The 87,979-nt window shown below is 60.6% G+C and carries 75 protein-coding genes and 2 pseudogenes (1 of these 77 running past the window's edge); 35 read left to right on the top strand and 42 right to left on the bottom strand.

The genetic code is table 11. The features are described 5' to 3' along the window. Nucleotides 1-255 precede the first annotated feature (255 nt). From cysN to F8N80_RS22435, 3 genes are all read right to left on the bottom strand, one after another. Nucleotides 256-2,154 (bottom strand): sulfate adenylyltransferase subunit CysN, encoded by a 1,899-nt coding sequence (gene cysN / locus F8N80_RS22450; protein ID WP_150748203.1) that lies wholly within the window; start codon nucleotides 2,152-2,154, stop codon nucleotides 256-258. 9 nt (nucleotides 2,155-2,163) lie between these two features. Further along, nucleotides 2,164-3,081 (bottom strand): sulfate adenylyltransferase subunit CysD, encoded by a 918-nt coding sequence (gene cysD, locus F8N80_RS22445; protein ID WP_150748204.1) that lies wholly within the window; start codon nucleotides 3,079-3,081, stop codon nucleotides 2,164-2,166. Nucleotides 3,082-3,333: 252 nt separating this feature from the next. Beyond that, a complete protein-coding gene (locus F8N80_RS22435) occupies nucleotides 3,334-4,092 on the bottom strand; it encodes a Nif3-like dinuclear metal center hexameric protein (RefSeq protein WP_150748206.1) in 759 nt (252 codons plus the stop codon). A 101-nt stretch (nucleotides 4,093-4,193) separates the two neighbouring features. Between F8N80_RS22435 and algW the strand changes: the two genes are divergently transcribed. Beyond that, nucleotides 4,194-5,354, top strand: a complete 1,161-nt coding sequence (algW, locus tag F8N80_RS22430; RefSeq protein ID WP_150748207.1) for a Do family serine endopeptidase AlgW — start codon at nucleotides 4,194-4,196, stop codon at nucleotides 5,352-5,354. A gap of 127 nt (nucleotides 5,355-5,481) precedes the next feature. Here the strand turns inward: algW and hisC are convergent, their stop codons facing one another. The 10 genes from hisC to F8N80_RS22380 form a co-directional block, all read right to left on the bottom strand. Next, nucleotides 5,482-6,534, bottom strand: coding sequence for a histidinol-phosphate transaminase (gene hisC, locus F8N80_RS22425; RefSeq protein WP_150748208.1), 1,053 nt, complete (start codon nucleotides 6,532-6,534; stop codon nucleotides 5,482-5,484). Nucleotides 6,535-6,536: 2 nt separating this feature from the next. After that, nucleotides 6,537-7,874 (bottom strand): histidinol dehydrogenase, encoded by a 1,338-nt coding sequence (gene hisD / locus F8N80_RS22420; protein WP_150784713.1) that lies wholly within the window; start codon nucleotides 7,872-7,874, stop codon nucleotides 6,537-6,539. Nucleotides 7,875-8,000: 126 nt separating this feature from the next. Beyond that, a complete protein-coding gene (gene hisG, locus F8N80_RS22415) occupies nucleotides 8,001-8,636 on the bottom strand; it encodes an ATP phosphoribosyltransferase (protein ID WP_007901570.1) in 636 nt (211 codons plus the stop codon). A gap of 128 nt (nucleotides 8,637-8,764) precedes the next feature. After that, nucleotides 8,765-10,030: a UDP-N-acetylglucosamine 1-carboxyvinyltransferase gene (gene murA / locus F8N80_RS22410; RefSeq protein ID WP_150748210.1), complete on the bottom strand. Its 1,266-nt coding sequence runs from the start codon at nucleotides 10,028-10,030 to the stop codon at nucleotides 8,765-8,767. Nucleotides 10,031-10,052: 22 nt separating this feature from the next. Beyond that, nucleotides 10,053-10,292 carry a BolA family protein gene (locus F8N80_RS22405; protein ID WP_007912386.1) on the bottom strand — a complete coding sequence of 80 codons (240 nt, stop codon included), beginning with the start codon at nucleotides 10,290-10,292 and terminating at the stop codon, nucleotides 10,053-10,055. A gap of 114 nt (nucleotides 10,293-10,406) precedes the next feature. Next, entirely contained in the window at nucleotides 10,407-10,712 is a 306-nt protein-coding gene (locus tag F8N80_RS22400) for an STAS domain-containing protein (protein WP_150784712.1), read from the bottom strand. Next, nucleotides 10,709-11,362, bottom strand: a complete 654-nt coding sequence (locus F8N80_RS22395) for an MlaC/ttg2D family ABC transporter substrate-binding protein (protein ID WP_150748212.1) — start codon at nucleotides 11,360-11,362, stop codon at nucleotides 10,709-10,711. Before F8N80_RS22395 ends, F8N80_RS22400 begins: the two co-directional genes overlap by 4 nt. A gap of 10 nt (nucleotides 11,363-11,372) precedes the next feature. Continuing rightward, nucleotides 11,373-11,840, bottom strand: a complete 468-nt coding sequence (gene mlaD, locus F8N80_RS22390; RefSeq protein WP_150748213.1) for an outer membrane lipid asymmetry maintenance protein MlaD — start codon at nucleotides 11,838-11,840, stop codon at nucleotides 11,373-11,375. Next, nucleotides 11,840-12,637 carry a lipid asymmetry maintenance ABC transporter permease subunit MlaE gene (gene mlaE / locus F8N80_RS22385; RefSeq protein ID WP_150748214.1) on the bottom strand — a complete coding sequence of 266 codons (798 nt, stop codon included), beginning with the start codon at nucleotides 12,635-12,637 and terminating at the stop codon, nucleotides 11,840-11,842. Before mlaE ends, mlaD begins: the two co-directional genes overlap by 1 nt. Then, nucleotides 12,637-13,446 (bottom strand): ATP-binding cassette domain-containing protein, encoded by an 810-nt coding sequence (locus F8N80_RS22380; protein ID WP_150748215.1) that lies wholly within the window; start codon nucleotides 13,444-13,446, stop codon nucleotides 12,637-12,639. Before F8N80_RS22380 ends, mlaE begins: the two co-directional genes overlap by 1 nt. Nucleotides 13,447-13,724: 278 nt before the next feature. On the opposite strand from F8N80_RS22380, the gene F8N80_RS22375 reads away from it, so the two are divergent. From F8N80_RS22375 to F8N80_RS22330, 10 genes are all read left to right on the top strand, one after another. Continuing rightward, on the top strand, nucleotides 13,725-14,699 hold the full coding sequence (locus F8N80_RS22375) for a KpsF/GutQ family sugar-phosphate isomerase (RefSeq protein WP_128873002.1): 975 nt from the start codon (nucleotides 13,725-13,727) through the stop codon (nucleotides 14,697-14,699). Beyond that, nucleotides 14,699-15,223 (top strand): KdsC family phosphatase, encoded by a 525-nt coding sequence (locus F8N80_RS22370; protein WP_150748216.1) that lies wholly within the window; start codon nucleotides 14,699-14,701, stop codon nucleotides 15,221-15,223. The genes F8N80_RS22375 and F8N80_RS22370 overlap by 1 nt, the downstream gene beginning before the upstream one ends. Nucleotides 15,224-15,230: 7 nt before the next feature. Further along, entirely contained in the window at nucleotides 15,231-15,803 is a 573-nt protein-coding gene (gene lptC, locus F8N80_RS22365; RefSeq protein WP_150748217.1) for an LPS export ABC transporter periplasmic protein LptC, read from the top strand. After that, nucleotides 15,790-16,338 (top strand): lipopolysaccharide transport periplasmic protein LptA, encoded by a 549-nt coding sequence (gene lptA / locus F8N80_RS22360; protein ID WP_150748218.1) that lies wholly within the window; start codon nucleotides 15,790-15,792, stop codon nucleotides 16,336-16,338. Before lptC ends, lptA begins: the two co-directional genes overlap by 14 nt. Then, the gene (lptB, locus tag F8N80_RS22355) at nucleotides 16,338-17,063 is read left to right on the top strand and encodes an LPS export ABC transporter ATP-binding protein (RefSeq protein ID WP_150748219.1); all 726 of its coding nucleotides are present in this window, start codon (nucleotides 16,338-16,340) and stop codon (nucleotides 17,061-17,063) included. The genes lptA and lptB overlap by 1 nt, the downstream gene beginning before the upstream one ends. A gap of 182 nt (nucleotides 17,064-17,245) precedes the next feature. Continuing rightward, a complete protein-coding gene (locus F8N80_RS22350; protein WP_150748220.1) occupies nucleotides 17,246-18,739 on the top strand; it encodes an RNA polymerase factor sigma-54 in 1,494 nt (497 codons plus the stop codon). A gap of 73 nt (nucleotides 18,740-18,812) precedes the next feature. Continuing rightward, nucleotides 18,813-19,121 (top strand): ribosome hibernation-promoting factor, HPF/YfiA family, encoded by a 309-nt coding sequence (gene hpf / locus F8N80_RS22345; RefSeq protein ID WP_060542979.1) that lies wholly within the window; start codon nucleotides 18,813-18,815, stop codon nucleotides 19,119-19,121. Nucleotides 19,122-19,133: 12 nt separating this feature from the next. After that, nucleotides 19,134-19,598, top strand: a complete 465-nt coding sequence (ptsN, locus tag F8N80_RS22340) for a PTS IIA-like nitrogen regulatory protein PtsN (protein WP_150748221.1) — start codon at nucleotides 19,134-19,136, stop codon at nucleotides 19,596-19,598. Nucleotides 19,599-19,600: 2 nt separating this feature from the next. After that, on the top strand, nucleotides 19,601-20,458 hold the full coding sequence (gene rapZ / locus F8N80_RS22335; protein ID WP_150748222.1) for an RNase adapter RapZ: 858 nt from the start codon (nucleotides 19,601-19,603) through the stop codon (nucleotides 20,456-20,458). A gap of 15 nt (nucleotides 20,459-20,473) precedes the next feature. Beyond that, nucleotides 20,474-20,749 (top strand): HPr family phosphocarrier protein, encoded by a 276-nt coding sequence (locus F8N80_RS22330; RefSeq protein WP_090175486.1) that lies wholly within the window; start codon nucleotides 20,474-20,476, stop codon nucleotides 20,747-20,749. Between the two features lie 108 nt (nucleotides 20,750-20,857). On the opposite strand, the pseudogene F8N80_RS22320 reads toward F8N80_RS22330, so the two are convergent. The 4 genes and pseudogenes from F8N80_RS22320 to pmbA all read right to left on the bottom strand — a co-directional run. Further along, nucleotides 20,858-20,995 (bottom strand): annotated as a pseudogene (locus tag F8N80_RS22320) (ZIP family metal transporter); the annotation flags it as partial. 95 nt (nucleotides 20,996-21,090) lie between these two features. Beyond that, nucleotides 21,091-22,467, bottom strand: a complete 1,377-nt coding sequence (locus tag F8N80_RS22315) for a class II fumarate hydratase (protein WP_150784711.1) — start codon at nucleotides 22,465-22,467, stop codon at nucleotides 21,091-21,093. Then, nucleotides 22,448-22,855, bottom strand: a complete 408-nt coding sequence (locus tag F8N80_RS22310) for a FagA protein (RefSeq protein WP_150748224.1) — start codon at nucleotides 22,853-22,855, stop codon at nucleotides 22,448-22,450. Before F8N80_RS22310 ends, F8N80_RS22315 begins: the two co-directional genes overlap by 20 nt. 247 nt (nucleotides 22,856-23,102) lie before the next feature. Then, the gene (pmbA, locus tag F8N80_RS22300) at nucleotides 23,103-24,449 is read right to left on the bottom strand and encodes a metalloprotease PmbA (protein WP_150784710.1); all 1,347 of its coding nucleotides are present in this window, start codon (nucleotides 24,447-24,449) and stop codon (nucleotides 23,103-23,105) included. Nucleotides 24,450-24,557: 108 nt separating this feature from the next. On the opposite strand from pmbA, the gene yjgA reads away from it, so the two are divergent. Next, entirely contained in the window at nucleotides 24,558-25,082 is a 525-nt protein-coding gene (yjgA, locus tag F8N80_RS22295) for a ribosome biogenesis factor YjgA (protein WP_059403243.1), read from the top strand. Nucleotides 25,083-25,141: 59 nt separating this feature from the next. Here yjgA and tldD read toward each other — a convergent pair whose 3' ends face one another. The 8 genes from tldD to mreB form a co-directional block, all read right to left on the bottom strand. Then, nucleotides 25,142-26,584: a metalloprotease TldD gene (gene tldD / locus F8N80_RS22290; protein WP_150748225.1), complete on the bottom strand. Its 1,443-nt coding sequence runs from the start codon at nucleotides 26,582-26,584 to the stop codon at nucleotides 25,142-25,144. 5 nt (nucleotides 26,585-26,589) lie between these two features. Next, nucleotides 26,590-27,450 (bottom strand): carbon-nitrogen hydrolase family protein, encoded by an 861-nt coding sequence (locus tag F8N80_RS22285; protein ID WP_150784709.1) that lies wholly within the window; start codon nucleotides 27,448-27,450, stop codon nucleotides 26,590-26,592. 79 nt (nucleotides 27,451-27,529) lie between these two features. Next, nucleotides 27,530-31,333 (bottom strand): YhdP family protein, encoded by a 3,804-nt coding sequence (locus F8N80_RS22280; protein WP_150784708.1) that lies wholly within the window; start codon nucleotides 31,331-31,333, stop codon nucleotides 27,530-27,532. Between the two features lie 75 nt (nucleotides 31,334-31,408). Further along, a complete protein-coding gene (rng, locus tag F8N80_RS22275) occupies nucleotides 31,409-32,866 on the bottom strand; it encodes a ribonuclease G (protein ID WP_150748228.1) in 1,458 nt (485 codons plus the stop codon). A gap of 57 nt (nucleotides 32,867-32,923) precedes the next feature. Continuing rightward, on the bottom strand, nucleotides 32,924-33,520 hold the full coding sequence (locus tag F8N80_RS22270; RefSeq protein WP_150748229.1) for a Maf family protein: 597 nt from the start codon (nucleotides 33,518-33,520) through the stop codon (nucleotides 32,924-32,926). A 59-nt stretch (nucleotides 33,521-33,579) separates the two neighbouring features. Beyond that, on the bottom strand, nucleotides 33,580-34,071 hold the full coding sequence (gene mreD / locus F8N80_RS22265; protein WP_150748230.1) for a rod shape-determining protein MreD: 492 nt from the start codon (nucleotides 34,069-34,071) through the stop codon (nucleotides 33,580-33,582). Then, entirely contained in the window at nucleotides 34,071-35,204 is a 1,134-nt protein-coding gene (mreC, locus tag F8N80_RS22260; RefSeq protein WP_150784707.1) for a rod shape-determining protein MreC, read from the bottom strand. Before mreC ends, mreD begins: the two co-directional genes overlap by 1 nt. Nucleotides 35,205-35,341: 137 nt before the next feature. Next, nucleotides 35,342-36,379, bottom strand: coding sequence for a rod shape-determining protein MreB (mreB, locus tag F8N80_RS22255; RefSeq protein ID WP_002555108.1), 1,038 nt, complete (start codon nucleotides 36,377-36,379; stop codon nucleotides 35,342-35,344). Between the two features lie 211 nt (nucleotides 36,380-36,590). On the opposite strand from mreB, the gene gatC reads away from it, so the two are divergent. The 6 genes from gatC to F8N80_RS22220 all read left to right on the top strand — a co-directional run bounded on the left by gatC (nucleotide 36,591) and on the right by F8N80_RS22220 (nucleotide 41,812). Beyond that, nucleotides 36,591-36,878 (top strand): Asp-tRNA(Asn)/Glu-tRNA(Gln) amidotransferase subunit GatC, encoded by a 288-nt coding sequence (gatC, locus tag F8N80_RS22250; protein WP_150748232.1) that lies wholly within the window; start codon nucleotides 36,591-36,593, stop codon nucleotides 36,876-36,878. Nucleotides 36,879-36,894: 16 nt separating this feature from the next. Further along, nucleotides 36,895-38,346, top strand: a complete 1,452-nt coding sequence (gatA, locus tag F8N80_RS22245) for an Asp-tRNA(Asn)/Glu-tRNA(Gln) amidotransferase subunit GatA (RefSeq protein ID WP_150784706.1) — start codon at nucleotides 36,895-36,897, stop codon at nucleotides 38,344-38,346. Between the two features lie 10 nt (nucleotides 38,347-38,356). Further along, entirely contained in the window at nucleotides 38,357-39,802 is a 1,446-nt protein-coding gene (gene gatB, locus F8N80_RS22240; protein ID WP_150784705.1) for an Asp-tRNA(Asn)/Glu-tRNA(Gln) amidotransferase subunit GatB, read from the top strand. Between the two features lie 149 nt (nucleotides 39,803-39,951). Next, on the top strand, nucleotides 39,952-40,323 hold the full coding sequence (locus F8N80_RS22230; RefSeq protein WP_150745494.1) for a septal ring lytic transglycosylase RlpA family protein: 372 nt from the start codon (nucleotides 39,952-39,954) through the stop codon (nucleotides 40,321-40,323). Nucleotides 40,324-40,373: 50 nt separating this feature from the next. Next, nucleotides 40,374-41,435 (top strand): calcium/sodium antiporter, encoded by a 1,062-nt coding sequence (locus tag F8N80_RS22225; protein ID WP_150745502.1) that lies wholly within the window; start codon nucleotides 40,374-40,376, stop codon nucleotides 41,433-41,435. Next, nucleotides 41,432-41,812: a carboxymuconolactone decarboxylase family protein gene (locus F8N80_RS22220; protein WP_007901416.1), complete on the top strand. Its 381-nt coding sequence runs from the start codon at nucleotides 41,432-41,434 to the stop codon at nucleotides 41,810-41,812. The genes F8N80_RS22225 and F8N80_RS22220 overlap by 4 nt, the downstream gene beginning before the upstream one ends. Nucleotides 41,813-41,966: 154 nt before the next feature. Here F8N80_RS22220 and F8N80_RS22215 read toward each other — a convergent pair whose 3' ends face one another. The 9 genes from F8N80_RS22215 to F8N80_RS22170 all read right to left on the bottom strand — a co-directional run bounded on the left by F8N80_RS22215 (nucleotide 41,967) and on the right by F8N80_RS22170 (nucleotide 53,609). Continuing rightward, nucleotides 41,967-42,908 (bottom strand): AEC family transporter, encoded by a 942-nt coding sequence (locus F8N80_RS22215; RefSeq protein ID WP_150745493.1) that lies wholly within the window; start codon nucleotides 42,906-42,908, stop codon nucleotides 41,967-41,969. A gap of 185 nt (nucleotides 42,909-43,093) precedes the next feature. Further along, on the bottom strand, nucleotides 43,094-44,647 hold the full coding sequence (gene garD, locus F8N80_RS22210; protein WP_150784704.1) for a galactarate dehydratase: 1,554 nt from the start codon (nucleotides 44,645-44,647) through the stop codon (nucleotides 43,094-43,096). A gap of 11 nt (nucleotides 44,648-44,658) precedes the next feature. Then, on the bottom strand, nucleotides 44,659-46,026 hold the full coding sequence (locus F8N80_RS22205) for an MFS transporter (RefSeq protein ID WP_150784703.1): 1,368 nt from the start codon (nucleotides 46,024-46,026) through the stop codon (nucleotides 44,659-44,661). A gap of 167 nt (nucleotides 46,027-46,193) precedes the next feature. Then, the gene (locus tag F8N80_RS22195) at nucleotides 46,194-47,639 is read right to left on the bottom strand and encodes an aldehyde dehydrogenase family protein (protein WP_150784701.1); all 1,446 of its coding nucleotides are present in this window, start codon (nucleotides 47,637-47,639) and stop codon (nucleotides 46,194-46,196) included. A 59-nt stretch (nucleotides 47,640-47,698) separates the two neighbouring features. Further along, nucleotides 47,699-48,610, bottom strand: a complete 912-nt coding sequence (kdgD, locus tag F8N80_RS22190; RefSeq protein ID WP_150745489.1) for a 5-dehydro-4-deoxyglucarate dehydratase — start codon at nucleotides 48,608-48,610, stop codon at nucleotides 47,699-47,701. Between the two features lie 421 nt (nucleotides 48,611-49,031). Further along, complete coding sequence (locus F8N80_RS22185; RefSeq protein WP_046045828.1) at nucleotides 49,032-49,781, bottom strand: FadR/GntR family transcriptional regulator; 750 nt, start codon at nucleotides 49,779-49,781, stop codon at nucleotides 49,032-49,034. A gap of 181 nt (nucleotides 49,782-49,962) precedes the next feature. Further along, nucleotides 49,963-51,690: an ABC transporter ATP-binding protein/permease gene (locus F8N80_RS22180; RefSeq protein ID WP_150784700.1), complete on the bottom strand. Its 1,728-nt coding sequence runs from the start codon at nucleotides 51,688-51,690 to the stop codon at nucleotides 49,963-49,965. A gap of 97 nt (nucleotides 51,691-51,787) precedes the next feature. After that, nucleotides 51,788-52,354 (bottom strand): response regulator transcription factor, encoded by a 567-nt coding sequence (locus F8N80_RS22175; RefSeq protein WP_045061485.1) that lies wholly within the window; start codon nucleotides 52,352-52,354, stop codon nucleotides 51,788-51,790. After that, nucleotides 52,347-53,609 (bottom strand): ATP-binding protein, encoded by a 1,263-nt coding sequence (locus tag F8N80_RS22170; protein ID WP_150745486.1) that lies wholly within the window; start codon nucleotides 53,607-53,609, stop codon nucleotides 52,347-52,349. The genes F8N80_RS22175 and F8N80_RS22170 overlap by 8 nt, the downstream gene beginning before the upstream one ends. A gap of 342 nt (nucleotides 53,610-53,951) precedes the next feature. On the opposite strand from F8N80_RS22170, the gene F8N80_RS22165 reads away from it, so the two are divergent. The 9 genes from F8N80_RS22165 to F8N80_RS22125 all read left to right on the top strand — a co-directional run bounded on the left by F8N80_RS22165 (nucleotide 53,952) and on the right by F8N80_RS22125 (nucleotide 65,810). After that, entirely contained in the window at nucleotides 53,952-54,668 is a 717-nt protein-coding gene (locus F8N80_RS22165; protein WP_150745485.1) for an SIMPL domain-containing protein, read from the top strand. 366 nt (nucleotides 54,669-55,034) lie between these two features. Further along, nucleotides 55,035-56,660, top strand: a complete 1,626-nt coding sequence (locus tag F8N80_RS22160; RefSeq protein ID WP_150745484.1) for an ABC transporter substrate-binding protein — start codon at nucleotides 55,035-55,037, stop codon at nucleotides 56,658-56,660. A gap of 302 nt (nucleotides 56,661-56,962) precedes the next feature. Beyond that, nucleotides 56,963-58,564 (top strand): ABC transporter substrate-binding protein, encoded by a 1,602-nt coding sequence (locus F8N80_RS22155; RefSeq protein WP_150745483.1) that lies wholly within the window; start codon nucleotides 56,963-56,965, stop codon nucleotides 58,562-58,564. A 170-nt stretch (nucleotides 58,565-58,734) separates the two neighbouring features. Further along, on the top strand, nucleotides 58,735-60,168 hold the full coding sequence (locus tag F8N80_RS22150) for an OprD family porin (protein ID WP_150784699.1): 1,434 nt from the start codon (nucleotides 58,735-58,737) through the stop codon (nucleotides 60,166-60,168). Nucleotides 60,169-60,245: 77 nt separating this feature from the next. After that, nucleotides 60,246-61,841 (top strand): ABC transporter substrate-binding protein, encoded by a 1,596-nt coding sequence (locus F8N80_RS22145; protein WP_150784698.1) that lies wholly within the window; start codon nucleotides 60,246-60,248, stop codon nucleotides 61,839-61,841. A 74-nt stretch (nucleotides 61,842-61,915) separates the two neighbouring features. Beyond that, nucleotides 61,916-62,926 carry an ABC transporter permease subunit gene (locus F8N80_RS22140; RefSeq protein WP_076028666.1) on the top strand — a complete coding sequence of 337 codons (1,011 nt, stop codon included), beginning with the start codon at nucleotides 61,916-61,918 and terminating at the stop codon, nucleotides 62,924-62,926. Between the two features lie 13 nt (nucleotides 62,927-62,939). Continuing rightward, the gene (locus F8N80_RS22135) at nucleotides 62,940-63,863 is read left to right on the top strand and encodes an ABC transporter permease subunit (RefSeq protein ID WP_150784715.1); all 924 of its coding nucleotides are present in this window, start codon (nucleotides 62,940-62,942) and stop codon (nucleotides 63,861-63,863) included. Between the two features lie 10 nt (nucleotides 63,864-63,873). Further along, the gene (locus tag F8N80_RS22130; RefSeq protein WP_150745480.1) at nucleotides 63,874-64,842 is read left to right on the top strand and encodes an ABC transporter ATP-binding protein; all 969 of its coding nucleotides are present in this window, start codon (nucleotides 63,874-63,876) and stop codon (nucleotides 64,840-64,842) included. Beyond that, on the top strand, nucleotides 64,842-65,810 hold the full coding sequence (locus F8N80_RS22125) for a peptide ABC transporter ATP-binding protein (protein ID WP_150745479.1): 969 nt from the start codon (nucleotides 64,842-64,844) through the stop codon (nucleotides 65,808-65,810). Before F8N80_RS22130 ends, F8N80_RS22125 begins: the two co-directional genes overlap by 1 nt. Nucleotides 65,811-66,128: 318 nt before the next feature. Here the strand turns inward: F8N80_RS22125 and F8N80_RS22115 are convergent, their stop codons facing one another. Further along, entirely contained in the window at nucleotides 66,129-66,359 is a 231-nt protein-coding gene (locus F8N80_RS22115) for a hypothetical protein (RefSeq protein WP_150745478.1), read from the bottom strand. Between the two features lie 299 nt (nucleotides 66,360-66,658). Between F8N80_RS22115 and F8N80_RS22110 the strand changes: the two genes are divergently transcribed. Continuing rightward, a complete protein-coding gene (locus F8N80_RS22110; protein WP_150745477.1) occupies nucleotides 66,659-67,156 on the top strand; it encodes a nuclear transport factor 2 family protein in 498 nt (165 codons plus the stop codon). Here F8N80_RS22110 and F8N80_RS22105 read toward each other — a convergent pair. Continuing rightward, a complete protein-coding gene (locus F8N80_RS22105; RefSeq protein WP_150745476.1) occupies nucleotides 67,089-68,672 on the bottom strand; it encodes a peptide chain release factor 3 in 1,584 nt (527 codons plus the stop codon). The genes F8N80_RS22110 and F8N80_RS22105 overlap by 68 nt on opposite strands. 477 nt (nucleotides 68,673-69,149) lie before the next feature. On the opposite strand from F8N80_RS22105, the gene F8N80_RS22100 reads away from it, so the two are divergent. From F8N80_RS22100 to F8N80_RS22080, 5 genes are all read left to right on the top strand, one after another. After that, entirely contained in the window at nucleotides 69,150-69,866 is a 717-nt protein-coding gene (locus tag F8N80_RS22100) for an ABC transporter permease (RefSeq protein ID WP_150745475.1), read from the top strand. Nucleotides 69,867-69,886: 20 nt separating this feature from the next. Beyond that, a complete protein-coding gene (locus F8N80_RS22095; protein WP_150784697.1) occupies nucleotides 69,887-70,780 on the top strand; it encodes a glycine betaine ABC transporter substrate-binding protein in 894 nt (297 codons plus the stop codon). Between the two features lie 12 nt (nucleotides 70,781-70,792). Further along, entirely contained in the window at nucleotides 70,793-71,446 is a 654-nt protein-coding gene (locus tag F8N80_RS22090) for an ABC transporter permease (protein ID WP_150784696.1), read from the top strand. Beyond that, nucleotides 71,443-72,600: an osmoprotectant ABC transporter ATP-binding protein OsmV gene (locus tag F8N80_RS22085; protein ID WP_150745473.1), complete on the top strand. Its 1,158-nt coding sequence runs from the start codon at nucleotides 71,443-71,445 to the stop codon at nucleotides 72,598-72,600. Before F8N80_RS22090 ends, F8N80_RS22085 begins: the two co-directional genes overlap by 4 nt. 469 nt (nucleotides 72,601-73,069) lie before the next feature. Next, nucleotides 73,070-74,233, top strand: coding sequence for a type III PLP-dependent enzyme (locus F8N80_RS22080; protein ID WP_150745472.1), 1,164 nt, complete (start codon nucleotides 73,070-73,072; stop codon nucleotides 74,231-74,233). A gap of 174 nt (nucleotides 74,234-74,407) precedes the next feature. On the opposite strand, the gene F8N80_RS22075 is transcribed toward F8N80_RS22080, so the two are convergent. Together F8N80_RS22075 and F8N80_RS22070 are read right to left on the bottom strand one after the other, a co-directional pair. Then, on the bottom strand, nucleotides 74,408-75,175 hold the full coding sequence (locus F8N80_RS22075) for a tetratricopeptide repeat protein (RefSeq protein ID WP_150745471.1): 768 nt from the start codon (nucleotides 75,173-75,175) through the stop codon (nucleotides 74,408-74,410). Beyond that, the gene (locus F8N80_RS22070; protein WP_150745470.1) at nucleotides 75,172-75,852 is read right to left on the bottom strand and encodes a Fe2+-dependent dioxygenase; all 681 of its coding nucleotides are present in this window, start codon (nucleotides 75,850-75,852) and stop codon (nucleotides 75,172-75,174) included. Before F8N80_RS22070 ends, F8N80_RS22075 begins: the two co-directional genes overlap by 4 nt. Nucleotides 75,853-76,058: 206 nt before the next feature. Between F8N80_RS22070 and F8N80_RS22065 the strand changes: the two genes are divergently transcribed. Beyond that, nucleotides 76,059-78,380: a TonB-dependent receptor gene (locus tag F8N80_RS22065; protein ID WP_150784695.1), complete on the top strand. Its 2,322-nt coding sequence runs from the start codon at nucleotides 76,059-76,061 to the stop codon at nucleotides 78,378-78,380. 258 nt (nucleotides 78,381-78,638) lie between these two features. Next, nucleotides 78,639-81,167, top strand: a complete 2,529-nt coding sequence (locus F8N80_RS22060; protein ID WP_150784694.1) for a PepSY domain-containing protein — start codon at nucleotides 78,639-78,641, stop codon at nucleotides 81,165-81,167. 154 nt (nucleotides 81,168-81,321) lie between these two features. On the opposite strand, the pseudogene F8N80_RS22055 reads toward F8N80_RS22060, so the two are convergent. From F8N80_RS22055 to ptsP, 4 genes and pseudogenes are all read right to left on the bottom strand, one after another. Continuing rightward, nucleotides 81,322-82,864: pseudogene (locus tag F8N80_RS22055) on the bottom strand (alkaline phosphatase D family protein). Nucleotides 82,865-83,049: 185 nt separating this feature from the next. Then, a complete protein-coding gene (locus F8N80_RS22050) occupies nucleotides 83,050-84,789 on the bottom strand; it encodes a PTS fructose-like transporter subunit IIB (protein ID WP_150745466.1) in 1,740 nt (579 codons plus the stop codon). An 11-nt stretch (nucleotides 84,790-84,800) separates the two neighbouring features. Then, nucleotides 84,801-85,742: a 1-phosphofructokinase gene (gene pfkB, locus F8N80_RS22045; RefSeq protein ID WP_150745465.1), complete on the bottom strand. Its 942-nt coding sequence runs from the start codon at nucleotides 85,740-85,742 to the stop codon at nucleotides 84,801-84,803. Continuing rightward, on the bottom strand, nucleotides 85,742-87,979 hold the 3' portion of the coding sequence (gene ptsP / locus F8N80_RS22040) for a phosphoenolpyruvate--protein phosphotransferase (protein WP_150784693.1). The gene runs 624 nt beyond the window's last position; 2,238 of the gene's 2,862 nt are visible here — the last part of the coding sequence; the start codon falls outside the window, past its right edge; it ends in the stop codon at nucleotides 85,742-85,744. The genes pfkB and ptsP overlap by 1 nt, the downstream gene beginning before the upstream one ends.

Here is an 87,979-nt window from a genome sequence, read left to right as displayed (position 1 = left end):
AGAAGACAATGATTGATCAATCGAAGTATGCTTTTTCATGGACTCGCCCTCGCTGTCGTTGGCTGTTTAGACTGCCACCGTGGCGCATTGACGCCTCGGCGTGGGCGAGTCCATCCAATTACAGGGTCCGCGTCGTACGATAATGGTGCGACGAGCTGGCTTGTCGGATCGCCGCACCGCAGCGAAAGCGATATCACGGATATAAAAAAACCCGCCGATGATCACTCATCGGCGGGTTTTTTAAGCGGCTAACGCTTAGATCGCGCCACGCTGACGCAGCAGGTCCAGCACTTGCTTGACGCTTTCTTCCAGCGACAGCGACTGGGTGTCGACCACGAGGTCGGCGTCCAGTGGTACGTCGTACGGGAAGGAATCACCCGGGATGTTATCCCCGGCCGCCGCGTACAGGCCTTGTGGATCGCGCTCGGCACAGACCGTCGGCGAGGCCTGGACGTAGACCGTCAGCAGACGCTCCTTGCCGATCAGCTCCCTGGCCTGCTCACGACCTTCGGCACTTGGCGCCACGAAGGCTGCCAGGGTGACCAGGCCGGCTTCGTTGAATTGACGCGCCACGTGGGCGGCACGACGCCAGTTCTCTGTACGCCCGGCGCGATCCTGTGGCAGACCTTTGTTCAGGTCGTGACGCAGGTTCTGGCCATCGAGTACAAACACCGCACGGCCGAGGTCGAACAGCCTGCGTTCAACCGCGTAGGCCAGGGTGCTTTTGCCGGCGCCCGACAAACCGCTGAACAACACGGTGGCCGGTTGCTGGCCGAAGCGCTGGGCGCGTTCTTCGGTGGCGACGTGGGCCAGTTTGCCATGGTGCGTGCTGGTGCCATGCGCCAACGGCTGCGCGATGATCATGCCGGCAGCGACGGTGCCATTGGTCAAACGGTCGATGACGATGAACGAACCGGTGGTGCGGTTGCTCGCGTAACCGTCCAGCGCGATGGCCGCGTCGAGGCTGATCTTGACCCGACCGATCTCGTTCAGCTGCAACGCGCTGGCCGGACCTTCTTCCAGGGTGTTCACGTCAACGCGGTTGACGATGCTGGTGATCGAACCCGGCACGTAACTCGTGGCGCGCTTGATGTCGTATTTCTTGCCCGGCAGCATCGGCTCTTCGGCCATCCACACCAGCATGGCGTCGAAGGCGTCGGTCACTTGCGGCTGGTTGTCGGCATGCACCAGCAAGTCGCCGCGGGAGATGTCGATCTCGTCTTCCATGGTCAGCGTTACCGCCTGACCTGGGCCTGCGTGTTCCAGTTCACCTTCAAAGGTGACGATGGATTTCACGCGGCTGCTCTTGCCCGATGGCAGCACCACGACTTCGTCGCCCTTGTGCACGATGCCGCTGGCGAGGGTGCCGGCGAAACCACGGAAGTTCAGGTTCGGACGGTTGACGTACTGCACCGGGAAACGCAGGTCGGTGTAGTTACGGTCGCTGGCGATTTCGACGGTCTCGAGAATTTCCATCAGCGACTGGCCGGTGTACCACGGCGAGCGCTCGGACTTGTTGACCACGTTGTCGCCTTTGAGCGCCGACATCGGCACGAAGGCCATGGTGGTCGGCTTGAACGCGATGCCTTCGGCGAACTTCAGGTAATCGGCCTTGATCGACTCGAACACGCTTTCATCGAAGCCGTTGAGGTCCATCTTGTTGATGGCGACCACGATGTGCTTGATGCCCAGCAACGAGGCGATGAAGCTGTGGCGACGGGTCTGGGTCTGCACGCCGTAACGGGCGTCGACCAGGATGATCGCCAGGTCACAGGTGGACGCACCGGTGGCCATGTTGCGGGTGTACTGCTCATGGCCGGGGGTGTCGGCGATGATGAACTTGCGCTTGGCGGTGGAGAAATAGCGGTAGGCGACATCGATGGTGATGCCCTGCTCACGCTCGGCCTGCAGGCCGTCGACCAGCAACGCCAGGTCGATGTCTTCGCCGGTGGTGCCGACTTTTTTCGAGTCGCGGGTGATGGCTTCCAGGTGATCTTCGTAGATCATCTTGGAGTCGTGCAGCAGGCGCCCGATCAGGGTGCTCTTGCCGTCGTCGACGTTGCCACAGGTCAGAAAGCGCAGCATTTCCTTGCGTTCGTGCTGGCCCAGGTAGGCGAGGATGTCCTCGCTGATCAAATCAGATACGTGCGACATGACAACCCCTTAGAAATAACCCTGACGTTTCTTTTCTTCCATCGAGCCTGCGCCATCGTGGTCGATGACCCGGCCCTGGCGTTCGGAAGTTCGCGTCAGGAGCATTTCCTGAATGATGTCGGTCAGGCTGGTCGCCTCGGACTCCACCGCACCGGTCAACGGGTAGTCGCCCAGGGTACGGAAGCGGACCTTTTTCTTGACGATGCGCGCCTTGTCTTCGTCGCTCAGGTGATTGAGCAGGCGTTCGTCGTCGATCATGATCCAGGTGCCATTCATCTCGATGACGTCGCGCTCGGCGGCGAAATACAGCGGCACGATCGGGATGCCTTCGAGGTAGATGTACTGCCAGATGTCCAGCTCGGTCCAGTTCGACAATGGGAAAACGCGGATCGACTCACCCTTGTTGACGTTGCCGTTGTAGACGTTCCACAGCTCTGGACGCTGGTTTTTCGGGTCCCAGCGGTGCTTGGTGTCACGGAAGGAGTACACGCGCTCTTTGGCACGGGACTTCTCTTCGTCGCGACGGGCACCGCCGAACGCGGCGTCGAAACCGTACTTGTCGAGAGCCTGCTTGAGGCCTTCGGTTTTCATGATGTCGGTGTGCTTGGCGCTACCGTGGGTCAGCGGGTTGATGCCCTGTGCCACGCCCTCGGGGTTGACGTGCACCAGCAGGTCCAGGCCGAGTTCTTCGACCATGCGGTCGCGGAACGCGTACATTTCCTTGAACTTCCACCGGGTGTCGACGTGCATCACCGGGAACGGCAGCTTGCCCGGGAAGAATGCCTTGCGCGCGAGGTGCAGCATTACGGCGGAGTCTTTACCGACGGAGTACAGCATCACCGGGTTATCGAACTCGGCGGCGACCTCGCGGATGATGTGGATGCTTTCGGCCTCCAGCTGTTTCAGATGCGTCAGTTTGTCGACCATGGCTACTCACGAAAACGATCTTATGGACGGCCAGCGGGCCGTGTTCGAGCGAGGAATCCTAGCACAGCGACCTCTTCTAATCAGGACGCTGGCTAGATCGAAAGGGTATATGAATATACCCCCTCGTTTGGCTCCTCCCCCTTGTAGGAGCGAGGCTTGCCCGCGAAGAACGATAACGCGGTGTACCTGACAAACCGCGTTATCGTTCTTCGCGGGCAAGCCTCGCTCCTACGGGGGAGAAATCGGGTGTTCTCAAATCGGATTCGGGCAATCGATGAAGATGTGCTCCAGGGCGAACCGTCGTGCCAGGTAATCACCCAACGCCTGCACACCATAGCGCTCGGTGGCGTGATGGCCGGCGGCGATGAAGCTGATGTCGTTTTCCCGGGCGCTGTGGAAGGTTTGCTCGGAGGCTTCACCGCTGAGGTACAAATCAACGCCGGCCAGAATAGCCTGATCGATGTAACCCTGGCCGCCACCGGTACACCAACCCACGCGGCGGATCATCTCGCTGCCTTCGATCAGCAACGGCTCGCGGCCCATGACTTCCTGTACGCGACGGGCAAAATCCCGGGGCGTTACCGGTTCGTTCAACGAGCCGACCAGGCCGACCACTTTCAGGTTATCCGGATCCAGCGGGCCTTCGACCGTGATGTCCAACTGGCGCGCCAGCTGCACGTTGTTCCCGACTTCAGGGTGCAAATCCAGCGGCAGGTGGTAGGACAGCAGGCTGATATCGTGCTTGAGCAGGGTCTTCAGGCGACGCTGCTTCATGCCGGTGATGCACGGATTCTCGCCTTTCCAGAAATAGCCATGATGCACCAGCACCAGATCGGCGTTGGCTTCCACGGCGGCGTCGAGCAACGCCTGGCTGGCGGTGACGCCACTGACGATGCGCATCACCTGCGGCCGGCCTTCGACCTGCAAGCCGTTGGGGCAGTAATCGGCGATCTTGGCACTGTTGAGGTAACGGTCGGCTTCTTCGACCAGGGTGCTCAGGGCGACGGCCATAAAAGACTCCTAAATATCCCGTTCAGAGGCAGCTTGGCCTCGTATAATGCGCGACATTATGGGCGGTCTCATACCGCCTGCAACCTCTCAGGACGTGCTTAATGCTCAAGGCGCTGCGTTTTTCCGGCTGGCCGCTGTTGGCCGGCGTGCTTATCGCTCTATTGATCATCCAGCGTTACCCGCAGTGGGTCGGGCTTCCCAGCCTCGACGTCAACCTGCAGCAAGCCCCGCAAACCACCATCATGCAACAGGGCCCGGTGTCCTACGCCGACGCGGTGACCACGGCCGCGCCGTCGGTGGTCAACCTGTACACCACCAAGGTCATCAACAAACCGAACCATCCGCTGTTCGAGGATCCGCAGTTCCGCCGCTTCTTCGGCGACAACTCGCCCAAGCAGAAGCGCATGGAATCGAGTCTCGGTTCCGGTGTGATCATGAGCCCGGAAGGCTATCTGCTGACCAACAACCATGTGACCAGCGGCGCCGACCAGATCGTGGTCGCCTTGAAGGATGGCCGGGAAACCCTGGCCCGAGTGATTGGCAGCGACCCGGAAACCGACCTCGCGGTGCTGAAGATCGACTTGAGGAATCTGCCCTCGATCACCGTCGGCCGTTCCGACAATATCCGCATCGGCGACGTGGCCCTGGCCATCGGCAACCCGTTCGGCGTCGGCCAGACCGTGACCATGGGCATCATCAGCGCCACCGGGCGTAATCAGTTGGGCTTGAACAATTACGAAGACTTCATCCAGACCGATGCCGCGATCAACCCGGGCAACTCCGGAGGGGCGCTGGTGGATGCCAACGGCAACCTGACCGGCATCAACACGGCGATCTTTTCCAAGTCCGGTGGTTCGCAAGGCATCGGTTTCGCGATTCCGGTCAAGTTGGCCATGGACGTGATGAAATCGATCATCGAGCACGGCCAGGTGATTCGTGGCTGGCTCGGGATTGAAGTGCAACCGCTGACTCAGGAATTGGCGGAGTCGTTTGGTCTGTCGGGACGTCCCGGGATCGTGGTGGCGGGGATTTTCCGTGACGGCCCGGCGCAGAAGGCCGGCCTGCAACTGGGCGACGTGATCCTCGCCATCGACGGTGAACCGGCGGGTGATGGTCGTCGTTCGATGAACCAGGTGGCGCGAATCAAGCCGACGGATAAAGTCACGATTGAGGTGATGCGCAACGGCAAGGAGTTGAAGCTCACGGCGGAAGTCGGCTTGCGTCCGCCGCCGGCGCCGGTCAAAGAGAAAGAACAAGAGTAGTCAGCTACACAGAAAACCCCGTAGGAGCGAGGCTTGCCCGCGAAGAACGATGACGCGGTGCATCAGGTACACCGCGTTATCGTTCTTCGCGGGCAAGCCTCGCTCCTACAGGGGGGGCAGTGCTGGCTTAGAGGTCGCCCAGGCCGTCGATCAGCGCCTGGTTCTGTTCCGGGGTACCGATGCTGATCCGCAGGAACTGGGCAATCCGCGCCTGCTTGAAGTGCCGAACGATCACGCCCTGCTCGCGCAACTTCGCCGCCAGGCCGGCCGCATCGTGCTGCGGATGACGGGCGAAAATGAAGTTCGCCGCCGACGGCAACACTTCAAAGCCCTTCGCTTCCAATTGCCCGACCACCTTGTCACGACTCTCGATGACCCACCGACAGGTCTTGTCGAAGTGCTCGCGATCCTCAAACGCTGCCGCCGCGCCCACAATCGCCAGGCGATCCAACGGATAGGAATTGAAGCTGTTCTTGATCCGCTCCAGCGCTTCGATCAGGTCCGGATGCCCCACCGCCAGGCCAACCCGCAGGCCGGCCAGCGAACGAGACTTGGACAAGGTCTGGGTCACCAGCAGGTTTGGATAGCGGTCGACCAGCGTGATCGCCGTCTCACCACCGAAGTCGATGTAAGCCTCATCCACCACGACCACCGAATCCGGGCTGGCCTTGAGGATTTGCTCGACGGCGTCCAGTGCCAACAGGCAGCCGGTTGGCGCATTCGGGTTAGGGAAAATGATCCCGCCGTTCGGCTTGGCGTAGTCGGCCGGGTTGATCTGGAACTGCTCGTCCAGTGGCACCGCATCGAAGTCGATGCCATACAACCCGCAGTAAACCGGATAGAAGCTGTAGCTGATGTCCGGAAACAGCACGGCTTTGTCGTGTTGCAGCAAGCCGTGAAAAATGTGCGCCAGCACTTCGTCCGAGCCGTTGCCGAGGAACACCTGACTGGCTTGCACACCGTAATACGTAGCCACGGCGTTTTTCAGCAGATCGCTGTTCGGGTCCGGGTACAAACGCAGGTTGTCATTCAGTTCGGTCTGCATCGCCGCCAGGGCTTTAGGCGACGGGCCATACGGATTTTCGTTGGTGTTGAGCTTCACCAGCTTCGCCAGTTTCGGCTGCTCGCCTGGTACGTAAGGCACCAGATTCTTAACGAACGGGCTCCAGAATTTACTCATGCTCAGTTCCCCTGCCCTTGTGGAAAGTCTTCGTCGACGATGCGGTATTCGGCGCTCCGCGCGTGCGCAGTCAGCGACTCGCCACGGGCCAGCACGGAAGCGGTCTTGCCCAGTTCGGACGCACCCTGCTCGGAGCAGAAGATGATCGACGAGCGTTTCTGGAAGTCATACACGCCCAGCGGCGATGAGAACCGCGCGGTGCCGGAGGTCGGCAGCACGTGGTTCGGGCCGGCGCAGTAGTCGCCCAGGGCTTCGGAGGTGTGGCGGCCCATGAAGATCGCACCGGCGTGACGGATCTGCGGCAGCCAGGCTTGCGGATCGGCAACGGACAACTCCAGGTGTTCCGGCGCGATGCGGTTGGCCACTTCGATGGCTTGCTCCATGTCGCGGACCTTGATCAGCGCGCCACGGCCATTGATCGAGGTTTCGATGATTTCGGCGCGTTCCATGGTCGGCAGCAGTCTGGTGATGCTGGCGGCGACCTGGTCGAGGAACCCGGCGTCCGGGCTGACCAGGATCGCCTGGGCGTCTTCGTCGTGCTCGGCCTGGGAGAACAGGTCCATGGCAATCCAGTCCGGATCGGTCTTGCCGTCGCACACCACGAGGATCTCCGACGGACCGGCGATCATGTCGATACCGACCTGGCCGAACACGTGGCGCTTGGCGGTAGCGACATAGATGTTGCCCGGCCCGACCACCTTGTCGACCTTCGGCACGCTTTCGGTGCCGTACGCCAGCGCGGCGACCGCTTGAGCGCCGCCGATGGTGAACACGCGGTCGACGCCGGCGATGCAGGCTGCGGCCAGCACCAGCTCGTTGATTTCACCACGAGGAGTCGGCACCACCATGACCACTTCGGTCACGCCGGCCACCTTGGCCGGAATCGCGTTCATCAGTACCGAGGACGGATAAGACGCCTTGCCACCCGGCACATACAGACCGGCGCGATCCAGCGGCGTGACCTTCTGGCCCAGCACGGTGCCGTCGGCTTCGGTGTAGCTCCAGGAATCCTGCTTCTGCTTTTCGTGGTAGCTGCGCACCCGGGCCGCGGCTTTTTCCAGGGCTTCGCGCTGGGGCACGGTGATCCGCGTCAGGGCCAGCTCCAGGCGCTCACGCGGCAGGATCAGGTCGGCCATGGACGCAACGTCCAGGCCGTCGAACTGCCGGGTGTAGTCCACCAGCGCCGCATCGCCACGCTCACGCACGGTCTTGATGATGTCCAGCACCCGCTGATTGACCGAGTCGTCGGACACACTTTCCCAGCTCAGCAGATGATCCAGATGATGCGCAAAATCCGGGTCAGCAGCGTTGAGTCGGCGAATTGCAGTCGGTGCGGTCATAGCGAGAGCCTCATAGAATTGGCAAAAACTCAGGCGCCCTAACTTAGCAGTCGTTTCCGCTTGGGCACCTGAGAATTCTGGCTATGAGGCGGATAGACGGGCGCGACTCAGCGTCGCGCGGGTAAATCAGCCGCGGTGTCGAGACTCCACTGCCTTGCGCAGGGTGTCGATCAACGCCTGGATACGGGCGTGCTGCATTTTCATCGACGCCTTGTTGACGATCAGGCGGGAGCTGATGTCGGCAATGAAATCCTGGGGTTCCAGGCCATTGGCGCGCAGGGTGTTGCCGGTGTCGACCACGTCGATGATCTTGTCCGCCAGGCCGATCAGCGGTGCCAGTTCCATTGAGCCGTAGAGCTTGATGATGTCGACCTGACGGCCCTGTTCGGCATAGTAGCGCTTGGCAACGTTGACGAACTTGGTCGCCACCCGCAAACGGCCCTTGGGCTCGACATCGCCGACACGGCCAGCGGTCATCAGCTTGCAGAGGGCAATCCGCAGATCCAGAGGCTCGTACAAACCCTGGCCGCCGTATTCCATCAGCACATCTTTACCGGCGACACCGAGGTCGGCGGCGCCATGCTCGACGTAAGTCGGCACATCGGTGGCGCGCACGATCAGCAGGCGCACATCGGCCTGGGTCGTGGGAATGATCAGCTTGCGGCTCTTGTCCGGATTCTCGGTCGGCACGATGCCCGCTTCAGCCAGAAGCGGCAGGGTGTCGTCAAGGATGCGGCCCTTGGACAGTGCGATGGTCAACATGGGAAACGTCAGTCCTTATCAAGGTACTCATGCCCGGTCGCAATCGGCGCCGGACATACATCGAGCCGGGAACCGGCTCGACTTGAAACGAAATCAACGGGCGCGTCCCTGCGCCCATGCAGCAGAAACTAGCCCGGTACGCGGCGGATCTTGGCGCCGAGCATCTGCAGTTTCTCTTCGATGCACTCGTAACCACGGTCTATGTGGTAGATGCGGTCGATCAGGGTGTCGCCTTCGGCGATCAGCGCCGAGATGACCAGGCTGGCCGATGCACGCAGGTCGGTGGCCATGACTGGCGCGCCCTTGAGCTTCTCGGTACCGGTGACGATGGCAGTGTTGCCCTCGACCTGGATCTTGGCGCCCATGCGGTGCAGTTCGTACACGTGCATGAAACGGTTTTCGAAGATCGTCTCGATCACCGCACCCGTGCCTTCGGCAATGGCGTTGAGGGAGATGAACTGCGCCTGCATGTCGGTCGGGAATGCCGGGTATGGAGCCGTACGTACGTTAACGGCTTTTGGCCGCTTGCCGTGCATGTTCAGCTCGATCCAGTCTTCGCCGCAGGTGATTTCAGCACCCGACTCGCGGAGCTTTTCCAGAACGGCTTCGAGGATGGTCGGATCAGTATCCTTGACCTTCACACGACCGCCGGTGACCGCTGCGGCCACCAGGTAGGTGCCGGTCTCGATACGGTCAGGCATCACCTTGTAGGTGGTCGGGTGCAGACGCTCGACGCCATCGATGGTGATGGTGTCGGTGCCAGCGCCGGAAACCTTGGCACCCATGGCATTCAGGAAGTTCGCCAGGTCGATGACTTCAGGCTCGCGAGCGGCGTTTGCCAGGACGCTGCGGCCCTTGGCCAGTGCGGCGGCCATCATGATGTTTTCGGTACCGGTCACGCTGACGGTATCGAAGAAGAAGTGCGCACCGCGCAGGCCGCCTTCAGGGGCCTTGGCCTTGATGTAGCCGCCTTCGACGTCGATGACCGCGCCCATGGCCTCAAGGCCACGGATGTGCAGGTCAACCGGACGCGAACCGATGGCGCAACCGCCAGGCAGTGCGACTTCGGCTTCACCGAAACGGGCAACCATCGGCCCCAGTACCAGGATCGACGCACGCATGGTTTTAACCAGTTCGTACGGAGCGATCAGGGTCTTGATGGTGCGCGGGTCGATTTCGACGCTGAGCTTCTCGTCGATCACAGGCTCGATGCCCATGCGACCGAACAGCTCGATCATGGTGGTGATGTCGTGCAGGTGCGGCAGATTGGCAACGGTCACCGGGCCATCGCACAGCAAGGTGGCAGCCAGGATCGGCAGGGCAGAGTTCTTTGCCCCGGAGATGCGGATTTCGCCATCAAGACGAACGCCACCGGTAATTATCAATTTATCCATAAGAATCTCGACGCCCTTGGGCTCAGGTGCGCTCGGCCCAGGCCGCGCTGCTGAAAAATTTCATAGTGACCGCATGGATGCTGCCATCGGTGATCCATGGGTTCAAATGGGCATAGATCTGCTGCTGACGCTTCACCGGGCTCAACGCCGCCAGTTCATCGCTAATCACATTCAGCTGAAAGTTGCAGCCTTCGCCTTCAACTTCTACCAACGTTCCGGGCAGCTTTCCTTCAAGGAAGCTCTTCACTTCTACGGCCTGCATGCTCAACCTCAATCGGCGCCCTGTGCGCGCGGGTCGGACATCATACAAAAAAGCCCCGCGCCTGCGAACCCCGCGAAGCCGGACTCTGACGGGGGGCTTGTTCATAGATGCTGGTTAGGGTTGCGCCAACAGCTCGGTCAATTCGCTGACCTGAGCGATTTCGCGCATGTCTTCCGGCATCCCACGGATGCTCAGCGCCTTGCCGGCCGCCTCTGCATCACGCATGAAGCACAGCAACAGCGACAAGCCGACACTGCTGGACTTCAACACCGCCGTGCAATCGACTACCAACTTAGCCGCCTTGCTGGAGTTGATCAGCGCCTGACCCTGTTTGCGCAGGCCAGGACCGGTACGGTAATCCAGCATGCCGCTGAGCAACAACTCGCCGGATTCACTCATACGAATGGCCGACACACTCATTGAGCTTGCTTCTCGGCAGCTTTTTCGGTGGTTTCCTTGGCTTTGGCGACTTCCCCGGCCCAATTATCGATGGTCTTGTCCAGGTCGTTGCCATTGCGCTGCATCGCATCGGTGAACTGATCGCGGAACAGCTTGCCGATGTTGATGCCGTTGATGATCACGTTGCGTACTTTCCACTCGCCGTTGATTTTCTCGAGTGTGTAGGACACTGGATAGATCGAACCGCTGCTGCCCTTGACCTGCATGTCGACGCTGGTCCGGGTGCCGCTTTCGTCCTTGGCCGGCGAAACGGTGATGCCCTGGTTGTTGTATTCGAGCAAGGCGTTGCCATAGAACTGCATCAGGCTGCGCTTGAAGTTTTCCTGGAAACGCTGCATTTGCTCAGGCGTGGCTTTGCGCGAATATTTGACAGTCATGATGCTGCGCGAGATGCCGTCGGCATCGACCACCGGCCCGACAATCCCGTTGAGGGCATTGTAGAACTCGTTCGGGCTTTGCTTGTATTTTTCTTTGTTGGCAGCCAGGTCGGCCAGCAACCGGGTAGTCGTGTCCTGTACCAGTTCGTGCGCCGACGGCGCCGCCACGGCGTTAGCCATCAGCGGCAAGGCCGCGAGTAATACCAACAGGCCACGTCGCAAGATAGAGATCATTCAAAACTCCTCATTTGGCTTCTTTGCTAACGGTATTGAGCAGGAATTTACCGATCAGGTCCTCGAGCACCAGCGACGACTGGGTGTCGTGGATGGTTCCACCCTCCTTGAGCAGGCCTTCTTCGCCGCCCACGCTGATACCGATGTACTTCTCGCCCAACAGGCCAGCGGTCAGGATAGATGCAGTGGAGTCAGTCGGCAGATTATCCACGGACTTTTCAAGCTGCATGGTCACTCTTCCGGTGAAACTGTCGCGGTCCAGATCGATCGCCGTGACCTTGCCGATGGTCACACCGGCCATGGTCACTTTAGCTCTGACCGTCAAACCGGCGATATTGTCGAAATAGGCATAAAGTTTATACGTATCGGTCGTTGCGCTCGGGGACAGGCCACTCACCCGCAACGCCAGCAACAGCAAAGCCAGGATGCCAGCCAGCAAGAAAAGGCCGACACCGATTTCCAGGGTGCGGTTTTGCATCAGAAATCTCCAAACATCAAGGCGGTCAGAATAAAGTCCAGGCCGAGGACTGCCAAAGAGGCATACACCACGGTCTTGGTAGTGGCACGACTGATCCCCTCGGAAGTGGGCTCGCAGTCATAGCCTTGGAATACGGCGATCCAGGTCACGACAAAGGCGAAGACGATGCTTTTGATAATGCCGTTGAGCACATCGTCGGCAAAGGTCACGCTGTTCTGCATGTTCGACCAGTAGGAGCCTTCATAGACACCCAGCCAGTCGACGGCCACCCACGAACCACCCCAGATACCCACCACGCTGAAAATCATCGCCAGCACCGGCAGGGAAATGAAGCCGGCCCACAGGCGCGGGGCGATGATGTACTTGAGCGGATCGACACCGATCATTTCCAGGCTGGACAATTGCTCGGTGGACTTCATGTTGCCGATTTCGGCCGTCAGGGCCGAACCGGCGCGCCCGGCGAACAGCAAGGCGGTGACCACCGGCCCGAGTTCACGCAGCAGCGTCAGCGCAACCATCTGCCCGACCGCCTGCTCCGATCCATAGCTGGACAGGATGTTGAACCCTTGCAGCGCCAGCACCATGCCGATGAACACCCCGGAGACCACGATGATCACCAGGGACATCACGCCCACCGAATGCAATTGCTTGATCAGCAGGCCGAAACCGCCGCCGATGCCGCCACGGCCGAACAACGCATGAAACAGGAATATCGCCGAACGACCGAACACCGCCAGCACATCGATGCCGGAGTGTCCGAAACGGCGCACTCGTTCTATCAGTGAAATCTTGCGCATCAACGCTTCCCCAGAAGATCTGCGCGGTAGTCCGTCGCTGGAAAGTGATAGGCGACCGGTCCGTCAGGTTCCCCCGTCATGAACTGACGGATGCGGGGTTCGCTGGAATTCATCAATTCGTCAGGCGTGCCCTGCCCCAATACCTGCCCGTCACCCACCACATAGATGTAGTCGGCAATGCTCGCCGTCTCGGCCAGGTCGTGGGACACCACGATGCTGGTGATGCCCAGCGCATCGTTGAGCAGGCGGATCAGGCGTACCAGCACGCCCATGGCGATCGGATCCTGGCCGACGAAGGGCTCGTCATACATGAGGATCTGCGGATCGAGGGCAATCGCCCGGGCCAGCGCGACACGGCGCTTCATGCCGCCGGACAGTTCGTCGGGCATCAGGTCGATGGCGCCACGCAAGCCCACGGCCTGCAACTTGAGCAGGACAATGTCCCGGATCATCTCTTCCGGAAGCTCGGTATGAACCCGTAGCGGAAAGGCGACGTTCTCGAACACATCGAGATCGGTGAAGAGTGCGCCGCTCTGGAACAGCACACCCATGTGCTTGCGCGCATCGAACAGATCGCTACGCGACAGCTTCGGCAGGTTCTGGCCATTGACCCAGACTTCGCCCTTGGTCGGGCGCAATTGGGCGCCCATCAAACGCAACAGCGTGGTCTTGCCACACCCGGAAGGCCCCATGATGCCGGTGACCTTGCCGCGCGGTATACGGATATCGACGTTATTGAAAATGCTGCGCGTACCGCGCTTGAAGGTCAGTCCCTTCAGCTCGACCGCGTAGGCGTTATCGGCACTCATCTAAACTCCTTGCGATGCAGCCTCTCACTCGGACGCCTGGCTTTCTTGCGAAAGCACATGCCTCCCCGGGCAGGGCCGAACTGGCGGCGAACTATATCACTGCAAGGGCCAAGCGCCCAAGGCCCACACCGGCTCATGTTCAGCAACATGACAGGGTAAAAGCGTGTATTTGGCGGGATTGAGTAACCGGGAGTGACAAAGCGCGACGAACTTGCGTGAGGGTTTCGATCATTACCGTTATAATCGCCGCCTTTTCATCAGGCTATACGATTTCCGACATGAGCCAATCCAGCGACCTGATTCAGTCTGCACAACGCACCATCCGCCTCGAACTGGAAGCCGTCACAGGCTTGTTGCCCCGTATCGACGCGGATTTCGTACGCGCTTGCGAGATGATTCTGGCCAGCAAGGGCCGCGTGGTCGTGGTCGGCATGGGCAAATCAGGGCACATCGGCAACAAGATTGCCGCCACCCTGGCCAGCACCGGCACCACGGCTTTTTTCGTGCACCCGGCCGAAGCCAGCCACGGCGACATGGGCATGATCACCCGCGATGACATCATCCTGGCACTGTCGAACTCCGGTTCGACCAATGAAATCGTGACCCTGCTGCCACTGATCAAGCGCCTGGGCATCCAGCTGATCAGCATGACCGGCAACCCCGACTCGCCGCTGGCCAAGGCAGCCGAGGTGAACCTCAACGTGCACGTCGAACACGAAGCCTGCCCGTTGAACCTGGCACCGACGTCGTCGACCACCGCGGCCCTGGTCATGGGCGACGCCCTGGCCGTTGCGCTGCTCGAAGCCCGGGGGTTTACCGCTGAAGATTTCGCTTTTTCCCACCCCGGCGGTGCCCTTGGCCGACGCCTGCTGCTGAAAGTGGAAAACGTCATGCACGCCGGGCAGGAACTGCCGCAGGTCCAGCGCGGCACCCTGCTCAAGGACGCGCTGATGGAAATGACCCGCAAAGGCCTGGGCATGACCGTGATCCTGGAAGCCGATGGCAAACTCGCCGGGATCTTCACCGACGGCGATTTGCGCCGCACCCTGGACCGCGCCATCGACATCCATCACGCCACCATCGACCAGGTCATGACCGTTCACGGCAAGACGGCTCGCGCTGAAATGCTGGCAGCCGAGGCCCTGAAGATCATGGAAGACCATCGAATCAACGCACTGGTGGTGGTGGACAAGGAGGACCGTCCGATCGGCGCCTTCAACCTGTCCGATCTGCTGCGTGCAGGAGTGATGTAATGACTACCGATCTGCTGGAACGCGGCAAGAACATCAAACTGGCGGTATTCGACGTCGACGGCGTACTGACCGACGGACGCCTGTACTTCCTGGAAGACGGCAGCGAATTCAAGACGTTCAACACGCTGGACGGCCAGGGCATCAAGATGCTCATGGCAGCCGGCGTGCAGACCGCCATCATCAGCGGCCGCACGACCCCGGTGGTCGAGCGACGGGCGAAGAACCTCGGCATTCCACACCTGTACCAGGGTCGCGAAGACAAATTGGTGGTGCTCGACGAGCTTCTCGCCCAACTCGACCTAAGCTATGAACAGGTCGCCTACCTCGGCGACGACTTGCCGGACCTGCCGGTCATTCGCCGCGTCGGCCTGGGCATGGCGGTGGCCAGTGCCGCCAGTTTCGTGCGAGAACACGCCCACGGCATCACCCAGGCCCGTGGTGGCGAAGGTGCCGCTCGCGAATTCTGCGAGTTGATCCTGCGCGCCCAGGGCCGCCTCGATGCGGCCAACGCTGCGTACCTGTGAGCCCACTATGCTGAGCAATAAGATTCGCAAATTCCTGGTGTTCGGTTGCATCGCAGCAATCTTCGCGGCGGTCGGCTACTGGAACATCAGTCCGGAGCGTTTCCTCGACACGCCGGCCGTCAAGGTCGATGAAACCAGGATCGACTGGTACGCGACCGACACCCATAGCGTGCAGTACCTGCCAGACGGCAAACTGCAGTACGACATGACGTCCGACAAGGTCGAACACCTCAAGGCCAATGACGTGACGCTGGTTAGCAAACCGGACCTGAACATGTTCCGCGGCACCGAGTTTCCGTGGCATGTGCAAAGCGAACGCGGCGAAGTCAATTCCGGCGGAACCGAAGTCGAACTGATCGACTCGGTACGCATCGCCCGCACCGACGAAAAAAAGCGCACGACCATTATCACCAGCAGTCGCATGACCGTGTTCCCGCAGCAGCAATATGCGCAGACCGAGCAACCCGTTAGAATCGACGGCGCTGGTGGCGTGTCGACCGGCACGGGCATGAAAGCGTATTTGAAAGAAAGCAGGATACACCTGCTATCGAACGTAAGAGGACAGTATGAGGCTCGTTAAAACCCTCCCTATTTTGCTCAGTTTGGGCGCAGCACTGGGAAGCGTGAGCGCCTGGGCTCTGCCGGACGATAGAAATCAGCCAATCCGCATTCAGGCCGACGACGCCCAACTGGACGACAAGCAAGGCATCGCCACCTACAAAGGCGATGTGATCATTACCCAAGGCTCGATGAAGGTCACCGGCAACACCGTGACCATCACCCGCACCGCGGGCGGCGACATCGACGTGGTGACCTCGGTGGGCAACCTGGCCTACTTCGAGCAGATGCAAACCGCCGGCGATTCCAAGCCGGTGCAGGGTTACGGCGTCACTATCCAGTACCACGCCTCGCAAGACCGCGTCGTGCTGATCGATCGCGCCAAAGTCATCGACAAGGACGGCAACGTCACCCAAGGCGAAAAAATCGTCTACGACACGGTCAAGAAACTGGCTAACGCTGGCCGCGCCACCGGCACCAAAGTCACCGAAGAACGCCCGCGCATCGACATGGTGATCCAGCCGAAAAAGAAATCCGACGAGCAAAAGGCCCAGTAATGGCAACTCTGAAAGCTCAGCATCTGGCCAAGAGTTACAAGAGCCGCCAGGTCGTGCGCGACGTCAGCCTGTCCATCGACAGCGGTCAGATCGTCGGTTTGCTGGGCCCTAACGGCGCCGGTAAAACCACCTGTTTCTACATGATTGTCGGCCTGGTACAGGCCGATCAGGGCCGCGTACTGATCGACGACCTGGACGTCAGCCACCAGCCGATGCACGGTCGCGCCAAGGCCGGTATCGGCTATCTCCCGCAAGAAGCGTCGATCTTCCGCAAACTCTCGGTGACCGATAACATCCTGGCGATCCTCGAAACCCGCAAGGAACTCGACAAGGCCGGTCGCCGCAAGGAGCTGGAAAGCCTGCTGCAGGAATTCCATATCCACCACATCCGCGACAACCTCGGCATGAGCCTGTCCGGTGGTGAACGCCGCCGCGTGGAAATCGCCCGGGCTCTGGCCACCAACCCGAAATTCATCCTCCTCGACGAACCTTTCGCCGGCGTGGACCCGATTTCGGTGGGCGACATCAAACAGATCATCCACCACCTCAAGGCCAAGGGCATTGGTGTACTGATCACGGACCACAACGTCCGCGAAACCCTGGATATCTGCGAAACCGCCTACATCGTCAACGATGGCCAACTGATCGCCGAAGGCGACTCTGCCACCATCCTGGCCAACGAACTGGTCAAGGAAGTGTATCTGGGCCATGAGTTCCGCCTGTAAGCGCTGAGGTGTCCGGCTTGTCGCAAGCGCTTACCCCGATAAAAAATCAACACTTTTTTATTGTTACACGGCTCTAGGCAAACGCTGCAGTTTCGGGCATATAATTTGCTTATGTTTGGCGCTTCGGCGCCCTGTAGTGGATGGCGCATGTGCGCCGGCGAATAAGGTGTTAAGCCCCTGCCATGAAACCATCGCTAGTCTTGAGAATGGGCCAGCAGCTGACGATGACACCGCAGCTGCAACAGGCCATCCGCCTGCTCCAATTGTCGACCCTGGACCTGCAACAGGAAATCCAGGAGGCCCTGGAGTCCAATCCGATGCTCGAACGCCAGGAAGAAGGCGACGACTTCGATAACGCCGACCCCTTGGCCGACAAAGCCGAACAGCTGCCCAACGCCGATGTGTCGGAACCCTCCTACCAGGAAACCGCCCCGACGGTGGATAACCTCGAGGAAGGTGACTGGAACGAGCGCATTCCCAACGAACTGCCGGTCGATACCGCGTGGGAGGACGTTTACCAGACCAGCGCCAGCAGCCTGCCGAGCAACGATGACGACGAGTGGGACTTCACCACCCGTACATCGGCCGGTGAAAGCCTGCAAAGCCATCTGCTTTGGCAACTGAACCTGGCACCGATGTCCGACACCGATCGCCTGATTGCCGTGACCCTGATCGACTGCATCAACAACCAGGGTTACCTGGACGAAACCCTCGAGGAAATTCTCGAAGCCTTCGATCCGGAACTGGACATCGAACTCGACGAAATAGAAGCCGTCCTGCATCGCATCCAGCAATTCGAACCCGCCGGCATCGGCGCCCGCAACCTGGGCGAATGCCTGCTCCTGCAATTGCGCCAGTTGCCCGCCAAGACCCCTTGGCTGGCCGAGGCCAAGCGCCTGGTCAGCGATTACATCGACCTGCTTGGCAGTCGCGACTACAGCCAGCTGATGCGCCGCATGAAGCTCAAGGAAGATGAGCTGCGCCAGGTCATCGAACTGGTGCAGAGCCTCAACCCGCGTCCTGGCTCGCAGATCGAATCCAGTGAAGCCGAATACGTCGTCCCCGATGTCATCGTGCGCAAGGACAACGAGCGCTGGCTGGTGGAGCTGAATCAGGAATCGGTGCCACGGCTGCGGGTCAACGCCCAATACGCCGGCTTTGTGCGCCGCGCCGACACCAGTGCCGACAACACCTTCATGCGCAATCAGTTGCAAGAGGCCCGCTGGTTCATCAAGAGCCTGCAGAGCCGCAACGAAACTCTGATGAAGGTGGCCACCCAGATCGTCGAGCATCAGCGCGGCTTCCTGGAGTACGGCGACGAAGCCATGAAACCGCTGGTGCTGCATGACATCGCCGAAGCGGTGGGCATGCACGAGTCGACGATTTCCCGGGTGACCACGCAGAAATTCATGCATACCCCACGGGGCATCTATGAACTGAAATACTTTTTCTCCAGCCACGTCAGCACCTCCGAAGGCGGCGAATGCTCGTCCACGGCGATCCGCGCGATCATCAAAAAACTGGTTGCGGCGGAAAATCAGAAAAAGCCGTTGAGTGACAGCAAGATCGCTGGTTTACTGGAGGCACAAGGCATTCAGGTGGCTCGCCGCACCGTCGCCAAGTACCGCGAATCCCTCGGGATCGCGCCTTCGAGCGAACGCAAGCGATTGTTGTAGAGCCCCGCCACAGCGTTCCAGTGGTAGATCATCTGGTCTACCGCTTATGCACTGGCAACGAAGGAGAAGCTGTATGCAAGTCAACATCAGTGGACACCAACTGGAAGTGACCGAACCTCTTCGCACCTACATCGGCGAAAAGCTTGAACGGTTGGAACGGCATTTCGACAAGATCACCAACGTGCAGGTCACGATGACGGTCGAAAAGCTGAAGCAGAAAATCGAAGCTACGCTGCATATTCCCGGCAGTGAAGTGGTCGCCAACGCCGAGCATGACGACATGTACGCGGCGATCGACTCACTCACCGACAAGCTGGATCGCCAACTCAAAAAGCATAAGGAAAAGACCCAGAGCCTCCTACAGGGCGCGACCGGTCGTTAACACTCCCAACCCATGATCCGACTTGAAAGCATCCTGACCCCCGGCCGTTCCCTCGTGAACGTGCCGGGCGGCAGTAAAAAGAAAGCCCTCGAACAAATTGCCAACCTCATCCATCGCGAAGTGCCGGATCTGGAGATGCAAGATGTCTTCGAGGCTCTGATTGCCCGTGAAAAACTCGGCTCAACCGGTTTTGGTAACGGCATCGCCATCCCCCACTGTCGCCTCAAGGGCTGTACCTCACCGGTCAGTGCCTTGATGCATCTGGACGCGCCCATCGATTTCGACGCCATCGACGGTGCCCCGGTTGACCTGCTGTTCGTGCTGTTGGTCCCGGAAGCCGCTACCGATGCGCACCTGGAACTGCTGCGCCAGATCGCCAGCATGCTCGATCGCAAGGAAGTACGCGAAAAGCTGCGCAGCGCCCCGAGCAATGAAGCCTTGTATCAGGTTGTCCTGGACGAGCAAAACGGTCAGTAATCATGCGCTTGATCATCGTCAGTGGCCGCTCCGGCTCAGGTAAAAGTACCGCGCTCGATGTTCTCGAGGACAACGGCTACTACTGTATCGACAACCTGCCTGCCGGGCTTTTGCCGGAACTGGCCGAGCGCGCGCTGATCCACACCGAACTGGCCCAGCCGCTGGTTGCCGTGTCGATCGATGCGCGCAACTTGCCGAGCCACCTGTCGCGCTTCCCCGAGCTGCTGGAAGAAGTGCGCAGCCGGCATATCCAGTGCGATGTCCTGTATCTGGACGCCGACGAAGAAACCTTGCTCAAACGTTTTTCGGAGACCCGCCGGCGTCACCCGCTGAGCAACGCCAACCGTTCACTGGCGGAAGCGATCAGCGATGAAAGCACTCTGCTCGGGCCGATTGCCGACCTCGCCGATCTCAAGGTCAACACCACCAACCTGAACCTGTATCAGTTGCGCGATACCATCAAGCTGCGTCTGCTGAATCAACCGGAACCCGGTACGGCGTTCCTGGTGGAATCCTTCGGTTTCAAGCGTGGCATGCCAGTGGACGCCGACCTGGTATTCGACGTGCGTTGCCTGCCGAACCCCTACTGGAAGCCGGAGTTGCGCGAACAGTCCGGGCTCGATAAACCGGTCGCCGACTACCTGGCGGCACAGCCGGACGTCGAAGAAATGTTCCAGGACATTTCTACATACCTGCTCAAGTGGCTGCCCCGCTTTGCGGCCAGCAATCGCGCGTATGTCACCATCGCCATTGGCTGCACCGGCGGGCATCACCGCTCCGTCTACCTGACCGAACGTCTGGGTCAGGCCCTGCAAAAAACCCTGAAGAACGTCCAGGTCCGCCACCGCGACCTCAGCTAAAGGATTCACATCGCGATGCCTGCTCTGGAAATCGAAATCATCAACAAGCTGGGCCTGCACGCCCGTGCTTCTGCAAAATTTGTCGGGGTTGCCGGTCAATTCAAGGATTGCACGATCAGGGTAGGACGTACGCCGGAATCAACGGTCGACGGCAAAAGCATCATGGCGATGATGATGCTCGCGGCTGGCAAGGGCACGAAAATTCATCTTAGTACGGAAGGCGAGCAGGAGCAGGAAGCGCTGGATGCGCTGGTGAAGTTGATCAACAACTACTTCGACGAAGGCGAGTAAACCCGCCCTTGTAGGAGCGAGGCTTGCCCGCGAAGAACGATGACACGGTTCATCAGTTCCACCGCGTAACGGCATTCGCGGGCAAGCCTCGCTCCTACACAGTCCGTGTTACGCCAACGCCGTATCCATCACCATCATCAAACAAAACCCGATCAACAACCCAAGGCTGGCCAGCTTGTCGTGACCATGGCGACGCGACTCGGGAATGACTTCATGGGTGACCACCAACAGCATCGCGCCGGCCGCCAGTGTTTCAGCGCCCATAATCAGCCTTGGATGATTTTTATAGAAGACTCAAACCAGCGCAGCCTGATGGCGCGCGCTGACTTCAGGCCAATTAATCACACGCCGCCTGCGGTGAGTTTTTCCGGATCCAGCAAAACCTCAAGCTGGCTGCGTGTGAGGTCGGTGTGCTCCAGGGCGACATCGATCACCGGACGCCCCTGCTGATAGGCCTTCTTGGCAATCTCGGCGGCTTTCTGATAACCAATGATCGGGTTGAGTGCGGTGACCAGAATCGGGTTGCGCGACAGCGCTTCCTTGATCCGGGCCTCGTTGACCTTGAAGCTGGCAATGGCCTTGTCACCCAGCAAGCGGCTGGAGTTGGCCAGCAACTCGATGCTGCCCAGCAGATTCTGGGCAATGATCGGCAACATCACGTTCAGTTCGAAATTGCCCGACTGACCGGCAATGGTGATGACGGTGTCGTTGCCGATGACTTGCGCGGCAACCATGGCGGTGGCTTCCGGGATCACCGGATTGACCTTGCCCGGCATGATCGAAGAACCCGGCTGCAAGGCTTCGAGCTCGATCTCACCAAGACCGGCCAAAGGACCGGAGTTCATCCAACGCAGGTCGTTGGCGATTTTCATCAACGACACCGCCGTGGCTTTAAGCTGTCCGGACACTGCTACCGCGGTGTCCTGGGAACCAATCAGCGCAAACAGGTCCTTGCCCGGCTTGAACTGCACCTGGGTCAGCCTGGTCAGTTGTTGACTGAAACGCGCCGCGAACTCGGGATGTGCGTTGATTCCGGTACCCACCGCCGTGCCGCCCTGAGCCAGGGATTGCAGACTCGGCAGCAGGTCCTGCAGATGGCCAATGTTAGCCTTGAGTTGCTGCGCCCAACCGTTGAGCACCTGGCTCATGCGCACGGGCATAGCGTCCATCAGGTGCGTGCGCCCGGTCTTGACGTGGTGATGAACCTGCTCGGCCTTGCGCTCGATCACCTGCACCAGATGCACCAGCGCCGGCAGCAATTGCTCATGCAACGCCAGCGCGGCGCTGACATGGATAGTGGTCGGGATGATGTCGTTGCTGCTCTGGCCGCAATTGACGTGATCGTTAGGGTTCACCGGCTCGCCGAGCAGACGGCTGGCCAGGGTGGCGATCACTTCGTTGGCGTTCATGTTGGAACTGGTGCCGGAGCCGGTCTGGAAGATGTCCACCGGAAAGTGCTGCATGAAGTCACCCTCGAGCAGGCCTTGAGCCGCATCGACAATGGCTTTGCCGTGGGACTCACTGATTTGCTTGAGCTCGACGTTAGCCCGGGCGGCGGCGGCCTTGGCCAGGATCAACGCGCGGATGAATTGAACGGGCATCGGTTTGCCGCTGATCGGGAAGTTATCCACCGCTCGTTGGGTCTGTGCGCCGTAGAGCGCATCTACCGGGACCTGGAGCTCGCCCATGCTGTCGCGCTCAATACGTGTCTTGATCATCGGAAAATCCTTGCACCAGTTCTATGAGAGGAATCGAGGGTTGCAACTCGCAGGTCGCCAGTTGCCAGGTGTAGCGTTGCCAGCGCTTGAGGCGGCATTTGCACAGCGAGAGGCGTTCCAGTTCGCGCAGCGGACGCCAGGCTTGATCCAGGCAGTAAGTCCGCCAGTGCCAGGGCAGCGCGACGTCGGCGGCGGTGTCTAGCAATAAACGCAAAGAGGTTTCGGCGATGGTCCAGGGTGAGGTCGCCGTGCAACACGCCAGGTACCGGCCTTCGGCCAGGTAATGCTCGATCAGGCGCGGCTCGTCAGGGTCCATTGCGCAACGGATCTGGCGACTCATCCAGCGCCAGCTTTCGAGGTAAGGCTGCTCGTGCAAGGCAGAACTCATGATCCGGGCTCATTCGTTAATGAGATTTATTATTATATGATAATGAGAACCAAAACAACCCCGTCGGAATCATGCAGGGTCTCTTGTGGGAGCGGGCTTGCTCGCGAAGAGGCCCTTACATTCAACATCTTCGCTGACTGATCCACCGCTTTCGCGAGCAAGCCCGCTCCCACAGGGAACGGTGCAAGGCGCATAAAAAAGGCGCGCCAACCAAGGGTGGCGCGCCTTTTTTGTGTAGCGGCTTGGGCTAGCTACCTGCCACCATCATCCGCTCGATCAACACCGACCCGGTGCGAATGTTGCTGCGCAGTTCCAGATCATTCCCCACCGCAATGATCTGCTTGAACATATCGCGCATGTTGCCGGCGATGGTCACTTCCTGGACCGCGAACTGGATTTCGCCGTTTTCGACCCAGTAACCGGCCGCACCACGGGAGTAATCACCGGTGACCATGTTCAGGCCCTGGCCCATCAGTTCGGTCACCAACAGGCCACGCCCCATGCGCCGCAGCAGGGCAGCCTGGTCTTCGTCGCCATGGGTGACGAACAGGTTGTGCACGCCGCCGGCGTTGGCGGTGCTCGGCATGCCGAGCTTGCGACCGGAATAGGTGCCGAGGATGTAGGACACCAGCTCACCTTTTTCGACGAACGGTTTGGCATAGGTCGCCAGGCCATCACCATCGAACGCCGAGCTGCCCAGCGCGCGCATCAAGTGCGGACGCTCATCGATGGTCAGCCAATCCGGGAACAGTTTCTGCCCCAGCGTGCCCTCGAGGAAGGACGATTTGCGGTACAGGCTGCCGCCGGAAATCGCCGAGAGGAAACTGCCGAACAAACCACCGGCCAGCTCCGCGGAAAACAGCACCGGCACTTCGCAGGTCGGCACCGGACGCGCGCCGAGACGGCTCGCCGCCCGTTGCGCGGCACGCTGGCCAATGCTCACCGGGTCGGCCAGCAGGTTGCCCTGACGGTTCACGTCGTACCAGTAATCGCGCTGCATCTGGCCGTCGGCCTCGGCGATCATGACGCAGCTCAGACTGTGCCGAGTCGATGCGTAGCCACCGACAAACCCATGGCTGTTGCCGTACACGCGGCAACCCTGGTGGGTACTGAGGCTGGTGCCATCGGCGTTCTTGATCCGGCTGTCGGCGGCAAACGCCGCCGCTTCACAGGTCAAGGCCATCTCGATGGCTTGTTCCGGGGTGATGTCCCACTGGTGGAACAGGTCGAAATCCTGCAGATCCTTGGCCATCAGCGCAGCATCGGCCAGGCCCGCGGCTTCGTCTTCCGAGGTGTGCTTGGCGATGGCCAGCGCGGCGGCGACGGTTTCGCGAATGGCCTCAGGGCCACTGGCCGACGTACTCGCCGAACCCTTGCGCTGACCGACATACAACGTGATGCCAAAACCCTGATCGCGGTTGAATTCGACGGTTTCGACTTCACGCTGGCGCACGGTCGTGGACAGCCCCTGCTCCAGGGACACCGCCACTTCACAGGCACTGGCGCCCTGGCGCTTGGCTTCAGCGATGATCTGCTCGACTTGTTCTTGCAGTGCCGGCAACGCTTGTGGGCCGACGCTTTCAACTGCACTCATGCTGTTCTCCACTCAAATTCTGCTTTCGGCTGGGGCCTTCGAGCGACCGGGCCGGACAAGCGGCCCCCGACTGGTTATCATGGCGGCGTTTCTTTGCGGACGGCCACCATGGTTGATTCTTACGACGACTCCCTCGATACGGGAGAAAAAAGCAAATCCCAGGTCAAACGCGAGCTGCATGCTCTGGTTGACCTCGGCGAGCGCCTTACAACGCTCAAGCCTGACTTGCTGGCAAAACTGCCGTTGACCGACGCTATGCGCCGGGCCCTGGCCGATGCGCCCAAGCACACCGCGAATATCGCGCGTAAACGGCACCTCATGTTCATCGGCAAGCTGATGCGCGATCAGGACACTGACGCCATTCTGACTCTGCTCGATCAACTCGATGCCTCCACTCGGCAGTACAACGAACGTTTCCATGGCCTGGAACGCTGGCGCGATCGCTTGATCGCAGGCGACGACGGCGTCCTGGAGAAGTTCGTTGTCGACTACCCGGAGGCCGATCGTCAGCAATTGCGCTCCCTGATCCGTCAGGCCCAGCACGAACTGGCGACCAACAAGCCACCGGCATCGAGCCGTAAAATCTTCAAGTACATCCGTGAGCTGGACGAGACTCAACGCGGTTTGCGTTAAATCTCTGCTCGGGTGAGTCGCCACGCGGCCCACCCGAAGCTTCACTTTTTCAAGAGCCCTCAGGATCCTGTGCCACCCACAGTGATCGCATCGATTTTCAGCGTTGGCTGGCCGACACCCACCGGCACCGACTGCCCATCCTTGCCACACGTCCCCACACCGCTGTCCAGCGCCAGGTCGTTACCGACCATCGACACCTTGCTCATGGCTTCCGGCCCATTGCCGATCAGCGTCGCGCCTTTGACCGGGGCAGTAATCTTGCCATCTTCGATCAAGTAGGCCTCGCTGGTGGAGAACACGAACTTGCCGCTGGTGATATCCACCTGGCCGCCGCCGAGGTTGGCGCAGTAGATGCCGCGCTTCACCGAAGCGATGATTTCTGCCGGGTCGCTTTCGCCCGCCAGCATGTAGGTGTTGGTCATGCGCGGCATCGGCAGGTGCGCGTAGGATTCACGGCGACCGTTACCGGTGCGGGCCACGCCCATCAGGCGGGCGTTGAGCTTGTCCTGCATGTAACCCTTGAGCACGCCGTTTTCGATCAGCGTGGTGCACTCGGTCGGGGTGCCTTCATCGTCGACGCTCAGCGAGCCACGACGACCGGCCAGCGTGCCGTCATCTACGATGGTGCACAGCTTGGACGCAACCATCTCGCCCATGCGCCCGCTGTAGGCAGAGCTGCCCTTGCGGTTGAAATCGCCTTCCAGGCCGTGGCCCACCGCTTCGTGCAGCAATACGCCAGACCAGCCCGAGCCCAGCACCACCGGCAAGGTACCGGCCGGCGCCGGAATGGCTTCAAGGTTGACCAGCGCCTGACGCAGTGCTTCACGGGCGTAGCCCATGGCGCGGTCTTCGCCGAGGAAATAACGGTAGTCGGTACGCCCGCCACCGCCATGACCGCCGCGCTCGCGGCGACCGTTCTGCTCGACGATCACGCTGACGTTGAAGCGCACCAGCGGCCGCACATCCGCCGCCAGGCCGCCGTCGGTGGAAGCCACCAGAATGCGCTCCCAAACGCCGGCCATGCTGACGGTCACTTGCTGGATACGCGGATCGAGGGCGCGGGTCGCGACGTCGATGCGCTTGAGCAACTCGACTTTCTCGGCGCGGGTCATCACTTCCAGCGGGTTATCCGGCCCATACAACTGGGCAACGTCCTGGGTGGTGAATGCCTGGACCGTGCCGTTCTGACCGGCGCGGGAGATCGAACGTGCGGCGCGCGCAGCCGCCCCCAACGCTTCCAGGGTGATTGCGTTGCTGTAGGCAAATCCGGTTTTTTCACCCGATTGCGCCCGCACGCCGACACCCTGGTCGAGGTTGAAACTGCCTTCCTTGACGATGCCATCTTCCAGCGCCCAGGACTCGGAAATCTGCCCCTGGAAATACAGGTCGGCCGCATCGATCCCCGGACCGGCCAGGTCACCGAGCACCCCTTGCAGGCTCTCGATCGTTACGCCGCCGGGCGCCAGGAGGTGTTCACTGACTGAGGACAACAACTCGCTCATATTCATTACGCCTTAAATTCGTCGTTCCGGGCAGGACGCTGTGCGCCCTGCGAGAAAAAGCGCCGGTGACTGGACACCGGCATCCGCGCCCTGATGGACGCCTGTTCGCTGCTATCGCGTTCGGCCAGCAGCACGGCCTCGCCTTGATCCTTTTGTGCCAGCACACGCCCCCAAGGGTCGATGATTGCGGCATGCCCCCAGGTTTCCCGTGGCCCCGGATGGGTCCCACCCTGTGCGGCCGCGAGCACATAACATTGAGTCTCGATGGCCCGTGCGCGAATCAGCACGTCCCAATGGGCCGCGCCGGTCACCGCGGTAAAGGCCGACGGCGCGGTAATCAACTGCGCGCCGGCAGCCCGCAATTCACTGTACAGCTCTGGAAATCGCAAGTCGTAACACACCGTCAGGCCGACTCGACCGACGGGCGTGTCCGCCACCACCACACCACTGCCATAAGCATAGTCATCGGATTCGCGATAACGCCCGCGATTGTCTGCCACGTCCACGTCGAACAGATGCAGCTTGTCGTAGCGCGCCACCGTTTCGCCCCGGTCGTTCACCAGCAACGAGCAGGCATGCACTTTCGCCGTCGGTTGATCCACCGGCGGCAGCGGCAATGTGCCGGCCACTATCCATAAGTTGAGGTCGCGTGCGGTCTGTTTCAACCATGGCAGGATCGGCCCTTCGCCCGCTGCCTCGGCGCGGCCGATGTCGGCAACGTCGCGACGGCCCATGGCGGCGAAGTTTTCCGGCAGCACGGCCAGGCGCGCACCACCCGCAGCCGCTTCCTCGAGCAAACGATGGGCCTGGGCCAGATTGGCCAGCACATCGCTCTGGCTGACCATTTGAATCACCGCTACGGACATGGTTTTATCCTGATCTGGAATTAACGCATATCTGTGCGTCGCTACGGCCATGCTACTCCATCGGGCCGGGGACATGATTTCAAAAAGGCTTGTCGAAGGTGATTTTCGGATCTTTCCACGGCCCTTTGACGCTGTATTGCACGCTGGCAAAACGCGCCACGCTATCACCGATCAGCTTGTCGATCAGGAACAGCGCCCCGCCAATGGCCGGTGCGCCAACGATCAATGCGGCTATCGGCAAGTTGTTGGTCACCGGCAAGGTCACCAGCAACTTGGCATCCACCCTGTCCCCTACCAGATCCAGGGTGCCATTGAGTTCAATATTGCTCGACGGGCCGGTCAGCCGGATCGGTTCACGGGTGACGTACACGCCGTTGGTCGCCACCAGCAGGCCTTTGACCCGGTCGTAACTCAGGCCTTTGCCAAACAGGTCGGAGAAGTCCAGGCGCAAACGGCGGCCAATGGAGTTGAAATTGAGCAGGCCAAAGACTCGCAACGCCTGCGCACTGCCCTCGACCTCAACGAACTGACCTTTATTCAACGAAGCATCGAGGGTTCCGGAGAAGCGCTTGGTGGCCAACCAGGCTGGCGAACCCGGCCAGCGACCGTCGACGTCCATATGGAAATTTTCACTGGTGACGCTCGGTGCAAAGCCCCAGCCTTTGAGCACATCGGCGAGGTTCTTGCCACTGGCCCGCCCCTTGAACCAGCTACTGGAGGAGCCTGGCGTGCCTTCCCAACCGCCGCTGCCCTGCAACAGAATGCCTTTGAGGCCCAGATCCAACGTATTGAGGGCGATGCCCTTGGCAGTCGGACGCACTTTCAGCGACCAGCCGCCCACCAGATCCTTGCCCTGGAACAGTTGATTGATGGTGATATCCAGCGCCGGGATTTTCGTCGGGTCTACCGCGGCCAGCGGATCAGGCGAGTTTTCGTCCGCCAGCACCGTCGGATCCGGTGCCGGCAACCGCACGTATTGAAGATTGATCGCAATCGGCGCGGCTTTGGCATCGGGGATGCTCGCGTGGCCCTTGACCTGCTGACTGTCGAGTTGCATGGCCCACGCGTTCGGTTTGCGGTTCAACTGAACGGAAGCCTGATTGAGGGTGGTACCGACACCGCTGAGCTTGCCGACCTTGAAATCCACGCTGGTGAGCAACTGTTTGGCGTTACCGCCCGGGTCCTGGCCGGCGTATTTGTCCAGCAGGTCCTTCCACGGGCCGACATCCAGTTCCGCCAGCGCGCCACGCACTCGCAGGCCTTTGGCACCGGGCAGCACGGCATTGCCGCCACCGAGGATCAACTCACCGCGACCGTCGGCAAAATTGCCGGGCGGCGCCTCGAACGTAAAGTTGGCCAGCTCGCCATGGTTGACCCAATAGCGTCGCTGCGGACCTTGCAAGGTCATCCGGAAGGTGGTGTCGCGGCCCACATCGGCCGCCAGGCCGAACGGCGCGGGCACATCGAGCGCCACGCCCTTGAGACTGGAACTGACCATCAATTGACTGTTGGCCCCTTCAAGATTCAATTGCAGCTGATAAGGAATCAAGCCGGACACCGGCAACGGCTGGGTGACGCTCAACCAGTCCGTGAGTTTCTTGACCTCGACCTGACCCGATGCGGCAACACGGGTCTTGAGGTTGCCCGGGCTGCCATCGGCGAAAATCTGTGCACTGACCGGTTTATCGAAAGCGCGCGCGGTGATGTTCTGCCCGCTCAAGCCCTTGGCGCTATCGAAACGGAAATCGCCCTTGAGCTGGGTCAGTTCCAGTATCGGCTCGGCCAGTTTCAGGCGCGCCTTGGCGGTCTTGAAATCGACAAGGATCTTCGGCTGTTCGCCTTTGGCCAACGGGATATCCAGTTTCAGCTTGCCCTGCAGACCGCCCTCGCCTTCCCAACCGGCAAAGGTCTCGGCAGTGCCGATCGGTGCTTGCTGAAGAATCTTCAGGCCATCGCCCAACCCGCCGGCGAACGCGCCGTCGAGATACAGGTGGCTGGTTTTTCCGCCCGCTACGTGGGGAATATTGACGTAAATGTCGCGGACCTGGGTGTCGAGCAACTGGCCCTTGCTGGCCAGGATGCGCACACCGCTGTCTTCGACGAACACGTCACCCGTGACCTTGCTCACATGTGGCCAGCCCGGCTGGAATGCCAGCTCGGCATCGTGCACCTTGAAAAACAGGCTGATGCTGCGATCCGCGTCCGCCGCGCCCTTGCTCAGCGACCCCTGATACTGGAAGAAACCCTGGTCCACCGCGCCTTTGAGAATCGCCGTACGCAGCCATTCGTCCAGCGCCGGGCTGAGCATTGTCGGCAAGTACTTGGCGGTGTACTTGCCATCCCCATCCACCAGGCCGACCCGCAGGTCCATGTAGTCTTCCCGGGTGTGATCGAAATGCAGGCGGATCAGGAAATCACCGGCAATCCTGCCCTCTTCGCCCAGCACCTTCAGGTAAGGCGAAATCAGGGTGAAGGCTTCTTTATCGAGCTTCCAGTTCAAGGTTGCATTGGCCTGGATGTATTGCCATGGTTTGGCGAAGATCGGGTCCAGGTGCAGGGAAAAATCCTTGCTGTCCAGGCGCAACTCACCGCGCCCAAGGTCACCGCTGATGCTGCCGGTGACATTACGCGCCGCCGGAGCACCGTGATAGGCGTCGAAGCCGACCCGGTCCAGGTTGGCGGCAAAGCTGAACTTGCTGTCGTCCGTGGCGTTGGGCCGGAAATCGATCAGTACATTGCGCAAACCACCGGTCACCTTCAGCTGCTCCACCGCCGTGGAAACCCCCTGGGGCAGTGGCCCCAAAGCATTCAGCAAGGGTGTGAGCGCGGTGAGGTCGAGGCGGTCGGCCTGCAGATGCCAGAGCTCCTCGGTGTTGTCGGTGGCCACGCTCTGCCTGAGTTGCAGGTGCGATTCCCAGCGCGTCTCGCCAAGGTTCATGGCCAGGGAGTCCAGGCTCGCCAGGAAGCCTTCGGCACTGCGCTGGAAATAACCGTTGAGCGCCAGATTGTTGATCTGGATCGGCTTGCGCTCGGCGTAGGCGCCCTTGAGTTGCGGCGCATTCAAACGGACTGCAGCGCTTTGCAGGGCGCCCTTGTTCCAGTTCAGCCACAGCTCGCCGCCCGCCTTGATCTCGGAGAAATTCCACTGTTGGGTCAGGCGCTCCGGCAGCCACTTCGACCAGTCGCTTTGCGGCAGGCTCAGGTAGGCATCCGCCCCGCCGTCCTTCCACTCGCTGGCGCGAATACGGGTACGCAGACTCATGGCCATCGGCTGGCCATCGGGCAGGGTCAGGCGGGCGTCGAGTCGCTGGCGGTAGGCGCCGGTTTTCAGATTCAAGCCGACGTAAGTCAGGGTCAGCGGTGGCTGATCCAGTGACTGCAAGGTGATCTGGCTGTCGAGTACCGACAGCTGCTGGACCATTTGCATGCGATTGAGCAACTGTTGCGGATCAAGCGGCTGATCCTGCTGTACCGGCAAACCTTCCAGCCCCCAGTGACCGTCTTCGCCTTCCTTGAGGCTGATCTTCAGGCCATTGAGTTCCAGGTGAGCGATGCTCACCTCCCGTGCCAGCAAGCTGGCCCAGAGATCCGGCACCGCGCGTACCTGATCCAGACGCAGGGCATTGGCGCCCTCGCCGACCATCACGTCGTGAGCCAGCAGAATCGGCGCGAAACCGCTCCAGCTGCCTTCCAGTTCGCCGATATGCAGCGGCATGCCCAAGGCAGCAGCCGCTTTGGTTTCAATTTCGCCACGGTATTCGGCCACCAGGGGAGTCAACTCCCGGCCGAGACTGACGTAAAGTGCCATCAGCACCAGACCCAACGCGCACAGGCCCAGACCCCAGCGGGTCAGTGCGGCCAACAGGCGTGTCAGACGGTCCATGTCAGTTGGCTCCCGTGGCAAAAATACTGCACAAAGCTGAGGCCCGCTGTTCTAGCAGGGTTGAAACACAACGACTCAGAGCAGCACCACGTCGTATTGTTCCTGGGAATACATGGTTTCCACCTGGAACCGAATGGTGCGTCCGATAAAACCTTCCAGCTCGGCGACATTGCCCGACTCTTCATCGAGCAAACGGTCGACGACTTTCTGGTTCGCCAGTACACGATAGCCTTCCGCCTGATAGGCGCGCGCCTCGCGGAGGATTTCGCGGAAGATTTCGTAGCAAACGGTTTCCGGGGTCTTCAGCTTGCCGCGGCCCTGGCAGCTGCTGCAGGGTTCGCACAGCACTTGCTCCAGACTTTCGCGGGTACGCTTGCGGGTCATCTGCACCAGGCCCAACTCGGTGATGCCGATGATGTTGGTCTTGGCGTGATCGCGTTCCAGCTGTTTTTCCAGGGTGCGCAGCACCTGGCGCTGGTGCTCTTCATCTTCCATGTCGATGAAGTCAATGATGATGATCCCGCCCAGATTGCGCAGGCGCAGCTGACGGGCGATAGCGGTGGCGGCTTCGAGGTTGGTCTTGAAGATGGTTTCTTCGAGGTTGCGATGACCGACGAAGGCCCCGGTGTTGACGTCAATGGTGCTCATGGCTTCCGCCGGATCCACCACCAGATAGCCGCCGGACTTGAGCGGCACTTTACGCTCAAGGGCCTTCTGGATTTCGTCTTCGACGCCATACAGGTCGAAGATCGGCCGCTCGCCGGGGTAATGCTCCAGGCGATCGGCGATCTCCGGCATCAGTTCGGCGACGAATTGCGTGGTTTTCTGAAAGGTCTCGCGGGAATCGATGCGGATCTTCTCGATCTTCGGACTGACCAGGTCACGCAAGGTGCGCAGCGCCAGGCCAAGGTCTTCGTAAATCACACTCGGCGCGCTGATGGTCTTGATCTGGTCGTTGATCTGATCCCAGAGCCTGCGCAGGTAGCGGATGTCCATGAGGATTTCATCGGCGCCGGCACCTTCGGCGGCGGTGCGCAGGATGAAGCCACCGGCTTCCTTGATGCCTTCCTTGGCCACGCAATCGGTGACCACTTGCTTGAGACGGTCGCGCTCGGCTTCGTCTTCGATCTTCAGCGAAATGCCGACGTGGGCCGTGCGCGGCATGTACACCAGATAGCGCGATGGGATCGATAGCTGAGTCGTCAGGCGTGCGCCTTTGGAGCCGATCGGGTCCTTGGTGACTTGCACCACCAGGCTCTGGCCTTCATGGACCAGCGCACTGATGCTCTCGACCGTAGGGCCTTCACGCAGGGAAATTTCCGAAGCGTGGATGAACGCGGCGCGGTCCAGGCCGATGTCGACGAAAGCCGCCTGCATGCCGGGCAATACCCGCACGACTTTACCTTTGTAAATGTTGCCGACGATGCCGCGCTTTTGCGTGCGTTCGACGTGAACCTCTTGCAGGACACCGTTTTCAACCACCGCCACGCGCGATTCCATCGGCGTGATGTTGATCAGGATCTCTTCACTCATGGCAGGGTCTCGTTCAGGCATGTTCACGATAATGGCCGCATCTTGTCAGTACGACGCTCAGCGCGCGTTAAGGGTTTGCCAACAGGGTATGCCGAAATGGCCGAGCAGCTCCGAGGTTTCGCACAGCGGCAATCCGACCACCGCCGAATAGCTTCCATTCAGCTGGGCGACAAACACCGCGCCCAGCCCTTGAATGCCGTAGCCGCCAGCCTTGTCTCGCGGTTCGCCGCTGGCCCAGTAGGCCGCCGCTTCTTCGCGATCGATGGGGCGAAAACGCACCAGACTGCGCACAACCCGTGACTCACAACGCTCACCGTCAAGCACGGCGATGGCGGTCAGCACTTCATGGTCCTGGCCTGCCAGCATCATAAGCATGGCGCACGCGTCGGCTTCGTCCACTGGTTTGCCGAGAATTTTCCCATCGAGCACCACGGCGGTATCGGCGCCCAGCACACAGAAATCCGCATCGGACACGACCAGCCGCCGCCCGGCTTCGGCCTTGCCACGCGCGAGGCGTTCGACATAGGCCGATGGCGATTCGAGATTCAAAGGGGTTTCATCGATGTCCGCACTGATGACGGAGAACGGCACGCCAATCTGCGTGAGCAGTTCACGCCGACGCGGCGAGCCTGAGGCGAGGTACAGCTGTTTCATCAAGACATCTCCCTGTTTAGTGCCCTGCCTCACAGGGCACCGGCAAATGCCTGACCGAATCAATTGATTCTGTAGCGTTGACGCAACCCGCGCAAACCGTAGCTGACCCAAGGCCAGAGCAACGCACTGACCAGTGCCGGCAAGACCAGCGCCAGCGTTGGCTGACGATTGCCGGTCAGGGCGCTGAGCCATAGTTGAACCAACTGGGCGAGGCCGAAGATCACCAGGATCACCAGGCTCTGCTGCCACATCGGGAACATCCGCAAGCGTTGTTGCAGCGCCAGCACCAGGTAGGTGATGAGCGTCAGGATCAACGCATTCTGGCCCAGCAGCGTGCCATAGAGCACATCTTCGGCCAGGCCCAGGCACCACGCGGTCACCATGCCGACTTTCTGCGGCAATGCCAACGCCCAGAACGCCAGCAGCAAGGCGAGCCACAGGGGGCGCAGGATTTCCATGAATTGCGGCAACGGCGAAACGCTGAGCAGCAGGCCGATGGCAAACGTCAGCCAGACTATCCAGCCGTTTCGGGAGGCGGTAGTACCGACCATTATTCTCTTCCCCCAGGGGTGGCCGGCGCGGAGACAGGCGGTTTGGCGGCAGCGGGTTGAGCCGTCGGTGGTTTGGCGGGCGGCTTGGTGGCGGCAGGTTTGGCTGCAACAGGCTTGGCTGCGACAGGTTTGGCCGGGGTGGTCGCGGCCGCAGGCGCGATCACCGGAGCAACCGGAGCGGCTGGAGCAGCGACGGCAGCCGGGATAACGGCTGCAGGCCTGGGCACGGTCGCGGGAATGATCGGTCCACCGCCGTGCTGATCCAGCGCTTCCTGGGCCTGGGCGGCATCGTTGGCGCGCTCTTCGGCTGTGCGGCTGTCACTGAATACCAGCAACAGATAACGGCTGCGGTTCAAGGCGGCGGTCGGTACGGCGCGAACAATGGCGAACGGCTGGCCTGAATCGTGGATCACTTCCCTGACCGTGGCCACCGGGTAACCCGCGGGGAACCGCTGACCGAGACCGGAGCTGACCAGCAGATCGCCTTCCTTGATGTCGGCCGTGTCTGCCACGTGACGCAGTTCCAGGCGTTCCGGGTTGCCGGTGCCGCTGGCAATCGCCCGCAGGCCGTTACGGTTCACCTGCACCGGAATGCTGTGGGTGGTATCGGTCAGCAGCAGCACGCGGGAGGTGTACGGCATCAGCTCGACCACCTGGCCCATCAGGCCGCGGGCATCGAGCACCGGCTGGCCGAGCACTACACCGTCGCGCTCACCTTTATTGATGATGATGCGATGGGTGAAAGGGTTGGGGTCCATGCCGATCAGCTCGGCCACTTCGACCTTCTCGTTGACCAGTGCCGAGGAGTTGAGCAACTCGCGCAGCCGCACGTTCTGCTCGGTCAGGGCCGCAAGCTTTTGCATGCGCCCCTGCAACAGCAGGTTTTCGGTCTTGAGTTTTTCGTTTTCCGCGACGAGTTCGGTACGGCTGCCAAACTGGCTGGACACACCTTGCCATAGCCGCTGCGGCAAGTCGGTGATCCAGTAAGACTGCATCAGCACCAGCGACATTTGGCTACGCACCGGCTTGAGCAGTGTGAAGCGGGCATCGAACACCATCAGCGCGACCGATAGCACGACCAGCACCAACAAGCGCACGCCCAGTGAAGGCCCTTTGGTGAAAAGCGGTTTAATAAGCCGCTCCTCCCAGGCAAATGTTCTCGTTATTCATAGGCAGACCGGCCTGGATGCAGACTGACAGAAGATAAACGCAACAGGCAGCACTGCAAAGTGCTGCCTGCGCGCCAACAGCATAGATGCAACCGGCGATATCACTCGCTGGAAAGCAGGTCCATGGTGTGTTTATCCATCATTTCCAAGGCACGGCCACCACCGCGAGCGACGCAGGTCAGCGGGTCTTCGGCAACGATCACCGGCAGGCCGGTTTCCTGGGCCAGCAACTTGTCGAGGTCGCGCAGCAAGGCGCCACCACCGGTCAGCACCAGGCCACGCTCGGCGATATCGGACGCCAGTTCCGGCGGCGATTGTTCCAGCGCACTTTTCACCGCCTGAACGATGGTAGCCAGGGACTCTTGCAGAGCTTCCAGCACTTCATTGGAGTTCAGGGTGAATGCGCGTGGAACGCCTTCGGCCAGGTTACGGCCGCGAACGTCGACTTCGCGAACTTCGCCGCCCGGGTAGGCGGTACCGATTTCCTGCTTGATGCGCTCGGCGGTGGACTCGCCGATCAGGCTGCCGTAGTTGCGACGCACGTAGGTGATGATCGCTTCGTCGAAGCGGTCGCCGCCAACCCGTACGGATTCGGCATAAACCACACCGTTCAGGGAGATCAGGGCGATTTCAGTGGTACCGCCACCGATATCGACAACCATCGAGCCGCGAGCTTCTTCAACCGGCAGACCGGCACCGATCGCAGCCGCCATCGGCTCTTCGATCAGGAATACTTCACGGGCACCGGCACCGAGGGCCGATTCACGGATGGCACGACGCTCAACCTGGGTGGATTTGCACGGGACGCAGATCAACACGCGAGGGCTAGGCTGCAGGAAGCTGTTTTCGTGAACCTTGTTGATAAAATACTGAAGCATCTTTTCGCAAACGCTGAAGTCGGCGATCACGCCATCCTTCATCGGACGAATGGCAGCAATGTTGCCCGGTGTACGGCCCAGCATGCGCTTGGCTTCGGTGCCGACAGCAACAACACTTTTCTGGTTACCGTGCGTCCGAATGGCCACAACCGATGGCTCATTCAGGACGATACCGCGCTCGCGCACGTAAATAAGGGTGTTGGCAGTGCCCAGGTCAATGGAGAGATCGCTGGAAAACATGCCACGCAGTTTCTTGAACATGGGGAAAGGACCCTAGGCAACGCGTGGGTAAAAAAGTGCGGCAAACTCTAACAACGACAGGGATTTTGGGCAAGGCGCCAATATGTTAAATTGGCCGCTTTTCTGTGCACCAAACCCCACAATCGCGGCCATATGACCGTAGAAATGCGGTAGTGTTCCGACCAATCTAACACACGGACGCCGTCCGTTCTGTTTTCCACTGGAGATTCCCATGGCGCTTGAACGCTCCGACGTGGAAAAAATCGCTCATCTGGCCTGCCTTGGCCTCAATGATGCCGATCTTCCACACATTACTTCGGCCCTGAACAGCATTCTCGGGCTGGTCGACGAAATGCAGGCGGTCGATACCGACGGTATCGAGCCGCTCGCCCATCCACTGGAAGCCAGCCAGCGCCTGCGTGCAGATGTCGTGACCGAGACCGATCATCGCGAAGCCTATCAGTCCATCGCACCAGCGGTCGAAAACGGCCTGTACCTGGTTCCGAAAGTCATCGACTAAAGGGAAAGAGCCTGCAATGCATCAATTGACTCTGGCCGAGATCGCCCGCGGTCTCGCCGATAAAAAGTTTTCCTCCGAAGAGCTGACCAAAGTCCTGCTGGCGCGCATCGCCCAGCTCGATCCTCAGCTCAACAGCTTCATCAGCCTCACCGAAGACCTGGCGCTCCAGCAGGCCAAAGCCGCTGACGCCCGCCGGGCCAATGGCGAGAACGGTGCCCTGCTCGGCGCGCCGATCGCCCATAAAGACCTGTTCTGCACCCAGGGCATCCGCACCAGCTGCGGCTCGAAGATGCTCGACAACTTCAAGGCGCCCTACGACGCCACCGTGGTTGCCAAACTGGCCGCTGCCGGAGCCGTGACCCTGGGCAAGACCAACATGGACGAATTCGCCATGGGCTCGGCCAACGAGTCGAGCTACTACGGTGCGGTGAAAAACCCGTGGAACCTGGAGCACGTGCCAGGTGGTTCGTCCGGCGGTTCCGCTGCTGCGGTCGCCGCGCGCCTGCTGCCTGCGGCCACCGGCACCGACACGGGCGGCTCGATCCGCCAGCCCGCGGCACTGACCAACCTCACCGGCCTGAAACCGACGTACGGTCGCGTTTCGCGCTGGGGCATGATCGCCTACGCCTCCAGCCTGGATCAGGGTGGCCCGCTGGCTCGCACTGCCGAAGACTGCGCGATCCTGCTGCAAGGCATGGCCGGTTTCGACCCGCAGGACTCCACCAGCATCGACGAGCCCGTGCCTGATTACAGCGCCAGCCTCAACGGTTCGCTGCAAGGCCTGCGCATCGGCGTACCCAAGGAATACTTCAGCGCCGGTCTTGACCCGCGTATCGCCGACCTGGTCATGGCCAGCGTCGAAGAGCTGAAAAAGCTCGGTGCCGTGGTCAAGGAAATCAGCCTGCCGAACATGCAGCACGCGATCCCTGCGTACTACGTGATCGCCCCGGCGGAAGCGTCTTCCAACCTGTCGCGTTTCGACGGCGTACGTTTCGGCTACCGCTGCGAAGACCCGAAAAACCTGATCGACCTGTACAAGCGTTCCCGCGGCGAAGGTTTCGGCCCGGAAGTGCAGCGCCGGATCATGGTCGGTGCCTACGCGCTGTCGGCCGGTTACTACGACGCCTACTACCTGAAGGCGCAGAAGATTCGGCGCCTGATCAAGAACGACTTCATGGCCGCCTTCAATGAGGTCGACATCATCCTCGGCCCGACCACGCCGAACCCGGCCTGGAAGCTCGGCGCCAAGAACAGCGACCCGGTCGCTGCCTATCTGGAAGACGTCTACACCATCACCGCCAACCTCGCCGGTCTGCCGGGCTTGTCCATGCCCGCAGGTTTCGTCGACGGGCTGCCGGTCGGCGTGCAACTGCTCGCCCCGTATTTCCAGGAAGGCCGCTTGCTCAACGTTGCGCACCAGTATCAGCTCAACACTGACTGGCACACCCGCACCCCAACCGGCTTCTGAGGAGAAACACATGCAATGGGAAGTCGTGATCGGGCTGGAGATTCACACCCAGCTCACCACCCGGTCGAAAATCTTTTCCGGTAGTTCCACCACCTTCGGTTCCGAGCCGAATACCCAGGCCAGCCTGGTCGACCTGGGCATGCCCGGCGTACTGCCGGTGCTGAACCAGGAAGCGGTGCGCATGGCGGTGATGTTCGGCTTGGCAATCGATGCCGAGATCGGCCAGCACAACGTGTTCGCCCGCAAAAACTATTTCTACCCGGACCTGCCCAAGGGCTACCAGATCAGCCAGATGGAGTTGCCGATCGTTGGCAAGGGCCACCTGGACATCGCCCTCGAAGACGGCACGGTCAAGCGCGTCGGCATCACCCGCGCGCACCTGGAAGAAGACGCCGGCAAGAGCCTGCACGAAGAGTTCAGCGGCGCCACCGGCATCGACCTGAACCGCGCCGGCACGCCGCTGCTGGAAATCGTGTCCGAGCCGGACATGCGCAGCGCCAAGGAAGCCGTGGCTTACGTCAAGGCTGTCCACGCACTGGTGCGTTACCTGGGCATTTGCGACGGCAACATGGCCGAAGGCTCGCTGCGTTGCGACTGCAACGTGTCGATTCGGCCGAAAGGCCAGATTGAATTCGGCACCCGTTGCGAGATCAAGAACGTCAACTCGTTCCGCTTCATCGAGAAGGCGATCAACACCGAAGTGCAGCGTCAGATCGAGCTGATCGAAGACGGCGGCAGGGTGATCCAGCAGACCCGCCTGTACGATCCGAACAAGGACGAAACCCGTCCGATGCGCAGCAAAGAGGAAGCCAACGACTACCGTTACTTCCCCGATCCGGACCTGCTGCCCGTGGTCATCGAAAACTCGTTCCTCGACGACGTGCGCGCCACCCTGCCGGAATTGCCGCCGCAGAAACGCGAGCGCTTCCAGGCGCAGTTCGGCCTGTCGGTCTACGACGCCAGCGTCCTGGCCACCAGCCGCGAGCAAGCCGATTACTTCGAGAAAGTCGTGGGCATCAGCGGCGACGCCAAGCTGGCGGCCAACTGGGTGATGGTCGAGCTGGGCAGCCTGTTGAACAAACAGGGCCTGGACATCGACCAGTCGCCGGTCTCGGCCGAGCAACTGGGCGGCATGCTGCTGCGCATCAAGGACAACACCATCTCCGGCAAGATTGCCAAAGTGGTGTTTGAAGCCATGGCCAACGGCGAAGGCAGCGCGGACGAGATCATCGACAAGCGCGGCCTGAAGCAAGTGACCGACAGCGGCGCCATCTCTGCAGTGCTGGACGAGATGCTCGCGGCCAATGCCGAACAGGTCGAGCAATACCGCGCGGCAGACGAAGCCAAACGCGGCAAGATGTTCGGCTTCTTCGTCGGCCAGGCCATGAAAGCGTCCAAGGGCAAGGCCAACCCGCAACAGGTCAACGAACTGCTGAAAAGCAAGCTCGAGGGCTGATGAGCATGGAGCCAGCATTCAAAACTGGCTCAAATCCCTGTGGGAGCGGGCTTGCTCGCGAAAGCGGTGTGACATTCAACATTGATGTTGAATGTGATGGCCTCTTCGCGAGCAAGCCCGCTCCCACATTTGTTTTGGGAAACCATTGAATGAAGCGTCTACTCAACGCCTGCGCCCTGCTCTCCCTGCTGGCCGGTTGTTCCAGCAACGACATCATCGATCCACACGGCTACGACAAGACCGGCACCGCCTCCTATTACGGCGCCAAACACCAAGGCAAACGCACCGCCAGTGGCGAGCGCTTCAACAAAAATGCCCTGACCGCCGCCCACCGTCAGCTACCCTTTGGCACACGGGTGAAGGTCACCAATCTGAATAACGACAAGTCCTGTGTGGTGCGAATCAACGATCGCGGGCCACATACCCGTGGGCGTTTGATCGATATTTCACACGAGGCCGCCGAACGACTGGGTATGCTCAGGAGCGGCACCGCACGGGTTCGCGTGCAAGCCCTCGACTGACCGACGGAGCCTCGACCATCTTCGGACTTGCCGATTTGCCCCTGCTCAGCGTGATCGAACTGCTCAGCGGCCTGTTGTTGCTGATCGCCGGCGCCGAACTGATGGTGCGCGCCGCCGTGCGCCTGGCCGCGCGGCTGCATGTTCGACCGTTGATCATCGGCCTGACCATCGTCGCCCTCGGCAGCAGCGCGCCGCAGATGGCGGTCAGCCTGCAAGCGACCCTGGCGCAAAACGCCGACATCGCCGTCGGCAGCGTGATCGGCAGCAGCATTTTCAACATCCTCGTCACCCTCGGACTCTCGGCGCTGATTATCCCGCTGCGGGTTTCGCGGCAACTGGTGCACGTGGATATTGCGCTGATGATCGGCGCCAGCCTGCTGGTGTTCATATTGGCATGGAACGAAGAACTGACCCGGGCTGACGGCGTGCTGCTGCTCGCGGCGCTGTTAGTGTGCCTGGGCTTGCTGCTGCGCCAGTCGCGGCACTCGACGCGTCCACAATCGACCAGCCACGAAGCGCCACAAGCGCCGTGGCTCAGCAGCCTGCTGATGATTGGCGCCGGACTGGCGATGCTGGTGTACGCCGGCCACTTGCTGTTGGGCGCGGCGGTGTCGGTCGCCACTGACCTGGGATTGTCGGAGCGGATCATCGGCCTGACCATCGTTGCCGTGGGCACCTCATTGCCAGAACTGGCCACCTCGTTGATCGCGGCGTTGCGCGGAGAACGGGAGATCGCCGTGGGCAACGTGGTCGGCAGCAACCTGTTCAATCTTCTGGGCGTGCTCGGCTTTACCGCGCTGATCGCGCCATCGCCGCTGTCGGTGTCGCCCAATGCCCTGGACTTCGATTTGCCGGTCATGCTCGGCGTCGCAGCGCTGTGCCTGCCGGTGTTCTATTCCGGCTACCGGATGACCCGGCTCGAAGGCTTGCTGTTTCTGGGTCTGTACCTGGCTTACGGCCTGCATGTGGTGTCATTCACCACCGGTATGCCGCTGGCCGGCAAGCTTGAACACCTGATGCTGTTTTTCATCCTGCCGGCACTGGTGGCGTATTTGCTGTTCACGTCGCTGCGCGCCTGGCGTCGCCAACACCACAAGAGGGAATTGCCATGACCGACAATAAAAAGCCTGGGGTTGAAGTCCGCCGCCAAGTGATGGGTGACGCCTTTGTCGACCGTGCGCTGGGCAATGCCACCGAGTTCACCCAGCCCCTCCAGGACTTCGTCAACGAACACGCCTGGGGCGGCGTCTGGAACCGCGAAGGCCTGCCACTGAAAACCCGCAGCCTGATCACCCTCGCCGCGCTGACGGCGTTGAAGTGCCCCCAGGAACTCAAAGGCCACGTGCGCGGTGCGCTGAACAACGGTTGCACCGTGGAAGAAATTCGCGAGGCGCTGCTGCATTGCGCGGTGTATGCCGGTGTGCCCGCGGCGATCGATGCGTTTCGGGCGGCGCAGGAAGTGATTGATAGCTATCAGAAGCCGGAGTAATTGTCGGTATTTGTGGTGATCGTTCGGCCGTCTTCGCGAGCAAGCCCGCTCCCACATTTGACCGAGTCGTACACAAATTTTGTATTGGTGGAGATCAAATGTGGGAGCGGGCTTGCTCGCGAAGAGGCCCGATAAAACACTACAAATCCCGAAGTTAGATCCACCCACCCCACTGCAACAAAAAGATCCCGAAGTTGGTGGTGACCGCCGCCATCAAGGTGGTGATGACGATGATCGCTGCGGCCAGTTCATGATTGCCGTTGGCCTGACGGGCCATGACAAAACTGGCCGCGGCGGTCGGGCTGCCGAAGTACAGAAACAGAATCCCCAGCTCCGCCCCGCGGAAACCCCAGAGCCAGGCACCCAGGGTCGCCAGGATCGGCAGGCTGACCATCTTCACCAGGCTTGAACTCAGCGCCATCGAGCCGCTTTTGCGCAGCGCCGCCAGCGACAGGGTGCCGCCGATGCAGATCAGCGCCAATGGCAAAGTGGTTTGCGCCAGGTACTGACCAGACTTCTCCAGCCAACCTGGCAAGCCAATCTTGAAGTAGGCAAACGGCGCCGCCGCAAACACGCTGATGATCAGCGGATTGACCATCACGCTTTTAAAGATGCTCCACGGATCGGACTTGATCACCGGGCTGTAGACCGCCAGCACAATGCTGGACAGCGTGTTGTAGAGCAGGATCACCAGCGCCGCGAGAATTGCCCCGAGGGAAATCCCGTAATCGCCGTACATGCTCGCCGCCAGCGCCAGGCCGATGACGCCGTTGTTGCCGCGAAACGCGCCCTGGGTGTAAATGCCCCGGTCTTCCCGTGGGCACTTCCAGATCGCCCAACCCCAGGCGATGGCGAAACAGACCAGCGTGGCGATCGAGAAATAGATCAGCAGCGCCGGTTGCAACGCGGCGTTCAGGTCGGCATGCAGGATGCCCAGGAACAGCAACGCCGGCATGGTGACGTTGAACACCAGGGCTGACGCTGTGTGAATGAAATTGTCGTTGATCCAGTCGATGCGCTTGAGCAGCACCCCCAGAAACAGCATGGCAAACACCGGCGCGGTGATGTTCAGGGTTTCGAGGAAGATAGCCAGCATGCCGGGGGTAACCTTGGGTGGGCGTCGTTAGGGGGCTAATGATAAGCCACCGAGGACACCGGCGTCAGGTAGACCGCCATCGCGGGCAAGCCCGCTCCCACAGTGATCTTCGGTGTTCACACAACTTGTGCAACAAAGAAGCCCCTGTGGGAGCGGGCTTGCCCGCGATGAACGATAACGCGGTTTTACGTGATCGGCGCCGGGTTGAACAACGTGATGTCGTTATGCAGCTTGTGCTTCTCGGCCCACGTCTGCTTCTTGCCGCTGGCCACATCCAGATAGTAGTGGAACAACTCCCACCCAAGGTCCTCGATCGAAGCCCGTCCGGTGGCAATCCGTCCGGCATCGATGTCGATCAGGTCCGGCCAGCGCTGCGCCAGTTCGGTCCGGGTCGATACCTTCACCACCGGCACCATCGCCAAACCATAGGGCGTGCCACGACCGGTAGTGAACACATGCAAATTCATCCCCGCCGCCAGTTGCAATGTGCCGCAGACAAAATCACTGGCCGGCGTCGCACAGAAAATCAGCCCTTTGCGCTTGAAGCGCTCGCCAGGGCCAAGCACCCCATTGATCGCGCTGCTGCCGGATTTGACGATCGAGCCCAACGACTTCTCGACAATGTTCGACAACCCGCCCTTCTTGTTGCCCGGCGTGGTGTTGGCACTGCGATCCGCTTCACCCTTGGCCAGGTAACGGTCGTACCAATCCATTTCCCGCACCAGTTCCTGAGCCACTTCCTCGGTTTCGGCGCGGGACGTCAGCAGATAAATGGCGTCGCGTACTTCAGTGACTTCGGAAAACATCACCGTCGCGCCAGCCCGCAGCAACAGGTCCGAGGCATAACCCAGCGCCGGGTTGGCAGTGATCCCGGAGAATGCATCGCTGCCACCGCATTGCATGCCAAGAATCAGCTCGGACGCCGGCACGGTTTCCCGACGGCGCTGATCGAGCTTCTTCAAACGGCTCTCGGCCAGTTCCATGATCTGCTCGATCATCTCGCTGAAACCATGACTGGAATCCTGCAAGCGATACAGCCACGGCTCGCTCAAATCCACCGAGCTGTCGTTCTCGTGCATCACCTGCCCGGCCTGCAATTTCTCGCAACCCAGGCCGATGACCAAGGCTTCGCCACCCAGGTTCGGGTTGCGCGCCAGGTTGCGCACGGTGCGGATCGGGATGTACGCGTCAGTCGCGGTAATCGCCACACCGCAGCCGTAGCTGTGGGTCAGCGCCACCACGTCATCGACGTTCGGATACTTGGGCAGCAATTCGTCCTTGATGCGCTTGACCGCATGGTCCAGCACGCCGGTGACGCACTGGACGGTGGTGGTGATGCCGAGGATGTTGCGCGTGCCGACAGTGCCGTCGGCGTTGCGATACCCCTCGAACGTAAAGCCTTCCAGCGGCGCCGGTGCCGGCGGCACCTCGGTGGACAGCGGCAAACTGTCCAAGGGTGGCGCGGTCGGCATGCGCAGTTGATCTTCCTTGACCCAGCTGCCGCGTGGAATCGGTTGTAACGCATAGCCAATGGTCTGGCCGTAGCGAATCACCTGGCCGCCCTCGGGAATATCCTCCAGGGTAACCTTGTGGCTCTGCGGCACGAAGTCCAGGGTGACCAGGCCGTCCGGAAACTCGGTGCCGGCGGGCACCCCCTGATCATTGACCACGATGACCACGTTGTCCCGCTCGTGCAGGCGGATGTAGCGCGGCGAGTCGGAATGTTCAATCAACTGCATGACGCCGCTCCTCAGGAATGCGCTTGAGACAATTTGTTATGGGTTTCAGGACCGCTGACGGGCGGCTCTTTGAGCACTACCCGTTTGATCGGGCCAACGATTACCAGGTAGCTGAACACCGCGACCAGTGCGTTGCAACCGACAAACACCAGCGCCCATTTGAACGAACCGGTGGAGCTGATGATGTAGCCGATGACGATCGGGGTGGTGATCGAGGCGATATTACCGAAGGTGTTGAACAGCCCACCGCTCAGACCGGCGATCTGCTTCGGCGAGGTGTCGGACACCACCGCCCAGCCCAGCGCACCCACGCCTTTGCCGAAGAACGCCAGGGCCATGAAGCCGACGACCATCCATTCCACGTCCACATAGTTGCAGGCCACGATGCTGCTGGAAACCAGCAAACCGGCAATGATCGGCGCCTTGCGGGCGAAGGTCAGTGAGTGGCCCTTGCGCAGCAGATAGTCGGAAATCACCCCGCCGAGCACACCACCGATAAAGCCGCAGATCGCCGGCAACGAAGCAACGAAGCCGGCCTTGAGGATGGTCATGCCGCGTTCTTGCACCAGGTACACCGGGAACCAGGTCAGGAAGAAGTAGGTGATACCGTTGATGCAGTACTGCCCCAGATACACGCCGAGCATCATGCGGTTGGTCAGCAGCTGGCGGATATAGTCCCACTTCGGACCGTCGGCCTTTTTGCCCTTGCCTTTGTCCTGGTCCATGTCGACCATGCCGCCGTTGTCGGCGATGTGCTTGAACTCGGCTTCGTTGATCATCGGGTGTTGGCGCGGGCTGTAGATCACCTTCAGCCAGATCCCGGAGAAGATGATGCCGATCACGCCCATGACGATGAACACGTGCTGCCAGCCGTAGCTGTAGACAATCCAGCCCATTAGCGGGGCGAACAACACGGTGGCAAAGTATTGCGCCGAGTTGAAGATCGCCGAGGCCGTACCGCGCTCTGCCGTCGGGAACCAGGCCGCCACGATGCGTGCGTTACCGGGGAAGGATGGCGCTTCGGCCAGGCCCACCAGGAAGCGCAGCATGAACAGCGCAACCACTGCGGTGGACATGCCGAATTCGCCGACATAACCCTGCAGCACGGTGAACAGTGACCAGGTGAAAATGCTCAGCGCGTAGATTTTTTTCGAACCGAAACGGTCCAGCAGCCAGCCACCGGGAATTTGCCCGGCCACGTAGGCCCAGCCGAATGCGGAGAAGATATAGCCGAGGGTGACCGCGTCGATGCCGAGGTCTTTTTGCAGGCTGGAGCCCGCGATGGCGATAGTGGCCCGGTCGGCGTAGTTGATGGTGGTCACCAGGAAAAGCATGAGCAATATCAAATAGCGGACGTGGGTCGGCTTGGTCGCTTGCATGTAGATGTACTCCCACTGATTATTTTTATGCGGGTAATAACAATGTTCTGTAGGCGCTGGTTTCCTGTGGGAGCCGGGCTTGCCCGCGATGCAGGCACCGCGCAGTGTCAGTCTCAGCGCGGTGATGCTATCGCAGGCAAGCCAGCTCCCACAGGTATAGCGGTGCGTCAGGAACCGAGGTACGACGTTTTTACGACCGTGTAGAACTCTTGCGCATAGCGACCTTGCTCGCGAGATCCATAGGATGAACCTTTACGCCCACCGAATGGAACGTGGTAATCCACGCCCGCCGTCGGCAGGTTGACCATCACCATCCCGGCCTGGGAGTGGCGCTTGAAGTGGTTGGCGTACTTCAGCGACGTGGTGGCGATGCCCGCCGACAGACCGAATTCGGTGTCGTTGGCCATTTCCAGCGCGGCGTCGTAATCGGCCACGCGCACGATGTTGGCCACCGGGCCGAAGATCTCTTCGCGGCTGATGCGCATGGCGGCTTCGCTGTCGGCAAACAGCGTTGGGGCGAGGTAGTAGCCTTCGGTGTCGCAGGTCACCAGACCACCGCCGCTGACCAGGCGCGCCCCTTCGGACTGGCCGATGTCGATGTATTTCATGTCCTGTTCAAGCTGGGCTTGCGAGACGACCGGACCGATATCGGTGCCGGTTTTCAGCGCGTGGCCGACCTTGATCGACTTCATGCGCTCGGCCATCGCTTCGACGAATTTGTCATGAATCCCGGCAGTGACGATGAAGCGGCTCGAGGCGGTGCAACGCTGGCCGGTGGAGTAGAACGCGCTCTGTACCGACAATTCGACCGCTTGCTTGAGGTCGGCGTCATCGAGAATGATCTGCGGGTTCTTGCCGCCCATTTCCAGCTGCACCTTGGCCTGGCGCGACACGCAGTTGACGGCGATCTGACGCCCTACACCCACGGAACCGGTGAAGCTGATGCCATCGACTTTCGGGCTCTGCACCAACGCATCGCCAATCACTCGACCGCTGCCCATCACCAGGTTGAACACGCCCGCCGGGAAGCCGGCGCGGGAGATGATTTCAGCCAGGGCCCAGGCGCAACCCGGTACCAGATCCGCCGGTTTCAGCACCACGCAGTTGCCGTAGGCCAGGGCCGGGGCGATTTTCCACGCCGGAATCGCAATCGGGAAGTTCCAAGGAGTGATCAGACCGACCACGCCCAGCGCTTCGCGGGTGACTTCCACGTTGACGCCCGGGCGCACCGACGGCAGGTAGTCGCCGGACAGGCGCAGGCATTCACCGGCGAAGAACTTGAAGATATTGCCGGCGCGGGTCACTTCGCCGATGGCTTCGGGCAGGGTCTTGCCCTCTTCCCGGGCCAGCAAGGTGCCTAGTTCCTCGCGGCGAGCGAGGATTTCAGTGCCGACTTTATCCAGGGAATCGTGGCGAGCCTGAATGCCCGAGGTCGACCAGGCCGGGAACGCAGCACGAGCGGCATCGATGGCGGCGTGGACCTGAGCCAGATCGGCCTTGGCGTATTCACCGATGGTGTCGGTCAGCTCCGACGGGTTGATGTTGGTGGAGTAGTCGGCGCCGGCAACCCATTGGCCACCGATATAGTTATCGAACCGCTTTACGTCAGCCACAAATAATCTCCTTACGCAAAAGGCCGCTGATTGCTCAGCGGCCTTGTTTAATCGATTTTTTACTGCGCGCCCTGCTTGTCGATCAGCGCGGCCAGAGCTTCGTACTCTTCTGGCAGCAGATCGGTCAGCGGTGCACGCACGGGACCTGCGTCGTAGCCGGCAATTTTTGCCCCGGCCTTGACGATGCTCACCGCGTAACCGGCCTTGCGGTTACGGATGTCCAGGTATGGCAGGAAGAAATCGTCGATGATCTTGCCCACGGTGGCGTGATCTTCCCGGGCAACGGCGTGGTAGAAATCCATCGCGGTTTTCGGAATGAAGTTGAACACCGCAGACGAGTAAACCGGTACACCCAGCGCCTTGTAGGCCGCGGCGTAGACTTCGGCGGTCGGCAGGCCACCCAGGTAGCTGAAGCGATCGCCGAGGCGGCGACGGATCGACACCATCAACTCGATATCGCCCAGGCCGTCCTTGTAGCCGATCAAGTTCGGGCAGCGCTCGGCCAGACGCTCCAGCAGCGGCGCGGTCAAGCGGCAGACGTTACGGTTGTAAACCACCACGCCGATTTTCACCGATTTGCACACGGCTTCAACGTGAGCAGCCACGCCGTCCTGGCTGGCTTCGGTCAGGTAATGCGGCAACAGCAACAGGCCTTTGGCACCCAGACGCTCGGCTTCTTGAGCGTATTCGATGGCTTGACGGGTCGAACCGCCAACACCGGCCAGAATCGGCACGCTGGTTTCACAGGTGTCGACGGCGGTCTTGATGATTTCCGAGTATTCGCTGGCTGCCAGAGAGAAGAACTCACCGGTGCCGCCCGCGGCGAACAGTGCCGAGGCACCGTATGGGGCCAGCCATTCGAGACGTTTGATGTAGCCCGCGCGATGGAAATCGCCCTGGGCATTGAAATCGGTAACCGGGAAAGACAGCAGACCGGAAGAGAGGATGGACTTCAGTTCTTGTGGATTCATTATTCGAACACCCTGGGTAGCGACGTTATGTGTGAGAAAACCGTTCAGCCTTTGCCGAAGTTGTAGGTTATCGTACAACTTAAATAAAAACCGTCAACTGCATTTTATCGGCCTGGGATAAAATTGATCTCTGGAAAGGTTGGGGGAAGCCCATGGGGGTGAGCAAAGGCAGTGTAGGTTGCTGCGTAACGGTGATCGGTTATCGGATGAGCGGTGCAGATTGGGGGTGTTGAGGATTTGAGAGGAGTGTGTTGGATGGGATTGGCGGATTGTGGGATGGCTGATGACGTCTTCGCGGGCAAGCCTCGCTCCTACAGGGTTTGAGGTCGTTCACGTCATTTTCGATCGACCCATACCCTGTAGGAGCGAGGCTTGCCCGCGAAGGCGATCTGACAGGCAATAATAACTTCGCCTGGAAAACCTACCCCCGCTGCGCCTCAGCCTCTTCATGGGCATGGCGCAGCCGCTCGCGGCTGTTGGTCAGGTGCAAGCGCATGGCTGCACGGGCCGCATCGGAATCCTGGCGTGCAATCGCGTCGTAGATCTCTTCGTGCTCGCGGCTCAGGCGATTCATGTAGTGCTGCTGGTCATCATGGGCCAGGCGCGCCGAATTGAGGCGCGTACGCGGAATGATGCTGGTGCCCAAGTGGGTCATGATGTCCGTGAAGTAGCGGTTGCCGGTCGCCAGGGCGATTTGCAGGTGGAACTGGAAGTCCGACGCCACGGCATCGCTGGCGTGGGAGACACTTTCATTCAACGCGTCCAGTGCCGCTCGCATCAGCGCCAACTGCTCGGGGCTGCGGCGTTGCGCAGCCAGGCCGGCGGATTCGACTTCCAGGCTGATGCGCAGCTCGAGAATCGCCAGCACATCACGCAGGGTGACCACGGTTGCCGGGTCGATACGAAAACCACTCGGGCTCGGGGTATCGAGCACGAAGGTGCCGATGCCGTGGCGGGTTTCAACCTGTCCGGCCGCCTGCAAACGGGAAATCGCTTCACGCACCACGGTGCGGCTGACGCCATGGGCATCCATGATCGCCGACTCGGTGGGCAATTTATCGCCGCGCTTGAGGTGACCGTCGCGGATCTGCTCGGACAGCACCGTCACCAATTCCTGTGCGAGGCTGCGTCGCTTGCGAGGGAGGCGTGGTGCGTCGATCGGGTTTTCCATGGTGAACTTCATTCTCGAAAAATTCGGCTGAATCCGCATCATAGCTCAACGCGGTTGTACGATCACCCACCACCCCCCCGTAGGAGCGAGGCTTGCCCGCGAACCAGGCACCTCGGTGTCTCTGCTGCACCGAGGCGATCCCTTCGCGGGCAAGCCTCGCTCCTACAAGGGGTGGTGGTGTTCAGGCGGTTACGGTCTGGTCCACCAGATGGCCATTCTCGATACGGATGTGCCGTGGGTGGAAGCGCTTCAGGCTGCTGCGATGCCCGACGCTGACAATGCTCAACCCCGGTATTTCATCGATCAACGCCTGATACAGCGAGGCTTCGTCCTCCTCATCCATCGCCGAGGTCGCTTCGTCCATGTACAGCCATTGCGGTGCATAGAGCAGCGCTCGGGCGAAGGCCAGACGTTGCTGCTCACCCGGCGACAACATGCGCTGCCAGTGATTGGCTTCGTCCAGACGGGCAACGAGGTGTGGCAGTCGGCAGGTTTCCAGCACGTGAACATAGCGCTCGTGCGGGTAGGTATCGCCAGACTGTGGATAACTCAGCGCCTCGCGCAGCGTGCCAATCGGCAGGTAGGGTTTTTGCGGCAGGAACAGATAACGCGCCGCTGGCAGACGGATACTGCCATGGCCCGCCGGCCACAAATGCCCCATTGCCCGCAGCAAGGTCGATTTGCCGCTGCCGGAACGACCGCTGAGCATGACGCGCTCGCCCTCCTCCACGGTCATGTCGGCGTTGGTCAGCAGGTGACGACCGTCAGCCAGGTCGAGGCCCAGGTTGTGCACTTTCAACTCCGAGCCCGAATTCTGCACATCGATCATCGGCGCGCGCTCTTCGTTATCCGTCATCGCCTGGCGGAAACTCAGCAGACGATCGCAGGTGGCGCGCCAGGAAGCGAGGCTCTGGTATGCACTGATAAACCAGCTGAAACTCTCTTGCACGTTGCCGAATGCCGAACTGATCTGCATCAGCTCACCCAGTTCGATCTTGCCCGCGAAGTAACGCGGCGCGGCGACCATGAATGGAAAGATGATGGCGGCCTGGCTGTAACCGGCGGTAAAGAACGTGAGGCGCTTGGACACCTTCATGATGTCCCAGAAGTTGTGCCAGACCAGCCCGAAACGACTGCTCAAGCGACGGTTTTCATTCGGCTCACCGTTATAAAGAGCGATGCTTTCGGCATTTTCGCGAATCCGCACCATGGAGAAACGCAGGTCAGCTTCGAAGCGTTGTTGCTGGTTGTTCAGGCCGATCAGGCGATGACCGATCAAATGCGTCAGCCAGCTGCCGATCACCGCATAGACCAGCACACACCAAAACATATAGCCGGGAATGGTAAAACCGTAGACTTCAATACTGCCCGACACCCCCCACAGGATGATCGAGAACGACACCAGGCTGACAATATTGCGCAGCAGTCCAATGCCCAGTTCCAGGGTGTTTGAGGTAAAGTTGTTGAGGTCTTCGGAGATCCGCTGATCCGGGTTATCGGTGTAACCGCCTTGCTCAAGCTGGTAGTAATTCTTGTTGCCTAACCAGCGGGCGAAATGCTTTTCGGTAAGCCATGCCCGCCAACGGATGGTCAGCATCTGGGTCAGGTACAGCCGGTATACCGCGCCGACAATCGCTACCGCCGCAATCCCGCAGAAATACAGGATCAACCGCCAGAACGCAGCCTCATCCTTTTGTTGCAGGGCATTGTAAAAATCCTTGTACCAGGTGTTGAACCACACCGAAATTCCCACGCTGACCAACGACAGTACGATCACCGCGATCAGCAACGTCCAGGCCTTGCCCTTCTCTTCACTGCGCCAGTAAGGCGTGATCATCGCCCAGACTTTGCGAAAAAACTGCCCGCGCACAGCATCATTGACCGCGGAGTACTCAGCGTTCTGATTCATGGAAAAGGCTCATTGGAGAAAAGAACGACACACGAACCGATCATAGATGATCAGTTCGTGTTGTAACGCGGCGTGCCAACAATTGTTCAGCACCGGTTCAGCGACGGACCGGGCGCTTCTGCAGTTTGCGCTGCAGCGTGCGGCGGTGCATGCCCAGGGCGCGGGCCGTGGCGGAGATGTTGCCTTCGTGTTCGGTCAACACGCGCTGGATGTGTTCCCATTGCAGGCGGTCCACCGACATCGGGTTTTCCGGCACCAGGGTATCGAGGTCGGCGTGCTCGGAAAGCAAAGCCGCCAGCACGTCATCGGCGTCCGCCGGTTTGCACAGGTAATTGCAGGCGCCGCGCTTGATCGCCTCGACGGCGGTGGCGATGCTCGAGTAACCGGTGAGGATCACCACGCGCATTTCCGGGTCCAGTTCCAGCAGCTTGGGCAGCAGCACCAGGCCGGAATCGCCGTCCATTTTCAGGTCCAGCGCGGCGTAGTCCGGCAAGTCGGCCTGGGCGATGGTCAGGCCCTCCTCGGCGGAACCGGCGGTGCTGACGCGAAAGCCGCGGCGGGCCATGGCGCGGGCCATCACCCGGGTAAAGGTTGCGTCGTCGTCTACCAGCAGCAAATGTGGCAGTTCTTCGCCTTCGCCTTCGACTTGGATATCGTCACTCATGTTCGTCTCCTCGGGCGACACGGGGCAGGCGCAGCTCGGTGAGCGTGCCGCCTTCCTCATGACTGTAGAGTTTCACTGAGCCGCCGGCGCGTGTCACGCTGGCCTTGCTCAAAAACAGGCCCAGGCCGAAACCTTTGCCCTTGGTGGTAAAAAACGGTTTGCCAATCTGCTCGGCGATGGCCAGCGGCACACCGGCACCGTGGTCGCGGATGCTGATGGTCAGGTCCTCGGCATTCCAGTCCAGGGTCACTTGCAGCCCTTCGGGGCAAGCATCGGCGGCGTTGTTGAGCAAATTCAGCAACGCCTGGGTCAGGTCCGGCGGCGGCGCCATCCGTGGCACGGTGCCTTGGCCGAGTCGCTGGAAGCGATAACTGGCTTCCGGACGCATCAGGTGCCAGCGGTTGAGGGCTTCGTCGAGCCAGTCGGTGACGTCCTGCATCTCCACCGCCAACCGGCGATTGGCCTCTGCTGCCCGAACAAGCTGCTGCAAGGTTTGTTTGCAGAGCTTGACCTGATCCTGCAGCACACTCAAATCATCCTGCAACATCGGGTCGTGATGGTCCTGGCGCATTTCCTTGAGCAACACGCTCATGGTCGCCAATGGCGTGCCCAATTCATGGGCGGCACCGGCAGCCTGGGTCGCGACGGCCAGCAGCTGCTGATCCCGCAGGCCCTCTTCACGACGAATGGCCCGCAGCTCTTCCTGACGGCGCAACTCTTCGGCCATGCGCGCGGCAAAGAACGTAATGACCGCCGCGGCCAGGGCGAAACTCAGCCACATCCCGTATACCTGCAGGTTTTCCCGAGCGATCGGGAAGGTTTGCAGCGGGTAGAACCGCGCCAGCAACAGGGTGTACATCGTCAACGCGATACCGGACAGAATCACCGAATACCGCCACGGCAAGGTCACGGCGGCGATGGTCAGCGGCACCAGGTAATAAGAGACGAAGGGGTTGGTCGAGCCGCCGGAGAAATACAGCAAGGCACTGTGGATAAACAGGTCGCACGCCAGTTGTACGGCGTACTCAAGCTCGGTGACCGGCCACGTGGTGCGCAGGCGAATCGCCGTGAACGCACACAACAGCATCGAGCAGCCGAGGGTCGCGGCCAGTTGAAACCAGGGCAGCGGCAGCAGATCGAGCCAGTAAGCCAGGCCCACGGAACCGGCCTGGGCGGCCAGCACCAAGGTGCGGATGAAGGTCAGCCGCCAGAGATTCTGGCGAGTCGCGGAAGTGATTTGAACGGGGGCGAGCATGAGCTCTCCTGATGAGCGCTCCAGGCGGATCGCAGGGAGTATAACCAAGCACGGCGCTTGCAGGCGAAAGTGCGGCAAACAGCCACATGGCAGGGAGGTTTGCTGCGTCTATAAGGGCCCCTTCGCGGGCAAGCCTCGCTCCTACGGGTCCGCGTCGTTCACAAGATAGGTGGTCGCCACGATCCCGTAGGAGCGAGGCTTGCCCGCGAACGCCGCGACGCGGTCACCCGCGTTTCATCTGTATAGAAGTTGTAACTGTGCGAACCGGATCATAGAAGTTAGAGTCTGATGGTTTCACGCAGGCTTGGACCTTTACCCCTGCGCATCGCCCAAGGAGTTTTCATGCACACTTTTCGCCGCAGCGCCGCCCTTCTTGCCCTTAGCGTCGGCGCCGTCGCCAGTCTCCCGGCCCTGGCCGCCGACGAACTGCATTACAACCAGATCGCCCTGCGCGCCGAAGTCAGTCAGGAAGTGGCCCGCGACCTGATGATCGTGACCCTCTACACCGAAGAACAGAACAGCGACCCGGCCAAACTCGCCGCCAACGTCAGCACCACCATGAACAAGGCGCTGGCCCAGGCCAAACAGGTCAAGGACATCACCCTGCGTCAGGGCAGCCGTAACAGCTACCCGATCTACGACACCAAGGGCCAGAAAATCACCGGCTGGCGTGAACGCGCCGAACTGCGCCTGGAAAGCTCCGACTTCGCCGCCCTGTCGAAACTGACCGGCGAACTGCTCACCGACCTGAAAATGGGCGGCATGGACTTCGCCATCGCCACGCCAACCCGCAAGGCCAGCGAAGACGCGCTGCTCAAAGACGCGGTCACCGCCTTCAAGGCCCGCGCCCAACTCGCCACCGACGCTCTCGGCGGCAAGGGTTACAAAATCGTCAACCTGAACCTCAACAGCAACGGTTATCCACAGCCGTACATGCGTGGGCCGATGATGATGAAAGCCGCGAGCATGGACAGCGCGCCGGTGACACCGGAAGTTGAAGCCGGCACCAGCCAGGTCAGCATGACAGCGGACGGGTCGATTGAAGTATTGATGCCTTGATTCGATAACCCATACAAAAAACGGCGATCACCCACGTGATCGCCGTTTTTTCTTGCCAGGCCAAAACCCACTGAGTGCCTACACTATCGGTGGGTATAAATAAGTAACACCGCGCGCCGACCGGGTGCACCAGACACTCCGGTTGCCCGTTGCCGGTGGGCTGGTTGCACCGAAAAAAACCTGCGCAAACGGTCAAATGCGCAGGTATTTATACATATGCGACATTAAGGTACGTTCGTGCCACTGTTTAAGGTTTGCAGCTGATCGGGATCTTGCATTGGGTATGGCCCCTGCATAAGTATCCGCAGGCACGACTCACGAGGTCGTCCTCTAATTCCAAAAATGACAACAAATCATGAGGCCACCATGCTTAAACACGCGGTCATTCCGTTTTTAGTCGGCGCGAGCTTGTTAGCCAGCGCACCTTTCGCCCATGCAGCGACTAACCTGGTGTTTTGCTCCGAAGGGAGCCCGGCCGGTTTTGATCCCGGTCAGTACACCACCGGAACCGACTTCGACGCCTCTGCAGAAACCATGTTCAACCGCCTGACTCAATTCGAGCGCGGCGGCACCGCCGTTGTTCCTGGCCTGGCGACCAGCTGGGACATTTCCCCGGACGTGCTGACGTACACCTTCCACCTGCGTGAAGGCGTCAAGTTCCACACCACCCCGTATTTCAAACCGACTCGTGAGTTCAACGCCGACGACGTGCTGTTCACCTTTAATCGCATGATTAACAAGGATGACCCGTTCCGCAAAGCGTACCCGACCGAATTCCCCTACTTCACCGACATGGCTATGGACACCAACATCGCCAAGGTCGAGAAGGTTGACGATCACACTGTCAAATTCGTCCTCAACAACGTTGACGCCGCCTTCATCCAGAACCTGGCCATGAGCTTCGCCTCCATCCAGTCTGCCGAGTACGCTGGCCAGCTGCTCAAGGAAGGCAAGCCCGGCGACATCAACCAGAAGCCGATCGGCACAGGCCCGTTCGTGTTCAAGAGCTACCAGAAAGACTCCAACATCCGCTACACCGGGAACAAGGACTACTGGAAGCCTGACGACGTCAAGATCGATAACCTGATCTTCGCCATCACCACCGACCCGTCGGTACGTATCCAGAAGCTGAAGAAAAACGAGTGTCAGATCACTCTGTTCCCTCGTCCTGCCGACCTCAAGGCACTGCGCGAAGACAAGACCCTCAAGCTGCCGGAACAGGCCGGGTTCAACCTGGGTTACATCGCCTATAACGTCATGCCCGTGCTCAAGGGCCGCACCGACAACAACCCGTTGGCCGACCTGCGGGTCCGTCAGGCGCTGGACATGTCGGTGAACAAGGCACAGATCATTGATTCGGTGTACCAGGGCGCTGGCCAGCTGGCCGTCAACGCCATGCCGCCCACCCAGTGGTCCTATGACACCACCATCAAGGATGCCAAGTACGATCCTGAGAAAGCCAAGGCGCTGCTCAAGGAAGCCGGCATCAAGGAAGGGACCCAGATCACGCTGTGGGCCATGCCGGTTCAGCGGCCGTATAACCCGAACGCAAAACTGATGGCTGAAATGCTGCAGTCGGACTGGAAGAACATCGGTCTGAACGTCAACATCGTCAGCTACGAATGGGGCGAGTACATCAAGCGCTCCAAGGGTGGCGAGAACCAGGCGATGATCATCGGCTGGAGCGGCGACAACGGTGATCCGGACAACTGGCTCAACGTGCTGTTCGGCTGCGACTCGCTCGGCGGCAACAACTTCTCCAAATGGTGCGACAAGGACTTTGACAAGCTGGTCAAAGAGGCCAAGAAGACACCTGACCAGGCCAAGCGCACCGAACTGTACAAGCAGGCGCAACACGTCCTCAAAGATGCCGTTCCAATGACACCCATCGCTCACTCGACGGTGTTCCAACCCATGCGCGCCAACGTGCAGGACTTCAAGATCAGCCCATTCGGCTTGAACTCCTTCTACGGCGTCAGCGTCAGCCAATAAGGTGGTGCAACGGCGACGTTTTTGACGTCGCCGTTGCGTTATCTACCGAGAAGCAGGAATTTGCCTACACCCTGATCCACTGCGTACTACAGCAGCGGTTGCGGACGTATTGCCTTTTCCCACAAGTCTTTCGGAATTTACGTATTTACTGCCGGACCCAAGGTTCATACCGTCGGGATCTGACCAGTTAGTCCGTGGGCTCTCGGTTATTGCTGCACGTCATGGCTTGAGATCAGTGAGGCCTACACGTCCCCGGACGGGAAAAGTCTCATTGCCAAAAACACTAAACAAGAGCGAGCGTCATGCGCCATTCCTTGGTTTTATCCGCACTGCTGGGCACCGGCCTGTTGGCCGCCACTTCCATTAGCCAGGCCGCCAGTAACAGCCTGGTGTTCTGCTCCGAAGGCAGCCCGGCGGGCTTCGATACCGCGCAGTACACCACCGCGACCGATAACGACGCCGCCGAGCCGTTGTACAACCGACTGGCAGAGTTCGAAAAAGGCGCGACCAATGTAGTACCAGGCCTGGCAACGAGCTGGGATATTTCGGAGGACGGCCTCAAGTACAGCTTTCACCTACGCGAAGGGGTGAAATTTCACACCACTGCGTATTTCAAGCCGACCCGTGACTTCAATGCCGATGACGTGCTGTTCACGTTCAATCGCATGCTCGATCCGCAGCAACCCTTCCGCAAGGCTTACCCGACCGAATTCCCGTATTTCAACGGGATGAGCCTGAACAAGAACATCGCCAAGGTCGAAAAGACCGGGCCGCTGACCGTGGTCATGACGCTTAACAGCGTGGACGCCGCGTTCATCCAGAACATCGCCATGAGTTTCGCCGCCATTCTTTCGGCCGAATACGCCGATCAGTTGCTGGCGTCCGGCAAGCCGAGCGACATCAACCAGAAGCCGGTCGGCACTGGCCCGTTCGTGTTCAAGAGCTACCAGAAAGACTCCAATATCCGTTACACCGGCAACAAGCAGTACTGGGACCCGAGCCGGGTCAAGCTCGACAACCTGATCTTCGCCATCAACACCGACGCCTCGGTGCGGGTGCAGAAGCTCAAGGCCAACGAATGCCAGATCACCCTGCATCCGCGCCCTGCCGACGTGACCGCGCTGAAGAACGACGCCAGGCTCAAGCTCATCGAGAAGCCTGGTTTCAACCTCGGCTACATCGCCTACAACGTGCGTCACAAGCCGTTCGACCAGCTCGAAGTGCGCCAGGCACTGGACATGGCGGTGAACAAGCAAGGCATTCTCAACGCCGTCTACCAGGGTGCCGGGCAACTGGCGGTCAACGCCATGCCGCCGACCCAGTGGTCCTACGATGAGACCATCAAGGACGTCGCCTACAACCCGGAAAAAGCCAGGGAATTGCTCAAGGCCGCCGGCGTCAAGGAGGGCACCGAAATCACCCTCTGGGCCATGCCGGTCCAGCGTCCTTACAACCCCAATGCCAAGTTGATGGCCGAGATGCTCCAGGCCGACTGGGCGAAGATCGGTCTCAAGGTCAAGATTGTCAGCTATGAATGGGGCGAGTACATCAAGCGCACCAAGAATGGCGAACACGACGTCAGCCTGATCGGCTGGACCGGGGACAACGGGGACCCGGACAACTGGCTCGGCACGCTTTACAGCTGCGACGCCATTGGCGGCAACAACTATTCCATGTGGTGTGATCCGGCATACGACAAGCTGATCAAGCAGGCCAAGGTCGTCACCGACCGTGACCAGCGCACCGTGCTCTACAAACAGGCCCAGCAATTGCTCAAGCAGCAAGTGCCGATCACGCCTGTCGCCCACTCGACGGTCAACCAGCCGTTAAGCGCCAAAGTCGAAGGGTTCAAGGTGAGTCCTTTCGGCCGCAACGTGTTCTCGGGTGTCAGCCTGGAAAAATAACCGATTAGCCAGAACCGCTGGGGGCGCTTGCGCCCTCACGCAAGCGTATTGCCGAAATTCGTCAAATCGGCCTTCTGCAAACGTTTGCGATGCCTTGCAAGCGTTCTAAACCAATAGCCGGATCATCAAAAAAAGACCGGCATATAAAAAGAAAACAAGGAGCTTCACCCATGAAACTGAGCAGCACCGCGTTATTGGCCCTGGCCATCAGCAGCGTCACCGCCACGGCGTACGCAGAATCCCAAAGCCAGGCGTTCACGCCGGTTACCGTGAAAGAGAAAAGTGCCCAGAGTGCAGCCACCGGCTTCGTCGAAGGCCAGTCGATCAGCGGCACCACGCGTAACTGGTATGCGAACGAGCAACTGAAACGGGGCGGCCAGTTCGCTTACAAGAAAAACGGCGTGTCGACCGATACCGATCGCCGTATCAACTGGGTGCAAGGCACCATCATCAAGTACAACTCCGGCTTCACCGAAGGCCCCGTGGGGATCAGCACCGAAGTGGCGGCGTACAACGCCATTGCCCTGGACCAGGATCGCAAGGACCTGGCCTCCAACAACGGCGGCGCACCGGGCACTCGCCCTGGCGCGGGCAACAACCGTACCCTGACCGAAGAAGGCGGCGACGCCGTTGGCCAGTGGAGCAAACTGGGCCTGGCCAACGTCAAGGCCCGTGTCTCCAATACCACCCTGACGGCCGGCCGCCAGAACTTCAGCAGCCCGATGGTCGATGTGATCGGTAACCGTGCGCTGCCTTCAAGCTTCGAGGGTGTGAGCCTGCACAGCGAAGAGCTGGAAAACCTGGCCTTTGACCTGGGTACGTTCGATCGCAACTCTCCGCGCATGGAGCAAAGCCAGCGCAAGTTCCGCACCGAATACGCCAACGGCATCGTTGAAAGCGATCACGTCCACACCGCAGGCATCACCTACACGCCATTTGCCAGCCTGACCACCAGCCTCTGGGCCACCCAGGCCGAAGACATCTGGAACCAGTACTACTTCGGCGCCAGCCATGTGCTGGGCGACAGCCAGGTTTTGAGCCTGACCACCGGCCTGAACTACTACAAGACCCAGGAAGAAGGCAAAGCGCTGATCGGCGATATCGACAACGATACCTACTCCCTGTCGTTCGGCCTGACTCACCAGGCCCATACCCTGAGCTTCTCGTACCAGGAAATTAATGGTGACGAGTACTTCGACTACCTGCACGAAACCAACGGCATCTACCTGGCCAACTCCCTGCTGTCGGACTTCAACGGGCCGAACGAGAAATCCTTCCAGGTGGCCTACGGTCTGAACATGGCCGAATACGGCGTGCCGGGCCTGAAGTTCAATATCTACCAGGCTCGCGGCTGGGGCATCGACGGCACTCACTACAAGGGCAACGGTGGTGTGGTGGGCAAGGGTTACGACGGTATCCAGGCCCAGGACGGCGAACACCACTACGAATACGGCATCGGCGCTTCGTACGCCGTACAGAGCGGCCCGCTCAAGGCCACCGCGATTCGCGCGACCTACACCGCTCACCGCGCCAGCGAAAACCAGGCGGATGGCAGCATCAACGAGTTCCGTCTCGTGACCACCATCCCGTTCAACATTCTGTAAAAACGCCCGCCAGACGACTGACTCATCAGGGTCGGCCGTCTGGTTTGGGTCCTTTAACCAATTGCAGAGGGTTCTTGATGAAAATGCTTACCCTGCGTGCGGCCATCGCTGCCGCGTTACTGAGTGTCGCTGCTGGCGTCTCGGCCAAACCCTTGGTGGTCTGCACCGAAGCCAGCCCGGAAGGTTTCGATATGGTCCAGTACACGACTGCAGTCACAGCCGATGCGGTGGCCGAAACCATCTTCAATCGCCTGGCGGACTTCAAGCCCGGCACCACTGAAGTGATTCCGGCACTGGCCGACTCCTGGGACATCAGCGAAGACGGTCTGACCTACACCTTCCACCTGCGCCAAGGCGTCAAGTTTCACACCACCGACTACTTCAAGCCGACCCGCGACATGAATGCCGACGACGTGGTCTGGAGTTTCCAGCGTCAGCTGGACCCGAAACACCCGTGGCACGACAAATCGAGCGTGGGCTTCCCCTACTTTGAAAGCATGGGCTTCAAGGAATTGCTCAAGAGCGTCGAGAAGGTCGACGACAACACGGTCAAGTTCACCCTGACCCGTCGCGAAGCGCCGTTCCTGGCCGACATCGCCATGGCGTTCTCTTCGATCTACTCCGCCGAGTACGCCGACCAGCTGCTCAAGGCCGACAAGACCGGCGACCTGAACAACAAACCGGTCGGTACCGGCCCGTTCATCTTCCAGCGTTACGCCAAGGATGCTCAGGTCCGCTTCAAGGCCAACCCGGACTACTTCCGTGGCAAGCCACCGTCTGAAGCGCTGATCCTGGCGATTGCCACCGACAACAACGTGCGCCTGCAGAAGCTCAAGGCCAACGAGTGCCAGGTCGCGCTGTATCCGAAGCCGGATGACATTCCGAGCATCAAGAGCGACCCCCAGCTGAAGGTCGACGAACTGAACGCGATGACCGTCGCGTACATTGGCATCAACACCACGCACAAATACCTGAGCGACGTGCGCGTACGCAAAGCCATCGACATCGCCTTCGACAAGGAAGCGGCCGTCAACGCGCTGTTCGGCAAAGGCAATGCGACCGCCGCGGTCAACCCGTTCCCGGACACCCTGCTGGGCTACAACCATAACCTCAAGAACCCGCCCCGCGACCTGGACAAGGCCCGCGCTCTGCTCAAGGAGGCTGGCGTACCTGAAGGCACGGTATTCACGTTGTTCACCCGCAATGGCGGTGGCGCGACCAACCCTAACCCGATGCTCGGTGCGCAGATGATGCAGGCCGACCTGGCCAAGGTCGGCATCAAGATCGACATCCGCGTGATGGAATGGGGCGAAATGCTCAAGCGCGCGAAAAACGGCGAGCACGACATGGTGTCCGCCGGATGGGCGGGCGATAACGGCGACCCGGACAACTTCCTGACGCCTATGCTCAGTTGCGAGGCCGCCAAAAACGGCGAAAACTACGCACGCTGGTGCAATCAGCAGTTCCAGGCCCTGATCGATGAAGCAAGGGCTAAAGTGAACCCTGCCGAACGCGCCGCGCTCTATGAGCAAGCCCAGGCCATTTTCAACCAGGACCAGCCATGGATCAGCATCGCGCATACCCGTATGTTCACCGCAATGCGCAACAACGTAGAGGGCTATCACATCAGCCCGCTCACCACGAATAACTTCGCCACCACTCAGGTGAAGTAGATAAGAAAATTCCCGGCGTCCCTGACCCCAGGGATGCCGGGCACGCCTAACCGGCTGATGAGGTACACCACACGATGTTTAGTTTTATTGCCCGCCGACTGGGGTTATTGATCCCTACGTTCTTCGGCATCACCTTGCTGACTTTCGCGTTGATTCGCATGATTCCGGGCGACCCCGTGGAAGTGATGATGGGTGAACGTCGGGTCGACCCCGAAATGCATGCTCAGGCAATGGAACGCCTTGGTCTGAACAAACCCCTGTATGCCCAATACCTGGATTACATTGGCAAACTGGCCCACGGCGATCTCGGCGAATCCCTGCGCACCCGGGAAAGCGTCTGGACCGAGTTCAGCTCGCTATTCCCCGCGACCCTGGAACTGTCCATGGCCGCCCTGCTGTTCGCCGGCATCCTGGGCCTGCTGGCCGGGGTGATCGCGGCACTCAAGCGAGGATCCCTGTTCGACCACGGGGTGATGGGCATCTCCCTGGCGGGATATTCGATGCCGATCTTCTGGTGGGGCCTGATCCTGATCATGTTCTTCTCGGTGTCCCTGGGCTGGACCCCGGTGTCCGGGCGGATCGACCTGCTGTACGACATCGAGCCGCGCACCGGTTTCATGCTGATCGATACGCTGCTGGCCGATGACGTCGGTGCGTTCTTCGATGCCCTGCATCACCTGATCCTGCCGGCCATCGTGCTCGGCACCATTCCGCTGGCGGTGATCGCGCGAATGACCCGGTCTTCGATGCTCGAAGTGCTGCGCGAGGACTACATCCGTACCGCCCGCGCCAAAGGCCTGTCGCCGTCGCGCGTGGTATTCGTTCACGGCCTGCGCAACGCGCTGATTCCGGTGCTGACCGTGGTCGGCCTGCAAGTCGGCACGTTGCTGGCGGGTGCGGTCCTGACCGAAACCATCTTCTCCTGGCCCGGCATCGGCAAATGGCTGATCGAAGCCATTGGCGCACGGGATTATCCCGTGGTGCAGAACGGCATCCTGTTAATCGCCTGCCTGGTGATTGTGGTCAATTTCGTGGTGGACATCCTCTACGGCTTTGCCAACCCACGCATTCGTCACCAGCGCTGAGATCATCATGACCATGACCACTCCAGCTTCAACTTCAAATCAAGCGGTAACAGTCGATCAAAGCCTGCTGTATCCGTCCCCGTACAAAGAATTCTGGCAAGCGTTTTCCAAGAACAAAGGCGCCGTTGCCGGCCTGATGTTCATGCTGTTGGTTATCTTCTGCGCGATCTTCGCGCCGTGGGTTGCCCCGCATAACCCGAGCGAGCAATACCGTGACTTCCTGCTGACCCCGCCGGCCTGGCTGGAAGGTGGGCAAATCCAGTTCCTGCTCGGCACCGACGAACTGGGTCGCGACCTGTTGTCGCGGCTGATCAACGGTTCGCGCCTGTCCCTGCTGATAGGCTTGTCGTCGGTAGTGATGTCGCTGATTCCGGGAATTCTTTTGGGTCTGTTCGCCGGGTTCTACCCGCGGATCCTGGGTCCGACCATCATGCGTCTCATGGACATCATGCTGGCCCTGCCGTCCCTGCTGCTGGCGGTGGCGATTGTCGCCATCCTCGGCCCTGGCCTGATCAACACCATTATCGCCATCGCAGTGGTTTCGTTGCCGTCCTACGTTCGCCTGACCCGCGCCGCGGTGATGGGCGAACTGAACCGCGACTACGTGACCGCCGCGCGCCTGGCCGGTGCCGGTCTGCCACGCCTGATGTTCGTCACCGTGCTGCCCAACTGCATGGCGCCGCTGATCGTTCAGGCCACCTTGAGCTTCTCCTCGGCGATCCTCGATGCCGCGGCACTGGGCTTCCTCGGCCTTGGTGTACAACCGCCAACCCCTGAATGGGGCACCATGCTGGCATCGGCTCGCGACTACATCGAACGTGCCTGGTGGGTGGTGAGCTTGCCTGGCTTGACCATTTTGCTCAGCGTGCTGGCAATCAACTTGATGGGCGACGGCCTGCGCGATGCGCTGGACCCGAAACTCAAGAACGCCGCCTGAGGAGATTCACATGTCACTGTTGGAAATCAAGAATCTCAACGTTCGCTTCGGCGACAAGAACGCCGTTCCGGTGGTCGACGGGCTCGACATCTCTGTGGACAAGGGCGAAGTGCTGGCCATCGTGGGCGAGTCGGGTTCCGGCAAGTCCGTGACCATGATGGCGCTGATGGGCCTGATCGAGCACCCGGGAATCGTCACCGCCGACGCCCTGAATTTCGATGGCAAGAACATGCTCAAGCTGAGCAACCGCCAGCGTCGGCAGATCGTCGGCAAAGACCTGGCCATGGTGTTCCAGGACCCGATGACCGCACTGAACCCGAGCTACACCGTCGGTTTCCAGATCGAAGAAGTGCTGCGCCTGCACCTGAAAATGTCCGGCAAGCAAGCCCGCGCCCGCGCCATCGAACTGCTGGAAAAAGTGGAAATCCCGGGCGCCGCCAGCCGCATGAATGCCTACCCGCATCAACTGTCCGGCGGCATGAGCCAGCGCGTTGCGATCGCCATGGCGATTGCCGGCGAACCGAAACTGCTGATCGCCGACGAACCGACCACCGCGCTGGACGTGACCATTCAGGCGCAGATCATGGACCTGCTGCTGGCCCTGCAGAAAGAACAGAACATGGGCCTGGTGCTGATCACCCACGACCTCGCGGTCGTGGCCGAAACCGCCCAGCGCGTGTGCGTGATGTACGCAGGCCAGGCCGTTGAAGTCGGTCAAGTGCCACAGTTGTTCGACATCCCGGCGCACCCGTACAGCGAAGCACTGCTCAAAGCCATTCCGGAACACAGCCTGGGCGCCGCGCGCCTGTCGACGCTGCCGGGCATCGTCCCCGGGCGTTACGACCGTCCGCAAGGCTGCCTGCTGTCGCCGCGCTGCCCGTACGTGCAGGAAAACTGCCGCACGCAACGTCCGGCCCTTGACCAGAAAAGCCACAGCCTCGCCCGCTGCTTCTACCCGTTGAATCAGGAGGTGGCGTAATGGCCGTCGTACTTACCGCCCGCAACCTGACCCGTCACTACGAAGTGTCCCGTGGCCTGTTCAAGGGCCACGCCACCGTGCGTGCGCTCAATGGTGTGTCGTTCGAACTGGAAGCCGGCAAGACCCTCGCCGTCGTCGGCGAATCGGGTTGCGGCAAATCCACCCTGGCCCGTGCCCTGACCCTGATCGAGGAGCCGTCCTCCGGCTCCTTGAAAATTGCCGGGCAGGAAGTCGCCGGCGCCGACAAGGCCCAACGCAAGCAGCTGCGCAAAGACGTGCAGATGGTGTTCCAGAGCCCGTACGCCTCGTTGAACCCGCGGCAGAAAGTCGGTGATCAGCTGGCCGAACCGCTGCTGATCAATACCAATCTTTCAGCGGCTGAGCGCCGTGAAAAAGTCCAGGCGATGATGAAGCAGGTGGGCTTGCGTCCCGAGCACTACCAGCGCTATCCGCACATGTTCTCCGGCGGTCAGCGCCAGCGGATCGCCCTGGCCCGGGCGATGATGCTGCAACCGAAAGTGCTGGTGGCGGATGAACCGACTTCCGCGCTGGACGTGTCGATTCAGGCGCAGGTGCTGAACCTGTTCATGGATTTGCAGCAAGAGTTCAACACCGCCTACGTGTTCATCTCCCACAACCTGGCGGTGGTGCGTCACGTGGCCGATCACGTGATGGTGATGTACCTCGGCCGCCCCGTGGAAATGGGTCCCAAAGAAGACATCTACACCCGTCCGCTGCACCCCTACACCCAGGCGCTGTTGTCGGCGACGCCAACCATCCACCCGGATCCGGACAAACCGAAGATCAAGATCGTCGGCGAATTGCCCAACCCGCTGAACCCGCCGTCCGGCTGCGCTTTCCATAAGCGCTGCCCGTACGCGACCGAGCGCTGCAGCACCGAAGAGCCGGCCCTGCGCCTGGTCGACACTCGTCAGGTGGCGTGCCACTACGCCGAGCAGTTCCTATAAAATTAATGTGGGAGCGGGCTTGCTCGCGAGGGCGTTATGCCAGTCAGCATCAATGTCGACTGACAGACCGCATTCGCGAGCAAGCCCGCTCCCACAGGGTCTGGCTGTGCAGAAAAATTGATTTAACACCACAAAACAAATGTGGGAGCGGGCTTGCTCGCGAAGGCGTTATGCCAGTCAGCATCAATGTCGACTGACAGACCGCATTCGCGAGCAAGCCCGCTCCCACAGGGATAATTGACCGGCTCACGAACCTCTTCTACTTCGATGGCATATCAATCGGTGTAGAAGAGGTTTTCTGTATGTCTGTGTTTACGTCTAGCTGTCGTCCTCTTCATCGCTCATCGAATCGTCATCATCCGCGCTACCACCCTGCCCCTGATCACCCGGCTCTGATTCGGATTTGGCGATCATCATCTCGCTCTGCGTGTCCTGCCAATTCCAGGCCTGTTTGTCATGCTCCTGACATTCCGCCCACGCCGCCGACGAACCGAGTGACAGCAGCACCAACACCTTCAGCAACAAAACACCGCGTAGAAACATGCTCATAGCCGATTCCCTCCTGCCCACGACGAACCCGGGTGTCGTGGCATTGTGCGAAACCCAGTTGCAATCGAGCGGGTTCTCAAACCAGAACGTTGATGATCGCCGGGAAATGCCGCTGGTGCAGAGAATGGTTTTGCATAATCGCTATGGCGAATGGTTATTTAACAGGCATTAAATGTCCCCTGTAGGAGCAAGCTTGCTCGCGACGGTGTGTCAGTCAACATCTACTTGGCTGACACTCCATCGCGAGCAAGCTTGCTCCTACAAAGTTATGTTCAATATCTCGGAAGAAGGCCAAAACAATGGACCTGTTGCAAACATTGCTCGAACTCGAACGACGCTTGCTGTCACAAGCCACCCGAGGCGATGCCGAAGAAATCTCCCGGCTGATTGCCGACGACTTCACCGAATTCGGTGCCAGTGGCGGCATTTGGAGCAAAGCTGACCTGGTCGAGCAATTGCCTTGTCAGCCATTCACCCAACGCACCATCAGCGAATTCGCCGTCAAACCTCTCTCGGAGCATTCGGCCCTGGTGACCTATCAATGTCACACCGCTGCCAGCAATAGCCGCCGCAGTTCAATTTGGCGTAAACAGGACGAGCAATGGCAGATGGTTTTTCACCAGGGAACATTTTTTTGTAGGAGCGAGCTTGCTCCCACAGGGGAAAGTGTCGGCCAAAGAAAAACCCCGCAGCTTTCGCAACGGGGCTTTTGGTGTTTCAGGTCAGCGCTTAATGATGCTCACGGGTCGCGCGGAATTTCACGTCCGGCCAGCGCTCTTCCATCAGCGCCAGGTTGACCCGGGTCGGGGCCAGGTAGGTCAGGTGACCGCCGCCGTCGACCGCGAGGTTTTCCACGGCCTTGACCCGGAATTCCTCGAGCTTCTTCTTGTCGTCGCAATCGATCCAGCGCGCGGAATACACGGTGATCGGCTCGTAGGAGCACTCAACCTTGTATTCCTCTTTCAAGCGGCTGGCGACCACATCGAACTGCAGCACACCGACGGCGCCGAGGATGATGTCGTTGCTGCGCTCGGGGAAGAACACCTGGGTCGCGCCCTCCTCCGCCAACTGCTGCAAGCCTTGACGCAGTTGCTTGGATTTCAGCGGATCACGCAGGCGCACGCGACGGAACAGTTCCGGGGCGAAGTGCGGGATGCCGGTGAAGCCCAGGACTTCGCCTTCGGTGAAGGTGTCGCCGATCTGGATGGTGCCGTGGTTGTGCAGGCCGATGATGTCGCCGGCAAACGCTTCTTCCAGTTGCTCACGCTCAGAGGAGAAGAAAGTCAGCGCATCGCCGATCCGCACGTCCTTGCCGGTACGCACGTGGCGCATCTTCATGCCTTTTTCGTACTTGCCGGAGCAGATACGCATGAAGGCGATACGGTCGCGGTGTTTGGGGTCCATGTTCGCCTGGATCTTGAACACGAAGCCGGCGAATTTCTCTTCGACCGGTTCCACAGTACGTTCGTTGGCGACACGGGCCAGCGGTTTCGGCGCCCAGTTGACCACGGCGTCAAGCACGTGATCGACACCGAAGTTGCCCAATGCAGTACCGAAGAACACCGGGGTCAGTTGGCCGTCGAGGAATTCCTGTTGATTGAATTCGTGACAGGCGCCCTGCACCAGTTCCAGCTGATCGACAAAACGATCGTACTCGTCGCCCAAGTGCGCGCGGGCTTCATCGGAGTCGAGCTTCTCGATGATTTTCACATCGGTGCGCTCGTGGCCGTGACCGGCGGTGTAGACGATGATGTAGTCGTCGGCGAGGTGGTAAACGCCCTTGAAGTCACGGTAGCAACCGATCGGCCAGGTGATCGGCGCCGCCTTGATCTTCAGGACCGCTTCGATTTCGTCGAGCAGTTCGATCGGGTCGCGGATGTCACGGTCGAGTTTGTTGATGAAGCTGACGATCGGCGTATCACGCAGACGGCAGACGTCCATCAGGGCGATGGTCCGAGGCTCTACACCCTTGCCGCCGTCGAGGACCATCAAGGCCGAGTCCACCGCCGTCAGGGTGCGGTAGGTATCTTCGGAGAAGTCTTCGTGGCCCGGGGTGTCGAGCAGGTTGATCATGTGCTCGCGATACGGGAACTGCATGACCGACGTGGTAATGGAAATACCCCGTTGTTTTTCCATTTCCATCCAGTCGGAGGTGGCATGGCGGTCGGACTTGCGTGATTTCACCGTGCCAGCAACCGCAATCGCCTTGCCCATCAGCAAGAGCTTCTCGGTGATGGTGGTCTTACCGGCATCGGGGTGGGAAATAATGGCGAAAGTGCGGCGTTTCGCGACTTCGGCGGCCTGTTTGGTCATGGGAAATCGCCTGGCAGGTAATTCAAAAAAGGGCGCAGATTATAGCCCAACTTGACTCAATAACCGAACCGTTGAGCACATTAAGGGTGGCCAAATGTGGCTTCAGATGGGAACCTTTTACGGCGTGGAGGCGTCCACTCCCCTGTTATGACTATTCGTCAGGGTTGAAAAAATCAGTAAGTTAGCCTGACGAGGCTGCGCTTATGGCTCGATAAGCCGTACGTTTTCCCCCTGTAGGAGCGAGCTTGCTCCGGGCGGCGTTCCGACGAAAAACGTCCAGACAATGCGTTCATTCAGACCGAACGCATCATCGTTGACGTCTTTCGCTGCGGTGCGACGATTCGACAAGCCAGCTCCTACAGGGGAAAGCGCGCGGCATGAAGAGCTGCTTCTCGCGAACGTTGATTTTCCCGGTATCCAGGAATGGTATGCCACACGGGACTGCGTTCGCCGACAAAGAAAAAAAGGAGTCCGCCTGTGGCTATCCACTATGGCAAAGGGCTGATAGGAGGCGCGCTGGTAATCGCCCTTCTGGCCCTGCTGATCCACTGGATCGGCATCGATACGATCGAACATTACCGCGACGATTTGTTGTTTTACCTGCAAGCTCATTTGATTCTTGTCCTCGTTTCCATGCTGGCCGCCCTCGTCGTGGGCATACCCGCCGGCATCTTCCTCAGCCGCCCGACCATGGTTGGACGCGCCGAGCGCTTCATGCAGATCTTCAACATCGGCAATACCGTGCCGCCTCTCGCCGTACTGGCCATCGCCCTGGGTTTCCTCGGCATCGGCAGCGGCCCCGCGATCTTCGCCCTGTTCCTCGCCTCGCTGTTGCCGATCGTGCGCAATACCTATGAAGGCCTGAAAAACGTCCAGGGTTCGCTCAAGGAAGCGGCCGTCGGCATCGGCATGACACCGACTCAGGTGTTGTGGCGGGTCGAACTGCCGAACGCCGTGCCGATCATCATCGGTGGCGTGCGCGTGGCCCTGGCGATCAACGTCGGTACCGCACCGCTGGCGTTCCTGATCGGCGCCAACAGCCTGGGCAGCCTGATTTTCCCCGGCATCGCCCTGAACAATCAGCCGCAACTGCTGCTCGGCGCGGCCTGCACCGCCCTGCTGGCCTTGCTGCTCGACGGCCTGGTGACACTCGCCAGCCGCCTCTGGCTCGAACGCGGGCTGCGCCCGTCTTAAGCCTCGGCAAAGGAATTGATATGAAAAAGGTATGCTTATTTTTAGGCTGCGCCCTGCTGTTCGCAGGATTTGCCCAAGCCGCTGAAAAACCGGTGATCCGCATCGGCGCCCGGGTGTTCACCGAACAGACCCTGCTGGCGGAAATCACCTCCCAGTACCTGCGCACCAAGGGTTACGACACCCAGGTGACCGGCGGCCTGGGCAGTACCCTCGCCCGCAGCGCTCAGGAAAGTGGGCAACTGGACCTGATGTGGGAATACACCGGCGTGTCGCTGGTGGCTTACAACCATGTCACCGACAAACTCGACAGCGCTCAGTCCTACGCCCGTGTGAAAGAACTCGACGCGAAAAAAGGCCTGATCTGGCTTACCCCATCGAAATTCAGCAATACCTACGCCTTGGCATTGCCTGAAAAAACCGCGAAGGCTTACCCGCAGATCAACACCATCAGCGAGCTGAACACGGTGATGCAGGCTGAGGCCAAGACTAATCACCTTGTTGCCCTGGACACCGAGTTCGCCAATCGTTCCGACGGCATGGACGGCATGGTCGACCTCTACGGCATGAACCTGACCCGCAAAAATACCCGCCAGATGGATGCCGGGCTGGTCTACACCGCCCTGCGCAATGGTCAGGTATTTGCCGGCCTGGTCTACACCACCGACGGTCGCTTGAACGCCTTCAAGCTCAAGTTGCTGGAAGACGACAAGCATTACTTCCCGGACTACACCGCTGCGCCGGTGGTGCGTCAGGAGTACCTGGATGCCCATCCGAAACTGGCGGAAGAAATCAAACCGCTGGCCGAGCTGTTCGATGACGCCACCATGCGTGCGCTGAATGCACGGGTCGATGTCGGCCACGAAAGCCCTTCATCCGTTGCCGCAGATTTCCTGCGCCAGCACCCTATCAACTGAGGAGGAAAAGACATGGAATTTTTGAACGCCTTTTCCCATCTCGACTGGCCGCAGGTTGTGCAACTGACCTGGCAGCACATCACCCTGGTCGGCATCGCCGTGACCCTGGCGATTCTGGTCGGCGTGCCGCTCGGCATCCTGATGACCCGCTTTCCGACGCTCGCCGGTCCCTTGCAAGCCAGCGCCACTGTGCTGCTGACCGTGCCGTCGATTGCCCTTTTCGGCCTGCTGCTGCCGTTCTACTCGAAATTCGGCCAGGGCCTGGGCCCGATGCCGGCGATCACCGCCGTGTTTCTGTACTCGCTGCTGCCGATCATGCGTAACACCTACCTCGCCCTGACTGGCGTCGAGCCCGGCATTCGCGAAGCCGCCCGCGGCATCGGCATGACCTTTGGCCAGCGCCTGCGCATGGTCGAACTGCCGATTGCCGTGCCGGTGATCCTCGCCGGTGTGCGCACCGCCGTGGTCATGAACATTGGCGTCATGACCATCGCCGCGACCATCGGTGCCGGTGGCCTTGGTGTACTTATTCTCGCTTCCATCAGCCGCAGCGATATGTCGATGCTGATCGTCGGCGCCGTGCTGGTCAGTCTCCTGGCCATCTTCGCCGACCTGCTTCTGCAATGGCTGCAACGCACGCTGACTCCAAAAGGACTCCTCAAATGATCGAACTTCAAAACCTCAGCAAGACCTTCCAAAGCAACGGCAAAGATGTGAAAGCCGTGGACTCGGTAAGCCTGACCGTCAATGAAGGCGAGATCTGTGTGTTCCTCGGGCCATCGGGCTGCGGCAAAAGCACCACGCTGAAGATGATCAACCGCCTGATCAAGCCGACGTCGGGCAAGATCCTGATCAACGGCGAAGACACCACCGACCTCGACGCCGTGACCCTGCGTCGCAACATCGGTTATGTGATCCAGCAGATCGGCTTGTTCCCGAACATGACCATCGAGGAAAACATCACCATCGTTCCGCGCCTGCTGGGCTGGGACAAGCAGAAATGCCACGACCGCGCCCGGGAGTTGATGAGCATGATCAAGCTCGAGCCCAAGCAGTACCTGACTCGCTACCCGCGTGAGTTGTCCGGTGGCCAGCAACAGCGGATCGGCGTGATTCGCGCGCTGGCGGCCGATGCGCCGCTGCTGTTGATGGATGAACCGTTCGGCGCGGTCGACCCGATCAACCGCGAAATGATCCAGAACGAGTTCTTCGAGATGCAGCGGGCGCTGAACAAGACGGTGATCATGGTCAGCCATGACATCGACGAAGCGATCAAGCTGGGCGACAAGATTGCGATCTTCCGCGCCGGCAAGCTGCTGCAGATCGACCATCCGGACACCTTGCTCGCGCACCCGGCAGACGACTTTGTCAGCAACTTCGTCGGCCAGGACAGCACGCTCAAGCGCTTGTTGTTGGTGAAAGCTGAAGATGCAGCGGACAACGCGCCGTCGGTGAGCCCGGAAACGCCGGTGGCCGAAGCGCTGGAGCTGATGGATGAGCATGACCGTCGCTATTTGGTAGTGACGTGCTCCGAGAACAAGGCGCTCGGTTATGTGCGACGTCGCGACTTGCACCGTCAGGCCGGCACCTGCACGCAATACTTGCGTGAGTTCAACGCCACGGCGGCGTACGACGAGCATTTGCGCATCCTGCTGTCGCGCATGTACGAGTTCAATCGTTCGTGGTTGCCGGTGATGGATGCCGAACGGGTGTTCCTGGGTGAGGTGACTCAGGAATCGATTGCCGAGTATTTGAGCTCTGGCAAGTCCCGTGGGGGCAAGACCAGCATTGTTTCGCCTGCGGAAGCCGCATTGGCCTGACCGACGCCTTCGCGGGCAAGCCCGCTCCCACATTGGATCTGTGATTTGCATGCAATAGGTGCATGAACAAAAATCCCCTGTGGGAGCGGGCTTGCCCGCGAATGGGGGCACCACAATGCCCGCTGAATCCCCGAAAATCTCCCTCCTACGGGAACATCACACTGTCACGCAGGTCAGCTACATCAGTAGTTGTCCGGGGCCGCACGACGGAAGCGTGTAAAAACGCGACATTTTTTGTTGATCTCAAGCCCCTCACGCCCTAAAGTTCGCGCCGAACGTCCATGCTGGAAACGATCCATCCGGCTCAAGTACTGACGACGAGACAGCAAGGCCAAGGGAAAGCACCGCCTCCCGTGGCCTTTTTGCTTTCGGCGACATGCCTTGGGAAGTAGGCGAACCAAAGTGGGGATACGGAGGACGTTCATTTGCACCCATTGTTAATTTCAGTTTGCCCTTAGGAGTCTCCAGCATGTCGATCAACGTCGAAGATTATTTCGAGCGCGCCACCTTTGACAAAATGAAGGCGTTCGCCGACAAGCAAGAAACCCCGTTCGTGGTGATCGACACCGCGATGATCAGCCAGGCCTACGATGACCTGCGCGCCGGTTTCGAATTCGCCAAAGTCTATTACGCGGTAAAAGCCAACCCGGCTGTCGAGATCATTGACCTGTTGAAAGACAAGGGGTCGAGCTTCGACATCGCTTCGATCTATGAGCTGGACAAGGTGATGGACCGCGGCGTCAGCGCCGACCGTATCAGCTACGGCAACACCATCAAGAAATCCAAAGACATCCGTTATTTCTACGAGAAAGGCGTGCGCCTGTTCTCCACCGACTCCGAAGCCGACCTGCGCAACATCGCCAAGGCCGCTCCGGGTTCGAAAGTCTATGTGCGCATCCTGACCGAAGGCTCGACCACCGCCGACTGGCCTCTGTCGCGCAAATTCGGCTGCCAGACCGACATGGCCATGGACCTGCTGATCCTCGCCCGCGACCTGGGTCTGGTGCCTTACGGCATCTCGTTCCACGTCGGCTCGCAACAGCGCGACATCAGCGTCTGGGACGCAGCGATCGCCAAGGTCAAAGTGATCTTCGAGCGCCTGAAGGAAGAAGACGGCATCGTGCTCAAGCTGATCAACATGGGCGGTGGCTTCCCGGCCAACTACATCACCCGTACCAACAGCCTGGAAACCTACGCCGAAGAAATCATCCGCTTCCTCAAGGAAGACTTCGGTGACGAACTGCCGGAAATCATCCTGGAGCCAGGCCGTTCGCTGATCGCCAACGCCGGCATCCTGGTCAGTGAAGTGGTGCTGGTTGCACGTAAGTCCCGTACCGCCGTCGAGCGCTGGGTGTACACGGATGTGGGCAAGTTCTCCGGCCTGATCGAAACCATGGACGAAGCCATCAAGTTCCCGATCTGGACCGAGAAGAAAGGCGAAATGGAAGAAGTGGTCATCGCCGGCCCGACTTGCGACAGCGCCGACATCATGTACGAAAACTACAAGTATGGCCTGCCGCTGAACCTGGCGATCGGTGATCGTATGTACTGGTTGTCGACCGGTGCCTACACCACCAGCTACAGCGCCGTTGAATTCAATGGCTTCCCGCCGCTGAAATCGTTCTACGTGTAAGCGCTGCACGCTCCCTGTAGGAGCCAGGCTTGCCGACGAAGGCGTCCGTGAAATCGCCTTCGCCGGCAAGCCTGGCTCCTACAGCGACGGCGTCCGTGAAATCGCCTTCGCCGGCAAGCCTGGCTCCTACAGCGAAGGCGTCCGTGAAATCGCCTTCGCCGGCAAGCCTGGCTCCTACAGGGGCCGGTGTTCTTGCTCGAGTTCGGCGTGGCGCCGGGCATAGTCGCTGGCCAGGGCGCGAATGTGCGGATCGCTCGCTGCTTGCAACGCCTTGCTCGCCACCCGCAAAAAATTCAGATTGCCGCCAGCCAGCGCCTTGCGCAACCAGACCAGCGCCTCCTCGATACTCCCTTCATCCGTCAGCACAGCGGCATAACTGAACTGCCCGCGAAAGTCCCCGCCGATCGCCGAGCGTCGATACCAGTCGCGGGCGGCCGGCAGATCCGGTGCGCACGCCTGCCCTTCTTCCAGGTAACGCCCCAGCAGGTTCATCGACTTCGCGTGGCCGAGTTCTGCGGCGCGGTGATAGAGACTCAGCGCTTGCGGCTGATCCTCAATCACACCACGCCCGGTCGCCAGCAGGTTGGCGTAGTTGTACATCGCCCAATCCAGTCCCGCGTCTGCCGCGATTCGGTAATGCCGTGCGGCAATCGAAGCATCCACGGCACAACCCCAGCCATGCTCATGGCACCGGCCGAGCATGTTGCGCGCCATCAGGTGCCCGCCGTTGGCGGCAATCCCGAACCAGCGCACCGCCAGTGGTTGATCCCGCTCAATGCCCTGCCCGTCCAGCAGGATCTGCCCGAGCAAGGCCTGGGCGTCGAGCACGCCTTCACGGGCAGCGAGCAGAATCGCCTGAGCTGCGCGAGCGGGGCTTTCATTGAGCATGGCTTTGAGGTGATCGCCGTCGAGCACTTCTTCGCGGCGCAGTTGAAAACTCATACCTCGACCCAGCGGCGCAGCAGGTTGTGGTAAGTGCCGGTCAGGCGGATCAGCGAAGGGTGGTCGGGCATATCTTGCGTCAACTGCTGGATCGCCCCGTCCATTTCAAACAGCAAGGCGCGCTGGCTGTCTTCGCGGACCAGGCTTTGGGTCCAGAAGAACGAGGCAAAGCGCGTGCCGCGGGTGACGGCGTTGACCTTGTGCAGGCTGGTGCCGGGGTACAGCACCATATCGCCGGCGGGCAGCTTCACCCGTTGGGTGCCGAAGGTGTCCTGGATTTCCAGCTCGCCACCGTCATAGTCGTCGGGCTCGCTGAAAAACAGGGTCGCCGACAGATCGGTGCGAACCCGCTCGATGCTGTTCTTTGGCTGGCGCACGGCGTTGTCGATATGAAAATCGAAACTGCCACCCGCCGTGTAGCAGTTCAGCAACGGCGGGAAGACCTTGTGCGGTAGCGCGGCAGACATGAACAGCGGATTTTTCCACAACCGTTCAAGCATCGCCGCGCCCACCTCCTTGGCCAGTGGGTGACCTTCAGGTAGCTGCAGATTGTGCTTGGCTTTTGCTGACTGATAACCGGCCGTGATCTTGCCATCCGCCCAATCGGCCTGTTCCAGAGCCTCGCGGATGCGCCGCACTTCTTCTTTAGCGAACAAGCCGGGAATGTGCAGCAGCATGGGAAAACACCTGAAGGCAAAAGGATGGCAATGGTATTGATTCTTATTGCCTGTGTAAAACCCTGGCGACGAATGAAACATCAAAAACCGTAAGGGTAAATTGTAAAGAATGTAAATTCAGTGCGAATAGTAATGTTTCGCAATTGATATGAATAACTGTTTACCCTATATTCCGCGACCTCAAATCCTTGGGGAGGGGAATGCTCATGTCACGTCAACAATCACAATTACCGGTCAGTTCACCGCGTTTGCTCGCATCTGCAATTGGCGTGGCGATCACTGCCGGCTCCGCTGGCCATATGGTTTTCGCCGCTGAGAAGACCGACGAAAAAGCGCCGAGCAATGCGATTTCCCTGGACGCGACTGCGATTACCAGCGAAGCCCAGGACGCGACAACCTACAACGTTGAAAAAGCCTCCTCGCCCAAGTACACCGCGCCGCTGGTCGACACGCCGCGCTCGATCACCGTCATTCCGCAACAAGTCCTCAAGGACACCGGCGCCCTCAACATGCAGGACGCGCTGCGCACCGTTCCAGGCATCACCTTCGGTGCCGGTGAAGGGGGCAACCCACAGGGTGACCGTCCATTCATTCGTGGTTTCGATGCTCAGGGCGATACGTACCTGGACGGCGTGCGCGACACCGGCTCGCAAAGCCGCGAGATCTTCGCCGTCGAGTCGATTGAAGTCAGCAAAGGCCCGAACTCGGCCATTGGCGGCCGTGGCGCTGCCGGTGGCAGCATCAACCTGGTCAGCAAGAAAGCACACCTGGGCGAATCGCTCGACGGTGGTTTCACCTGGGGCTCGGACCAGACCCAGCGCTACACCTTCGACGGCAACTACCAGTTCACTGACACCGCCGCTGGACGTCTGAACCTGATGAGCCACGAAAGCAACGTCGCCGGCCGGGACAAGGTCGATTACGACCGTTGGGGCATCGCGCCATCGCTGGCCTTCGGTCTGGGCACCGACACTCGGGTGAACCTCGATTACTACCACCTGGAAAGTAACGACACGCCGGATTCGGGCATTCCGTACACCATTCCTGCCGGCCTTGCGGCCGCCCGCACCAAGTCCAATCCGGACAAGCCTTACGCCGGTGGCGATGACAGCAACTTCTACGGTCTGGACCGCGATTTCCGCAAGGGCCGCACCGACACCGCGACCTTCGCCATCGAGCACGACCTGAACGATGCGCTGACGGTCAAGAACACCCTGCGCCACGGCAGCAGCATGCAGGATTACATCCTGACCCAGCCGGACGACTCCAAGGGCAACGTCAACAATGGCAGCGTCTGGCGTCGGGCCAACACCCGTGTCAGCAACACCACTACCACCACCAACCAGACCGATCTGTTTGGTGATGTGTACATCGCCGGCTTCAAGAACAGCTTCGCCACCGGTATCGAGCTGAGCCGCGAGGAAGGCAAAAAGTCCTCGTATACCGTCAACACCGACACCACGCCGGGTACCGCCGCCGCGACCACCAACTGCACCCCGGCCCTGATCGGCGCGCCGAGTAACTACAACTGCACCTCGCTGTCCAACCCGAACCCGAACGACCCATGGGACGGCTCCATCTCGCGCAACTACGCCGGCACCGACACCAAGGCCAAGACCTATGCGCTGTACGTGTTCGACACCCTGGAGCTGTCCGATCAGTGGCTGGTGAACATGGGCCTGCGTTACGACCATTTCGATACCGACTACAAGACCTACAACGCCACCGGCACCACCACGTCCAAGGGCGATGACGTCAGCGAATTCGTCACAGGCCAATTCGGCGTGGTCTACAAGCCGGCTGAAAACGGCAGCATCTATGCCTCGTATGCCACGTCCGCCACGCCACCGGGCAACACCCTGGGTGAAGGCCAGGAAGGCAACCCGCTGGGCGGCACTCCGGATCGCAACGGCAACCTGCTCAAAAGCGACATGGAGCCGGAAACCACCAGGAACTACGAAATCGGCACCAAGTGGGATCTGCTGAACGATCGTCTGTCCCTGACCGCTGATATCTTCCGCACAGAGAAAGACAACGCCCGGGTACAAGTCGACACCACGTCCTTTGAAAACGCCGGTAAAACCCGCGTTCAAGGTATCGAACTGTCGGCCACCGGCAAGATCACCGACAAATGGCAAGTCTTCGCCGGTTACGCTTACATGGACAGCGAACAAATCGATGGCGGTGACCTGCCGGCAAACAAAGCCAACAACGGCAACGAATTGCCTAACACGCCGAAAAACAGCGCCAGCCTCTGGACGACCTACCAGGTCACGCCGAAGCTGACCATCGGTGGTGGTGCGTTCTACGTCGACGACGTATTCGGCAGCGTGGCCAACACCACCATGGTCGATGACTATGTTCGCTACGACGCCATGGTGGCCTACAAGCTGACCAAAAACGTCGACCTGCAGCTGAACGTGCAGAACCTGACCGACGAAACCTACTACGACAAAGCGTTCTCGACCCACTTCGCCAACCAGGCGGCAGGCCGTACCGCATTGCTGAGCACCAACTTCCACTTCTGATTGCAAGCCGCACCGCATTCCATGTGGGAGCGGGCTTGCTCGCGAAGGGGCCGTCACATTCAATATCGTCGTTGACTGTCACACCGCTTTCGCGAGCAAGCCCGCTCCCACATGGAATGCGGATGCAGGGCGAAATCAGGACCAGGCCCCGTTCATCCAGATGAACGGGGCTTTTGTGCGTAAAAAAGCAGGCTTCTCGACCACCCACGGCATAATGCGCGCCGTGATGATTATTTTCGAACGAACAAGGCGAGCGACGTGTTGAAGAAAACCCTGTTCCAGTTGCACTGGTTTTTCGGCATCAGCGCCGGGCTGGTCCTGGCCCTGATGGGCATCACCGGGGCGACGGTATCGTTTCAGGATGAAATCCTGAGCGTGCTCAACCCGACCGTGCTGCAGGTCGAGAAGCAGGTCGCCGGCGTCCTGCCACCCGCCGAGCTGGTGGAAAAAATCGAAGGTGCCTCGGGCAAGAAAGTCGCGATGATCTGGGTCGAGACCGACAGCGGCAATGCCGCGCGGGTGTCCTTTACCCCGCCGCCGGGCGAACGCCGTGGCGAGATGCGCTACTTCAACCCGTACACCGCCGATTTCATGGGCAATGTCGTCGGCCAGGACTTCTTCGGCTTCATGCTGCAACTGCACCGTTTCCTCGCCATGGGCGATACCGGTCGGCAGATCACGGGGGCCTGTACGCTGACCCTGGTGTTTTTCTGCCTGTCCGGGCTCTACCTGCGGTGGCCGCGCCAGTGGAACAGCTGGCGGGCCTGGCTGACCCTGGACTGGAAGAAAAAAGGCCGCAGCTTCAATTGGGACCTGCACTCGGTCGCGGGCACCTGGTGCCTGGTGTTTTACCTCCTGGCGGCGCTGACCGGGTTGTCCTGGTCCTATGAGTGGTACAACAAGGGCCTGACCCGACTACTTTCCGATTCGCCGCAGAATGAGCGCGTTCGCGGCGGCCGTGGTCCTGCACCCAGCGGCCCGGCGCCTGCCGCCGACTATGCCGCGATGTGGAGCAGCATCTACAGCGCCGCTGGCCCGGCCTTGAGTGCCTACAACATTCGTATGCCGCCAGTGGCCGGGCAACCGGCAACCGTGTTCTATCTGTTGAACAGCTCACCCCATGACCGGGCACTGAACCAGATCAGCCTCGATCCGGCCACCGGCATCGTCAAACGCCATGACCGTTACAGCGACAAGAGCCTCAAGGCGCAGTTGCTGACCAGCATCTATGCGCTGCACGTCGGCAGCTACTTCGGTATCGTCGGGCGGATCATCCTGACGCTCAGTTCGCTGACCATGCCGCTGTTTTTTGTCACGGGCTGGTTGCTGTACCTCGATCGTCGACGCAAGAAAAAGCAGATCAAGGATGCCCGCAAAGGCCTCGCGCAGTCGGGCAGTAATGCGCCAGCCTGGTTGATCGGTTTCGCCAGCCAGAGCGGATTTGCCGAGCAATTGGCGTGGCAGACCGCCGGGCAATTGCAGGCCGCCGGCCTGCCGGTGAAGGTTCAGCCACTGGCGGATGTCAGCGAGCAGGATCTGCGCGATTCCAGCAACGCGCTGTTCGTGGTCAGCACCTTCGGCGACGGTGAAGCGCCGGACAGCGCCCGGGGCTTCGAACGCAAGGTGCTGGACCAGGCGCTGAGCCTCGAGCGCCTGAACTATGCGGTGCTCGGCCTCGGTGATCGGCAGTACCAACACTTCTGCGGTTTCGCCCGACGCTTGCACACCTGGTTGGGTGAACACGGCGGCAAGACCCTGTTCGCCCCGGTGGAAGTCGACAGCGGCGACCCTTACGCCTTGCGTCACTGGCAGCAGCAACTCGGCCTGGTGACCGGACAGGCGCCCGTGGACACCTGGCAAGCGCCCGGCTATGACCACTGGACCCTGGTTCGCCGGGATTTGCTCAACCCTGACAGCAGCGGCTCGGGTGTGTACTTGCTGGGCCTCGCAGCCCCTACCACCAGCAGCTGGCTGGCCGGTGATCTGGTGGAAGTACTGCCGCGCAATTGCCCGTGGGCGATCGAGCATTTCCTCGATGGCCTGGGGATTGACGGTCGAGCCACGGTAACGCTCGATGACCTGTCGCAACCTCTGGAGCAGGCCCTCGCCAGTCGACAGCTGCCCGGGAACCGGGCTCATCTTGTCGGTCTGCACGCGCAAGCGCTGGTGGCAGCCCTGGTGCCGTTGCCCATGCGCGAATACTCCATCGCCTCGATTGCCGCCGATGGCGTGCTGGAACTGATCGTGCGCCAGGAACTGCATCCTGACGGCAGCCTCGGCATCGGCTCCGGCTGGCTGACGGAACACGCGCCGGTGGGCAGCACCATCAGCCTGCGGGTACGGCGCAACAGCGGTTTCCACTTGCCGACCGAGCCGGTGCCGATGATCTTGCTGGGCAACGGTACCGGACTGGCCGGCCTGCGCAGCTTGCTCAAGGCGCGGATTGCCGACGGACAGCAGCGCCATTGGCTGCTGTTCGGCGAGCGCAATCGCGAGCACGACTACCTGTGCCGCGATGAGCTTGAAGAATGGCTGGTTTCGGGTGATCTGGAGCGGTTGGACCTGGCGTTCTCGCGGGATCAGGCCGAGAAGATTTATGTGCAGGATCGACTGCGCGAGTCGGCGGCGGAACTGAAGAAATGGCTGGCGGATGGCGCCGTCATTTACATCTGCGGCAGCTTGCAGGGGATGGCTTCAGGGGTGGATCAGGTGCTTAACGAAGTGCTCGGAATCGAAGCGGTCGACCGCCTGATCGAGCAAGGCCGCTACCGCCGCGACGTCTACTGACCCACCACAATCCCCTGTGGGGCAATCCCCTGTGGGAGCGGGCTTGCTCGCGAATGCGGTTTAACATTCAACAGAGATGTTGTCTGACCTACCGCTTTCGCGAGCAAGCCCGCTCCCACAGGGATCCGGGGTCGCCTGCCAATGATGGTTGCATTCAGACTGGCTCCAGCTTCTGCTCAAATACACCCACCCCATCCAGATCCCGCAACACCACCTTCATCTCCCCCGTCTGCCCATCGATATTCACCTCGCCAAAAAAACTGAAAACCGGCAAAGGGTGAAGCGTTCTGCGTCGGCGGCGCCTTCTCGAACACCACTTCAGGGCCAAAGGTTTTATCCAGCGGCTCCGGGCCGAAGCTCCCCGCATTCAACGGCCCGGCGACAAACTCCCAGAATGGCTCGAAGTCCTGAAACGCCGCGCGATCCGGGTGATAGTGATGGGCCGCGCAGTAATGCACATCCGCCGTCAGCCAGACGAAATTGCGCACCTGCTGCGCTCGCAGGAAACCCAGCAGCTCGGCAATTTCCAGTTCGCGCCCCTGGGCCGGTCCCGGATCGCCGTTGGCCACGGCTTCCCAGCGTGCCACGCCTGGGCTGACTTCACCGTCAGATACTCCAAGGCCGATCGGCATGTCGGCGGCAATGACTTTCCACTGGGCACTGGAAGCTTTCAACTCACGCTTGAGCCAATCCAGTTGTTCACGTCCAAGGAAGGGGTTGGCGGCGCCAAGGTTGTCGTCGTTCGCCCCCCGATAACTGCGCATGTCGAGTACGAAGACATCGAGCAACGGACCGTAACCGAGCTTGCGATAAATCCGCCCACCGCCATCAGCGCCCTGCCATCGCATCGGCGCATAGTCGAGCCAGGCCTGGCGCCCGTGACTCACCAGGCTGTGGATATCCTTGTTCGTGTAACGCCCATCCAGCTGCTTGCCCGGCGACCAGTTGTTCACCACTTCGTGGTCGTCCCATTGCCAGATCTGCGGCACCTCGGCGTTGAAGCGACGGACGTTTTCGTCCATCAGGTTGTAGCGGTAATTGCCGCGATAGTCGCCTAAGGTCTCGGCGACTTTGCTCTTGGCTTCGCTGGTGAGATTGCGCCACACGCGGCCACTCTCAGTAATAAGCTGCGCCGGCACCGGGCCGTCGGCATAGATGGTGTCGCCACTGTGGATAAAGAAGTCCGGCAGACGCAAACGCATGGCTTCATAGATGCGCATCCCGCCGATGTCCGGGTTGATGCCGAACCCCTGGCCGACCGTGTCGCCACTCCAGACGAAGCGGATGTCGCGGCGGGCCTGAGGCACGCTACGCAGGTGACCGAACCAGGGTTCGCTGGCGACACCGCTCTGGGCGTCTTCAAAATACACCCGATAGAAAATCGCCTGGTCGGCGGGCAGGCCGCTGAGTTCGACCCGGGCGGTGAAATCGGTGCGGGCATCGGCCAATGGCGAGACGAAGCGACGGGGGTTGCTGAACAGGCTGCGGGTGTCCCACTCCACCACCATCCGCGCCGGACGGTCGCTGCGGCTCCAGACCATCGCCCGGTCGCCCAGCAGGTCGCCGGACTGCACGCCATCGGTGAGTTGTGGACGGTCCTTGACCGAGGCGATCACCGCCGGCGCCAGGCCGGGAAGGAGCAGTCCGGCGCCGACGGCTTGCATGACACGACGGCGACCGAGGTCGAATTCGCTCATGGGGGTTCTCCCTGGAAAAGGAAAACTAAAGCATGGCCGTGTGACCCGGGCATGACACAAAAACCTGCCAACACCACAGATCCCCTTGTGGGAGCGGGCTTGCTCGCGAAGGCGTCGTGTCAGTCAACATCCACTTCACTGACAGGCCGCCTTCGCGAGCAAGCCCGCTCCCACAAGGGTGGGTGTCAGGCGTTGACGGGTTGTATGGCCATCTCCACCACTTCCGGCCGCTTGAGCAGCGCATACGCCACCGCCGTCAGCAGACTCCCGGCCACGATCGCCAGCAGATACAACAAGGCATGATTGATCGCATTTGGAATCGCCAGCACGAACAACCCACCATGGGGCGCCATCAGTTTGCAGCCGAAATACATCGACAACGCACCGGTCAGCGCACCACCGGCAATGCTCGCCGGGATCACCCGCAGCGGGTCCTTGGCGGCAAAGGGAATCGCGCCTTCTGAGATGAAGCACAACCCCAGCACCAACGCCGCTTTACCGGCCTCGCGTTCAGTCTGGGCAAACTTGCGCCGGGCGATGAACGTGGCGATACCGAGACCGATCGGTGGCACCATGCCGGCGGCCATGGTCGCGGCCATCGGTGCATAACTCTGCGACGCCAGCAGCCCCACCGAGAAGGCGTAAGCGGCCTTGTTGATCGGTCCGCCGAGGTCGACGCACATCATGCCGCCGAGCAACACACCGAGCAGGATCGCGTTGGTGGTGCCCATGCTGTCCAGGAAGTGGGTGAGCCCGGTGAGCATCCCGGCCACCGGTTTGCCCACCACGTAGATCATCACCAGACCGGTGAACAGACTCGCCAGCAACGGGATGATCAGGATCGGCTTCAGCGCTTCGAGACTTTGCGGCAATCGTGCATAGCGATTGATCGCCTGCGCGGCATAACCGGCGATGAAGCCGGCAATGATCCCGCCGATGAAACCGGCACCCAGGGTGCTGGCCAGCAGACCGCCGATCATCCCCGGCGCCAGGCCGGGACGGTCGGCAATCGAGTAGGCGATATAACCCGCCAGCAACGGCACCATCAGCTTGAACGCGGTCTCGCCACCGATCTGCATCAGGGCGGCCGCGAGCGTGCCCTCCTCCTTGAACGCGGTGATGCCGAACACGAACGACAAGGCGATCATCAGGCCGCCCGCCACCACCATCGGCAGCATGAACGACACCCCGGTCAGCAGGTGTTTATAGACGCCGGTCTTCTCTTGCTTGGCCGGACCTTTGCCGCCGCTGGCAGCCGTTTCCTGCTTGCCTTCGGCCAGCGCCTTGTTCAGCGTCGCTTCGGCTTGCTTGAGGGCAATGCCGGTGCCGCAACGGTAAATCTTCTTGCCGGCGAACCGCTCGGTGGCGACCTCGATGTCCGCCGCCAGCAACACCACATCGGCATCGGCAATGGCATCAGCGCTCAACGGATTGCGCGCGCCGACCGAACCCTGGGTTTCCACTTGCAGGTCGTAACCCAGGCGCTTGGCTGCCTGCTGCAAGGCTTCGGCCGCCATGAAGGTGTGCGCGACGCCGGTCGGGCAAGCGGTCACTGCGACCAATCGCGGGGCGTTTTTAACGACAGCCGCAGGCTCGGCAACCGCTTGCGGGGCGACGTAAACCCGGGCTTCTTCAGCGCCGCGGCGCAGCACGGCTTCGACATCCTGCAGGGCCTGGGCCGGCGTGCTCTGGAACACCCGCTTGCCGACGAATCGCGACATGTCCACCGGCGCGCTGGTCACCAGCAGGACCCACTCGGCGGCTTCGATCGTGGCCGCCGACAACTGACGTTCCGGATGCGCTGCATCGATGACTTCGACGCTGGTGCTCCAGCCCTGACGCTGGGCCGCGGCATCGAGCAGCCGGGCGCACAGCACACTGGTGACCATGCCGTTCGGGCAGGCCGTAACAATGGCTAACTTCATGTCAAACCCTCTTATTGTTCTGTCAGGGGGCGTATGCGCACACCCTGTTCGAGCCGCGCCAACTGCGCGACGTCGCCGATGCCGAAACCGATCTGGGTGACCGCCATCGCGGCAATCGCCGTGGCGGTGCGCAGGGTCTGTTCAGGGGTGTCGGCGCTGAGTAAACCGTGGAGCATGCCGGCCAGCAACGAATCACCTGCACCCACGGTGCTGGCGACACTGACCTGGGGCGGCGTGGCGTGCATCGCCGAGCCGACACTGAACCAGTTCACCCCGTCGGCACCGTGGGAGATCACTACGTGCTCGATGCCTTGAGCATGCAAGCGGCTCGCGGCTTCGGCCTGGGCAGTGACCGAAACCACTTCGCAGCCCAGCACGTCGGCCAGCTCTTCGGTGTTGGGTTTGATCAACCACGGTCCGGCCTTGAGCGCGGCCCGCAAGGCTTCACCGCTGGTGTCCAGCGCCACGTTCAGCCCGAGGTTGTTCAACCGCACAATCAACGCCTGCAGCCACTCGGGGCTGATGCCTTGGGGCAGACTGCCGGCAACGACGACCGCATCATGCCCGGGAGCCAGTTGATCCAGTCGATCGAGCAATGCCTGTTGCGCCGCTTCACTGACCAGGGGGCCGGGACCATTGATGTCGGTGATACGCCCGTCGCTTTCCGCCAGCTTGATGTTGCTGCGGGTTTCGCCGGGGACGCGAATGAAGGCGTCGACAAAACCGCGCTTGGCGAACAAGGTTTCAAACGCCTGGGGATTGTCTTCGCCGAGGAAACCGCTGACCGTGAGCTGATGCCCGAGATCCGCCAGCACCTGCGCCACGTTCACGCCCTTGCCGGCGGCATGGGTGTGCATCTCGTCGCTACGATTCACCTCGCCGGGTTCCAGGCGCGGCAACTGGACGGTGAGGTCCAGCGCCGGATTGAGGGTCAGGGTCAAGATCTTGGCCATTACAGGGCCTCCACTAATGCGCGCACTTCATTCGCGCTGCCCACGGCCAGGGCCTGTTGGGCGAGGGTTTGGGTCTGGGTCAGGCTGAGTTCGCGGATGCGCGCCTTGACCTCGGCAATGCTGCGGCCCGATACGCTGAGCTCATCCACACCCAGTCCGACCAGCACCGGCACCGCCAGTGGATCGGCCGCCAGCTCGCCGCACACGCCGACCCACTTGCCATGGGCATGGGCCGCCCGCACGGTGATGTCGATCAGTTGCAGCACCGCCGGGTGCAAGCCGTCAGCCTGGGCCGACAAGGTTGGATGACCACGGTCGATGGCCAGGGTGTATTGGGTCAGGTCGTTGGTGCCGACGCTGAAGAAGTCGACTTCCTTGGCCAGCACCGGCGCCAGCAAGGCCGCCGACGGCACTTCGATCATGATCCCCAATTGCAGATCGGCCACCGGGATTTCCAGGCGCAGCCGTTCGGTCATGTCCCGCGCCTGACGCCACTCATCGACGCTACCGACCATCGGGAACATGATGCGCAGCGGACGGTTGTCGGCCGCACGGAGCAAGGCGCGCAATTGCGCTTCCATGATATGCGGGCGTTGCAGGGTCAGGCGAATGCCGCGCACGCCCAGGAACGGGTTTTCCTCTTTGGCGATCGGCCAATACGGCAACGGTTTGTCGCCACCGACATCAAGGGTGCGCACCACCAGCGGCCGACCGGCCAAGCCATCGAGCACACGACGGTATTCGACTTCCTGGGTCGCTTCATCCGGCGCTTGGGAATGGGCCATGAAAATCAGTTCGGTGCGCAGCAGGCCAATGCCTTCGGCGCCCTGCTCCACCGCGCTGATGACGCCGGCGCTTTCGCCGATGTTGGCGAATACTTCCACGGCGTGGCCGTCGGTGGTCAATGCCGGTTGATGGCGTCGTTCGGCGGCCGCCTTCAGGCGTTGCTCGCGGGTGTCACGTTCTTCAATGGCGCGCTGCAAGGTTGAGGCGTCGGCGTCCACATGCAGGCGACCGCGTTGCCCATCGAGCAGCAACGGCGTGCCCGGCGCGATAAGCAACACCGCCGCACCCGCGCCAACCAATGCTGGAATACCCAATGCCCGGGCAACGATTGCGCTGTGAGCGGTGGCACCACCACGGGCGGTGAGGATGCCGGCTACGCGAGTCGGGTCGAGACGGGCGACGTCCGACGGACCGACTTCATCCATCACCAGAATGTACGGTTGCTCGGGTTCGCTCGGTGTTTCGACACCACAGAGTTGCGCCAGCACCCGACGACCGATATCGCGCAAGTCGGCGGCACGTTCGGCGAGCAAGGCGTCCTGCAGCGATTCCTGCTGTTTGGCAGCCGCTTCAATCACCGCCATCCACGCCGCTTCGGCGCTTTCGCCTTGCTTGAGACGGGTGTCGACTTCATCGGTCAATTCCGGGTCGTCGAGCATTTCCTGGTGGGTGATGAAGATCTCGCGGATCGCCTTGGATTTGCTGCGTTCGATCAGGCCTTCGATGTCGCCACGCACATCAGTCAGCGCCTGCTGGAGACGCTCGCGCTCGATGGCGGCGGATTCTCCGCGCAGTGGGTAATCAATGGTTTGCAGCACTTGAATATGCGCCGGACCGATGGCGATACCCGGTGCCGCGGCGATGGCCTGAACCAGGCTGCCGGACGCTGGCGCGAGCACCACTTCGGCGATCTCGGTGAGCACTTCGCGCTGTTGGCTTACGGCCGGCAGCGGCTCGACCTCTTCACCGAGGCCTTCTTCGATAGCCGCCAGCAACGCCGGCAAGGCATCGGCGGCAACGCTTGGCTCGGCAATGAATTCCAGGACCTGACCGCGCCGGGCGCCGAGGCTGAGCAGCTTGCTCAAGCTCTTCACCGACACCGCGCTGTCCTGGCCATCGACGATGCGCACGCGAATTTCGCCTTCGAAGCTTTTCGCCAGTTGCGCGAGGATTTTCGCCGGGCGCGCATGCAATCCATGGGCGTTCGCCAGGGCGATGCGCGCGCTCGGCCAGTCCGCCGGAACTTCGCCACCCAACACTTCGAGCACTTTGCGGCTACTGGTGGCGCGGCCCAGTTCATGGCCACGACCTTCGATCAACAATGCACAAAGCCGCTCCAGCAACGCTTGATGGGCTTCACCAAGGCTGGCCAGGCAGAACAGACCACTCAACGGCTGGCCGAGATAGCGCATCGGTTTGTCCGGGGTGACGAAGGCCAGGCCCGGACGCTT

Origin of the sequence: Pseudomonas fluorescens (genome assembly GCF_902497995.1) — a bacterium.
In the GTDB taxonomy this organism is placed as follows: domain Bacteria; phylum Pseudomonadota; class Gammaproteobacteria; order Pseudomonadales; family Pseudomonadaceae; genus Aquipseudomonas; species Aquipseudomonas fluorescens_BK.
The sequence above is the reverse complement of the archived record's forward strand: the minus strand, read 5'-3'. Positions and strand labels throughout refer to the sequence as shown.

Bases quoted from the DNA above. Each gene is read 5' to 3' on its own strand.
- cysN (WP_150748203.1), bottom strand. From the start codon at position 2,154: ATGTCGCACGTATCTGATTTGATCAGCGAGGACATCCTCGCCTACCTG.
- cysD (WP_150748204.1), bottom strand. From the start codon at position 3,081: ATGGTCGACAAACTGACGCATCTGAAACAGCTGGAGGCCGAAAGCATC.
- F8N80_RS22435 (WP_150748206.1), bottom strand. From the start codon at position 4,092: ATGGCCGTCGCCCTGAGCACCCTGGTCGAAGAAGCCGACCGTTACCTC.
- algW (WP_150748207.1), top strand. From the start codon at position 4,194: ATGCTCAAGGCGCTGCGTTTTTCCGGCTGGCCGCTGTTGGCCGGCGTG.
- hisC (WP_150748208.1), bottom strand. From the start codon at position 6,534: ATGAGTAAATTCTGGAGCCCGTTCGTTAAGAATCTGGTGCCTTACGTA.
- hisD (WP_150784713.1), bottom strand. From the start codon at position 7,874: ATGACCGCACCGACTGCAATTCGCCGACTCAACGCTGCTGACCCGGAT.
- hisG (WP_007901570.1), bottom strand. From the start codon at position 8,636: ATGTTGACCATCGCACTGTCCAAGGGCCGCATCCTTGACGACACCCTG.
- murA (WP_150748210.1), bottom strand. From the start codon at position 10,030: ATGGATAAATTGATAATTACCGGTGGCGTTCGTCTTGATGGCGAAATC.
- F8N80_RS22405 (WP_007912386.1), bottom strand. From the start codon at position 10,292: ATGCAGGCCGTAGAAGTGAAGAGCTTCCTTGAAGGAAAGCTGCCCGGA.
- F8N80_RS22400 (WP_150784712.1), bottom strand. From the start codon at position 10,712: ATGAGTGTGTCGGCCATTCGTATGAGTGAATCCGGCGAGTTGTTGCTC.
- F8N80_RS22395 (WP_150748212.1), bottom strand. From the start codon at position 11,362: ATGATCTCTATCTTGCGACGTGGCCTGTTGGTATTACTCGCGGCCTTG.
- mlaD (WP_150748213.1), bottom strand. From the start codon at position 11,840: ATGCAAAACCGCACCCTGGAAATCGGTGTCGGCCTTTTCTTGCTGGCT.
- mlaE (WP_150748214.1), bottom strand. From the start codon at position 12,637: ATGCGCAAGATTTCACTGATAGAACGAGTGCGCCGTTTCGGACACTCC.
- F8N80_RS22380 (WP_150748215.1), bottom strand. From the start codon at position 13,446: ATGAGTGCCGATAACGCCTACGCGGTCGAGCTGAAGGGACTGACCTTC.
- F8N80_RS22375 (WP_128873002.1), top strand. From the start codon at position 13,725: ATGAGCCAATCCAGCGACCTGATTCAGTCTGCACAACGCACCATCCGC.
- F8N80_RS22370 (WP_150748216.1), top strand. From the start codon at position 14,699: ATGACTACCGATCTGCTGGAACGCGGCAAGAACATCAAACTGGCGGTA.
- lptC (WP_150748217.1), top strand. From the start codon at position 15,231: ATGCTGAGCAATAAGATTCGCAAATTCCTGGTGTTCGGTTGCATCGCA.
- lptA (WP_150748218.1), top strand. From the start codon at position 15,790: ATGAGGCTCGTTAAAACCCTCCCTATTTTGCTCAGTTTGGGCGCAGCA.
- lptB (WP_150748219.1), top strand. From the start codon at position 16,338: ATGGCAACTCTGAAAGCTCAGCATCTGGCCAAGAGTTACAAGAGCCGC.
- F8N80_RS22350 (WP_150748220.1), top strand. From the start codon at position 17,246: ATGAAACCATCGCTAGTCTTGAGAATGGGCCAGCAGCTGACGATGACA.
- hpf (WP_060542979.1), top strand. From the start codon at position 18,813: ATGCAAGTCAACATCAGTGGACACCAACTGGAAGTGACCGAACCTCTT.
- ptsN (WP_150748221.1), top strand. From the start codon at position 19,134: ATGATCCGACTTGAAAGCATCCTGACCCCCGGCCGTTCCCTCGTGAAC.
- rapZ (WP_150748222.1), top strand. From the start codon at position 19,601: ATGCGCTTGATCATCGTCAGTGGCCGCTCCGGCTCAGGTAAAAGTACC.
- F8N80_RS22330 (WP_090175486.1), top strand. From the start codon at position 20,474: ATGCCTGCTCTGGAAATCGAAATCATCAACAAGCTGGGCCTGCACGCC.
- F8N80_RS22315 (WP_150784711.1), bottom strand. From the start codon at position 22,467: ATGATCAAGACACGTATTGAGCGCGACAGCATGGGCGAGCTCCAGGTC.
- F8N80_RS22310 (WP_150748224.1), bottom strand. From the start codon at position 22,855: ATGAGTTCTGCCTTGCACGAGCAGCCTTACCTCGAAAGCTGGCGCTGG.
- pmbA (WP_150784710.1), bottom strand. From the start codon at position 24,449: ATGAGTGCAGTTGAAAGCGTCGGCCCACAAGCGTTGCCGGCACTGCAA.
- yjgA (WP_059403243.1), top strand. From the start codon at position 24,558: ATGGTTGATTCTTACGACGACTCCCTCGATACGGGAGAAAAAAGCAAA.
- tldD (WP_150748225.1), bottom strand. From the start codon at position 26,584: ATGAGCGAGTTGTTGTCCTCAGTCAGTGAACACCTCCTGGCGCCCGGC.
- F8N80_RS22285 (WP_150784709.1), bottom strand. From the start codon at position 27,450: ATGTCCGTAGCGGTGATTCAAATGGTCAGCCAGAGCGATGTGCTGGCC.
- F8N80_RS22280 (WP_150784708.1), bottom strand. From the start codon at position 31,333: ATGGACCGTCTGACACGCCTGTTGGCCGCACTGACCCGCTGGGGTCTG.
- rng (WP_150748228.1), bottom strand. From the start codon at position 32,866: ATGAGTGAAGAGATCCTGATCAACATCACGCCGATGGAATCGCGCGTG.
- F8N80_RS22270 (WP_150748229.1), bottom strand. From the start codon at position 33,520: ATGAAACAGCTGTACCTCGCCTCAGGCTCGCCGCGTCGGCGTGAACTG.
- mreD (WP_150748230.1), bottom strand. From the start codon at position 34,071: ATGGTCGGTACTACCGCCTCCCGAAACGGCTGGATAGTCTGGCTGACG.
- mreB (WP_002555108.1), bottom strand. From the start codon at position 36,379: ATGTTCAAGAAACTGCGTGGCATGTTTTCCAGCGATCTCTCCATTGAC.
- gatC (WP_150748232.1), top strand. From the start codon at position 36,591: ATGGCGCTTGAACGCTCCGACGTGGAAAAAATCGCTCATCTGGCCTGC.
- gatA (WP_150784706.1), top strand. From the start codon at position 36,895: ATGCATCAATTGACTCTGGCCGAGATCGCCCGCGGTCTCGCCGATAAA.
- gatB (WP_150784705.1), top strand. From the start codon at position 38,357: ATGCAATGGGAAGTCGTGATCGGGCTGGAGATTCACACCCAGCTCACC.
- F8N80_RS22230 (WP_150745494.1), top strand. From the start codon at position 39,952: ATGAAGCGTCTACTCAACGCCTGCGCCCTGCTCTCCCTGCTGGCCGGT.
- F8N80_RS22220 (WP_007901416.1), top strand. From the start codon at position 41,432: ATGACCGACAATAAAAAGCCTGGGGTTGAAGTCCGCCGCCAAGTGATG.
- F8N80_RS22215 (WP_150745493.1), bottom strand. From the start codon at position 42,908: ATGCTGGCTATCTTCCTCGAAACCCTGAACATCACCGCGCCGGTGTTT.
- garD (WP_150784704.1), bottom strand. From the start codon at position 44,647: ATGCAGTTGATTGAACATTCCGACTCGCCGCGCTACATCCGCCTGCAC.
- F8N80_RS22205 (WP_150784703.1), bottom strand. From the start codon at position 46,026: ATGCAAGCGACCAAGCCGACCCACGTCCGCTATTTGATATTGCTCATG.
- kdgD (WP_150745489.1), bottom strand. From the start codon at position 48,610: ATGAATCCACAAGAACTGAAGTCCATCCTCTCTTCCGGTCTGCTGTCT.
- F8N80_RS22185 (WP_046045828.1), bottom strand. From the start codon at position 49,781: ATGGAAAACCCGATCGACGCACCACGCCTCCCTCGCAAGCGACGCAGC.
- F8N80_RS22180 (WP_150784700.1), bottom strand. From the start codon at position 51,690: ATGAATCAGAACGCTGAGTACTCCGCGGTCAATGATGCTGTGCGCGGG.
- F8N80_RS22175 (WP_045061485.1), bottom strand. From the start codon at position 52,354: ATGAGTGACGATATCCAAGTCGAAGGCGAAGGCGAAGAACTGCCACAT.
- F8N80_RS22170 (WP_150745486.1), bottom strand. From the start codon at position 53,609: ATGCTCGCCCCCGTTCAAATCACTTCCGCGACTCGCCAGAATCTCTGG.
- F8N80_RS22165 (WP_150745485.1), top strand. From the start codon at position 53,952: ATGCACACTTTTCGCCGCAGCGCCGCCCTTCTTGCCCTTAGCGTCGGC.
- F8N80_RS22160 (WP_150745484.1), top strand. From the start codon at position 55,035: ATGCTTAAACACGCGGTCATTCCGTTTTTAGTCGGCGCGAGCTTGTTA.
- F8N80_RS22155 (WP_150745483.1), top strand. From the start codon at position 56,963: ATGCGCCATTCCTTGGTTTTATCCGCACTGCTGGGCACCGGCCTGTTG.
- F8N80_RS22150 (WP_150784699.1), top strand. From the start codon at position 58,735: ATGAAACTGAGCAGCACCGCGTTATTGGCCCTGGCCATCAGCAGCGTC.
- F8N80_RS22145 (WP_150784698.1), top strand. From the start codon at position 60,246: ATGAAAATGCTTACCCTGCGTGCGGCCATCGCTGCCGCGTTACTGAGT.
- F8N80_RS22140 (WP_076028666.1), top strand. From the start codon at position 61,916: ATGTTTAGTTTTATTGCCCGCCGACTGGGGTTATTGATCCCTACGTTC.
- F8N80_RS22135 (WP_150784715.1), top strand. From the start codon at position 62,940: ATGACCACTCCAGCTTCAACTTCAAATCAAGCGGTAACAGTCGATCAA.
- F8N80_RS22130 (WP_150745480.1), top strand. From the start codon at position 63,874: ATGTCACTGTTGGAAATCAAGAATCTCAACGTTCGCTTCGGCGACAAG.
- F8N80_RS22125 (WP_150745479.1), top strand. From the start codon at position 64,842: ATGGCCGTCGTACTTACCGCCCGCAACCTGACCCGTCACTACGAAGTG.
- F8N80_RS22115 (WP_150745478.1), bottom strand. From the start codon at position 66,359: ATGAGCATGTTTCTACGCGGTGTTTTGTTGCTGAAGGTGTTGGTGCTG.
- F8N80_RS22110 (WP_150745477.1), top strand. From the start codon at position 66,659: ATGGACCTGTTGCAAACATTGCTCGAACTCGAACGACGCTTGCTGTCA.
- F8N80_RS22105 (WP_150745476.1), bottom strand. From the start codon at position 68,672: ATGACCAAACAGGCCGCCGAAGTCGCGAAACGCCGCACTTTCGCCATT.
- F8N80_RS22095 (WP_150784697.1), top strand. From the start codon at position 69,887: ATGAAAAAGGTATGCTTATTTTTAGGCTGCGCCCTGCTGTTCGCAGGA.
- F8N80_RS22090 (WP_150784696.1), top strand. From the start codon at position 70,793: ATGGAATTTTTGAACGCCTTTTCCCATCTCGACTGGCCGCAGGTTGTG.
- F8N80_RS22085 (WP_150745473.1), top strand. From the start codon at position 71,443: ATGATCGAACTTCAAAACCTCAGCAAGACCTTCCAAAGCAACGGCAAA.
- F8N80_RS22080 (WP_150745472.1), top strand. From the start codon at position 73,070: ATGTCGATCAACGTCGAAGATTATTTCGAGCGCGCCACCTTTGACAAA.
- F8N80_RS22075 (WP_150745471.1), bottom strand. From the start codon at position 75,175: ATGAGTTTTCAACTGCGCCGCGAAGAAGTGCTCGACGGCGATCACCTC.
- F8N80_RS22070 (WP_150745470.1), bottom strand. From the start codon at position 75,852: ATGCTGCTGCACATTCCCGGCTTGTTCGCTAAAGAAGAAGTGCGGCGC.
- F8N80_RS22065 (WP_150784695.1), top strand. From the start codon at position 76,059: ATGTCACGTCAACAATCACAATTACCGGTCAGTTCACCGCGTTTGCTC.
- F8N80_RS22050 (WP_150745466.1), bottom strand. From the start codon at position 84,789: ATGAAGTTAGCCATTGTTACGGCCTGCCCGAACGGCATGGTCACCAGT.
- pfkB (WP_150745465.1), bottom strand. From the start codon at position 85,742: ATGGCCAAGATCTTGACCCTGACCCTCAATCCGGCGCTGGACCTCACC.